This window comes from Microbacterium sp. NPDC055521 (assembly GCF_053619695.1).
The window spans coordinates 165,019-273,265 of the sequence record NZ_JBSHJX010000004.1 but is presented as its reverse complement, the minus strand read 5'-3'; the positions used below and the strand labels follow the sequence as shown (position 1 = coordinate 273,265).

Below are 108,247 nucleotides of genomic sequence, written 5' to 3'. Positions count from 1 at the left end.
AACCCCCACAAGGGTTGGACGAGGATAATTTGGCATTTGACAAGTGCACGCTGTTGAGTTCTCAAGGATCGGACGCACCCGCACACCCACCCCCACAGGGCGAGAAGCGCAGGGCAACTTCACAATCGTATCCATCCCGGCCCGACTGTCAAACCGACACGCCGAGAAGACCAGAACCAGATCCTCGCCCCGTTTCCGAGGCGACTTCTCCAGCCTAATCCATCCGGCGAGACTGTCAAATCGACAACCCCGACTGGGATGACCACACTCCCCGGGCCAAAGACCCGCACCACGAACCATGGTTCATCATGCTGGAGGTGGGTGGTTCACTACTTGGAGGGGAGCCAGGCCCTTCAGGCCTTCCGCTCAACCGCTTGGGGCGAACAAGTAATAAGTTACGCCGATCCCACGCATCCGGCAAATCACCACCCACCCCCGGGCGTGTCGCACCGGGCGCCGGCCGCTCTCCCCGGCGTCGCAGCGAGTGGCCGGCCTTGGCTCCGGAAGGGGAGACGCCCGACAGACAGGGTGGCGGGTCCGGTTGGATCAGGCAGCGGTCCCGCAGAAGCGCAGCGCGTTCCCGAACGGATCCGTGACCTCGATCGTCGGGCCGCCCGGAGCGTGCGATCGGTGAACGGTACGCCGACCGGGAAACGACAGAGCCCCCGCACCTCAGTGCGGGGGCTCTGTCACGATGTGGACCTAAGGGGATTCGAACCCCTGACCTCCTCGATGCGAACGAGGCGCGCTACCAACTGCGCCATAGGCCCGTGAACAGAGTTCAGGTTATCACGCGGTCAGCCGGCTGCTCGCCGCGCGAGCAGCTGACGCACATGCGCTTCGATCTCGGCATCATCGACGACGCCCATGCCCGCGTACGGCGATGCCTCCGCGGCGGCCGGCGCGATGGGCAGCGCGGTGGGCGCCGGCGGCGCGAGCTCTTCGGCGCGACGACGGAGCTCGGCACGCCGAGCCGCACGCTGACGCTCGGCCCTGGCGTCGATCTCCGCCTGTGCCGTCTGGGCCCGGGAGCCGGCGACGGTGACCATCTGCTGCGGCAGCGCGCGCGGCGTCCATACCGCCGGTCCCTGATCGTGCAGCGGAGGCGACACGCGTTCGGTGACCGGTGCGGCGGTGGGACGCTCCAGACGACGGGCACTCCGACCGGCGACCTGCGCCATGCGGACCAGCACCGCCGTCGCGAGCGCAGCGAGAACGACTCCCCCGGCGGCGAGCATCCACCCCCCGGTCGCGACGATCTGCCAGACGCCGCCGAAGAGCATGACCAGCGCGGAGACGAGGGATGCGGTCGCAGCGAGTCGCGTGCGGCGGCGCGCACGCGCCTGACGCACCACGGGATCGCGACGGGTGGCGGCGAGCTCTTCGCGAAGGCGCTCGAGCTCGGCGTTCTCCTTCTCGGCCTGCACGCGCTTAGCGAGTCGCTGCTGGGCGAGCGCGGTGCGCGCGGTCAGCTCGAGACGAACCTCGTCGGGGGTCTCGCTGGTCTCGGCGAGAACCCGCAGCGCCTGATTCAGCCGCACCGCGTTGCGCTCCGCCGCGTAGTACTGGTGTCGCCCGCGCCAGCTGGGCACGAAGTAGAGACCCCAGAGCAGCACGGCGACGAGGACGATCACGCCCCCGCTCAGCACCGGCCCATCCATGTTCACCACGGTAGCGCGCGGCCGAGCTCAGGCCCGCTCATTCCCGCGCGTGTGTCGCGCCCTTCAGCCCTGCAGTTCATCGTGCGGAGGCAGCGCCGCTCCGAAGGGCACTTCACCGTTCACCCAGCGGGACAGCACCCCGCGGGGCACCTCCTCCTGCGTGAGAGCGAACGCGTGGTGGTCGCGCCAATCCCCGTCGATGTGGATGTAGCGGCGCCGCATCCCCTCGTAGCGGAATCCGAGCTTCTGCACGATCCGCAGGCTGGCGCGGTTCTCGGGACGTATGCATATCTCGATCCGATGCAGACCGAGTTGGCCGAACGCCGCATCCGTCGCCATCGCGACCGCGGTCGGAGTGATGCCTCTCCCCGCGAACCGCTCGCTGACCCAGTACCCGATGGTGGCCGAGGCGAGCGAGCCGCGCGCGACGCCCCAGATGTTGAGCTGCCCGGCGACCTCGCCGTCGTACTCCATCACGAACGGGTACCCCGCGCCGTCGCGATGCTGCTGCAGCAGCCGGCGGATGGCCGCTCGCATGTCGAAGCCCGCACTGCCCCCCGGAATCGTCGCCTCCCAAGGCTGCAGCCAGGAGCGGTTCTCGAGCAGCTCGCGCTGCAGCACCCTCGCGTCGCGCGGCTTCACGAGTCGCAGGACCACGGGTCCGTAGCTCATCGCGGGCAGGATGTCGTTCGACATCGTCTCTCCCCCGGTCAGAGACCGGCCGCGAACCGCTTGAGCCACGGCCGCAGCTCTTCGCCGAGGTCGTCGCGGTCGGCGGCGAGCTGCACGATCGCCTTGATGTAGTCGGCCCGATCTCCCGTGTCGTAACGGCGTCCGCCGAAGACGACGCCGACCACGCCGGGGCCGTCGCGGTCGGCCGCGAGCTCCTGCAGCGCGTCGGTCAGCTGGATCTCACCGCCCTTGCCGGGCTCGGTGCGCTCGAGGATGTCGAAGATGGCGGCCGGCAGCACGTAGCGGCCGATCACCGCGAGCTTCGAGGGCGCATCCTCCGGTGCGGGCTTCTCGACCAGCCCGTGCACCTCGACCACGCCGTCGACATCAGTGGCCCGCGCATCAGCGGCGCCGTACAGATGGATCTGCGCAGGGTCGACCTCCATCAGCGCGATGACGGCGGCGCCGGTGCGCTCGTGCGTCGCGATCATCTCGGTCAGCAGCGGGTCGCGCTCATCGATCAGGTCGTCGCCGAGCAGCACGGCGAAAGCGCTGTCGCCGATGTGCGTGCGCGCCCGCAGCACGGCGTGCCCCAGCCCCTTCGGCTCACCCTGCCGCACGAAATGGATGTCTGCGAGATCACTGGACTTCATCACCCGCTCGAGGCGCCCGTGGTCGCCCTTCGCCTGCAGGCGCACCTCGAGCTCGGGCACCGAGTCGAAGTGATCAGAGATCGCGTTCTTGTTGCGACCGATGATGACGAGGATGTCGTGGATGCCGGCGGCGACCGCCTCTTCCACCACGTACTGGATGGCCGGCTTGTCGACGACCGGGAGCATCTCCTTCGGCATCGCCTTCGTCGCCGGGAGGAACCGCGTTCCCAGGCCCGCGGCGGGGATGACCGCCTTCATGGTGCTCATGCGGTTCAGCTTAGTCGCGGGGCCCCCTCCGCCGACCGGTGGGGTGCCTGAATCACCCCCGTATGATCGGGGGCATGCGGAGCGAAGCAGAACAGCAGAAGCGCGCGCTGCGCGCCGAACTGCGTGAACGTCGTCAGATCCTGTCCCAGGCGCAGCGCGACGAGGCAGCCGCCGGGCTCTCCGCGCAGCTCGACGCTCTTCTCGCCGCGCACGGAGCGAGATCGGTGTCGTGCTTCCTCTCCACCACGACCGAGCCGGGCACCAGACCCTTCGTGCGGGATGCCGTGCGCCGCGGCATCCGGGTGCTGCTTCCGATCAGCCGAGCCGACGGGCTGCTCGACTGGGCGGTCGCCGACGACTCCGAGACGGTCGGCGAGGGGCTGTTCGGGCTGCCCGAGCCGACCGGCGAGGTGCTCGGGCCGATCGCCGTCAACGACGTCGACCTGATGCTCATCCCCGCCGCCGCCGTCGACCGCGATGGCACGCGTCTCGGCTGGGGACGCGGGTACTTCGACAAGACCCTCGGTTCGATGGAGGGCCGCCCGCCCGTGTACGCGGTGATCTATGATTCCGAGGTACTCGATTCGCTGCCGCGCGAAGTGCACGACCAGCCGGTCGATGGCATCGTCACCCCGACGCAGACCATCACGCTGTCGCCCGCGCGGAACTGACAGGAGCATTCCATGCCCACCTACGCCTACGCGTGCACCGCGTGCGACCACCGCTTCGACGCCGTGCAGTCCTTCTCAGAGGAGTCCCTCACCCTCTGCCCGGAGTGCGGCGGGGCTCTGCGCAAGCAGTACGGGACGGTCGGAGTGACCTTCAACGGCTCGGGCTTCTATCGCACCGATTCTCGAGGAAGCGCTGGTGCCCCGGCCTCCGGTTCGGCATCATCGAAGACGGAATCCTCGACGAGCGCCGCCCCGGCGCCCGCGAAGGCCACGGCTTCGAAGTGAGGCCGAAGCGAACGAAGGGCACGTCCATGATCCAGGGATTCAAGGAATTCATCACCAAGGGCAATGTCATCGACCTCGCGGTCGCGGTCGTGATCGGCACGGCGTTCACCGCCATCGTGAGCGCTGTCGTGTCGAGCATCATCACCCCTCTCGTCGCACTGGTCTTCAAAGCCGATGAGGCCGGCAAGTTCGGATTCACGGTCGACAACATCTACGGCGATACGGTGACGTTCCCGATCGGCGAGCTGATCTCGGCCGTGATCAGCTTCTTCGCCGTGGCGCTCGTCGTGTACTTCGTGTTCGTCGTGCCGATGAACAAGTACAAGGAGCGCAAGGCCGCCAAGAACCCGGCCGTCGAAGAGGAGACCCTGCCCACCGAGCAGGAGCTGCTCATCGAGATCCGCGATCTCATGCGGCGCGACGCCGGCATCCGCTGATCACTGAACGCGAGAACGGCTCGTCCCTCCGGGGGCGGGCCGTTCTCGCGCGCCAGCCCCAACTCAGTAGTGCCCGGGGGCTCAGTAGCGCCCGGGGGCTCAGCAGGGCCCGGGGGCTCAGTAGTGCGGGGGCACCTCGCGCAGCATGCGCTCGTCGTTCGGTCCCCGATCCCCCGACGGCGGCACCGAGGGCTCATCCTTCGTGTGCGGGTCCGAGGTCGTGCCCTCGACGCGGGTCAGCTTCGCGCGACGCGATCCGGCGACGCGCACGATCCGCTGACGCTCGTCATCCATCGAGATCGAAGGGCTGGGTGTCGTTCTCGGCGCGCACCGCATCCTCGTCGATACCCAGCACGGTGGCGATGCGGCGGGCGACGGTGGCGGGATCGCTGTAGAGGTCGAACGCGTGCACGCGCACGTAGTGCCAGCCCAGCCGGCGCAGCACCTGCGGGCGCAGCCGCACACTCTCGCGCAGCGATTCCCCGCGCATCTCGGCATCGGACTCGATGACGACCGCGCGTCCGTCGTGCTGCGCGACCAGCGGCAGCAGTCCGCGGTAGTCGACGTCGACCGAGGCGCCGAGACGGCGCAGTTCGCGGGCCAGCGCCAGGGTCAGCGGGTCGGCCAGATCCTCGAGGCGCGCGTCGCGGCCGCGGGCCGCGAGCCCGCCGAGGATCGACATCAGGGTCGACGCGCCGTGCTCCAGTCGTCCTTCGTCGAAGGCCGACGGCCGGATGCACGACACGATGACCATCGAGCGGCGCGCCCGCGTCATCCCGACGGTGAGGAGTCGCTCGCCGTCCTGCTGGGAGAGGTCGCCGAAGTCGCTGAGCACGCGGCCGTGCTTGGTGAGTCCGAAGCCCAGCGAGAAGATCACGCGGTCACGGCTCTCCGCGACCGACTCCTCGAGCGTGAGCACGGCGAACGGCTCAGCCGTGTCGCGGCCGACGAAATCGGCCACGTCGGAGCGTCCGGAGAAGGCGGATGCCACGGCTGCCCGCACCCGTTCCGCGTGCCTGCGGCTCGCGGTGACGACCATGAGGGATTCGGTCGGGCGGTGAATGGCGTGCTCGACAGCGAGCGTCACGACGCGGGCGACCTCCGCATCCGGACTCTCGACCGCACCCGAATCGGGGTCGGGCGTGCCGACTCCCCCCTCGACGTAGTCGACGGTGAGGCTGCCGCGGCCGAGGTACGACCCCGCCCACGGCAGCGACACGATCTCGCCGCCGTAGAACGCGTCGTTGATGAGCTCGGCGAGGTCCTCGCCGCCGGCCCGGTAGCTGCGGGTCAGCGTCATGACCGGGAAGAGCTCGGCGAGGCGCTCGAAGACCGACACGTCGTCGAAGTCCACCTCCGGCTCCCACTCGACGTCGGGCACTGTGGCGACGAGGAACGGCGTGGGGCGCTGGGTGACCGGGTCGCCGAAGGCGACGATCTGGCGTGCACGGCGGATCGCCGGCGCTGTCTCGGCGAGGTTCACGGCCGCGGCATCCACCAGCAGCACGGCGTCGAAGTCGACCGACTCGGGGATCAGCGGCACCTCGTACGGCGACGCGATCCACACCGGTGCGAGCACGCGGGTGAGATCCGGTGCCGCCGAGACGATCTCGGCCGTCGTCGCCTCACCCGACTTGAGCGCCTGACGAAGATGCGCGGCCTGATCCGGCTCGTCGACGATCGCGATGCGCCACTGACTGGCCAGGTTCCAGGCCAGCAGCGGACCTGCCATCGCGGTGTGCGCCTCGTCGACGAGGCGGAAATCGCGCTCCAGACGATCGACCACCGCGGTGTTGGCGCCGAGCAGCGATCGGTCGTCCTGCAGGGCCCGCTCGAGCAGCGACTGCCACCAGGCGAACTCGAGCTCGGCGGAGACCCGCTCCTCGGGCACGTGCCGCACCGAGAGGTCGGAGAGCAGCGGGCGCAGACCGAGACCGGCGAGGGCATCGCGGATCTGCGTGCGCTCGACGAGATTGTCGAACACTGCCGACCTCGCGGCGAGGCCGGAGAGCGTGCGCACGAGACGCGCGACGGGCAGGGAGTTGAGCGGCTCGCGGCGCCCCAGCGCGCGATCCAGGTCGGCGAGTTCGGCCGACACCCGCTGCCACGCGACGTGCACGTCCGAGAGCCCGAGCGGCACCTGCGGCGCGACGCCCGCCTCGACGTAGCGCTGCCACTGCGTGCGCTGCTGCTGGATGCGCAGCAGCGCCTCGTGCATCTCCGAAACGTGCGCGCCGGGGCGGACGTACTCGCGAGCGAGCTTCTTGAGCCTGCGCCGGTTGGCCGAGGACATGCCCGGCGCGTCGCGGCGCGAGCCGTGCGCCTGGATCAGCTCGCCGAGCGGTCGTTCGAAGACCGTCGGGCTGAACCGGTCGAGCGAATCCCGGATGCCCTGCAGCAGCCGCACGTACTCGCCGAGCTCGTCGATCGTGCCGAACGGCCGCATGCTCGTCTGCGCGATCAGCTCGTATCCGCGCTCGAGAAGCGAGGGCACCGCGGATCCGTGCAGCCGTCCCGCCAGCTCGTGGGCATGCTGGGCGGCCTCAGCGCTGTCGAAGCTGACGCCGTACCAGGGCGAGTCGTCGGGTCCGAAGCGGAACTCACCCAGCTTGGCCGCACGTGTGAGCGCCTGCGCCGCGTCGCTGCGGTCTCCGGCGAGCTTCTCGAGCGTCGCCATCGACAGCCGCGCTCCGGTCGACGGCGGCACGGGGAGGGCGGCGAGTCGAGCGAGCTCTCTGGTCGCGTCGAGAACGGATGCCCCGGTGCGCCCCACCGGCTCGCCCAGCGCCCCGCGGTAGTCGCGGAGCACGGTGCGCAGACGCACCAGCGCCTCGTCGAGCTCGGCGGCCTTGGGCTGCGTTGCCTTCTCGCTGCGGGCGATCGCGGTGATGAGGTCGCGACGTGCGCGGTTGGGTGACACGGCCAGCGCGTCGAGACCGACGCCGGCGAGGCGATGACGCACGCCGTCGAGCGTCGACCTGCGGGCGGAGACGACCAGAACGCGCCGGCCGGAGCGCACGAACGCGCCCAGTGCGTTGATGACGGTCTGCGTGCCGCCGGTGCCCGGCAGTGTCGAGACGACCAGGGAGTGCCCGGCGGCGATGCGCGCGAGCACCTCCTCCTGCTCGGAGTCGGCGTCGAGCAGAAGGCTCTCCGAGGCGGGGGCTCGATCATCGGGCCCCGACGCGGCGGGCAGTTCGCGAGGAGCGGTGACCTGCTCGCGGTCACCGACGTGTCCGGCGAGCGCGTTGAGCACAGGGTGGTCGAGGTCGACCATGTCGCGCACCATGGCATCGGCGACATCGGCGAACGTCGACACGACCAGGCGCGGGTTCACGGCGAACGTGTCGATCGAGCGGGTCAGCGCCCGGAGCTGATCGATCACCGGCTGCGGTTTGAAGATGCCGCCGTCGTAGGCGAGGGAAGCCAGACCGGCCGGGTCGAGCTCGATCCCGAAGTGCTCGCGCGCGACGCGCACCAGCTCGGGGTTGACCTCGAAGCGGCCGTGCAGCTTCAGCTCGAAGTCGGCGTGATGACGCCGGATGGCCAGCGGACGCAGCAGCACGGGGGCGGCGAACTGCGCGCCGCCGATGCGCCACCGCGCGATGCCGACCGCGAGGCGCACGGCGTCGATGCCGCGCACCGTGCGCAACTCGGTGTTGCGCGCCGTGATGCGCTCGGCGGCCATCCGCGCGGTGCGCAGCCCCACCTCGTCACGGAAGAGGTTCGACAGCAGCGTGGAGCGTCCGGTGATGAACTGCGGCAGGCTGCCGGGATGTGCCCGGGAGATGTCGATGACGGATTCGGGTGCATCCACGAAGCTGATCAGCGGCGACGCTCCGCCCAGATCGGCCGCCTGTGCGCGCAGACTGGTGCGTCGTTCCTCGGCCGCGTGCGCGATGCCGACCCCGGTCGACGAGTCGCTGAGATCGCCGAGCGTCACCGCGACCGGCTGGGTCGCGCGCTCAGCATCCTTCGCCTCTCGTCGCCACACACGGCAAGCCTAGGCGCGACCGGCGCGACCGGCGGTATTCCCGGCCGTTTCGCGACGATTCCGCCTGTTCCCCGGTATCTCCCTGCACAGCCGGGCGGTTTATCCGGGTTGTCCACCGACACCGAGATCGCGAGGCCCCGCGGTGAGGAGGGAGAGCAGGATGGGGGCATGAGCTATCGCTACGACTTCGCACCCACGCCGTTCGGCGACGCCCTCGCGGTCTTCTCGGATGCCGGGATCGTCAGCTTCGACCTGTCGGAATCGGCGGATCCTCGGGTGCCGTGGCTTCTCGAGAGCGTCAGCCGACGCATCGGCGAGACGCCCGTGCCGGCACCCGGCATCGCCGATGAGCTCACGGCGGCGCTCGACGAGTACTTCGACGGCGGGCCCGTGCGATTCGACGAGCGCTTCGCCTTCGACTGGCGCCTGGTCGACGGATTCACCCGGTCGGCGCTGCACGCCGTGTGCGGCATCCCGTGGGGTCAGACCATGAGCTACGGGGAGGTCGCGGTAGTCGCCGGCAGCCCCGGCGCCGCCCGTGCCGTCGGCACGGCATGCCGGGTGACGCCGCTGTCCGTGATCGTTCCGGTGCACCGCGTGATCCGCTCCGACGGCACCCCCGGCCACTACGGAGCGCATCCCGAGCGCAAGCGATATCTGCTGGATCTCGAGCGCGACGCTTCTGCGACCGGGTCGTGAGCCACGCCGCGCTGGGGACGCGGCGGGAGGTGATCTCCCGCGGGAGATGCCGAACGAAGCGGAGCCCGGCGTGTAGGCCGCCGGGCTCCGCTCCCGCCGCGCTGGGGACGCAGCATTCGGGTATCTCTGGGGAGAGACCTAGTGATCCACCGCCTTCTCCGCGCCGAAGCCGGTCAGTGAGCGCACCTCCATCTCGGCGGCGAGAGCACGCGATTCGGCGGTCTTCGCCGTGATCGTGCCGATCCAGCCGAGCAGGAAGCCCAGCGGGATCGAGACGATGCCCGGATTGTTCAGCGGGAAGATGACGATGTCGATTCCAGGGATCATCGCCTTGTCGTTGCCCGAGAACACCGGCGAGATCACGATGAGACCGATGGCCGCGATCAGACCGCCGTACATGCTCCACACCGCGCCGCGGGTGTTGAAGCGCTTCCAGAACAGCGAGTAGAGGATGGTGGGCAGGTTCGCGGATGCGGCGATGGCGAACGCGAGCGCGACGAGGAAGGCGATGTTCTGCCCCTGGGCGCCGATGCCGCCGACGATCGCGAGCACTCCGATGACGATGACCGTGCGCCTGGCCACCTTGACCTCGCCGTTCGGGTCGGCCGTGCCCGAGCCGTCCTTGCCGCGCTTGATCACGTTCGAGTAGATGTCATGCGCGAACGATGCCGCTGCGGTGATCGTCAGGCCCGCGACGACCGCGAGGATGGTCGCGAATGCCACCGCCGAGATGAAGCCCATCAGCAGCGGGCCGCCCAGCGCCTGAGCGAGCAGGGGTGCCGCGGAGTTCACCCCGCCGGGCGCTGCTGCGATCCGCTCCGGTCCGACGAGCGCGCCGGCCCCGTAGCCGAGCACCAGCGTCAGCAGGTAGAACCCGCCGATCAGCCAGATCGCCCAGACCACCGATCGTCGCGCCTCCTTCGCCGTGGGCACGGTGTAGAAGCGCATCAGCACGTGCGGCAGACCGGCGGTGCCGAGAACCAGTGCCATGCCGAGTGAGAGGAAGTCGAGCGGATTCGCGCCGTACTGCAGACCGGGGCCGAGGATCTTCTCACCGTTGGGCGAATTGTCGACGGCGCTCTCGAGCAGCGTGTTCAGGCTGAAGCCATGCAGCGCGAGAACCCACAGCGTCATCGCGAGGGCACCGGCGATGAGCAGCACCGCCTTGACGATCTGCACCCACGTCGTGCCCTTCATGCCTCCGATCAGGACGTACACGATCATGAGCACGCCAACGATCGCGATCACGAGCGACTGGCCGAGCCTGTCGTCGATGCCGAGCAGCAGGGAGACCAGTCCGCCCGCACCCGACATCTGCGCGAGCAGATAGAAGAAGCAGACGGCGAGGGTCGTGAGAGCAGCCGCCATGCGCACGGGCCGCTGCTTGAGGCGGAACGAGAGCACGTCGGCCATCGTGAACTTCCCCGTGTTGCGCATCATCTCGGCGACGAGCAGAAGCGCGACGAGCCACGCCACGAGGAATCCGATCGAGTAGAGGAACCCGTCATACCCGTTCAGTGCGATGGCTCCGCAGATGCCGAGGAACGACGCGGCCGACAGATAGTCACCGGCGATGGCGAAGCCGTTCTGCGTGCCGCTGAACGATCGACCGGCTGCGTAGTAGTCGGCGGCGGTCTTGTTGTTGCGACTCGCGCGGATCACGATGAACAGGGTGACCGCGACGAATGCGCCGAAGATCGCGATGTTCAGCACCGGGTCGTTCTGGACCGCCTCGGCGGACAGGGGCGTCGTGGTCATGCCTTCGTCTCCGCCTTCTCGAGTTCTTCACGAATTCCGGTCGCGATCGGATCGAGGCGCCGATTGGCGAAGGACACATAGGCCATCGTGATGACGAAAGTGGTGACGAACTGGCCGAGCCCCAGGAGAAGGCCGACGGTGATGTCACCCCAGAGGCGCTGGCTCATGAAGTCCGTCGCGAATGCGGCCAGCACCACGTAAGCGAAATACCAGACGAGGAAGAACCCGGCCATCGGGAAGATGAACGAGCGCTGCAGACGCCGCAATCCCTGAAATCCGTCCGATTCCTCGACAGCGATGTAGTCGATTCCCGGGGATGAGTGGTGGGTCGTCGGATGAGTCCTGGGGCCTCCTTGCCACATGTCCGTTTTCCGCGTGAAGGAATTCACGCGGTGGTAGGGTCGACGCTACGAAACGGGCGGGCCCTGCCGTCACCCCCGAAAGTTGGTATCAGTGGAATCGGACACGCACCGGGCCGCCGCAGAGGATCCCGTGGCTGCCGGCGTGCGAGAACTCGCTCGCCGCACCCGCTTCCCGGTCGCGTTCGGCGGGCTCATCGAAGACGGCGTGGTGCGGGTCACCAGCATCGTCGGAAATCGCACACATAGCCTCGCCGGACTCACCGTGCGGCCGGAGCGCGGCCTCGGGGGCCGCGCCATGATCGAGCTGCGACCCCGGATGACGAGCAACTACCGCGCATCGCAGCAGATCACACACGACTACGACGTGTTCGTGCTGGGCGAGGGTCTGCGCACGCTGCTCGCGCTGCCGATCGTCGTCGACGGCCGACCTCGCGGTGTGCTCTACGCCGGAGCGTGGGAGGAGTCGCACGTCGGCGGCTTCACGACGGCACCGGCGATGAGCGTGGCGCAGAACGTCGCGAACGAACTGCGCATCCGAGACGAAGTGGCGCGGCGCATCTCGGCGCGGCATGACGCTGCGGTGCAGGGCTCGCACCTCGAAGACCTCCGCGAGAGCTTCGCCGAGCTGCGCAGCATCGCCGCGGCGGTGAGCGACGAGAGCATCCGAGAGCGCATCGCCGCCGTCGAACGACGCCTGGTGGGCGCGTCCGCGCCCGAGCCGTCCACGACGACGGCACCGCCCGCGACCGTGCGCCTCTCGCCCCGTGAGACGGACGTGCTCGCGTGCGCAGCGCTGGGTGAGACGAACGCGGAGATCGCCGCGGAACTGGGATTGCGCGAAGGCACCGTGAAGGCATATCTGAGCGCAGCCATGTCGAAACTCGACGCGTCGACGCGTCATGCAGCGGTCGCGCGGGCACGACGCGCGGGCGTTCTTCCCTGACACATGAAGACATTCCGCGCGGTGGGCTCGAAATAAGAATGCGCGCGCCGATTGTGCGAACCTCATGAATTCAAATAGCGTATTGTCATGGCTCGAAGAATTGTGCACCAGCTGGTCGACGATATCGATGGAACGCTTCTCGACGTCGGTGAAGGAGAGACCGTTCATTTTGCACTGAATGGTGTCGCCTATGAGATCGATCTGACGAATTCCCACGCGGAGGCGCTGCGGGACGCGCTCGCTCCGTACATCGAGGCGGGCCGGCGCGCAGCCGGGTCCACCGCGACCCGCTCCTCCTCGCCGCGCCGCCGTTCGGCAGCGGACTCGGACACCGGCGCGATCCGCGAGTGGGCGAAGAAGCAGGGCATGAAGGTCTCGGAGCGCGGGCGGATCGCCGCCGACGTGCTCGAGGCCTATCACGCAGCCCACTGAACCCGCGCAGACGACGCAGGGAGCCACCCTCCGGGCGGCTCCCTGCGTCGTCGTGCCCTCGACAGGATTCGAACCTGCGACCTGCCCTTTAGGAGAGGGCCGCTCTATCCGACTGAGCTACGAAGGCGCCAGACAAGTCTAGTCGTCGGCCTGCGCCTACGCCGCCAACGCCAGGTATCGCTCCCACACCGGATCCCCGCGTTCGGCGCCGCGCACGACCCACGTTCCGCCGTGCGGCGCACGCGGCGCCCTCTGCAGCTGCCAGCCCATCTCCTGCGGGGTGCGGTCGCTCTTGGCGTTGTTGCAGCGGAGGCAGCACGCGACGAGGTTTTCCCAGCTGTTCGCTCCCCCGCGTGATCGGGGCATGACGTGGTCGATCGTCGACGCGGTCCTCCCGCAGTATCCGCAGCGGTGCTCGTCCCGCCGCAGCACGCCTCGACGAGTGACCGGCTGCCGACGCGCGGCCGGAACGCGCACGTACCGGGTGAGCAGGATGACCACGGGGCGATCGAATCGCCGGCATCCGGCGATCACAGGATCGTCCTCGACGCGCTCGATCACACTGGCCTTGTCGTTCATCACGAGCACCATGGCTCTCTTGAACGAGACCACCGTCAGCGGTTCGTATCCGGCATTCAGGACCAGTGTGCGCATCGTCGTCATCCTCTCGATCCGCCGGGATGGCTTCCCGGCGCTCTCGACTCACCAGACGTCGGCGGATCAGGAGGAGACGCAGATACACGAAGAGGCGCTGTCTACAGACAGCGCCTCTCGCGCTCGGTCAGACCGAGATGGACCTGCGGGCGTTGCCGAAGAACCAGGCGACCGAGTGCATCCATGGTGCGGATGCCCGGTATCGAGCTCATCGGCTTCCTCCCGTCCGTTCGACGACGCGTTCAGGGTAACCCATCCGCGTGAACAGCGGATGCAGGGGATCTGAACGGCGTGCCGGTCAGCCGGCGTTGGCGCGCAGCCAGCCGATGGGTTCCACGAGCGATCCGTTGACCTGGACCTCGAAGTGCAGATGAGCGCCGTAGGAGCGGCCGGTGTTGCCCACCTTGCCGATGAACTGACCCGGCTCCACGGTCTGTCCGGCCTGAACGGCGCGGGTGCCGTTGATCATGTGGGCATAGAGGGTCGACACGCGCTTGCCGCCGACGACGGAGTCGATGACGACGGCGACCCCGTAGCCGAAGTGGCTCTCAGACGAGACACGCACCACACCGCCGGTCGCGGCGAAGATGGGGGTGCCGGCGGGCGCGACCATGTCAGCGCCGTTGTGGCTGGCACTCAGCGTGCGGCTGACGGAGTACGAGCCCTGCGGTAGCGGGTTGCGCACCGCGCCGGAGCCGGCCGAGATGAGCTGGAGGTCGGCATCGCTGATGCTGCCGCCGCGGGCGCCGGAGCTGGCGGCCACGCGGGCCGCTGCGGCTGCACGGGCCTTGGCTGCCTCTTCGGCCTTCTTCTTCTCGATCTCGTCGGGAGTCGTGGCCGAGTATGTGCCGCGCTCGAGAGGAGCGGTCGTGGCCTCGGATGCGACCACGAGGGACTGCGCATCGTCGAAGGCCATCTGCTGAAGCGTGGTGGCCGCGCTCGGGGTGGTCTTGGTGGATGCCAGAGCGGGAAGCGCGACACCGGAGACCAGGGCGCCCACGGCACCCAGGATGGCGACGGTGCGCATGGGCTTGACGCTCGAGCGAGCGCCGCGAGGTGCTCGCCGAAGTGAGGGCTTCGGGGTGCCCGCAGGCTCGGTCGGGACGATTTCTTCAGCCAAAAGGGATTCCTCCTGCGCCTCCGCGCTTCGGGTAGCGCAGGCTCGTCAGCAATGTCGTTTTATCGGGCACGTATGGCACACGGCACGTTGTGCGAACTCTTCGCGAAGACGACGAGCCAGGGAGGCGATCTTCGCGATTTCCGTCATCGGCGGGCTTCTTCTCCGACGACTTCACCGAGGTTACCGGAAGATAACGATTCTGTCACCCTGTGAGCCTGGCAATCCGCCTCACTCACCGCAGAACCCCGTCTGATCAGGCATTCTCTCCGACGAGGAAGATGTGCGAGGCCAGCTCGACCGGAAGCTCGAGGCCCGCGTCGCTGCCTTCCATCTGGATGAGCACGTACCCCTCGCTGTAGCGGTAATCGCCGCTCGCGCCGGGAACCACGCCCGCATCCCGCAGCTGCTCGAGCAGCTCAGGGCTGACCTGCGCCGGCTCGGCGAGACGGCGCACCGTGCCTGTGATGGGGCCGCCGGCGGCATCCAGTTTCTTCACGAGACCCACCACGCCGGATTCGAAAGCCGGTGTCTCGACGTCGCCGAGCTGGTCGAGTCCGGGGATGGGATTTCCGTACGGCGACTCGGTCGGGTGCCCGAGCAGCTCGACGAGACGACGCTCGACCTGCTCGCTCATGACGTGCTCCCAGCGGCAGGCCTCTTCGTGCACGTACGCCCAGTCGAGGCCGATCACGTCGGAGAGCAGGCGCTCGGCGAGACGATGCTTGCGCATCACGTGCACCGCCTTGCCGCGACCGGCGTCGGTGAGCTCGAGACGACGATCCTCGGACACGACGACGAGTCCGTCGCGCTCCATCCGACCCACGGTCTGCGACACTGTGGGGCCGGAGTGGCCCAGGCGCTCGGAGATCCGCGCACGAAGCGGCACGATGTTCTCCTCTTCGAGTTCGAGGATGGTGCGCAGGTACATCTCGGTCGTGTCGATCAGGTCGGTCATTCGTGGCCTCCGAAGTTCTTAGGCAAGCCTACCTTCCCGCTCGACGCGGGGACCGTCACAGGGCGCGGCCCCCGCAGTCCCCGCATCTACAATCGACCCATGTCGATCGAGATCCCCCGCGAACTCCTGCCCGCCGACGGACGCTTCGGCTGCGGCCCCTCGAAGGTCCGCACCGCTCAGGTGGACGCCCTCGCCGCCGCCGGAGTCAGCCTGCTCGGCACCTCGCACCGCCAGGCGCCGGTGAAGAACCTGGTCGGCAGCGTGCGCGAGCGACTCGCCGCGCTGTTCCGCGTGCCGGAGGGCTACGAGATCATCCTCGGCAACGGCGGGTCGACCGCGTTCTGGGATGCCGCCGCCTTCGGTCTCATCGAGCGGCGCAGCCAGAATCTCGTGTTCGGAGAGTTCGGCGGCAAGTTCGCCAAGGCGGCAGCGGCACCCTGGCTGGAGGCACCGGACGTGCGCACGGCCGACGCGGGGTCGCTCACTCTGCCCGAGGTCGTGGAGGGAGTCGACGTGTACGCCTGGCCGCACAATGAGACGTCGACGGGCGTCGCGGCTCCCGTGCAGCGAGTCGGCGCCGAAGGGGCGCTCACCGTCATCGACGCGACCAGCGCGGCCGGCGGCATCGACTTCGACGTCGCCCAGGCCGATGTCTACTACTTCGCCCCGCAGAAGAACCTCGGATCCGACGGCGGGCTGTGGTTCGCGGCGGTGTCGCCGGCCGCGATCGACCGGATCGAGCGCATCGCCGCGTCCGGACGGTACATCCCCGAATTCCTCAGCCTGAAGAACGCGGTCGACAACTCGCGGCTGAACCAGACGCTGAACACGCCGGCTCTCGCCACGCTGCACCTGCTCGACAGCCAGCTCGAGTGGATCCTCGCGGGCGGCGGGCTCACCTGGGCGGCAGCGCGCACTGCCGAGTCGTCCGGGCTTCTCTACGACTGGGCCGGCGCGTCGGACGTCGCCACCGCGTTCGTCAGCGATCCGGCCCACCGCTCGCCCGTCGTCGCCACGATCGACTTCGATGAGAGCGTCGATGCGGCTGCGGTCGCGAGGACACTGCGCGCGAACGGCATCGTCGACACGGAGCCGTATCGCAAGCTCGGCCGCAACCAGCTGCGCGTGGCGACGTTCGTGGCGATCGAACCCGATGACGTGCGCCAGCTGATCCGCTCGATCGAGCACGTGCTCGCGCACCAGGGCTGAGACGCACGGCGGCCTCGCCGTCGCCGCTCCGCCATCACGACGACGCCCCCTCGGATCCCAGCGGATCGGAGGGGGCGTCGGTGCTCGTCACGACGGGCGTCGGTCACTCGGACTCGTCGTGGTCCTCATCGTCGTCGTCGGAGTCGTCGTCGTCATCATCGTCGGGCTCGTGATCGTCGGGCTCGTCGTCGTCGGGCTCATCATCGGAATCGTCGAGCTCATCGATGTCGACGCCATCGACATCACCGGCGTGCAGACGAGGCGAGACGTCATCGTCGGAGTGATCGTCGTCCTCGTCGGAATCCGCGTCATCGGAGCCGTCGTCCTCATCCGCGTCCGCCGGGGCATCCGCGGCCTGCGCGGCGAGCTCGGCCTGATGTGCGCGGTACTCGGCGAGACGCTCCGTCCACGGCACCCAGTCGGGCGCGAGCAGCGCGCCGTCGCCGGGCATCAGCTCGACCTCGAGCACCGTCGGCTCGGAGCCGTCGACCTGAGCGACCGTGACCGTCCAGAACCACCCCGGGTATCCGCGGAGACGATTCTCGAAGCGCAGCGAGACCGCGCCGTCCTCCTCGACCGCATGCCCGGCTTCGGGCCCCACGGTCGTCGGAGCGGTGATCTCGTGCAGCGCGGCGAGCGCGAGATCACGTGTGGTCTCGGCGAGGCGATCAGGCGTCGAGGTCATCAGCGACCTTGCGAAGGACAGCGGCGACGGTGCGGCTCCTGGTCGCCGAGGGGTACCGGCCGCGGCGGAGGTCGCCGCCCATCTCGTCGAGCATCCGCACCAGATCCTCCACGATCACGGCCATGTCGTCGGCGGGCTTGCGCGCGGCCTTGGCCAGGCTGGGCGGGGCGTCGAGCACGCGTACCGACAGCGCCTGCGGGCCGCGGCGACCGTCTGCCAGGCCGAACTCGACGCGAGCGTTCTTCTTCACCGAGACGCCTGCAGGAAGGGCGGAGGCGTGCAGGAAGACGTCCTGGCCGTCATCGGATGCGATGAAGCCGAACCCCTTCTCTTCGTCGTAGAACCTGACCTTGCCGGTGGGCATGGGCGAACCTCACTGAAACACGGAACGGAGATGTCGCGCGGCGGCGCGACCCCTCCAGCCTACCCGCCCCCTCATGCCGCCAGGCGCTACGCTGAGGGCGATGAGCAAGCACGACGACACCAGCGCGCCGCAGACCGGGCGACTCGAACGATTCCTCGCTTTCACCGCGCTCGTCCTGGCCGCCGCGTCGGTCATCTGCTTCTTCTCGATCATCATCGGCACTGCCGTGGGGATGGATCAGTCGGCCTTCGCGCAGGGCGCCTGGCCCATCGTGGCCGGGCTCCCGCTGTTCGGCCTGCCGATCGCCTTCCTGATGATCATCACGCTGCTCGTGCTCAGCTGGGCTCGCAGGGGCCGCACAGACTCCGGATCCTGACCATGACCACACACGCCCGCCCGCTGGCTGACCAGCTCGCATCGGCGAGCGACGCTCAACTGGAACGGGTGCTGCGTGAGCGGGGCGTACGCCCCGACGTCGGCTGGACCGACTTCTTCGACGCCGCGGAGGCGCTTCTCGAGTCTGCGTCGATCGAGCGCGCCCTGGCGCGTCTGACACGCGCCGAGGCGCGCGCGCTGCGCGCAGCAGCGCCGGACGACCGCGTTCGACTCGACGACGCCGCGCTCGGACTTCTCGACGCCGACGGCCGGGTGCTGCCGCCGGTGCGAGCGCTCGTCGAGGAGCAGCCCGAGATCCCGGATGCCGCGGAGGCTCTCCCCGTGCCGGCATCCGACACAGACTCCGCCCAAGCGGCCGAACGCGCCTTCGCGACGATCGGCGGTCTGGCTGAGCTGTTGCTGGCCGCCCGCACGGCGCCGCTGGCGCTGGTGGCGACCGGGGCGCTGAGCGCGACCGAGAAGCGCCGGCTGCTCGATGACGGCGACCTCGACGAGCTGCGCGATCTCGCCGAGATGGCGGGCCTCGCACGACAGGTCGATCGCGAGCTGCGGCTCACCGCCGAAGCCGAGCGGTGGCTGAACGCCTCCTTCCCCGATCGCTGGGTGCACGTGGTCTCCCGGTTCACGGACTCGCTGCCGTCCGGCATCCGCACCGCGGCGGCGGCAGACTGGCCGCGGCTGCACCCCTGGGACCGGAACTGGCCCGCGCGAGCCGCGCGCCTGCGCAGCCTGGCCGGGCGGATCGGACTGCTGGCGGATGGATCCGACGGCACGTGGACGGTGCCGTCGTGGGGCGCGGCGCTCGGCGCCGACGCGTCGTTCGACAGCTCCGCCCTGCAATCGCTGCTGCCCACCGAGGTCGACCGCATCTTCCTGCAGAACGACCTCAGCGCCATCGCGCCCGGGCCGCTGCAGCCCGCGCTCGACAATCGTCTGCGCACCATGACCGAGCACGATCCTGCACAGGCCTCGTCGTACCGCTTCACCGCCGAGTCGGTGTCGCGCGCATTCGTCGAGGGTGACACCGCCGAGGGCATCCTGGCCTTCCTCCGGGAGATCTCGCTGACCGGTGTTCCGCAGCCGCTCGAGTACCTCGTCGGGCAGACGGCGGCGAGACACGGTCTTGTGCGGGTGCGTCCCGATGCCGACGGCGGCACCGTCGTGACGAGCGTCGACGCGCATCTGCTCGAGGCGATGGAGATCGACAGGAACCTGCGTCCTCTCGGACTGATCCGGGAGCACGACGGACTGGTCTCGCGGGTCGGCTCCGAGGCCGTGGCCTGGGCGCTGACGGATGCCCGCTACCCGGCCACCCTCGTCGACCGCGACGGTCGCAGCATCGCGGCGGGTCGCGTCCGGATCGCGGACGCGACCGCCCAGGACGACAGCGGATACGCCGCCCTGATCGCCCGGCTCCGCTCGCACCAGGGTCCGGATGCCGACGCCGCCTGGCTCGACCGCGAGCTCGAGGCCGCTGTGCGGGCGAAGGCCGTCGTGGTCGTCGAGGTCGCGATGCCGGACGGATCGCGACGCGAGCTCACGCTCGAGGCCTCGGGCCTCGGCGGCGGGCGCCTGCGCGGGCGGGATCGGGCTGCGGACGTCGAGCGCACTCTTCCGGTTCGCAGCATCGTGTCGGTGCGGACACCGTCGAGCTGACCTGTTCGCAGCATCGTGTCGGTGCGGACACCGTCGAGCTGACCGGTTCGCAGCATCGTGTCGGTGCGGACACCGTCGAGCTGACCGGTTCGCAGCATCGTGTCAGTGCGGACACCGTCGAGCTGACCGGGGTCAGACCCGCAGCGCGCGTGCCCGGTAGACTGGTCTGCTATGTCTGATGGCCCCCTGATCGTCCAGAGCGACCGCACCGTGCTGCTCGAGGTCGCGCATGCCGACGCCGAATCCGCCCGGCACGAGCTGGCGATCTTCGCCGAGCTGGAGCGCGCGCCCGAGCACATCCACACCTACCGCATCACGCGGCTGGGGCTGTGGAACGCCCGCGCTGCCGGGCACTCCGCCGACGACATGCTCGAGACGCTCGATCGCTGGTCGCGCTTCCCTGTACCGCCCTCGGTGACCGTCGACCTGCGGGAGACCGTCAACCGCTACGGTCGGCTCGTGATCGAACGGGACGACGAGGGTCTGCTGGTGCTGCGCTCCACCGATCCCGCCGTGCTCGCCCAGGTCGCGAACAACAAGCGCATTCAGCCGCTGCTCATCGGCCATCCCTCCCCCGACAGCTACGTCATCGACGCGTGGGCGCGCGGCCAGATCAAGCAGGAGCTGCTGAAGATCGGCTGGCCGGCGGAAGACCTCGCCGGTTACACCCCCGGAACCCCGCACGAGATCGACCTCGACGAGGACGGCTGGACCATGCGGCCGTACCAGCGCCAGGCGGTCGACGCCTTCGCGAAGGACGGCTCGGGCGTGGTCGTGCTGCCGTGCGGCGCGGGCAAGACGATCGTCGGCGCGGGCGCGATGGCCGCGACCCGAACGACGACCCTGATCCTGGTGACCAACACCGTCTCGGCACGGCAGTGGCGCGACGAGCTGCTCAGGCGCACCTCGCTCACCCCCGATGAGATCGGCGAGTACTCCGGCCAGGCCAAAGAGGTCAAGCCGGTCACGATCGCGACCTACCAGATCCTCACAGCGAAGCGGAAAGGTCAGTACGCGCATCTCTCGCTGCTCGACGAGATGGACTGGGGTCTGATCGTCTACGACGAGGTGCACCTGCTTCCGGCTCCCGTGTTCAAGCTGACCGCCGACCTGCAGGCGCGTCGCCGCATCGGACTCACCGCGACGCTCGTGCGCGAGGACGGCCGGGAGGGCGACGTGTTCAGCCTGATCGGGCCCAAGCGCTTCGACGCCCCGTGGAAGCAGATCGAGGCGCAGGGCTTCATCTCCCCTGCCGCCTGCTACGAGGTGCGCGTCGACCTGCCGCCGAGCGACCGGCTCGAGTACGCCGCCGCGACCGATGACGAGCGCTACCGTCTGGCCGCATCCGCCCCGGCGAAGATCACCGCGGTGCGCGAGCTGATCGCGAAGCACCCCGGCGAGCGCATCCTGGTCATCGGGCAGTACCTCGATCAGCTCGAGAGCCTCTCGCAGGCGCTGAACGCCCCGCAGATCACGGGGGCGACTCCGGTCGACGAGCGCGAACAGCTGTACCGGCAGTTCCGCGAGGGCGAGATCTCCCTGCTCGTGGTGTCGAAGGTGGCGAACTTCTCGATCGACCTGCCCGAGGCGTCGGTCGCCATCCAGGTGTCGGGCTCGTTCGGGTCGCGCCAGGAGGAGGCGCAGCGTCTGGGCCGGCTGCTGCGGCCCAAGCAGTCGAACCACACCGCGAGCTTCTACACGCTCATCGCCCGGGACACGATCGACCAGGACTACGCGCAGAACCGTCAGCGCTTCCTCGCCGAGCAGGGGTACAGCTACACGATCATGGATGCCGTGGACCTGGCCGCCTGAGCGCGGAACCCGACGTCAGCCGGGCTCGTCCCCGGGCCTCACGCCGCAGCGCCAGCATGGGGCGGCGAGATCGTCGAGCAGCGCACCGCACTCGGGGCACACCTGCGAGAGCCAGCAGGCGCTGTCGCCGTGCTGTTCCCCGTCGCTGTCGACCATGCGACCGAGGTTACCCCGCCCTGTCGGAATCTCTCCCACGGGCGAACCAGTCGAGGCAGAGCCCGGCGACGGCATCCGGCGCGTCGTCGACGACGAAGTGGGCTGCCCCGTCGACGAAGGCGAGGTCGAAGCGGTCGGCGTACCCATCCTGTCCGCGGCAGATGCGGCGCACCGTCTGCTCGGCGAACGGACCGTCCTCACGGCCGAACACCGCGAGCGTCGGCGGGCGCAGCCGCTGCCTCTTGTAATACCCGCTCGCGAGGCGCATCACCTCGGGGATGATCATGCCGCGGTAGAGCGCACGCACCGCGGCGTCGAATCCGGGGCGTGCCTGCACGCGCAGATACCCGTCGACGACGTCGTCGGTCATCGGCTTCGCCGCGTAGTCGGGCCCGAACAGCCACGCGAGCGACCGTCCCGCCCGGTGCGTCAGCAGCGGGGGCATGTGCTCGAAGGCGGGGAGGAGCTTCGGGCTGAAGGTCATGAACCCCGGTGGCACCGCGAACTGCACGGCGGTGCGCACCCGCTCGGGGTGAGCGTAGGTGAGCTGACCGGCGACGACGGCACCGAGGTCATGGCTCACGACGTGTGCGCTCTCGACGCCGAGGGCGTCGAGCATCGCGATGAGGTCGGCGCGCATCGAGGTGCGACGGATCGCGGGGTCGTCCGTCTCTGTCCAGCCGGAGCCGCGCAGATCGGGGCAGATCACGCGGTAGCCGTGAGCGGCGAGATGCGGCGCGACGCGCCGCCACTCCCACCAGTGCTGCGGAAATCCGTGCAGCATCAGCACGGGTTCTCCGTCGCCGATGACGGCGACGTGGCTGCGCAGCCCGGGGGTCTCGACGATGAGGTGCTCGAAGCCCGCCGCCGGCGGGAGCGGCGGAGGCCAGTCACGGTCGAGCGCAGTCTTCGACGAAGATGCCTCCATGGTGAACCTCCCAGTCGCTCCAGCGGGTCATCATCGGCCCTGCGGCCAGGTTACTACGTTCATAGTAGTTTGTCACTATGGAAGTAGTAGCGAATAGGCTCGACGTGTGAGCAGCACCCGACGACGCGCGCAGGACGCGGCGGTCGATCTCATCGGCGCCGAGGGCATCCGCGCGCTCACACATGGCAGGGTCGACGCTGCGGCGTCACTTCCCGCCGGCTCCACATCGAACCACTTCCGCACGCGGGCGGCTCTCATCGCCGGCGTGATCGAGGGGATGGCTGCCGCTGAGCGGGAGGATGCCGGGGCCACGGCGATCCGCTCCCGCGACGACCTCGTGGGCGCCCTCAGCCGGATGGTCGAGGCGCAGTCGGGGCCCCTCGCCGGTCGCACCCGGGCGCGATACGCCCTGTTCCTCGAGGCGGATGCCGACGCTGCGCAGCCGCTGCGAGAGCAGCGGCTGGGCATGGAGGCGTGGATCCACGGCATCCTGCTCGAACTCGGCAGCCCCCGGGCTGCCGCTCGCGCGCCGTTCCTGATGGCGGCGTGTGAGGGGTTGCTCCTGCACCGGATCACCGTCGACCCCGACGCTCCGATCGCCGAGGTCGTCGCCGTCGCGGTGGACGCGGCCCTGGCATCCTGACCCGCGCGCCGAACCCAATCAGCCACCGCAGGGCCGCAGTCACCATAATGGGGTCATGACTGATGCGCGAATCCTGGTCGTCGACGACGAGCCGAACATCCGCGACCTGCTCTCCCGGGGTCTCAGCTTCGCCGGGTTCACGGTGCGGACCGTGGCGAACGGAGCGGCCACCATCTCGGCCGTCCTCGAGGAGGAGCCCGACCTCATCATCCTCGACGTGATGCTCCCCGACATGAACGGGTTCAGCGTGACCAAGCGCCTGCGCGGCGCGGGCTTCACCGCCCCCATCCTCTTCCTCACGGCCAAGGACGACACACAGGACAAGATCGAGGGTCTGAACTCGGGTGGCGACGACTACGTCACCAAGCCGTTCGCGCTGGACGAGATCGTCGCTCGCGCCCAGGCGATCCTGCGCCGCACGATGCAGACCGATGAGGAGTCGCTGATCCGCGCCGGCGAGCTGTCGATGGACCAGGACACCCACGACGTCTTCGTCGGCAAGGTGCCGATCGAGCTCAGCCCCACCGAGTTCAAGCTGCTGAAGTACCTCATGCTCAACCCGAACCGGGTGCTGTCGAAGGCGCAGATCCTCGACCACGTGTGGGAGTACGACTTCAACGGCGACGCGGGCATCGTCGAGAGCTACATCTCGTATCTGCGTCGCAAGATCGACCCGCACACCGAGGAGTCGGTGATCCAGACCAAGCGCGGCTTCGGCTACATGCTCAAGGTCGGCAAGTCCGCGTAGCGGACCCCGAGCCGAGGCGGTCATGGCAGGCGAGCCCGACTCCGTCACCCTGTGGTGGCGGCGCATCAGCCTGCGCGCCAAGGTCACCGGCGTCACCGTCGCCGTGCTCGCCCTCGGCTTGATGATCGCCGGCATCGGCACGGTGCCGATCCTGCGCGGGGCGATGATCAACAACATCGACGCGCAGCTGCCGGCCCTCGCCACCACCGGTCAGGCCGAGCGCTTCTTCGACGTGTCGGCGGACGGCGGCCGGCTCGTCTTCGAGCCGGCCGAGATCGCACCGCGTCCGACCGAGTTCATGGTCGCGTTCTACACGGCGAGCGGCGAGTTCGTCGCAGAGGCGGGCGGTCAGGCATCCGGTTCCCGCCCCGAGTTCCCCGCCGCGTTCACGCTGCAGGACGCCGTCAGTCAGGGCGATCAGGTGATCACCCTGAACGGCGACGAGGGTGAGACGTACAGCGCCGTCGCCTCGGCGCAGTCGGCGCAGGATCCCCAGGGTCTCACCTACGTGCAGATCGTCGCGCTGCCGCTCGACGAGGCCGACCGCATCGTGGCCACCTACGTCGCCGTGTACACCACGGTGGCCCTGGTCACCATCCTGCTGGCCGCGCTGCTCACCCGCGGACTCGTGACCCTGACCTTCCGCCGGCTCGGGCAGGTCGAGTCGACGGCCATGTCGATCGCGGCCGGGGACTTCAGCCAGCGACTCACCGACCTCGAGCCGACCACCGAGGTCGGCCGGCTCAACTCGGCCATCAACACCATGCTGGATCGCGTCGACCGCTCGCTCGCGCAGCGCGACCGCACCGTGCAGAACATGCGACGGTTCATCGGCGACGCGAGCCACGAGCTGCGCACTCCGCTGGTGAGCGTGCGCGGCTACGCCGAGCTGTACCGGATGGGTGCGATCACCGGCGAGGAGGACACCGCGCGCGCGATGGAGCGCATCGAGAAGGAGGCGATCCGCATGGGAGTGCTCGTCGAGGACCTGCTCGCGCTCGCCCGCCTCGATGAGGAGCGGTCGCGCGAGCTGCAGATCGAGCCGCTCGACCTGCGCCCGATCGCGCGGGATGCGGCGCTCGATCTGCGGGTCGCGGCTCCCGGACGCACGATCACCGTCGTCGACACCACGGCAGACGAGCACGAGCCGCCCCGGCTGCATGGGAAGACGGCGAGCGGCGAGCCGATCCCCGAGCAGCCGCGCTCGGCGACGACCCGTCCGGCGAATCCGCTGGCCCGCCTGCGTCGACGGCCCCGGCCGGCCACGCCTGTGCCCGCCATCGACTTCACCGAGGCGACGGATGCCCCGGTGCGCACGCCCCCGATCGTCCTCGGAGAGGACAACAAGGTGCGCCAGGTGATCACGAACCTGCTCGGCAACGCGCGCCGGTTCTCACCGGGCGACAGTCCGATCGAGCTCGTCGTGGGAGCGGATCGCCGGCGAGGCGTGGGCACGATCTCGATCGTCGACCACGGCGAGGGTATCCCCCCGCAGATCCGCGAGCAGATCTTCGAGCGCTTCTGGCGCGCCGACACCTCGCGGGCGAGGGAGACGGGCGGCTCGGGCCTCGGGCTCGCGATCGTCGCATCGATCGTCGAGTCGCTGCACGGCGCCGTCTCGGTCGAGGCGACGCCGGGTGGTGGTGCGACGTTCATCGTCGCCCTGCCGCTGGCGCCGGCGCAGTCCACTCCCGCACATCTGCTGGAGGAGACGCAGCCGATCGAGCGACTGGACCGCTGAGCGTCGACCGACTCTGCACATTCCAGGCGCCGGGCGGGCTCTGCACGGATCGCGGGAATCGGCGTCGTCCGCTGCTGCGGCGACACCTAGCCTCGAAAGCCCATCGAGAGGAGACCCCATGTCCGTCTTCACCGTCGACACCGACGCCGTCCAGGCAGCCAACGGCGCCGCCTACGCCACCATGGAGCGGCTGCAGAGCGAGTCGGCCGCGCTGATGGCGCAGCTGACCCAGCTGCAGTCGTCCTGGACCGGTGCCGCGGCCGCCGCGTTCCAGCAGTGCAGCGAGCAGTGGCGCGGAGCGCAGATGCACGTCGAGCAGGTGCTGGGATCGATCAGCAGCGCGCTCGGTTCGGCCGCGGCGCAGTACGCGGATGCCGATCAGTACTCCGCGAGCCTGTTCCGCTGATGACGCGCAGAACGCCCCCTGCCGTGAGGCAGGGGGCGTTCGATGCAGTGCTTCAGATCCTCGGGATCAGAAGTCCATGCCGCCGGACGGGTCGGCCGGCATGGCCGAAGCCTTCTCCGGCTTGTCGGCGACGACGACCTCGGTGGTCAGGAACAGACCGGCGATCGACGCGGCGTTCTGCAGCGCCGAGCGGGTGACCTTGGCCGGGTCGATGATGCCCTGTGCGAACATGTCGCCGTACTCGCCCGTGGCCGCGTTCAGACCGTGGCCGGCGGGAAGCTCGGCCACCTTGTGCGAGACGACGCCGGGCTCGAGGCCCGCGTTGATCGCGATCTGCTTCAGCGGAGCACCGGTTGCGACGCGGACGATGTTCGCGCCGGTGGCCTCGTCGCCCTCGAGCTCGAGGGTGTCGAGCACCTTGGCCGACTGCAGCAGCGCGACGCCGCCACCGGCGACGATGCCCTCTTCGACGGCTGCCTTCGCGTTGCGGACGGCGTCTTCGATGCGGTGCTTGCGCTCCTTGAGCTCGACCTCGGTCGCGGCACCGGCCTTGATGACGGCCACGCCGCCGGCCAGCTTCGCGAGGCGCTCCTGCAGCTTCTCACGGTCGTAGTCGCTGTCGGTGTTCTCGATCTCGCGACGGATCTGCGTGACGCGACCCTCGATGGCGGACTGCTCGCCCGCACCCTCGACGATCGTGGTCTCGTCCTTGGTGACGATGACCTTGCGTGCACGGCCGAGCAGGTCGAGGGTGGTGTTCTCGAGCTTGAGGCCGACCTCTTCGGTGATGACCTGGCCACCGGTCAGGATCGCGATGTCCTGCAGCTGGGCCTTGCGACGGTCACCGAAGCCGGGAGCCTTGACGGCGACCGACTTGAAGATGCCGCGGATCTTGTTGAGCACCAGGGTCGCGAGAGCCTCGCCCTCGACGTCCTCGGCGATGATGACGAGCTCCTTGCCGTCCTGGATCACCTTGTCGACGACCGGCAGCAGGTCCTTGATGTTGCCGATCTTCTGGTTGGCGATGAGGATGTACGCGTCCTCGAAGACCGCCTCCTGGCGCTCCGGGTCCGTGACGAAGTAGGGGTTCAGGTAGCCCTTGTCGAAGCGCATGCCCTCGGTGAGCTCGAGCTCGGTGCCGAAGGTCTGCGACTCCTCGACCGTGACGACGCCTTCCTTGCCGACCTTGTCGATGGCCTCGGCGATGAGCTCGCCGATGGCGGGGTCAGCGGCCGAGATCGACGCGGTGGCGGCGATCTGCTCCTTGGACTCGATCTCCTTGGCGCTGTTCAGCAGGTCCTCGGTGATGGCCGCGACGGCCTTCTCGATGCCGCGCTTGAGCGAGATGGGGTCGGCGCCGGCTGCGACGTTGCGCAGGCCTTCGCGGACCAGTGCCTGAGCGAGGACGGTCGCGGTGGTGGTTCCGTCACCGGCGACGTCGTCGGTCTTCTTGGCGACCTCCTTGACGAGCTCCGCACCGATCTTCTCGTACGGGTCGTCGAGCTCGATCTCCTTGGCGATCGACACACCGTCGTTCGTGATCGTGGGGGCGCCCCACTTCTTCTCGAGCACGACGTTGCGACCGCGCGGGCCGAGGGTCACCTTGACGGCGTCGGCCAGGGTGTTCAGGCCGCGCTCGAGGCCACGACGGGCCTCCTCATCGAAAGCGATGATCTTTGCCATGAGTCTTTCGTCCCTCCCGGACGTAGGCGATGGGGTATTAGCACTCCAAGTGCACGAGTGCTAACAACAGTCTGGCACTCGACCCATGGGAGTGCAAGCCGCGACCGAAAGGGCGGGCCCGTCGTCAGGGCGCCGGGGCCTCGGTGGCGGGCGCCGAAGGGGTCGCCTTGTCGACACCGATCACGACCGTCAGCTGCGGCCTGTCGGAGTCGTTCATCGCAGCGTAGAAATCGCTCTGCTTGACCTCGACACCGCCGAGCACCTCTGCGAGCCCGAGTGCTGCGCCCTCGTCGGCGTCCTCGACGTAGAAGACCGTCGTCTTCGAGAACTCCTGCGATGCCCCGTCGCTGCCGAACACGTCGTCGGTCGACCATCCCTCTGCGAGCAGCTTCTCCCGCACCTCCGCGACGCGCCCCTTCTGGGACGTCGCGTTCAGGATCAGCACGCGGTACGAGGTGTCGACCTGAGCGACGACGCCGGGCTGCGTCGGCACCGGGGCCGGCGACTCGCCGCCGAACAGCGAGATGCGATCCATCATCACCAGCGACACGAAGATGCCGCACACGATGAGTACGAGGGCGACGGCCGCCGACCACAGCAGCACGACGAGACCGTTCATGCCCGGCTGCTCGGCGCGGTGCGCGCCCACGCGCCCGGTGGCGCGCGGAACGTCGTCGAATCGATCACGGGAGAGGTTCTGCACCCCTCGATGCTAGCGGGCGACCGCCGTGAGTCCGCACGGAGCGGCGACCGGCCCGGATGCACCCTCGAGGGCGTCGTCAGCCGACGAAACCGCGCATGCGTGCGGTGCGCTGCACCGCCCTGCGGTCGCGCAGACGGCGCAGTCGCCGCACGAGCAGCGGGTCGAAATCGAGGGCCGCTTCGGTCTCGATCAGCCGGCCGAGCAGCTGGTAGTAGCGGGCCGGGCTCATACCGAGCTGTGCCCGGATGGTCTCCTCCTTCACGCCGCCATGACGCGGCCAGGCCGCCTCCAGCGTCAAGATCGCGCGATCACGATCGGAGAGTTCACCGAGCATGTGCTCAGGCTACGCGGGATCCGTTCCGATCCCGGCGCGCCACTCCCACCAGCGTCCGAGCGGGTCGGCATCCGCCACCACGCGCCCGTCGAGCGCGACAGCGAAGCCGCGGAAGGCGGCCGGATCCACCGCGGGACGCCAGGCGTCGTGCAGCGCGGGCGAGTCGATCGTGATCCAGTGCCCGTCGAGCGCGCGGATGCGGCCGATGAGCTCGGCTCGCTTCGGTCGGGGCAGGTAGACGAGCATTCCCGGTGTGGTGACGACCAGTGTGGCCTCCGCCGGGGCTGCCGCGGCCATCGTCTCCAGCTGCTCGATCGCATCGCCCGCTCGCAGCAGCGGCGGGTCGGCCGCGACGACGTGCATCGCCGCGGCGATGCGCTCGCTCCGCTCATGCTCGCCCGGCCAGATGAGCGACTCGAGCCAGGCGCGGTCGGCCGGGGTGCGCACGTCGATCGGGTCGAGGTCGATCCCCGCCCGCCAGATCACCTCGGGCACGCGCAGCTCGGGCAGCTCCCCCGAGACGGTGCTGCGCAACAGCACCGAAGACGGCCCGCCGGGCGGGTCGAGCCGGCGCCGCGGGATGCCGTCGGCACCGTCGATGCGGAACGAGAACCGGTCGGGGTACAGACACAGACCCGCGGCGGCACCGAGCTCGAGCAGCGCGATCGGCCCCTCGACCAGGCTGAGCGCGGGCAGCAGAGCGGCCAGCCGCAGCGGCTCGTTGATCTGCACCCCGCGACGCGCGCACTGCGCGACCAGTTCGCCGGCGTGCGCAAGCACGAACTCCCGCCATGGCCGGTATCCGCCCACCGGTGCTCCGAGCAGGCGTGACGCGGCGAACACCAGCGGGGGCTGCCGCTGCTGCGGCGTCAGCTGCTCGAGCACGGCCTGCACGTCGGCATCCGCAGCGACCCCCGTCGCCCACTCGACGTACACCGCGCTGCGTCCGGGCGCCTCCTCGTGGGCGAAGCGGTCGTAGCGCTCGGCAACAGCATCCGTCATGCCGCCATTGTCCCAGCGGCGGGCGCAAGGCGCCGCAGGACGTCCTTCTCCGACCGGCCCGCACGGGTCGCGGAAGCGAGAGAGCCACCTGACCGGCCCGCACGGGTCGCGGAAGCGAGAGAATAGACCCATGGGTTACAGCGTGAACAAGACGGATGCCGAGTGGCGCGCCGAGCTCGGCGACGACCAGTACGCGGTGCTGCGCACCGCAGCGACGGAGCGCCCGTGGACGGGCGAGCTGCTCGATGAGGAGCGCGCCGGACTCTACACCTGCGGCGCGTGCGGCGCGGAGCTCTTCCGCAGCGGCACCAAGTTCGATTCGGGATGCGGCTGGCCGAGCTTCTACGAATCGGTGCGTCCCGAGGCCGTGGAGCTCATCGAGGACACCACGCTCGGCATGGTGCGCACCGAGGTGCGCTGCGCCGGGTGCGGATCGCACCTCGGGCACGTCTTCCCCGACGGCTTCGGCACTCCCACCGGCGATCGCTACTGCATGAACTCGGTGGCACTGTCGTTCACTCCCGACCCGTCGTGAGTGCGCTCGACGCCGTCCGGCGCCGCGCATCCTGGTCGCGTGTGACCGACGACGCTCCGACCCGCGAGCAGCTGCTGCCGCTGATCGAAGCGGCCGGGCGCGTCGCCGATCACTCGTCGCTGCGACCGTGGCGCCTGATCGAGCTGCGCGGCGATGACCGTCTGACGCTGGGAACGGCGCTGGCCGACGCGGACGGGGACGACAAGCCCTCGACCAAGCCGATGCGCGCGCCGCTGCTGCTCGCCATCGTCGCCTCGTACCGCGAGAGCGACAAGGTGCCGCGGTGGGAGCAGGAGGCGGTCGCCTCCGGCGTCGCCCACACGCTCAGCCTTCTGCTGGATGAAGCGGGCTGGGGCGTCATCTGGCGCACCGGCGGCCTCACCCGTTCGAAGGCCGTCGCCGAGGCGCACGGTCTGACGCAGAACGAGGAGCTGCTCGGCTGGCTGTACGTCGGCGGCAAGCCCGAGGGCAAAGACGCCGGCCGTCGCAAGCCGGTGGATGCCGACGCGCTGCTCACTGCGCTGCCCTCCGGAGAGGCGCCCGAGGAGCCGCGTCAGAACGACATGGCGTCGAAGGACAAGACGTCGAAGAAGAAGGCAGCGAAGAAAGCCAAGAAGAAAGCCAAGAAGAAAGCGAAGCACGAGGAGCCCTGAGTCAGCGACGGCGCGGCAGAGCGACGACCACGGATGCAGCGGCGACGATGAGCATCGCGGCAAGCTGCCATGGTGCGGGGCCTCGGCCGACCGGCCAGACGACGTCGATCACCACCGACGTCACCAGCTGCCCGAGCACGCTGCCGAGGCCGAGCAGCAGGACGCCGGTGTGGGGCACCAGCCAGGCTCCGAGCAGGATGTACGCGAAACCGAGCAGGCCGCCCAGATACAGCCAGGGCTCGGCGGGGAGCGCGCCGGGCATCCCGACGGTCGAGACGCGGACCGCTGCTGCCGCGAGCAGAACGACGGTGCCGGCGATGAAGCTCACCAGCGTGGCCGTCAGCGGCGACGCGACCCGGCGCGCGAGGCGGCCGTTCGCCGCCGCCTGCCAGGCGATGCCCGCACCGGCCGCGAACGGCAGCAGCAGCAGCCACAGCGGCGCGGTCGCGAGCATGTCGCCGGCCAGCGAGATGCCGACGGCGGCGAGCGCGAGCGCCCCGCCGATCACCCGTCCCGGGGTGACGGCGACGACTCCCGACGGACCGACGCCGATGCGGTCCAGCAGCAGGCCGTGCAGCGTCTGGCCCGCGACCACGCCGACGGTGAACAGCGACACTCCGAGCACGCCGGCGACGAGCCCCTGCGTGGTGACCGTGAGAGCGCCGCAGGTGCCGCCGAGAAGCATCCAGAAAGGGATGCTGCGCGACCGGAGGCCGGTAAGCAGCCGCCCCATGCCGGCGCGGCCGGACGGCAGCGCGAGCATCACCGCGATGAGGACGACGAGCCCGACGGAGAACGAGATGAGGCCGGCGACGATGCCGTCGTCGATCCGGATCCCGAGGACGCCGTTGATCCGGGCCTGGATGGCCGTCATCGCCCCGATCGCGACAGCACCGCCCAACGCGATCCATGCGGGCATCGGGCGAGGGGGCGTCACTCGCCCCAGGCTACCCGGAGCGGACTCCGCTCGCCGTTCGCGACAGCCCCTTCACCATGTCCGTGCCCGCCGTTACCCTGACGGCATGTGCGCGAGCTACGGACTGGATCCCCGTTTCACCGATGCCGAGCTGCTGGCCGAGGCCGACGACGCCGTGCTCGACGGACTGCGCTCATGGGCCGAGCACAACGCAGGCGAGACCCTGCGTCCGACCGGGAAGAACCTGCGCAACCTGAATCCCCTGGTGACGGCGAACGACGGCGCCGCCGCCCTCGAGCCCGCCTGGTGGGGATTCCTCGTCGACGGGCAGCCGGCGAAGTTCCCCTCGATCAACACGCGGTCCGAGCGCTTGCAGGACCGCCCGGGCGCTCTGCGCAGCCGCGGCCTGGTGCCGGCCACGGGCTGGTTCGAGATGCAGAAGCCTGATCGGATCTGGCACGAATTCGGTCTCGGCCGAGGGGTGCTGTTCGGCATGGCCGCGGTCACGCAGCGCGGCCGCACGCCCGACGGCGAGTGGATCACCTGCTACTCGATCGTGATGCGTCCCGCTCCCCCGCACCTGGCGGACATCCACGACCGGATGCCCGTGCTGATCCCCGCCGCGTTCGCGGACGACTGGCTGCACGGCGATCCCACCCGCGACCTCATCGACGAGGCTCTGCTCGCCGCCGCCGGCCTGGACGAGCGGGTCGCCGCCGCGCCACGCGACGACGACAAGGGCGCCCAGACCCTCTTCTGACGCGAACGAGGCACGCGCCCCTCGCGGGTGCACGTGCCTCGTCAGTGGAGCCGACTACGGGACTCGAACCCGTAACCCCCGTATTACAAGTACGGTGCGCTACCAATTGCGCCAAGTCGGCGGACCGTCATCCAGCATAGCGACGGCGGGCGGGTCAGCCGCGCCGTTCAGCCGGTTCAGGAGGCGGGCGTCGTTGGCGTGGGCGTCGCGGTCGGCTTCGTCGAGCCGAAGTACTCGTCGCTCGCGACGGTCAGCACGAACTGGGAGAACTCCGCAGGGTCGTTCAGGGCGCCGACGTACGACTTGCCGCCGACGAGGATCAGCGCCTCGTTGTTCAGCTTCAGATCCTCGGTGCCGGGCAGCGGACCCTCGAGTGCGCGATCGGTCGCGGCCTTCGCCCACGACACGAAGTCCTGCTTCTCGATGCACGAGCGCACCTTCTTGGCATCCGACACGCCGACAGCGACCGCGAGGTCAGCCAGGTCGGCATCGCTGCGGCCGTCGCTGTCAGGTTCGGGCTGTCCGGCGAGCAGCTCGTGGTTGTAGTCGTAGAAGCGGTCCGGCGCGTAGGTGGCGACACAGGCGGCGGCACCGGCGGCGCGCAGCGAGTACTTCGTGCCGTTGGAGCTGGCGGTGAGCAATGCGACCGGGTGGTAGGTCACGGTGACGGCCCCCTCCGTGATCCAGCCCGCGAGCTGACGCGCGTTGGCGCGCTCGAACTCGGCGGCTCCCGCCGAGAGATAGTCGACGTAGATGTGGATCTCGGTGGGCTTCGCGCCCGCCGAGGCCGACGGGTCGGGTTCCGGCGTCGCGCTCTCCCCCGTCTCCGAGGCGCCCTCCGACGGAGTCTGGCTGACCACTGCCCCGGACGGGTCCGCCGAGACCTCGGTCACGGTGACTCCGTCGCCCGACATCCCGCTCGGGCTGAGCTGCGGCTTCGAGATCGACGAGCTGACGGCGTAGGCCACGGCGGCGCCGATGGAGCCGACGGCGAGGATCGCCACGAGACCGATGATGAGCCGTCGCATCAGTCGCGCTCGCGACTGCTGGGCGTGCACCAACTGAGCCTTCTCCCGCACGGCTTCGCGCGACGGGCGAGCAGCGGGCACGTTCGGCGTTTCGTCGCTCGACATCGTTCCTCTTGAAGATCGGGTGGGACGGGTGATCCCGCGGCCGCGGAGACTGCGGCGCCGGATTCGATGTTAACGAGGCAGCCTGAGAAATACCCAGACGCGCGCCGCCATGCCATACTGATCCCGACCCGATGGCGGGTCACGGCGGGCAGCGCCCGCCGCTTCCATCACGAAGGATCGTCCGGCACGTACCTGCCGGTGAAGGAGAAACCATGGCCACCGTTACGTTCGACGACGCCACCCGCCTGTACCCCGGCGGCACGCGCCCGGCTGTCGACAAGCTGAACATCGAGATCGCCGATGGCGAGTTCCTCGTTCTCGTCGGCCCGTCCGGCTGCGGGAAGTCCACCTCGCTGCGCATGCTCGCCGGCCTCGAAGAGGTCAACGGCGGTCGCATCCTCATCGGCGACCGCGACGTCACCGACGTTCCGCCGAAGGACCGCGACATCGCGATGGTCTTCCAGAACTACGCGCTGTACCCGCACATGACCGTCGCCGAGAACATGGGCTTCGCCCTGAAGATCGCCGGCATCGGCAAGGAGGAGCGCGCGAGCCGGGTGCTCGAGGCTGCCAAGCTGCTCGACCTCGAGGAGTACCTGAACCGCAAGCCGAAGGCCCTCTCAGGTGGCCAGCGTCAGCGTGTCGCCATGGGCCGCGCGATCGTGCGCCAGCCGCAGGTGTTCCTCATGGACGAGCCGCTGTCGAACCTCGACGCGAAGCTGCGCGTGCAGACCCGCACCCAGATCGCCTCGCTGCAGCGCCGGCTCGGCGTCACCACGGTCTACGTCACCCACGACCAGACCGAGGCCCTGACGATGGGCGACCGCATCGCGGTGCTCAAGGACGGCATCCTGCAGCAGGTCGGCACCCCGCGCGACCTGTACGAGAAGCCGAACAACGTGTTCGTGGCCGGCTTCATCGGCTCCCCCGCGATGAACCTGTTCTCGGCCGATCTCGCCGAGGGCGGCGTGCGCTTCGGCACCGAGGTCGTGCCGCTCGACCGCGACACCGTGGGCCGCACCACCGGCTCCCAGGTCACCGTGGGCGTGCGCCCCGAGGACATCACCGTCGGTCCCGCCGACGGCAAGGGCCTCTCGGTCGTCGTCGACCTCGTCGAGGAGCTCGGCGCTGACGGCTACCTCTACGGCCACACCGACATCAACGGCAAGCGCACCGACATCGTCGCGCGCGTCGACGGTCGCAACCACCCGAACGCCGGCGAGACGGTCACGCTGGCCGCCAACCCCGGTCACGTGCACGCCTTCGACATCGAGTCGGGCGAGCGCCTCAACGACAAGCCGGTCGTCTCGGCCTGACGAATCAGCACACGCGGCGCGGGCGGACCTCAGGGTCACCCGCGCCGCGGTGTTCTCGGAGGAATCATGCAGGAGTCGCTGCGCATCACCGCGAGCACCATCGATCCGGGGCTGCTGAGCCTGCCCTGGTCGACCCCGCTCGGGAAGTGGCCGTCGGAACGCATCGTGTCGCTGCCGAAGGGGCTCTCTCGCCACCTCGTGCGCTTCGCGGATCTGTCGGGGCGCGTGGTCGCGGTCAAGGAGACCACCGCCGAGATGGCGCAGCGCGAGTACGACATGCTCGGAAACCTCGGCCGCCTCGCCGTGCCTTGCGTCAGCCGGGTCGCGGTGATCGCCGGACGCACCGATGCCGACGGCAAGGCGCTGCCCGCAGCCCTCGTCACCTCGCATCTGCGCTTCTCGATGCCCTATCGCGCGCTGTTCACCCAGACGCTGCGCCCCGACACCGCGACGCGCCTGGTCGACGCCCTGGCCCTGCTGCTCGTGCGGCTGCACAACGTGGGGTTCTACTGGGGCGACGTGTCGCTGTCGAACACGCTGTTCCGTCGCGACGCGGGCGCCTTCGCCGCCTATCTGGTGGATGCCGAGACCGGCGAGCTGCATGAGGAGGGTCTGACCGACGGGCAGCGGGCGTACGACCTCGACCTCGCGCGCACGAACGTCGCCGGTGAGATCATGGACCTCGCCGCCGGGGGCCGGCTGGAGGGCGGCGTGGACGCGCTCGAGATCGCCGACGGCATCGTCTCGTCGTACCGCTCGCTGTGGGCGGCACTGACCGACGAGGAGTCGTTCTCGACGGGCGAGACGTGGCGCATCACCGAGCGGGTGGAGAAGCTCAACGCGCTCGGCTTCGACATCGACGAGATGTCGATGGAGACCACCGCCGACGGCACGACCGTGCGCATCCAGCCGAAGGTTGTCGACGCCGGCCACCACCAGCGGCGGCTGATCCGTCTCACCGGTCTCGACGTCGAGGAGAACCAGGCGCGTCGGCTGCTCAACGACCTCGACGAGTTCCGGGTGCGCTCCACCAAGGCGTGGGCCGAAGAGGAGATGTACGCGCACGAATGGCTGACACGTGTCTTCGAGCCGGTCGTGCGCGCCATCCCCTACGACCTGCGCGCCAAGCTCGAGCCCGCTGAGGTGTATCACCAGGTGCTCGAGCACCGCTGGTACCTGTCGCAGGCGCAGTCGCGGTCGGTGCCGCTCGCCGAGGTGCTCACGAGCTACATCAACGACGTGCTGCGGCACCGCCGCGACGAGGCGACCATCATGGGACCGCCCACCGAATCGCTGGGCGTTCCGGTCGCGACCGGTTCGGTCGAGGTGTCAGACGACACCGCCGCGATCGACTGGCGCGACCTCGTCTAGCGCTAGTAGCCGACCGCGAAGCGGTCGTTGCGATGCTTGGGCTGCTCGATCTCGTCGACGACGGCGATCGCGAAGTCCGCGCCCGAGATGGTGGAGTTCCCGTCGGCATCCCGAACCAGCACGTCGCCGCCGTCCCGGTAGCGGCCGGTGCGCTCGCCTTCTGCCCAGGGACCGAACACCTCGGCGGGATGGATGAAGAACCACTCCAGGTCATCGGTCTGCTGCAGCAGCTCGAGCGAGTCGATGCCCACCTGCGCCTCGTGCTTGTACTCCTCGGGGAAGCCCTGGTCGAACAGGCGCGGTCCGCCCGGGGCGACCAGGCTGCCGCCTGCTCCGCCGACGACGCCCAGGCGAGTCGGGGTGCCGGTGAGCCTCTCGACCAGGCCCCGCAGCGCCCCGATGACCTCGTTCTCCATATCGCCGCGCGGTGAGAGCGCCGAGACGACGGCGTCAGCACCGTCGAAGACATCCCCGAGGGCGTCGAGGTCGAGCACCGAGCCCTGCACGTACTGCGCGCCGTCGAGCGGGGCGTCCGGCGCCTGACGGGAGATCACCGTCACCTCGTGCCCTCGGCTCACCGCCTCGCGGGCGATGTGCGATCCGGCGTAGCCGGTTCCTCCGATGACGACGATGCGGGACATCCGTGTTCCTTCCGATGCTCGAACGGGTTCACCGAGTACAAGTCGCGCGGGTGCGCGTCCTATTCCGCGGCGGCTCGGACGGTCGACACCTGGTACAGCGCGACGGATGCCGCGATGCCGGCGTTCAGAGACTCGGTGGCGCCCGAGATCGGGATCGACACGATCTGGTCGCACGTCTCGGTGACCAGGCGCGAGAGCCCCTTGCCCTCGGAGCCGACGACGATCACCACAGGCCGATCGGCCAGCTCGAGTGCGGGAAGGGAGACATCTCCCCCGCCGTCGAGGCCGAGCACGAACACGCCCTGCTTCTTGAACTCCTTCAGCAGCGTGGTGAGGTTGGCGGCCAGGGCGACGGGCAGCCGAGCGGCCGCGCCGGCGCTGGTCTTCCACGCCGCGCTGTTCACGCTCGCCGAGCGGCGCTGCGGCAGGATGATCCCGTGGCCGCCGAAGGCGGCGGTCGAGCGGATGATCGCCCCGAGGTTGCGCGGATCGGTGATGCCGTCGAGGGCCACGAACAGTGGCGTCTCACCGCGATCGATGATCTGCTCGAGCAGATCCTGCGGGTGCGCGTACTCGTACGGCGGCACCTTCAGCGCGACGCCCTGGTGCACACCGTCGAATCCGGCCATGCGGTCGAGCTCCTGGCGGGTGACCTCGAGAACGGGGATCTCGCGGTGCCGTGCGATCGAGAGCATCTCCTTCACGCGGTCGTCCATCTCGACTCGCTGCGCGATGTAGAACGACGTCGCGGGGATCTTGGTGCGCAGCGCCTCGAGCACGGAGTTGCGGCCGGTGACCGTCTCGGTGTCGTCGGTTGCCTTGCTGCGCGCCTGCCGGTTCATGTCGCGCCCCTGCGGCTTCTGCCCCGCCTTGCCCTTGCCGCCGGCGGCGGCGAAGCGCTCCTGGGCTGCCTTGCGCTTGCCGGCGACGTGCCAGGCGCGATCCTCGGCCTTGGGTGTGGGGCCGCGACCCTCGAGCGACTTGCGGCCGAGACCGCCGGTGCCCTTCATGGCACCCTTCTTCTTGCTGTTGCCCGCTCCGGGGCGGCCAGGCTTAGCCATCGATACTCCAATGCGTTCCGTCCGGAGTGTCCTCCAGAGTGATTCCTGCCGCGGCGATCGCATCTCGGATGCGATCCGCCGCGGCCCAGTCCTTCTCGGCACGCGCCTGCGCGCGCTGGGTGATCATCGTCTGCACGAGCGCGTCGAGGGCGGATGCCTCGGCCCGGTCGGGCCTGTCGGCGCTCCACTCTCGCGCGAGCGGGTCGACGCCGAGGATGCCGGCCATCTCACGCACCTGCATCGCTGCGAGCCGTGCGTCGGCGCTGCGTCCGGCATCGAGCATGCTGTTGCCGGCCCGCACCGTCTCGTGCAGCACGGCGAGCGCCTGCGGCACGCCGAGGTCGTCGTCCATCGCGGCCGCGAATGCGACCGGCAGCAGTTCGGAGCTCGGCTCGCCGCCGTCTACGGTGCGCTCCGCCGACGGCGCGGAAGGGGCGGGGAGCCGCGCGGCGCGCTCGAGGAACGACCGGATGCGTCCGAGCGCGGCATCCGCCTCCTCGAACGACGACGGGGTCAGATCGAGGCTCGAGCGGTAGTGCGCTGCGGCGAGCGCGTAGCGCACGACCAGCGGCCGCTGGGCTGCGAGAACGTCGACTGCGAGGGTGAAGTTGCCCAGCGACTTCGACATCTTCTGACCGCCCACCATGACGAGTCCGTTGTGCAGCCAGTACCGCGCGAAGCCGTCGCCGGCGGCGGTCGACTGCGCGAGCTCGTTCTCGTGGTGCGGGAAGCGCAGGTCGAGGCCGCCGCCGTGGATGTCGAACTCGGCACCCAGGTAGCGCTTCGCCATCGCCGAGCACTCGATGTGCCAGCCGGGACGACCGCGGCCCCACGGCGAACCCCACACGGCATCCGGCTGCTCGTCGCTCTTCGCGCCCTTCCACAGTGCGAAGTCCTGCGGGCTCCGCTTGCCACGAGGGTCGGCGTCCGCCGCCGCCTCCATGGCGTCCACGGACTGATGCGTGAGCGAGCCGTACTCCGGCCAGGAGCGCACGTCGAAGTACACGTCGCCCGAGCCGTCGGCTGCGGCATATGCGTGGCCGCGCTCGATGAGGGTCGCGATCAGGTCTTGCATCTGCGGGACGAACCCGGTCGCCCGCGGCTCGTAGGTCGGTGCGAGGATGCCGACAGCCCTGTACGCCTGTGAGAACTCCTGCTCCATGCGGTACGCCAGCGCCCACCACGGCTCGGTCTCGGTCGCGTTGGCGAGCACCTTGTCGTCGATGTCGGTCACGTTGCGCACGAACGTCACCCGCTCGTAGCGGCGTGCGAGCCAGCGACGCAGCAGGTCGAAGCTCAGCGCCGCGCGCACGTGCCCGATATGCGGACCGGACTGCACGGTGGGTCCGCAGACGTACATCGTCACATTCGAGGGATCGAGCGGGGCGAAGTCGCGCAGCTGCTGCGCGCGAGTGTCGTACAGGCGGATCGTCACCGCACAAGACTACCGGGGCGGCGCGGCGCGCACCTGGGCGTGGGCTCCCCCGTCAGATGCGGTGGATGAGCGCGACCGCGGTCACCGCGATGCCCTCGCCGCGACCGATGAATCCGAGCCCGTCGGTCGTGGTCGCCGACACCGTGACCGCGGCGCCTCCCAGTGCGGCCGAGAGCACCTGCTCCGCTTCGCCGCGGCGGGCGCTGAACCGCGGCCTGTTGCCCTGGAACTGCACCGACACGTTGCCGATCGCAAAGCCCGCATCGGCCAGCATCGTCGCGGTCCGCGCAAGGAACACATCGGCATGCGCGCCCGCGTACTCGGGGTGGGCGGTGCCGAAGTGCTGCCCGATGTCGCCGAGCCCGGCCGCGCCCAGCAGGGCGTCGACCATGGCGTGTGCCACGGCATCCCCGTCGGAATGCCCCGACAGCGGCTGCTCACCCGGCCACTCCAGGCCGGCGAGCCACAGGTTCCCGTCGCCGCCGAAGGCGTGCACGTCCGTGCCGACACCGATGCGGGGCAGCGCGAGAGCGCCCGCACTCGCGGCGAGCAGCAGCCGTGCGCGCTCGAGATCGCCGGCAGTGGTGATCTTGAAGGCGCGCTCCGATCCGGGGATGCGACGCACGGCGCCCCCCGCCGCGGCGAACAGGGCGGCATCGTCGGTGTGGTCCTCACCGGCCGCCAGGGCCGTGGCATACGCGTCCTGCAGAAGTGCGCGGGGAAAACCCTGGGGCGTCTGCGCAGCGGCGAGAGCAGAGCGGTCGACGGGACCGGTGACCTCGTCACCGTCGACTCTCTTGAGCGTGTCGACGACGGCGAGCGCGGGGATCACGCCGGCCTCCGTCACCCCTGCCGCCACGGCGTCGAGCTGCGACGCCGGGGTGAGAGCGCGCGCCGCGTCGTGAACGAGCACGACGCACACCTCGTCGTGCAGGGCATCCAGCCCCGCGGCGACCGACGCCTGGCGGGTCGCCCCTCCGGTCACGACCGTCGTGAGGTGACGGCGTTCTCCGGCCGACGCGGCGATCTCGGCATCCACCTGCGTCTCCCACCCCGCGGGCGCCACCACGACGACCTGCATCGGGGCGGCGGCGAACACACGGTCCAGCGCGTGACGCAGCACGGTGCGGCCGTCGAGGTCGACGAGCGCTTTGGGCACTCCGGCACCGAGTCGCGTACCGGAGCCGGCGGCGACGACGATGATCGCTGTGGTGGGGGTGGGAAGCGCAGTCACCCTCTCACGCTATCGCGGCCCTGCGGCATGCGAAGAGGGCGGATGCCGCAGCATCCGCCCTCTTCGCAGTCAGTCGTCTGCGCGCTCGTCAGGAGGCGAGCACCTCGTCGAGCAGAGCGCCGGCCTTGTCCTCGTCGACCTTCTCGGCCAGAGCGAGCTCCGACACGAGGATCTGACGGGCCTTGGCGAGCATGCGCTTCTCACCCGCGGAGAGACCGCGATCCTGATCGCGGCGCCACAGGTCGCGCACGACCTCGCTCACCTTGATCACATCGCCGGAGGCGAGCTTCTCCAGGTTCGCCTTGTAGCGGCGCGACCAGTTGGTGGGCTCTTCCGTGAACGGGGCGCGCAGCACCTCGAAGACGTTCTCGAGACCCTCCTTGCCGATCACGTCGCGAACGCCGACCAGGTCGACATTCTCGGCAGGAACCTCGATGATGAGATCACCCTGCGTGACGTTGAGCTTCAGGTACTTCTTGGTCTCCCCCTTGATCACGCGGTCCTTGACCTCGATGATCGTCGCGGCTCCGTGGTGCGGATAGACGACGGTTTCGCCAACCTCAAAAAGCATAAAAACGTGTCCTTTCGGCAATCTCCAGGATACCACAGCCGTTATGCAGTAAGGTACGCGCCGACCTCCCCGCGAGCGCATCTGTCCTCGCCGCGCACGACAGACCCACTACACTGGTGCAGGACACCCGTCGCACCTCAGGAGGATCCGTGAACTCGCGCTCTGCTGCGTCCATCGCTCCGCGTCTCATCGCCGTCATCGCCCTGGGCTCGGCGCTCGCGCTCGGCACGACGGGATGCACCTTCATCACGCACCAGGCGACGACGAACCCCTACCCGGCATCCGATGGCGTTCCTTTCGACGAGACCGGCGGCGATGTCGTCGCGCGCAACGTCTTCGTGGTCACCACGGAAGACGGCGAAGTGGGCAACCTCGTCGGCGCGTTCATCAACGAGGGCTCGAAGAGCAGCACAGTCGACATCGACGTCGCGGGCGAGCAGCTGACGCTGCGTGTGCCCAGCGAGGATCGCGTCAGCCTCGGCGCCGACAAGATGCCGCTGCGCATCGAGAACCTCGGCGTCAAGCCCGGTGCGACCGTCGAGGTGCTCATCGTCTCCGGCGACGGGGAGGCGATTCCCGCGCAGGTGCCCGTGCTCGACGGCTCGCTCGACCAGTACGCCGACCTCGTTCCGTCGGCGAAGGCCACGGACAGCGCCTCCTGACTCCCGCGACGACAGCCGCGACAGCGAAGAGGCCGGTTCCCTGCGGAACCGGCCTCTTCTGCATCCCGCGATCGATCAGCCTTCGAAGCGGTAGCCGAGCCCACGCACGGTGACGAGCATGACCGGCTCGCTCGGGCTCTGCTCGATGCGCGACCGGATGCGCTTGATGTGCACGTCGAGGGTCTTCGTATCGCCGAAGTAGTCGCTGCCCCAGACGCGATCGATCAGCTGCCCGCGCGTGAGCACCCGTCCCGCGTTGCGCATGAGCACCTCGAGCAGCTCGAACTCCTTCAGCGGCATGTTGATCTCGGATCCGTCGACGGCGACCGTGTGCCGGTCGATGTCGAGCGTGACCCGGCCGCCCTCCAGCACGCGCTCGTCGAGCTCGGCGTCCGCCTGCACCGCACGACGCAGCACGGCGCGCATGCGCGCCAGCAGCTCGCGTGACGAGTACGGCTTCGTGATGTAGTCGTCTGCCCCGAGCTCCAGCCCCACGACGATGTCGACCTCGGAGTCCTTCGCGGTCAGCATGATGATCGGCACGCTCGAGGTCTGCCGCACCCGACGGCACACCTCGGTGCCGGCCATGCCGGGAAGCATGAGATCGAGCAGGATGATGTCGGCGCTGCGCTCGCGGAAGGCCGCCAGCGCCCCCGGTCCGTCTTCGCAGATCTCCACCTCGTAGCCCTCGCGCCGCAGCAGGTAGGCGAGGGGGTCGGCCAGATCGGGCTCATCCTCGACGAGCAGGATGCGGGTCATGCGAACTCTCCGTTCCGGGGGTCGCGCGTGCGGGCATCCCCGTCCACGCGCTTCTTCTTGGTCTTCCGCTTGGACTTCGTGTCGGCCATGCTGACTGGTGCGCTCGCGAGCGGCAGGCGCATCGTGAACGTCGAGCCCCGGCCGGGACGCGACCACACGCGCACCTCGCCACCGTGCCGCTGAGTCGCGTGCTTGACGATCGACAGTCCGAGCCCGGTGCCTCCGGTGCGACGCGAACGCGCCTCATCGGCGCGGTAGAAGCGCTCGAAGATGCGCTCGAGATCGGCATCCGGGATCCCGATGCCCTGATCCGTCACCGCGATCTCGACGACATCCCCGTCGACCTTCACGCCCACGCCCACGCGCGACCCGCGCGGCGAGTAGACGATCGCGTTGGCGATGAGGTTGCCGACCGCCTCGATCAGCACCTGCGCATCGCCGCGCACCCACGCCCCGCGCTCACCACCGCGGCTCAGCGCGACACCGGCGGAATCCGCCTGCACCGAATGCGCCTCGATCGACGCCGCCACGACCTCGTCGATCGCGACGGGCTCGACCTGCGACAGGCTCTCCGCCGCCTGCAGGCGCGACAGGCTCAGGATGCGACCGGTGAGCTGTCCGAGACGGGATGCCTCGGCCGAGATCCGTGCGGCGAAGATGCGCACCTGCTCGGCGTCGTCGGCGGCCGATTCGATCGCCTCGGCGAGCAGGCTGACCGATGCGACCGGCGTCTTCAGCTCGTGACTGGTGTTCGACACGAAATCGGTGCGCATCTGATCGAGGCGCTCGCGCTCGGTGACATCCCGGATGATCAGCAGCGTGAGCTGCGGACCGACCGAACTCGCCCGTGCCGAGACCAGGCGCGGATCCAGCGACGCACCGCCGGTGAATCGCATCGTCTCGGTCGCGTCGGCGCCGCTGTCGCGCACGCCGCGCACGAGCCGCCGCAGCTCGCCGTTCTCGAGTATCGATCCCTCGCGGATGCTGAAGCGCGCCGCGGCGTTCGACGTGGCGACCACGAGGCCGGAGGCGTCGAGCACGCAGGCGGCGTCATCCATGCCAGCCAGCACGTCTGAGATGCCTGCGGGCACCGCCGAGGAGGTCTCCTGCAGAGCGAGCGCGCGCATGCGATACGCCCAGCTCACCAGCAGCACGGCACCCGCTCCGATCAGCGCGCCGACGGCGAGGGAGAACAGCGCCAGCTGAGCGGAATCCATGCCTCCCAGAGTAGAGGTCGCCGCGTCGGTCACCGGACGTACACCGCGTGGTCATGCGGCGGGGAGACTAGTATTCACGTTCCCGGCACCGTTCGTTAACCTTCGACCCGGACAATCGTTCCGGCCGCGCGAGCGCGTGCCCCGGCATGCCGTGCCGAACCCCCGACGAAAGGTTGCGCCGACATGCGCGAAGTGTTCCACCAGTCCCTCGAGGAGCTGCAGTCGCAGCTCGCCGAGATCGCCGACCTGGTCACGGTCGCGATCCGGAAGGCCACCACCGCATTCGCCGAGAGCGACGTCGCCCTGGCCGAGGAGGTGATCGCCGACGACGCGAAGATCGATGAGCTGGCCGTCGCGCTCGACGAGCAGGCGATCGAGATCCTCGCACGCCAGCAGCCGGTCGCCCGCGATCTGCGCATCGTGATCACCGCGCTGCGAGTGAGCGCGTCGCTGGAGCGCATGGGCGACATGGCCGAGCACATCGCACAGCTCGCGCGCCTGCGCTTCCCCGAGCGCGCCGTTCCGAAGGGCCTGAAGGGCACCTTCCGCCGCATGGGAGAGCTCGACGTGCAGATCGCCGGCACCCTCGCCGACCTGCTGCGCACGCAGGACCTGCGCTTCGCAGACGAGATCCGCAATGCCGACGACGACGTCGACGAGCTGCACGCGAGCGTGTTCGAGAAGGTGCTCAGCGACAACTGGAAGGGTGAGGCGACCGCGACCGTCGACGCGACACTCGCCAGCCGCTACCACGAGCGCTTCGCCGACCACGCGGTCGCCGTCGCGAAGAAGGTCGTCTACCTCGCGACCGGCGACTGGGCCGTGCAGGAGGAGGACATCGCGCTGGCCGCCGAGGCGCAGGGCGCCCTCCCCACCGATCAGGGCACACCGGCCCCGGGAGCCTGAGCACCCGCGCAGGGATGCCGAGCCCCCCGGGTAATCGCCGAGACCCCTGGCTGCTGCCAGGGGTCTCGGCGTGAAGTGAGGTGCCGGCGGGCTTACTTCTTGCCCTGCGCGGCGACCGCTGCGGCGCCGGCGGCGGCGGCCTCGGGGTCGAGGTAGCGGCTCGGGCCGGTGGGCACATTGTTCTCGTCGAGCTCGTACACCAGCGGGATGCCCGTGGGGATGTTCAGCTCGGCGATGTCGTCGTCGCTGATGCCGTCGAGGTGCTTGACCAGGCCGCGCAGCGAGTTGCCGTGCGCGGTGACGAGAACAGTCTTGCCCGCGTCGAGGTCGGGGACGATCGCGTCGTTCCAGTACGGCAGCAGGCGGTCGATGACGAGCTTGAGCGACTCGGTACGCGGAACCTCGCCGTCGATGTCCGCGTAGCGCGCGTCGCCCACCTGGCTGAACTCGCTGTCGTCGGCCAGCACGGGCGGCGGCACGTCGAACGACCGGCGCCACAGCTGGAACTGCTCGGGCCCGAACTCCTCGAGCGTCTGAGCCTTGTCCTTGCCCTGCAGCGCACCGTAGTGGCGCTCGTTGAGACGCCACGACCGGGTCACCGGGATCCACAGGCGGTCGGCCGCGTCGAGCGCGATGTTCGCGGTCTGGATCGCACGGCTCAGCAGCGACGTGTGCAGCACGTCGGGCAGCAGGCCCGACTCGGCCAGCAGCTCGCCGCCGCGGCGTGCCTCATCCTTGCCCTGATCGGTCAGGCGGACATCCACCCATCCCGTGAAGAGGTTGAGCTGGTTCCATTCGCTCTGGCCGTGACGCAGAAGAATCAGAGTGCGGGTCATGGTGTCAGCCTATCTTTTCTGCTTGCGGGGGCGGGCTGCGTGACGTTCCCCTCGCTCGCAGAACGGGTGCCCCTCCCGCCTCGCGGGTCCCTCCCCGATGCTCGCTCCGGGAACATCACTCCGCCCTCGACTGCACGTGTGGAGTGCGAGCGACGTGGAAGTGGGTAGTGGAGGATAGGAGTATGAGCGCGCCTCTCGGGAACCCGACACGAGGGACGACGGGGACGAATCGGCTGCGGCGAAACGACCGGTGGATCGCCGCGTCGGAGGCGTTCCGGAAGGCATCCGACCCGCTCGTCATCGATCTCGGATACGGGGCCAGCGGAGTGACCGCGTTCGAGCTCGCGACCAGGCTGCTCCGGGTCAGGCCGGATGCCGTGGTCCTCGGCCTCGAGCTGGATCCGGAGCGCGTGGCGACTGCGCGCCGTCAGCTGGACGACGTGCGGGCCGCCCGCACGCCCTTCGCCGCCGACCTGCCCGTCTCGTTCGCGCGCGGCGGCTTCGAGGTGCCGGTGCCCGACGGTCGGCGTCCCGCCGTCATCAGGGCGATGAACGTTCTGCGCCAGTACGACGAGGCGGATGTCGCCGACGCGTGGCGGCGGGTCGCCGCCCGGCTCGCTCCGCACGGGATGCTCATCGAGGGCACCTGCGACGAGATCGGCCGCGTCGCGAGCTGGGTCGACGTGACGGGCGTCGGCGAGCCGGTGGCCTTGACGATCTCGCTGCGGCTGACCGGGCTCGAGCATCCCGGGATCGTCGCGGAGCGCCTGCCGAAGGCGCTCATCCATCGCAACGTGCCGGGCGAGCGGGTCCACGATCTGCTCGCCGCGGTCGATCGCGAGTGGGAGCGCGCGGCTGCGCTGTCGACCTTCGGTCCGGTGCAGCGGTGGCTCGCCGTGGTCTCGGCGCTCAGGGCACAGGGCGTCCCGATCCGGGGCGACCGCCGGCGCTGGCGACTGGGCGAGCTGACCGTGCCCTGGGCGAGCGTGGCTCCGGCGCCGTGAGCCTGCGCGACTCAGCGTGCGCGGCGAGGGTCCTCGCCGGCGGGCCGACGGGACAGCCGCGTGAGACGCGGCACGTCGGCAGTGGCGCCCGCGTCGGCGGGCACGATCACCTGCTGCGCGGCGGCGATCCGGGTCTCGTCCGTGCGCACGACCAGCTCACCCACCGGCGCCCGACGTGACAGCATCGCCAGGGCGATCAGGCCGTCCTCGTGGTGCATCGCGACGGACGTGATGTGGCCCACCTCAGCATCCCCCGCCAGCACGGCATCGCCCGGCGACGGCATCACGACATCGCTGCCGTCGAGCAGGAGCGCGGCCAGGCGGCGTGGCGGATGCCCCAGATTGTGCACCTTCGCGACCGTCTCCTGCCCGCGATAGCAGCCCTTGCTCAGGTGCACGGCGCTGCGGATCCAGTCGGCCTCGTGCGGGATGGTGCGGTCGTCGACCTCACGGGCCCAGCGCGGCCGCCAGGCCGCGATGCGCAGCGCCTCGGCGGCGAGCGCGCCGGCGAACGGTCCGGCGAGCGCGGCGGCGTCATCGACGACGGCGACGGTCCACGCGTAGTCCGCGGCGGGATGCACGGCCTCGGCGGCGTACTGGTGCCCGCCCGGCTGCACATGCGCCCACGGATCGCGCCAGATCAGGGGAACGCCGTTCGGAGCGGATGCCCTGATGCGCGCCTCGGCGGTGCCGCCGGCGAAGAACCCGACCAGCGCCGCGTCCGGGCGCAGCGTGACCGTGACCCGCGAGCGGAACACCATCCGCTGCAGCCAGGCGGCCAGCTTCGCGGCATCCGCCTCGTCGGCGATCAGCCAGACCGACGCGCCGTCCTCGAACACGCCCGCTGCGTGCTCGACCCGGCCCTGCGGGTCGAGCACGAGCAGCTCCGTGCTGTCGCCGGCGCGGAGCCCTGCCACCGCCTGCGAGGTGATCGAGTCGAGCCAGGTCAGCCGGTCGACGCCGGACACCTCGATGAGCTCGCGGTCAGTGAGTGGCGCGAGCGCCTCACCGGATGCCAGGCGGCGCTGCTCGACGAGCGGGTTGCCGAAGTGCGCGATCAGATCGCCCTCGCGCACCGCGCCGGCGATGCCGTCGAACGACGCCATGTCAGACCTTCCCCAGCCGGGCGGACGCGTGCGACTTCAGCTTCTCGCCGAGGGCGGTGATGTCCCACGCCCAGAGCAGATGACCGTCGACCAGCCCGTACATGCGGGTGGCCGCCGAATACGGCTTCGCTCCGGCCGGGCGCACCACGGCATCCGTCGCGATGTCGATGCGAGGACCGTCGATGCGGCCCAGGTACAGCTCGAGCGTCCCGTCGGAGTGCGTCACCGAGACCTCGAGCGGGAACCCGTCATCGGTGCGCAGCGCCTCGACGTCATCGACCGTCCGCGGCGTCGGCTCAGCAGTGGGCGGAAGCAGGGCAGGCCCCGGATCGGCATCGGTGCGCGGGCGAGCAAGGCGCCAGTAGCCGGTCTCGGCGAGCAGGGCGACGGGCTCGACGGTGCCGTCGGCACCGAGGAACGACGCGGTTGCGGCGTAGCTCAGGTACGGACCGCCGTCGTGGCTGAAGCTCACGCGGTGCGAGAACTCACCCTGGAAGCGCTGCTCGCCCGCGGTGTACTCGATCACGCCGGTGCCCTCCCAGACACCGAGCAGCCACGACAGCGGCGCCAGATCAGCGGGAAGGTCGGTCGGCAGCTCGATCACGACGACGTCGGATCAGCGCTGACCGCGGAACAGGTTGACGAGCACGACGCCGGAGACGAAGGCGATCGCGAGGCTCGCCAGCCCCAGCAGGCCGAGGTAGAAGAATTCGAGCGCGACGAGGTCCATGCCGACCACTCTACCCCTCCCCTCGGCGGGCTGATCGGACGCCGACGGCCGGGGCGGGCAGGGTCAGAGTGCGGAGGCGAGCGCAGCGATCCCGAACACTGCCGAGACCGCACCCATGATCATCAGGGCACCGACGACGCTTCCCGCCACCCGGACGATGAAGCCCTCGGCGCGACCGTAGGCGAGCTGCACGGCGAACGAGACCAGCACGATGCCTCCGAAGGCGATCAGCAGCCAGCCGACCCTGTCCTCCTCGGGAAGCATGAAGCCGAGAGCGACCGCGACCACGAGGGACACGATCCAGACCGCGACCATGCCGCGGAAGGCGCTGCGCGGGGCGAGGGCCGGTTCAGACATGGTGACATCGTAACGGCCTCGCCTGCGGGCATCCCGTGCTTCGGCATCCCGTCATGCGGGGAGCGCCCGCCACTAGCATTGACGCGTGGTCCTCGTGCTGGCACTCACCTCTGCTCCCGAAGGGGATCCGGCACTGCCCGCGCTCGAGCTGCTGCCGCACAGCATCCGGCGCCACCCTCTGGACACCGCCCGCCTTCTCGATCTGCCCGAGCGCGACGTCGTGATCCTCGACGCGCGCGGCGACCTCGTGGCGGCCAGGACCGCCTGCCGGCTGCTGCGCACCGCGGGAGCCGAAGCGCCGGTGCTGCTCGTGGTCACCGAGGGCGGTCTGAGCGCGATCGCGTCGGACTGGGGTTTCGACGACGTGATCCTGTGCACGGCCGGGCCCGCCGAGATCGACGCGAGGCTGCGGCTCGCGCTCGCGCGGGCGGATGCCGCAGCCCCCGCCCACGTTCAAGCCTCGGGCATCACGATCGACGAGCAGTCGTACTCCGCCAAGCTGCACGGGAAGCCGCTGGATCTGACGTACAAGGAGTTCCAGCTGCTGCATTTCCTGGCGACCCACCCGTCCCGCGTCTTCACGCGCGAGCAGCTGCTGAGCGACGTGTGGGGATACGACTACTTCGGCGGCACCCGCACCGTCGATGTGCACGTGCGGCGACTGCGCGCCAAGCTCGGCGACGCCGAGCAGGTCATCGGCACCGTGCGCAACGTCGGCTACCGGTTCAATCTGCACGACGAGCCCGCAACCGCAGCGAACTGAGTTCACTCATCCGTCGCCGGTGGATGCAAGGATGTACCCCATGATGGAACCCGCCCTTGTCGATGCCGGCCTCGGGGATGCCGAAGACGATGACTTCGATGCGCACGAGGCTCCGGACGCGGTGCTCCCCGATCACCGCTACCACGACCGCGAGCTGAGCTGGCTCGCCTTCAACCAGCGCGTGCTCGAGCTGGCCGAGGATCCGTCGCTGCCCGAGCTGGAGCGCGCGAACTTCCTCGCGATCTTCGCCAGCAACCTCGACGAGTTCTTCATGGTCAGAGTCGCCGGCCTCAAGCGCCGCATCCTCACCGGCCTCGCCGTGCCCACCAACGTCGGCCGTTCGCCGAGCGACGTGCTCGCCGACATCTCCCACGATGCGTACACGCTTCAGCTGCGCCATGCCGCCGCGTGGAACGACCTCGTGCGCCCGGCGCTCGCCGACGCCGGCATCGAGATCACCGAGTGGGACGACCTCACCGACGCCGAGCGCGGCGCGCTCGGCGAGTACTTCCAGGCACAGGTCTTCCCCGTGCTCATGCCTCTCGCCGTCGACCCCGCGCACCCGTTCCCGTACATCTCCGGTCTGTCGCTGAACCTCGCGATCCGCATCCGCAACGCACGCACCGGGCGGCAGGACTTCGCCCGGCTCAAGGTGCCCACCATGCTGCCGCGCTTCGTCGAGGTGCCCGGCACGAGCCCGATCACCCGGTTCATCCGGCTCGAAGAGCTCATCGCCAACCACCTCGGCGATCTCTTCCCCGGTATGGAGGTGCTCGACCACCACGCGTTCCGCCTCACCCGCAACGAGGACGTCGAGATCGAGGAGGACGAGAGCGAGAACCTCATCCAGGCGCTCGAGGCCGAGCTGCTGCGGCGCCGGTTCGGGCCCCCGATCCGTCTCGAGATCACCGACGACATGGACGAGGTGACTCTCGAGCTGCTGATCAGGGAACTCGACATCACCGATCAGGAGGTCTATCGGCTGCCCGGGCCGCTCGACCTTCGCGGGCTGTTCGATCTGGGCCGCCTCGACCGCCCGGATCTGCGCTATCCGCCGCACGTTCCCACCACGGCGGTGGCGTTCCAGCCGGGTGACAGCAACGAGCGCCCCGACATCTTCCGCGCGATCGGTAAGGCGGATGTGCTCGTGCACCACCCCTACGAGTCGTTCGCGACGAGCGTGCAGGCCTTCCTCGACCAGGCGGCCCGCGACCCGCACGTGCTCGCCATCAAGCAGACGCTGTACCGCACCTCCGGCGACAGCCCGATCGTGCAGGCGCTGATCGACGCGGCCGAGTCCGGCAAGCAGGTGCTCGCCCTGGTCGAGGTGAAGGCGCGCTTCGACGAGGCGAACAACATCGTCTGGGCGCGCAAGCTCGAGAAGGCCGGAGTGCACGTGGTGTACGGCCTCGTCGGGCTGAAGACGCACTGCAAGCTCGCGCTCGTCATCCGTCAGGAGGAGGGCGTGCTGCGCCACTACTCGCACATCGGCACGGGCAACTACAACCCGAAGACCAGCCGCGTCTATGAAGACTTCGGGCTGTTCACCGCCGACCCGCAGGTCGGCAAGGACCTCACCCGGCTGTTCAACGAGCTCAGCGGATACGCGATCGAGAAGAAGTTCAAGCGCCTGCTCGTCGCGCCCCGTCACCTGCGCAAAGGGCTGATGCGCCACATCGACGCGGAGCGTGCGAACGCCGAGGCGGGCAAGCCCGCCCGCATCCGCATCAAGGTCAACTCGATGGTCGATGAGGAGATCATCGACGGCCTGTACCGGGCCAGTATGGCCGGGGTGAAGGTGGATGTCTGGGTGCGCGGCATCTGCAGCCTGCGGGTGGACCTGCCGGGCGTGAGCGACAACATCACCGTCCGCAGCATCCTCGGCCGGTACCTGGAGCACTCCCGGCTGTTCATGTTCGACAACGACGGAGAACCGATCGTCTACATCGGCAGCGCCGACATGATGCACCGCAACCTCGACCGCCGCGTCGAGGCGCTGGTGCGCCTGCGCGAGCCCGCCCACCTGCAGGAGCTGCACGACCTGTTCGACCGGGCGATGGATCCGCAGACCAACTCCTGGCATCTGGGCGAGGGCGGTGAGTGGACCCGGGTCGCCGAGGTCGACGGACAGCCCCTGGTCGATCTGCAGGATCTGACGATGGCCAGGGTGCAGGGCCGCCGGCGACGCAGCAAGCGCTCGATCCGATGAGCGACTCGGCGGTCTACGCGGCGGGGGCGATCGTCTGGCGGATGGTCGACGACAAGCTGAAGGTGCTGCTGATCCATCGCACGAAGTACCGCGATGTGACGCTGCCGAAGGGCAAGGTCGACCCCGGCGAGATGCTCGCCGAGACCGCCGTGCGCGAGGTGCGCGAGGAGACCGGCATCCAGGTGTCGCTGGGCGTGCCGGTCGGCGTCAGCAAGTACTGGATGCGCCCGAAGCGGCAGAAGGTCGTGCACTACTGGGCGGCGGAGGCCACCGACGACGCCATCCGCGCATCGTCGTTCCTGCCGAACGGTGAGATCTCGGGCGTCGAATGGGTGAGTCTCAAGAAGGCGCGCAAGCACCTGAGCTACCCGGTGGATGTCGAGATCCTCGATAACTTCATCCGGCTCGTCGACGACGGTGTGCTGCGCACCTTTCCCATCATCGCCCTGCGGCATGCCAAGGCCGTATCGCGATCCGACTGGCACGAGGTGGATTCCGCTCGGCCCCTCACCGACAAGGGCCTGCGGCAGGCGAAGGCGATCATCGGGCCGCTGCGCGCGTTCGGCGTGCGGCGCATCGTCACCAGCGACGCGGTGCGGTGCACGCAGACGGTCGCTCCCCTGGAGCGCAAGCTGGGCCGGACAGCCAGGCAGACGCCGAAGCTCAGTCAGGATGCGTGGGACGCCGACACTGCAGACGTGCGCTCCGTGATCGGGCGACGGGTGCGCTCACGCAAGGCGACGGTGCTGTGCAGCCACGCGCCGGTGCTTCCGGGCATCCTGTCAGAACTCGCCCTCGCCACCGGGACCGTCCCCGGCTCCTACATCGACAGCGCCAGCGCCTTGAACCCCGCGGCCTTCTCGGTCGTGCACCTGTCTGCCACCAACCCCGGCTCGGGGATCATCTCGATCGAGACCCACGAGCCGAAGGTCTGATCCCGTGCACCGAGGGTGCGGTCCGACTGGCCCCTCCTCGTTCACCTTCCGTTCACCTCTCGGGGAGAGTCTCGTTAACCAGGGCTCCTACCGTCACTGTGTGCCCTGCACCGGGCCATACACATTCCCCGATCGAACGGATCCACAGTGAAGATCACCCGCATCGCTCGTCTCAGCGCCGTCGGCGCTGTCGCCGCCCTCGCACTCGCCGGCTGCGCCGCGAACGAAGCCCCCGCCGGCGACTCGGCCGCCGCCTCCGATCTCGAGGGCACGTTGAAGGCCACCGGCGCCTCGTCGCAGGGTTCGGCGCAGGAAGCCTGGGTCGCCGCCTTCCAGACCGCCAACAGCGGCGTCACCATCAACTACGAGCCCACCGGCTCGGGCACGGGACGCGAGAACTTCATCGCCGGCGCGAGCGACTTCATCGGCTCCGACCGCGCGTTCAAGCTCGACGAGTTCGGCGACGGGTTCAAGACCTGCTCGTCGGAGAACATCGTCGAGGTGCCGCTGTACATCTCGCCCGTCGCCGTCGCGTTCAACCTCGAGGGGGTCGACGAGCTCAACCTCGACGCCAAGACGATCGCCGGCATCTTCGCCGGCACGATCACCAACTGGAACGACGAGGCGATCGCGTCGCAGAACGCGGGCGTGGAGCTGCCGGATCTGGCGATCTCGCCCGTGCACCGCTCGGACGACTCGGGCACCACCGAGACCTTCACCGCCTACCTGAACGCGACCGCTCCCGACGTGTGGACCGATGAGGCCGACGGCGTGTGGCCGTTGCAGGGCGGCGAAGCCGCTCAGGGCACCTCGGGTGTCGTCCAGGCCATCAAGGCGGGCAACGGAGCCATCGGCTACGCCGACGCCTCGCAGACCAAGGAGCTCGGCCAGGTGAAGGTCGGCGTCGAGGGCGACTACGTCGCCTACTCGGCTGAGGCCGCCGCCGCGCTGGTCGAGGCATCGCCGCTCGAGGATGGTCGCGGAGACGCCGACCTCGTCTTCGACGTCGACCCGGCTGCGGCTCCGGCAGGCGCCTACCCGATCGCCCTGGTCAGCTATCTGATCGCGTGCGAGCAGTACGAGGACGAGAACACCGCCGCGCTCGTGAAGACGTACTTCGAGTACGTGGCTAGCGAGGACGGGCAGCAGGCCGCGGCCGACAACGCCGGCAGCGCGCCGATCTCCGACGGCCTGCGCGAGAAGGTCCTCGCCGCCATCGACACGATCAAGGTCGGCTGACCCATCGCCATCGGCTGATCCCGGTGCCCCCGCGTCCGATCCGGCGCGGGGGCACCGGAGGGTCGGCCCTCAGCTGAACTTCGACCCGAAACGGAGACCATGAGCACGACGACCAGGCAGGCCCCGCCTGCCCCGATCAGGGCCAAGCAGCGCCTCGGTGACCGAGTGTTCTCGGGCAGCGCCCTCGGCGCCGGGATCATCATCCTCGTCGTGCTCGCCGCGGTGGCCGCGTTCCTCATCATCCAGAGCCTGCCGGCGTTCGCGCCCGACACCAGTGGCAACCACATCCTCGAGGGTCGCTCGTTCTGGGAGTACGTCGGCCCGCTCGCCTTCGGCACGGTGTGGGCCTCGTTCCTCGCTCTGCTCATGGGGACGCCTATCGCGATCGGCATCGCCCTCTTCATCTCGCACTACGCGCCCCGCCGCCTCGCCGGCGTGCTCGGGTACGTCATCGACCTGCTCGCCGCCGTGCCCTCCGTCGTCTTCGGCCTGTGGGGCGGGCTGGTGCTCGCACCCCTGCTGCAGCCCGTGTACGCCTGGCTCAACGCCAGCGCCGGCTGGATCCCGATCTTCGGCGGCCAGGTCTCGTCGACGGGCAAGACGATCATGACCGCGGCGGTCGTGCTCGCCGTCATGGTCATCCCGATCATGACCGCCATCTGCCGCGAGATCTTCCTGCAGACTCCGAAGCTGCACGAGGAGGCGGCCCTCGCCCTCGGCGCCACGCGCTGGGAGATGGTGCGCATGGCCGTGCTGCCTTTCGCGCGCGGCGGCATGGTCTCCGCCATCATGCTCGCGCTGGGGCGTGCGCTCGGCGAGACGATGGCCGTGACCATGGTGCTCTCGCCCGCAGCGGTGTACAGCTTCCTCGTGCTCACCGCCACCAACCCGACGCCGATCCCCGCGAACATCGCACTCGCGTTCCCCGAGGCCCACGACACGGGTGTCAACACCCTCATCGCCACCGGCCTCGTGCTGTTCGTCGTGACCTTCGCGGTCAACGCGCTGGCCCGCTGGATCGTGGCCCGTCGCGCCGAGTTCTCCGGAGCGAACTGACATGACCACGTCTCTGGAGCGACCTGACATGACCACGCTCAGCACCGCACGAGCCTCCTCCTCGCTCACCGCCGGCCGGCTCGCCTCGTGGGCGCCGTGGGCTCTGCTCGGGGCATCCCTCGCCACCGCGTTCACGGTCTTCGCCCTCGGCGCCATCGGCGCCGACCCGGCGGACTTCAACATCGCCGGCGCCACCGTCGTCGGCGTGCTGATCTACATGGTCCTCATCACGGTCGTCTCGTCGATCGCCGAGAGCCGCCGCAAGGCCGTCGACCGGCTGATGACGGCGCTCGTCACCTCCGCGTTCGTCGTCGCGCTGCTGCCGCTGATCTCGCTGCTGTGGACGGTCGTCGCCAACGGCGTCAGCCGATTCGACGCCGAGTTCTTCAGCTATTCGATGCGCAACGTCGTCGGCGAGGGCGGCGGCATCGTGCACGCCATCTGGGGCACGGTGCTCGTCACCCTCACCGCCACGCTGATCGCCGTGCCGGTGGGCCTGATGACGTCGATCTATCTCGTCGAATACGGCCGGGGCCGCATCGCCAAGGGCATCACCTTCCTCGTCGACGTGATGACGGGCATCCCGTCGATCGTCGCCGGTCTGTTCATCTACTCTGTCTTCGCCCTGGTCGTGCGGCCGGGCATCTCGATGGGGCTGATGGGCGCGCTCGCCCTGGCGGTGCTGATGGTTCCGGTGGTGGTCCGCGGCAGCGAGGAGCTGCTGCGGATCGTGCCGAACGAGCTGCGGGAGGCGTCGTACGCGCTGGGCGTGCCCAAGTGGCTGACGATCCTGAAGATCGTGCTGCCCACCTCGATCGCGGGAATCACGACCTCGGTGATGCTCGCGATCTCCCGTGTCATCGGCGAGACCGCGCCGCTGCTGCTCACGGCGGGATTCACCGCCAGCCTCAACACGAACCTCGTGAGCGGTCAGATGATGACGCTGCCGGTCTTCGTCTACAACTCCTACATGAACCAGGGCACCGCGGCCGACGCGTCGGTCGCGCGCGCCTGGGCCGGTGCGCTCACCCTGATCCTCATCGTCATGCTGCTGAACCTGCTCGCGCGTCTGATCGCCAAGTGGTTCGCCCCGAAGACCGCCGGCCGCTGAGCCGCACCCGAACCTGAAGGAACCCGACATGTCCAAGAGCATCGAAGTCAACGACCTCAACGTCTACTACGGCGACTTCCTCGCCGTCGAGGGCGTCTCCCTCGAGATCCAGCCGCGCAGCGTGACCGCGTTCATCGGCCCGTCGGGCTGCGGCAAGTCCACGTTCCTGCGCACGCTGAACCGTATGCACGAGGTCATCCCCGGTGCCCGCGTCGAGGGCGAGGTGCTGCTCGACGGCAAGGACCTGTATGGCGCGGGCGTCGACCCGGTGCTCGTGCGCCGGCAGGTGGGCATGGTGTTCCAGCGTCCGAACCCGTTCCCGACGATGTCGATCAAGGAGAACGTGCTCGCCGGGGTGAAGCTGAACAACGGCAAGATGTCGAAGAGCGATCAGGATGACCTGGTCGAGGAGTCGCTGATGGGCGCGAACCTGTGGAACGAGGTCAAGGATCGCCTCGACAAGCCGGGCTCCGGGCTCTCTGGGGGGCAGCAGCAGCGTCTGTGCATCGCCCGCGCGATCGCCGTGTCGCCCGAGGTGCTGCTGATGGACGAGCCGTGCTCGGCCCTCGACCCCATCTCGACCTTCGCGATCGAGGAGCTCATCCAGGACCTGAAGAACGAGTACACGATCGTGATCGTGACCCACAACATGCAGCAGGCGAGCCGCGTGTCGGACAAGACGGCGTTCTTCAACATCGCGGGCACCGGCAAGCCCGGCAAGCTGATCGAGTTCGACGACACCGCCACGATCTTCACCACTCCGGCCGTGCAGGCCACCGAGGACTACGTGTCGGGCCGCTTCGGGTAGTCGCTGAGGCCTGGCTCGCCAGTCGGGCTCATCAGATCAGTCGCTCGCGAACCGGCGTGTCGCTCACAGACACGCCGGTTCGTACGCATCCGGTCTGGGATCTCCAACCGGCCCACCTCTCTCCACACCCCGCTTTCGGCTGCGTGTTGTCCACATCACCCGGCATTCGCACGACCGGGTCGCCGGCGCACCGGGCATGGTCGATGGATGCTTGCACGCATCGCACTCGGCACTCATGGTCCTGTGGCGCGCACCTCAGACCTCATGCTCCTCGGCGTGCGCGAGCGGGAGCTCACCCGCGCTGTCCGCGCGGGTGAGATCGTGCGGCTGCGACAGGGCGTCTATGCCCTGCCGCACGTGCCGAGTGCTTTTCGTCACGCCGTCGAGCACGGTGGCGTTCCCGCCTGCGCTGAAGCTGCGCGACTGCATGGGCTCTGGGTGCTGCAGGGGGCGGACGATCACGTGTGGATGGGTACGGCGGGAGGGCCGCACGGCGGGTGCACCGCCGAGGCACCGCCGGGAGAGCCTCCAGCATGTCGGGTGCACTGGGATGACGGTGCCGCCATCACAGGCGAGCTGCCACCGGTGCACAACGTGCTGCTGCAGCTGTCGCAGTGTGAGAGCGAGGAGACGTTCTTCGCCGCCTACGAATCAGCGCTCCGGCTCTCGAAGATCTCGCCGGCCGGCATCGCCTGGCTTTGGAGGCACATCGCCGTCTCGTCGCGATGGCTGCTGGACATCGCCCATTCGGATGCTGACAGCGGGCTCGAGTCGATCGTTCGACTGCGTCTGCACCGACTGGGCATCCGGGTGCGGACTCAGGTCAGCGTTCCCGGGGTCGGCGAAGTGGACATCGTCATCGGCGATCGACTGCTGATCGAATGCGACGGCCGTGAGAACCACGAACGCGAGACGCAACGGCACAAGGATCTGATCCGCGATGCCGCCGCCGCAGCGCGCGGCTACGAGACTCTGCGCTTCGATTACGCGTTGATCGTGCACGACTGGCCGCGCGTCGAAGCCGCCATCGTCGCGAAGCTCCGCGACGGCGCGCATCTGCGAGCGCTCAGGCCCGGCATCCCGGATCGGAAGCGCCGGACCGCCTGAACTCCAGGGGTGCGGACATCCGGGGAGTGCGGCCGCGGGCATCCCGGGCCTCGTGCTCTTGTCGGAAGTATCAGACCGTCCGGACCGCGGGCGGCGTGTCCGTGCCGCCGATGCCGCCGCGCGCACTAACGGACTGAGATCTCCGACGACGCGGTCAGCGCGCAGAGAGCAGGTAGGCGTTCAGCTCGGCGGTCAGGTCGGGGTCGGATGCCACGGTCGCGCCGTCGACGGCGGTGATCGGCGCGGCGAGACGGATGCTCGACACCAGCCAGGCCGCATCGGCCTTCGTCAGGCCGGAGACGGACAGGGTCTCGTAGCGGGTGCGGAATCCGCGGGACTCCAGGTACTCGAACACGCTGAGCTGCGTGGTTCCGTGCAGGATGCCCCCTGCCGGTGCCGGCGTGAGGAACTCGCCGCCCGCGCGGATGATCAGCGATGCGGTCGGCGCCTCGAGCACGTACCCGTCACGGGTGACGAAGATCGCGTCGTCGGCTCCGCGCCGCTTCGCTTCGCGCAGCGCAGCCATGTTCACCGCGTACGACAGTGTCTTCGCACCGAGCAGCAGCCAGGGCGCCCGTTCCCGCACGCCCAGGTCGTAACCCCGGTCGAGAGTGACGATCTTCACTCCGTGGCGTCGCACGGCGCTGAAGTCGGGGGCCGCCCCCACGGTCGCCCACGCGGTCGGGGCCGGCCCGTGCTCGACCCCGCGGCTGAGAATGAGCTTGACGACGGCTTCGCCCGCAGGCGCCTGCGCGGCGACGACCTCGACAGCCTGACGCCACTGGGCGAGGTTCGGCGCGGGGAGGTCGCAAAGGTGCGCGGAGTGCGCGAGTCGCTGCACGTGCGCCTCGACCTCGTTCGCGTGCCCGTCGACGACGCCGATCGACTCGAACACGCCGTCGCCGCGCTGCGTGCTGAGCTCGCCCACGCTGAGCGCGGGTGCGGCGACATCCATCGGCGTGAACGTGTCGCCGAAATTCGCGCGGTCGTCGTCGACATCGGCGGGGGCGATCATGAGAGCGAAGCGCGAGGACATGTGCACAGCCTAGGGCGACGGGAATGCCCGTGCCGCTGACGCGTTACACTTGATAGGCCGGGCCGCATAACCCCGGGCTCCAATATTTGCCGCTGCGAGCGGCCTTCCGCCGAGAGGCGTTCTTGCGGTCCGGCTTTTCTTCTGCCCTCCCGGCTTCGCGAGCACGTGCTCGCTCCGGTCGGCTCAGGTCAGCATGCCGCGCCGCCATGCGGCCGCAGCGGCGGTGAGATCCTCGGCATAGGTCATCAGCCGCAGCGCCCGGCGGGTGAGGTCGCTCGCCCGCTGCGGCTCGGTCGGCTCGTAGTCGTCTGCCGTGTGGGTCGCACCGGATGCCTGCACGCGGCAGTACGCGGCGGCGCGCTCGAGCGCCACCGCGAAGTCGCCCCGGAACACTCCCCGCAGGATCGCGTCGACCAGGTCGACCAGCTCGCTCGGATCGGCGGGAGCCGGTGCGCCGGCGATCGCCGCGTCGGCGGTGCGCAGTTCGACGCGTCCGCGCTCGTAGAGCAGCGCGGTCAGCGGCGCGTCGGAGCGGATCGCGATCTGCAGCAGGTACAGCCGCCACAGCGTGCCGGGCAGTGAGCCGGCGGGCGCGTGCGACCAGAGCTCTGCGATCTCGTCGATGCCGTTCTCGGCCGCGAACGCGAGGAGCCGCTCGGTGATCGCGCCCGACTCGTCGCTGCGCGCGCGCTCGAGCAGAGCAGATGCGGTGGCGTGGGCGACGCGCGACTGCTCGGCGGGGTCGGCCTCGCCGACGATGTTGTCGAAAGCCGCGGGCGGCCTGCGGACTGGGCGGTGGAACTGCTCGGGCATCCGTCAAGGGTACGCCCGGCCGGGCGGGTTCAGGCCGTCGGGATGACGATGATCGGGTCGGTCGTCGGCAATCCGGACGGCGAACCGCCGGCCTGCTCGATCGTCACCGCGATGACATCACCGGCGTGCATGGGCTGGTCGAGCAGCGCCGTCGCCGTGCCGTCGTCGGCGTCGAAGACGCCCGCGGCGATCGGCTCGTCGCCGCGGACGAACCACAGCTCGTAGCTCCTGCCGGCGCCGAGATCGTCGAGTCCGGATGCCACGAGCACGGCCTTGCCCACCTCGCCCGACCAGTGCGCGGTGGCCGTGGCGCCGGAGTCGAGCCGCACCTTCGCCTGCTCGGCATCCGGAGCGGAGCGGATCTCGTCGAGCGCGACCACGGATGCCGGTCGCTGCAGCTGCGAGACCACCGTCGTCGTCGCGATACCCGCGCCGACGATCAGCGCGAGCCCCGCGGCGAGCGCGAAGATCCGGCGCCGCCAGGGCACGGTGGCGGGAGCCGGCGCGCTGGTCGCCCGGGTTTCCGCGTCCGCACCGGCAGCAGCATCCGGAAGTGCCGGACCCGACCCTCCCTGTGGCAGTGTGGCGATCTGCTGCAGCAGCGCCGAGCGCAGCGCCGGCGGCGGCGCGACCGGAGTCAGTCCGTCGACGAGGATCGCCACGGTGTCGTGGTCATCGTCGGCGATGGCCTGCCACTCGGGATGCTCGGCAAGTGCCTCGGCGAACCGCCGCTCGTCGGCGTCCGGCAGGGCGCCGAGGGCGTGTGCGGCTGCAAGCTCCGCGAATTCCCGCTCGTTCATGCTGCTGACACCCCCATCTCTCCACGCAATCGCGTCAGTCCGTCCCGCATTCTCGTCTTGATCGTTCCCAGCGCCACTCCGGTCAGTGCCGCGATCTCGCTCTGGCTGTAGCCGCCGTAGTAGCTCAGGATGAGCGCTTCCTGCTGGGCCTCCGGCAAAGCCGCGAGAGCGGCGACCACGCGCTCGCCTTCCAGCTTCGATTCGACCGCCTCCTGCACCACGTCCCGTTCACCGCCGAGGTCGCGAACGCCGACGCGCATGTCGCGATCGGTGCTGGACTGCGACGAGCGCACCCGGTCGACGGCCCGGCGGTGCGCGATCGTGAAGATCCAGGAGCGTCCCTGACCTCTGTTCGGAGCGAACTTCGAAGCGGATTGCCAGATCTCGAGGAAGACCTCCTGCAGCACTTCCTCGCTCTGCGAGCGATTCACGACGACCTTGAGGATGAGCGCGAACACGCGCGACGAGAGCAGATCGTAGAGCTCGGCGAAGGCACGCTGATCGGCGTGCGCGACGCGGACGAGGAGGTCCGCGACGAGATCGCCGGACGATCCGTCCTCGCGCACCTCTACCCCGTCGATAACCATCTCGACAAGCATGCCTCATCCCTCCTCTCCGGAGTGAGCGCCACCCGCCATCCGTCACGGATTCTTCGGGTCGGGAAATCGATTCGGATTGATTCCCATCCGATCTCGGAGGGGTTCCGAACAACCGTCGACGCCGCGGGAGGTCCGCGGCACGGAACCCCGGAGGTTGAAATGCTCAGCACCAAGAAGAAGATCACCGCCGCTCTCTCGCTCGGTTTCGTCGGCGCCCTCGTCCTGTCGGGCTGCACGATGGGAGGCGGGTCGGACATGGAGTCGTCCGAGCCGAAGCCGGCCGAGACGTCCGAGATGTCCGATGCCCCTGAGACCATGGATCCGGCTGCGAACCTCGTCGGGCCGGGCTGTGAGGCCTACGCCGAGCAGGTGCCGGACGGAGCGGGCTCGGTCGAGGGCATGTCGCAGGACCCGGTCGCCACGGCCGCGTCGAACAACCCGCTGCTGACCACGCTCGTCTCGGCCGTCAGCGGCCAGCTGAACCCCGACGTGAACCTCGTCGACACGCTCAACGGCGACGAGTTCACCGTGTTCGCGCCGGTCGACGACGCGTTCGCCAAGATCGACCCGGCGACGATCGAGAGCCTGAAGACCGACTCCGCCACGCTGACGTCGATCCTGACCTACCACGTCGTGCCCGGCCAGATCGCGCCGGCCGACATCGAAGGCATGCACAAGACGGTGCAGGGCGCCGAGCTCGAGGTCACCGGCTCGGGCGACGACTGGATGGTGAACGACGCGAAGGTCATCTGCGGTGGCGTGCAGACCGCCAACGCCACCGTCTACCTGATCGACTCGGTCCTGATGCCGCCGGCCCAGTGACCCACAGGCACCGCGCAGGAGTGACGCGGTGAGATCAGCCCGGTGGGGATCCGCAGGCTGATCAGAGGCGCCCGTCGACGAGGAATCGACGGGCGCCTCTTCGCGCGCGCATGGTGCACTCCCCGTCGAGATGTCGGATGCCGTGGCTAGCGTCGTCTGCAACGAGAGGACGCTGCAATGACAGCCGAAATGGTGCCCCCGGGGAATTCCGACATCCCGACCCACCGGTTAAAAGCCGGTTGCTCTGCCTCTGAGCTACGGGGGCAGATGCCGCCCGAGAAACGGTGCGGCACCTGTCAGGAGTCTAAACCACTCACCGATTTCAACCGGAAGTCCGCCCGACCGGACGGACTCCAGGAGGTCTGCCGGGAGTGCAACCGGGCGTCATCCAGAAAGTACTACCGAGAGAATCGGGAACACCATATCCGCGTGATCCGACTGCGCTCTGATGCTCGTCGTCTCGCGTCTCAGGCGTTCGTCGCCGACTACCTTCGGGAGCATCCGTGCATCGACTGCGGCGTTGCTGATCTGCGCGTGCTCGATTTCGATCACCGACCTGATTCGGCCAAGCGGGACGGTGTGATGCAACTCGTGCGCAACGGTTTCAGCATCCCCACTATCGCCGCGGAGATCGCGAAGTGCGACGTGCGCTGTCGGAACTGTCACGCCATCGCCACATATGACCGGATGCCGCGCACGTGGCGAGGCGACGCGGTCAGGCGAGCGTGCGCACCTGACGAGCGAGCACCAGCTGAATGATCCACTCGACGACGAGCCAGACCCAGCCTGCGAGCCAGAGGAAGCCCGAGATCAGGGCGAGGATCATCGACACGTCCCCCGCCTGCACCGATCCGGTCAGACCGAGCACGACCGTCATCGCCGATTCGGCACGGCCGTCGTCGCCGCCGTCGATGAGGAAGAAGCCGACGCCGAGGATGCCGATCGAGGTGACCCACGCGGCGATGATCGCCCGCCACCCGCCGGCCGCCCTGCGCAGCACGCCGTTCCGGCGAAGCAGGCCGTTCGCCGCCACCACGATCTGCACGATGTAGCCGGGCAGCAGCATCCAGCTGCTCCAGATAGCCAGCACCAGCATCCACCCGGGGAAGACGAGTTTCGCCGCCAGCGCGAGAAGCGGGAAGAGGATGAGGGCGAGGCCGACGAGCACCGCGGCCGTCGCTGACACTCGCGCATTCATATGCAGATCATCGCATGCGCACACCGGCGGCGACCGGAAGCGGTGTGGGAGGATGCCATCGCGCTCTCCGTGCGTGGGACGCGCGCAGTGCACGACATCCGGGAGGACGCATGACCGCCATCGACGACGCCCTTGATCTGATCGACGGCTGGCCGGTCGACAACGCCGCGGCCGTGGTCGTCGGCGCCGACGGCTCCGTCCTCGCATCGCACGGCGAGCTCAATCGGGTCTACCGCCTGGCTTCCGTCACCAAACCCCTCACCGCCTACGCCGTGCTCATCGCCGTCGAGGAGGGCGTCTTCGACCTCGACGACCCGGCCGGCCCTCCCGGTTCCACCGTGCGGCACCTGCTCGCCCACACCTCCGGGCTCGACTTCTCGGAAGACAAGGTGCGCGCCGAGCCCGGCACCCGCCGGATCTACTCCAACCGCGGCTTCGACGTGCTCGCGCAGACGCTCGAGGAGCGCGCCGAGATCCCTTTCGCCACGTACATCGACGAGGCCGTGTTCGCGCCCCTCGGCATGGCGTCGACGAGGCTGATCGGATCGGCCGGTGCCGGGGCAGAGTCCACCGCCGGCGACCTCGCGCGCTTCGCCGCAGAGCTGCAGCGCCCCGCGCTGCTCGCGGCGCAGACCTTGGCGCTCGCGACGACCGTCGCGTTCCCCGGCCTCGACGGGGTGCTGCCCGGCTACGGCGTGCAGCGGCCGAACGACTGGGGGCTGGGTTTCGAGCTGCGCGACGGCAAGACGCCGCACTGGACGTCGACGGCCAACTCCCCCGCGACGTTCGGCCACTTCGGGCAGAGCGGCACGTTCCTCTGGGTCGATCCGCAGGCGCAGGCGGCCTGCGTCGCGCTCGCCGACCGGGACTTCGGCCCGTGGGCGGTGGAGGCGTGGCCGCCACTGTCGGATGCCGTGCTCGCCGCCCTCCGCGGTTGAGTCACTGTCACGGCGACGCGCTGCGGGCACGGTGTCGCCGGACGGCATCCCGGTTGGCGCAGCGCACCGAGCAGTACCGCTGCCGACCGTTGCGGGTGACGTCGACGACCACTCGTCGGCACGGGGATGCTGCGCAGCGACCGAGCCGGTGCATCCCGCGGCCGGCGAGATGCAGCGCTGTCCCAACGCTGATCACGGCCTCGAGCACGGCCGGGAGGCTCTGACCGGCGTCACGATAGTGCAGGTGCCATCCCTCCCCGTCGTGATCGGTCAGCTGCGGGAACGCCGCCGCGGCCGCCATCTGCGCGTTCAGGATCATCGCGCGATGCTCGTGTGTCTCGGCATCCACCACCTTCAACCACGCGTCGACGACCTCGCGCACGCGCGGGTGGTCGTCGGCCGTCTTCTCGAAAGCCATGGTCATGCCGAAGTCCCGGGTGCGCTGCTCGATGCCGGCGCGGTCGGCGGGCCAGTCGTCAGCGAGTGACGCAGCCAGCAGTACCGCGTACTCACCGTAAGGGTTGAGATGCATAACAGCATTACATCATTGTGGAGGCATGACCGCTTCCCGCACTCTTCCGCTCCCCACCCTCGCCGGCGTGCACGAGCACGGCTGGACCACAGAATCCGCGCATCCCACCTCGCAGGGCGAGGTGGTGTACGTACGCTGCGCCACCTGTGGCGCGCGGCGCGTCGACGTGCGCGGCGCGCCCGACCTGCCACCGAGCGCGCAGAGCCGTCCGGTCAGCGCGGCACGTCGATGACCCGCTGCACGCCCGTGCCGACGGCTGCCACCGCTCCGGCCGACAGCGCGGCGATCTCGGCCTGCAGACCCGGCACGGCCTCGGCCGGCCCCCACACCTCGAACTCCGCCGTGGCCGCGTACGTGGTCTCGCCGAGCACCGCCCCGCTGCGCGCCGTCCAGTCGCGCAGCAGGTTGTCGAAGCGCCCGGCATCCGCATGCGGAGCGGTCAGAACCACCTGATCCAGCACCCGCCGGTCGACCAGACTCGCCAGGTCGAGCGCCCCCGAGACCGCGGACGAGTACGCGCGCACGAGCCCGCCGGCGCCCAGCTTGATGCCGCCGAAGTAGCGGGTCACCACGGCGACGACGTCGGTCAGCTCGCGGCGTCGCAAGACCTCGAGCATAGGGATGCCCGCCGTGCCCGACGGTTCGCCGTCATCCGACGACCGGGCGCGATCGCCGTGCAGACCGGTGACCTGCGCACTGCAGTTGTGCGCGGCATCCCAATATCGCTTCTTCACCCCGGCGATCACCTGATCGGCCGCGTCGGGCGTCTCCACCGGCGCGACGAGCGTCAGAAACCGCGACTTGCGGATCACCAGCTCGTGCTCGACGGGAGCGGCGATCGTCGCGGGCAGCGGACGCGACGGCACGGACATCCCTCCAGCGTAGGCACCCAACCGCGTATCACGCGTCACCGCACCTGACCATCCCCTGCCCGGAAGCGCCTCTGCGTCGCAGAATGGCGTCATCCATCCCCGATCGAAAGGACGCATCATGACGAGCATCTCGGACGCGAAGGTCGCCTTCCTCGCGACGAACGGCTTCGAAGACAGCGAGCTGACCGAGCCGTGGCGGGCGGTGACCGAGGCGGGCGCCGCCGCGACCATGGTGTCGCCCGAGTCCGGCGAGATCACGGGCAAGAACGGACACACCCAGACCGTGGACCTCGCCGCCTCATCAGCGTCAGCCGATGACTTCGACGCTCTGGTGCTGCCCGGCGGCGTCGTCAACTCCGACCACCTGCGCATGGACCGCGACTCCATCGATCTCGCCCGCGCATTCTTCGAGCAGCACAAGCCGGTCGGGGTGATCTGCCACGGCGCGTGGATCCTCATCGAGGCGGGCGTCGTCGACGGTCGCACCCTCACCAGCTACCCCAGCCTGACCACCGACCTGCGAAACGCGGGCGCGAACTGGGTCGACGAGGAGGTCGTCGTCGACGCCGGCCTGGTCTCCAGCCGCACACCCGATGACCTGCCTGCCTTCTGTGCGAAGGTGGTCGAGGAGATCGGCGAGGGCAAGCACCGCGAACAACACGCCTGATCGGCGGCTCTCACTTCAGTTGCGCTTCAGGATCCAGCCGACAGACTGTGAGCATGCGGATCCTGCTCGTCGACGACGAAGTGCGCCTCGCCGACGGCATCCGCCGCGGGCTCGAGGCCGAGGGGATGGTCGTCGACGTCGCACATCACGGCGTCGACGGCCTCGCCAAGGCGCGTGACGCCGACTACGACGCGATCGTGCTCGACGTCATGATGCCGGGCATGAGCGGCTACCGGCTGTGCCAGGCGCTGCGTGCCGAGGGCGATTGGACGCCCGTGCTCTTCCTCACCGCGAAGGACGGCGAGTGGGACGAGGTCGAGGGACTCGACACCGGCGGTGACGACTGGCTGACCAAGCCGTTCTCGTACCCGGTTCTCGTCGCTCGGCTTCGGGCCCTGGTGCGCCGCGGCGGCCGCGAGCGTCCGGCGGTGCTCGAGGCGGGCGACCTGCGACTCGACCCCGCCGCTCGGCGGGTCTTCCGCGGCGAGACCGAGGTGTCGCTCACGGCGCGGGAGCTCGCCGTGCTCGACTTCCTGGTGCGCCGCCGCGACGAGGTGGTCACCAAAGCCGAGATCATCGCGAACGTGTGGGGCGCCGACTTCGACGGCGATGCGAACATCGTCGAGGTCTACATCGGGCACCTGCGCGCGAAAGTCGACCGCCCTTTCGACCGGGCGAGCATCCAGACCGTCCGCGGTGCCGGCTATCGCCTGGCGGGGAGGGATGCCACGGCATGACCTCACCGCTGCGCTCCATCCGCTCCCGCCTCACCATCGGCGCGCTCCTGATCGTCGCCGTGGCCTTGATCGCCGGGTCGTTCGCCGCCGTTCAGGTGCTGCGCGTCACGCTGACCGACAGCGTCGCCGCGGCCGTGCAGCAGGACCTCGACACGATCTCCGGGCAGCTGGACCGCGGCCAGGGGCGGGTGGATGCCATCGACGACGATGTTCTCGTGCGACTGCAGGGTTCGGGCGATCATTACGGCGGCGAGCGCGACGACGACGACACCGCAGGCGTCGGTTCGGATGAGGCGAACGACGATGACGCGCGGACGCTTCCCGTCGTGCGGGAGGATCACACGCAGCGCATCGAGGTCGACGGCGATCCCTACCTCGCCGTGAGTGAGGAGACCGATCGCGGCACGCTCACCGTGGCCCGACCGCTGGCGGGCGTGGACGAGGCGGTGTCGGCGTCGGCCGTGCTGCTGGTCGTCGCCGTGCCGCTCGTGCTGGGCCTCGTGGGACTGGTCATGTGGGTGGTCGCGACCCGCGCCCTCGCTCCGGTCGAGCGGCTGCGCCGGCAGGTGGATGCCATCGACGCTGCCGGCCTCGACCGACGGGTGGATGCCGCGCGGGACGACGAGCTGGGCGCGCTCGCCCAGACGATGAACCGGATGCTGGACCGTCTGGAGCAGTCGCAGACCACGCAGCGCCGGTTCGTCAGCGACGCGTCGCACGAGCTGCGCTCGCCCCTGGCGACCATCCGGCAGCACGCCGAACTGGCGACAGCGCATCCCGAGGCGAGTTCGCTGGCCGCTCTGAGCCGCGTCGTGCTCGATGAGGGCGAGCGGATGCAGGAGCTCGTCGAGGGTCTGCTGCTGCTGGCCCGGCTCGACGAGGGCCGCGACGCGCCTGTGGCACCCATCGACATGGACGACATCGCCCTCGCCGAGGCGCACCGGCTGCGCGGCATGGGGGTGACCGTCGACACGAGCGGGATCGGCCCCGGCCGCGTCGTGGGCAATACCGCGCTGCTCGCGCGCGCGGTGCGCAACCTCGCCGACAACGCCGCTCGCCATGCTCGTGAGCGGGTGTCGCTTCGCGTCGTCGAGCGAGGTGACAGCGTGCTGCTGCAGGTCGAGGACGACGGCGCCGGCATCCCGGTCGACGAACGCGAGCACATCTTCGACCGCTTCGTGCGCCTCGACGAGGCGAGGGCGAGGGATGCCGGCGGCAGCGGTCTTGGACTGGCCATCGTGCGGGAGGTCGCTCTGGCGCACGGTGGAACGGTCACCGCATCCGACGGCGCCGGCGGAGGGGCGCTGATGACTCTCTCCCTCCCCCGCTCACCGGAATCCTGAACGTCGCTTCAGGTGATTTCAGGAGCGCTTCACCGCCTGCGGAGCACAGTGGAGACATGGACAACGACGAGAAGACCCCCGCCCCCTCGACCGCTCCCGCCGATTCCGGCGCCGATGCCGGCGCTGACGCGAAGAACCCCACTCGCGGACGGCGCCGCACCCGCACGATCCTGATCGGCGCCGGCGCCGCTGTCGCGCTGCTCGCCTTCGGCGGCGGCGCATATGCGATCGGCGCCGCGGTGGGCGACGATGACGACGACCGGCCCGGCATCCACGCGCCCGGCTCTCACGACGACGACGCGCGCGACGGCGGGCCCGCACAGGGCCGTGACGACGACCGCGACGACCGCGGCGGCGACGGCAGCGCGGCGTGGGCTCCCGCCGATGCCGCCGCGCTGCGCTCGGCCGCGGAGGCCACGATCGAGCATGCCTCGGCCGAGGGGATCACCTCGATCGAGGTCGAGCGCGGCGGGTACGACGTCGACGCCCGCCTGGCCGACGGCACCGAGGTCGACCTCTTCGTCACTCCCGAGGGCGTCGTGCGCGAGCGCGGGGACGACGATGCGGATGACGGCGACGGCGACGATCCGGTGATCGACCTGGCCCGGCTCGGCGACATCCTCACCGCCGCACAGTCGGCCGCCGACGACGCCGGAGCGGCAGAGGCGACGTTCCACGCGCTGTCGACGAGTGGCTCAGGCTCGGCCTACGAGGTCGAGCTGCGTGGCGAAGACCGCGTCGAGGTCGAGGTCGACCTAGACGCCGAGCTCGCAGTGGTCCGGGTCGACGTCGACAGCTGAGTAGACCAGCTCACAGAGCCGGGGCCGGTGCATCCGTCCCCGGCTCTGTCATGCGCGGGCGGTGGTCGCGGTCAGCTCCACCAGTGTGCGCAGGGTCTTGCGGTTGCGCGCGGTGCCCGCTGTGCCGAGTGCGCGATCGAGCACCGCTCGGGTGAGCTTGGTCGACGCGACGCCGCCCTGACCGTAGTCGATCCACAGTTCGCGTCCGACGAGCGCGATGCGCTCACCGGGCCGCACCTGCTCGGTGAGCTGATCGACCGCTCCGGCGGCGGCCTCGCCCTCGAGGAACATCACGTGCACCATCTTGTCGAGCCCCGCGTCCCCGAACGGATCAGCGCGCTCGACACGTGCGAGATCCGCGTGGGTCCGTGCGATCACCGGAGTGTCGACGCCGAACTCGTCGGCGACGAGTGCCCGCACGTCTGCGCATGCGCTCGCGAGATCGTGCGGTGCGTCGCAGATGATGTTGCCGCTGGCGATGTAGGTCGACACGTTCTGCAGGCCGCCTCGCTCCGACAGCAGCGACCTCAGCTCGGCCATCGGCACTCGGTTGGTCCCTGAAACGTTCACCGCCCGCAGCAGCAGAGCGCAGCGGCCGGTCATCGCCCGGCGCCGGAGAGTTCTGCTCCGGCGTGTGCGAGCTCGGCGAGCGCCGCCGCGCTGGACTCCTCGGCGACACCCGCGACGAGGTCTGTGAGCACGCGTATCCGGATGCCGTGTGCGATCGCGTCCAGCGCGGAAGCTCGCACGCAGTGGTCGGTGGCGATGCCGACCACGTCGGCATCGGTCACGCCGTGCGCGGCGAGGATCTCGGCCGTCCGCTCCCCGCCGTCGGTGACGCCCTCGAACATCGAATAGGCCGGGATGCCCTGCCCCTTGCGCACATGGTGCGTGATCGCCGTCGTGTCGAGCAGCGGGTCGTAGGCCGCGCCCTCCGTATCCGCGATGCAGTGCGCGGGCCGGGTGTCGACGTAGTCCGGCTGCCCCGAGATGTGGCCGCCGTTGTCGCTGTCGGGTTCGTGCCAGTCGCGCGACGCGATGATGACGCCGTAGTCGGCGGCGTGGCCTGCCAGCAGCGCCGACACTCCCGACGCCACGGCATCACCGCCGGCCACGGCGAGGGCGCCGTGCTCGGTGAAGTCGTTCTGCACGTCGACGATGAGAAGAGCCCTGGTCATGCACCGAGCGTACGCGTCGGAGGGGATCGACGGTGGCTCCGGCGCGACGCCGTCCGGCCCGCATTTGACTTGCCCCGCCCTGTTGCTACCGTGGAGAGGCGGGCCGGACATGCTCGCAGCGCTGCCGCCCGGTCACGAGCGTCCGCCCCGATGAGGACCAGAGGTCCGCCCCTGGGCGCGCCACGACGAACCGCCTGCGTCGTGAGCAGCGCCCGTTCTCTCCGGCTCGCGCGGAGGCTTCGGCCTTCCGCGCACGCACGCGTCGCTTCTCGGCGGAGGCGACATCCGCGCGCGTGCTCACCGTGAGAAGGAAGCGTATGCCGCCCAGAATCCGTTTCGCCCCCGAACCGTCCATCTGTCTGCTCACCGGCCCTCTCAAGGCCACACTCCCGTCCCGTTAGTGCTCTCTCGTCCCGCCCACCGGCAGCGCCGCCGGCCCTTCGACCAGAGAGAGAAACGTGGAAAACCTGCAAACACTCGCTGGACCCATCGTGGTCCTGCTCATGCTGCTGTTCTTCGGTGGCAGCCTGTACATGTCGCTGCGCATTCGCAAGCGCACCGAGAACGCCGACGGCTACATGACCGGCGGCGGCAAGATCGGGTTCGGCATCTCAGCCGCATCCATGACCGCCACCTGGATCTGGGCGTCGTCGATGTACGCCTCGGCCACATCCGGCTACACCTACGGCATCTCCGGCCCCATCCACTACGGACTGTGGGGCGCGTTGATGATCCTGCTCATCTACCCCTTCGGCAGGCGCATCCGCCAGGTGGCGCCCAAGGCGCACACGATCGCCGAGGTGATGTTCGCCCGGCACGGCCGCTCCAGCCAGCTGATGCTCGCCGGATCCAACGTCCTCGGCAGCATCATCAGCCTCACCTCGAACCTCATCGCCGGTGGCGCGCTGATCTCGATGCTCTCGCCGTTCAGCTTCAGCCAGGGCATCCTCGCCATCGGCGCGGGTGTGCTGCTCTACACGCTGTGGTCGGGGTTCCGCGCGTCGGTGCTCACCGACTTCGCGCAGGTGGTGGCCATGCTCGGCGCGGTGATCGTGATCATCCCGGTGATCTTCTTCGCCGCCGGCGGCCCGAGCCTGTTCGAGACGGGGGCGTCGAACCTCACCCCGCAGCAGGCGGACTTCTTCTCGTCCGACGCGTTCTTCAACCAGGGCGCCCCGTACATCGCCGCCGTGCTCGCCTACGCGATCGGAAACCAGACCATCGCGCAGCGCCTGTTCGCCGTGCGTGAAGACCTCATCAAGAAGACCTTCATCACCGCGACCTTCGGGTACGGCGCGACGATCATCGGCATCGGGATGCTGGGCGTGATCGCCCTGTACGCGGGCGTCACCCCTACGGGCGGCGACGTGAACAACCTGATCCCGCAGATGGCTGCGACCTACCTGTCGCCGCTGCTGCTGTGCGTGTTCTTCGTGATGATCATCGGCTCGCTGTCGTCGACGGCGGATGCCGACCTGACGGCCCTGTCATCGATCATCATGGCTGACGTCTACGGGCAGAACATCGCCGGCAAGAAGAACGCGAACCCACGCACGATGGTGCTCGTCGGCCGCATCACGATGGTCGTCGCGATGGTCGCCGGCCTGTACTTCGCCGGCAGCAGGTTGAACATCCTCGACCTGCTGGTGTTCGTCGGCGCGCTGTGGGGCGCTCTGGTGTTCCCCGTGATCGCGAGCTTCTACTGGAACCGCGTCACCAACCTCGCGTTCTCGGTGTCGGTGGTCGTCGCACTGGCCGCGTTCCTGCCGGTGCGCTTCGAGTGGGTCGACCTGAACGGTCCGATCGGCGTCGTCTCAGACGTCATCTCGACGATCGGCATCGGCGTCGTGCTGGGGCTGATGGCGTTCGGCTTCTTCGGAAAGCGCGTGGCGCTCATCATCGGAGCGGTCGCGACCCTGGCATCCGCGCCCTTCGCGATCGGATTCCTGCACACCTACCCGGTGCTGTCGGGCTCCCTCGTCGCGTACGCGGTGTCGACGATCGTCTGCGTCGCCCTCACTCTGCCCAGCAAGAAGGAGGACTTCGACTTCGAGCTGATCAAGCACCGCACCGGCGACTTCGACTCGGTCGACACCGGCGAGCTCAACGCCGAACTGATGCGGTTGACCGATACCGAGTCGCTGTCCGCTGAGAACGAGAGGAACTGACATGGAACTGTCCACCATCGCTCTGACCGGCTACGTGCTGATGTGGCCCGTGGTCGTGGCCGGAGTGCTCACCGTCATCGTCCGTGCGTTCGCCAAGGAGGCGAAGAAGGCCAAGGCCGAGGGCCGCTCGATCATCTGATCGGAGCGCCGCCGAGACGATCGAAGGCCCGGGATGCTGTGCGTCCCGGGCCTTTCTCGAGCCACCTGTCAGGATCGAACTGACGGCCTTCCCATTACGAGTGGGATGCTCTACCACTGAGCTAAGGTGGCGTGCGCAGCGGACTGCGGCACAAGCAAAGATCCTACTACGACGATCCGGTGCGCGCGAAACCGAGCAGGCCCCGTTCGCGCGTCACTCGCAGCGCAGCCCGTCGTCGGGAATCGTCCCGTCGATGAGGAAGGCCTCGACCGCATCATCGACGCAGCTGCTGCCCTTGTTGTAGCCCGTGTGACCCTCGCCCACCCGGGTGACGAGCACTCCATTCTCGAGCTGCTGCGCGAGCGACTGCGACCACTCGTAGGGGGTCGCGGGGTCGTTCGTGGTGCCGACCACGACGATCGGGCCGGAGCCGGACGCGGCGATCGGCTCGCGCACGCCGACCGGTGGGTACGGCCACACCTCGCACGGGTCGGGGCCCTGCCAGTACGGGGCGAACGTCGGGGCGAGCTTCTCGATCTTCGCGATCGCCGCGGCTTCCGCTGTGGGGTCGTCCTCGACGGGGTAGTCCATGCAGTTGTACGCCCGGAACGCCTCGGCGGAGTTGTCGGCGTAGGTGCCGTCGGGTTCACGGCCGTTGTAGCTGTCGGCCAGCGCGAACAGCACCGACGGATCGCCCTGCAGCACGGCGGTGAACCCCTGGGTGAGGTACGGCCAGCTCTGCTCGCTGTACATCGCGGTGATGATGCCGGTGATCATCGTGTCGACGGTCAGCATCCGCCCGTCGCCGTTCTCGATCGGCGTGCGGGCGACCGTGGCGAGCAGCGCCTGGACGTCGGCGATAGCCTCGTCCACCGAGCCGTTGAACGGGCAGTCCGCGCCGGAGAGGCATCCGGAGAGGTACGCGCGCAGCGCTGATTCGAAGCCGACCGCCTGCGTGGTGCCGACGTCCAGCCCGGGGACGGCCGGGTCAATCGCCCCGTCGAGCACCAGCCGCTGGGCCCGCTCGGGGAACAGCTTCGCGTAGGTCGCGCCGAGGAACGTGCCGTACGAGTAGCCGAGGTAGTTCAAGGTCTTGTCGCCCAGCACCCCGCGGATCAGATCCATGTCACGGGCCGAGTTGATCGTCGTGATGTGCGGCAGCAGCCCGTCGCTGTTCGCCTCGCAGGCATCGGCGTACTGCTGGTTGCGCACCGTGATCTCCGCCTCCCACTCCGCAGTGTCGCGAGGGGCGTCGAGCACGCCGTAGTTGTACTCGTCCATCTGCTCGGCGTCGAGGCACGAGACCGCGCTCGAACGGCCGACGCCGCGCGGGTCGAATCCGATCACGTCGAAGCGCTCGATGAGGTCGGCCCCGACCGCGTACTCGAGACTCTGGGCGACGAAGTCGTATGCGCTCGAGCCGGGCCCGCCGGGGTTGATCAGCAGCGAGCCCTGGAACTCCCCGGTCGCCTGGTGGCGGATGACCGACAGGGTCAGGTCGCCCGCCGACGGGTCGTCCCAGTCGCGCGGGGCGGTGACCTCGGTGCAGTCGAACCGGGCTCCGCACCCCTCCCACTCGAGCTTCTGCGAGTAGTACGACTGCAGCTGTTCGGGGACGCCAGACAGGTCGGGGTCACGGGAGATCGAGCTGGGAGTCTCCGGGATCTGCGCGTACAGGCAACCGGAGAGCACGAGTGACGCCGCAGCGAGGCCGGCGAGCACGGCGGCCACCCGGCGCAGCGGGCGGGACCTGGAGGTTCGGAGGTTCACGGGGTCCTTCCGCTGGAGACGGTCACGAGAAGACTCTCGACGGCGAGGAGCGGCGCGACGTTGCGCTCCAGGGATTCGCGGGTGGCGGCGACGGCATCGAGCACGAGAATGGTGCGCTCGACCGGCCACGCGCCGGCGATGCGCTCGAGCTCGTCGCGCAGCTCGCGGTTGATCAGCTGGTCGCCGCGCTCGAACTGCAGCATGACGACGTCCCGGTACAGGGACTGCAGGTCGGTGAGCACCCGGTCGATCCCGTCGCGCAGGCTGCGCGTGGCGCGCTTGCGCTGATCATCCTCGAGGGCACTGATCTGCGCCCGCAGCGCGGGCGGCACGGCCTGCCCCTCGGCGATACCGACGGTGCGAAGCAGAGTGGCTCGCTCGGCGGCATCGCGCTCGGCGGTGAGCGACTTCGCGTCGTCGGTCGCGGCCTGGATGATCGTCCCGGCGACCTCGACGGCCGTGCTGACCCCCCGCACGCCGAGCACGGCGCGCAGCGTCTCGTCGCGCCGGCGCCGCGCGGCGTCGTCGGTCGCCAGCCGCTGTGCCATGCCGATGTGCCGCTGCGCATGCCGGGCGGCCTGCTCGGCGACGGCGGCGTCGACGCCGGTGCGGGCAGCGATGAGTCGCGCCACGTCGTCGACGTCGGGTTCGCGCAGGCGCAGCGGGCGCACCCGCGAGCGGATGGTGGGAAGCAGGTCGGCCTCGCTGGGGGCGCACAGCACCCACACCGTCTTCTCCGGCGGTTCTTCGAGAGCCTTCAGCAGCACATTCGAGGTGCGCTCGACCATGCGATCGGCGTCTTCGACGACGATCACCCGGTAGCGTCCGGCGGACGGGGCGAAGTATGACCGCTCGACCAGGGCGCGCGCCTCGGCGATGGTGATGATCACCTTGTCGGTGCGCAGCGCCGTGACATCCGGATGCGTACGCGCGAGCACCTGACGCATGGTGGCCTCGTCGCCCGGCTCGTCCGCGATGAGCGCGGCCGCGAACGCGTAGGCCAGAGTGGATCGTCCCGACCCCGGCGGGCCGGTGATCAGCCAGGCGTGCGACAGGGATGCCGGGTCGGCTGCGGCCTGACGGAGGGTCTGCACCGCGGCATCCTGCCCCCACACGTCCGTCCACGGGAACGGCGCAGTGGCGAGGGCTGTCATGCTCTCCAGCCTATCCGCGGGGCCGACATCGCCTGATGCTCCGCCCGCTCAGACGAGGATCGACATGCGCGCCCGGATCAGCACGGCGATGTCATCGGGGTCGAGCGAGGCGTCGACGACGAGGAATCGCTGCGGCTCGGCGGCGGCGAGCGCGAGATACGCCGCTCGCACGCGGGCGTGGAAGTCCTCTTTCTCGGCCTCGAGACGATCGAACGGCTTGTCGTCCGCGTCGAGCCGGCGACGGGCCGTCGACGGGTCGAGGTCGAGCAGCACGGTCAGATCAGGCAGCGCGCCCTCGGTCGCCCACAGCGAGAGGTCGCGCACCTCGGCGGCGTCGAGCACGCGCCCGGCACCCTGATACGCGACGGACGAGTCGAGGTAGCGGTCCTGGATGACGACGTCGCCGCGGTCCAGCGCCGGTCGGACGACCGTCGCGACATGGTGGGCGCGGTCGGCTGCGTACAGCAGAGCTTCGGCACGGGGTGCGATGTCGCCTCGGTGGTGAAGCACGATGTCGCGGATGAGGGTGCCGACCTCGGAGCCGCCGGGCTCGCGGGTGTGCAGCACGGTGCGACCGCGCTGCTGCATCCACTGCGCGAGCAGCCCGGCCTGGGTGGTCTTGCCCGAGCCGTCACCGCCTTCGAACGTTATCCACAGCCCCGGCTGTTCCCGGGTCACGCGTCTGCCTTGGCCGCCGCGCGTGCCGCGTCGGCCTTCGCGATCGCGTTCGCCTTGCGCGTGGCGGCGGCCTTCTTCGCCGCTGCAGAGCGCGCCGCCGCCTTGTCGGCGTCCGAGGCCGGCTTCGTCGTGGTCTTCTTGGCGGCCGGCTTCCTGGCTGCGCTCTTCTTGGCTGCCGGCTTCTCGGCCGGGGCCTTCTTCACGGTCGACTTCTTCGCACCGCGTTTGGGCGCGGGGCCCTTGGCCCGCTTGTCGGCGAGCATCTGGACGGCGATCTCGAACGTGACGTCGTCGGGGGTCTGCCCGCGCGGGATGGTCACGTTGGTCTCGCCATCGGTGACATAGGCGCCGAAGCGGCCGTCGCGGATGCGGATCGGCTTGCCGCTGACGGGATCGGCCTCGAATTCCTTCAGCGCGCTGGACGCCTTGCGCCCGCCGTACTTCGGCTGGGCGTACAGCTCGAGTGCCTTCTCGAGTGTGACGTCGAAGATCTGCGACTCGCTCTCCAGCGAGCGCGAGTCGGTGCCCTTCTTCAGGTAGGGCCCGAAGCGTCCGTTCTGCGCGGTGATCTCCTCACCCGTGGCGGGATCGGCTCCGACCACGCGCGGCAGGCTGAGCAGCTGCAGCGCGGTGTCGAGGTCGATCGTGTCGACCGACATCGAGCGGAACAGCGACGCGGTGCGGGGCTTGGGCGCCGCACCCTTCTTCGTCTTCTTCTTGCCCTTCGAACCGGCTTCCTGAGCCTGTGGCAGGACCTCGCCGGTCGACTCATCGACGGCGTCGTCTTCGGAGACCGGGTCGTTCTCCTGCACGTACGGGCCGAAGCGGCCGTCCTTGACGACGATGATCTTGCCGTTCTCGGGGTTCTCGCCGAGCACACGATCGCCGGCGACGGGCGCGTCGATCAGCTCGCGCGCCTTGTCGGCGGTGAGCTCATCCGGCGCGAGGTCCTCGGGCACGTTGACGATGCGCGGCTTGGCCTCGGGGTCCGCCGGATCGGCGACCTCGAGGTACGGGCCGTACTTGCCGAAGCGGAGCGTGGCATCGTCGGTGATGCGCGTCGAGTTCAGCGCCCGCGCGTCGATCTCGCCGAGGTTGTCGACGACCTGTCGCAGGCCCACCTGATTCTCGGAGCCGTAGTAGAACGACTTCAGCCACTCGACGCGGTTCTGCTCGCCGCGGGCGATCGCGTCGAGGTCGTCTTCGAGGGCTGCGGTGAAGTCGTAGTCGATCAGGTCGGCGAAGTGCTGCTCGAGCAGCCGCACGACGCTGAACGCCAGCCACGTGGGCACCAGCGCCTGTCCGCGCTTGGTCGCGTAGCCGCGATCGATGACGGTGCCGATGATGCTCGCGAAGGTCGACGGGCGGCCGATGCCGTGCTCTTCGAGGGCCTTCACCAGCGAGGCCTCGGTGTAGCGCGGTTTCGGCGTGGTGCGGTGCCCCTTCGCCACGGATTCGCCGATGGCGAGCTCGTCACCGACGGTCACGGCGGGCAGCGACTGGTCGGCCGAGGAGTCCTGCGCGTTGCGCTTCTCGTCGCGACCCTCCTCGTATGCCTCGAGGAAGCCCTTGAACGTGTAGACGGTTCCGGATGCCGTGAACTCGACCCGCTTGCCGGCAGCCTGGGTCTCGAGGGTGACCGTGGTGGTCTCGTACTTGGCATCCGACATCTGGCTGGCGACGGTGCGCTTCCAGATCAGGTCGTACAGGCGCTGCTCTTCGCGGTCGAGGCCGGAGGCGACCGACGCGGGTGTGCGGAAGGTCTCGCCCGACGGACGGATCGCCTCGTGCGCCTCCTGCGCGTTCTTGCTCTTCGACTTGTAGACGCGCGGCTTCAACGGCACGGCCGAGTCGCCGTACAGGGCCACCGCCTGGTTTCGCGCAGCCTGGATCGCTTGCGTGCTCAGCGCGACCGAGTCGGTGCGCATATAGGTGATGTACCCCTTCTCGTAGAGCCGCTGGGCGACGCTCATCGCCTGCTTGGCGCTCATCGAGAGCTTGCGTCCGGCCTCCTGCTGCAGCGTGGAAGTGGTGAAGGGCGCGTAGGGGCTGCGGGTGCCGGGCTTCGCCTCGACCTTGGAGACGGTCGCCGTTCCTGTGGCGTCCACGGCTACGGCCAGCGCTTCGGCGTCGGCCTCGGAGAGCACGACGACGGCCTTCTTGAGCTTTCCGGTGTCGTCGAAGTCGGTTCCGCGGGCGAGCTGACCACCGTCGACGCGCACGAGACGCACACCGAACGCGGATCCCTGGGCCGAGCCCGCCGACGCGGACGCCTGCGACTCGACATCCCAGTACTCCGCCGAGACGAACGCCATCCGCTCGCGCTCGCGCTCGACCACCATGCGGGTGGCGGCCGACTGCACGCGGCCGGCGGACAGCCCCGACTTGACCTTGTACCAGAGCACCGGAGAGACATCCCAGCCGTACAGCCGGTCGAGGATGCGGCGGGTCTCCTGCGCGTCGACGAGGGCGAGGTCGAGCTCTCGCGTGTTGCCCACGGCGGCCTGGATGGCGTCTTCGGTGATCTCGTGGAAGACCATGCGCTTGACGGGCACCTTGGGCTTGAGCGTCTCGAGCAGGTGCCAGGCGATGGCCTCGCCTTCGCGGTCCTCATCTGTGGCGAGCAGGACCTCGTCGGCGCTCTTCAGCGCACGGCGCAGCTCGGCGACCGTCTTGGTCTTGCGATCGGACACCACGTAGTAAGGGTCGAAGTCGTTCTCGACGTCGATGGAGTACTTGCCGTACGCCTTCTTGTCGTCGGCCGGGATGTCCTTCTTGTCTGCGAGGTCGCGGATGTGACCGACCGAGCTGAGCACCTGGTACCCGTCGCCGAGGTATCCCTGGATCGACCTCATCTTCGTCGGGGACTCGACGATGACGAGCTTCTTGCCTTCTGCCAAGGGGGCGTCCTTTCTTCGAAGCACACCATACACACCGCGATCCCGGCATGGGCCGAGAGCTCGTCCGGCGAATCGGCTGACGCGCGGGCGGTGCGAGGGGGCGTCGCACGTTCAGCTTCTCGGGGGTCCCGCCCGGGCACGGGCGACGGCGACCAGTCCAGAGTACGCGGATCTGACCTCGACCGTCGCCGTGAGCGCGTCGACGGTGCACGAGACGAGCTCCGATCCGGATGCCAGGGCCACGCGCGCGGCGAGAGAGCAGGCATCCTCGCCGGTGGTGACGGCGCCCGACGCTGCGTCGGCTGCGGCGAGGGCGGCCGCATCGGCCGCGCCTGCGGCGCGCTGCGCCGTGACGGCTGCGCCGCCGACGGCGGCGAGCCCGAGCGAGAGGGTCGCCGCGACCGTGACCAGGCCGGCGGCGAGCGCTGTTCCGCTCATCGGGCTCTCCTGTCCGGGCAGCCGCCGGCCGCCCACGCGGGGCGCGTCACAGTCCACCCGCCAGCGCACAGCTCGACGCGCTCAGCGGCATCGAGATCAGGCGTCCGATGCGCAGGTCGAGCGACGCCGTCACGCACACCAGGTCGCCGGCGGATCGGGATGCCGACGACGCGCCGTCGACGGCATCCCGCACCACCGCCGCCGCCCGAGCGGTGCTCTCGCCCCGCCCCAGCAGGCGGGCAGCGTCCGCCGCCGCATCCTGCAGCGAGACCTGCGTCGCGGCGGCGCCGAGCGCGCCGACGCCGAACGCGACGGCGATCAGCGCCGCCGGGAGGGCGACCGCGAGCCCGGCGGCGACCGACCCGCGGTCGCCGCCGAGCAGGCGAGACGAACGTGGCATCAGGCGACCGTGAGTGCCCGCCGGACGAGATCCGTGAGGATGCCCCTCACCTCGTCGGAGCGCATGATCACGACGAGCAGGCCGGCGAACGCCACCGCCACCATTGTCGCATGCTTAGGGCAGACTTGACAGCATGACGCCGAAGACCCTCGCCCCGATCCGCGCCGCAATCTACGCGCGACAGTCCGTCGCCGCCGACGAGCTCATCGCGGATCAGATCGCACGGTGCGAAAGTCTCGCCGCGGCGAAAGGCTTCGAGGTGGTCGACGTCTATCGCGACAACAACGTGAGCGGATACAAGGCGCGCGACGAGGGCACGGCGTTCTCTCGCATGCTGAACGATGCCCGGGCCGGCCGCTTCGACGTGGTTGTCGTTCGCAAGCTCGACCGCCTCGGGCGTTCACTCGCCGCGCTTGAGTCGTTCGCCGCCGCGCGGGTGGCTGTCGTCACTATCGACGAGAACATCGACCTCACCACGGTCAACGGGCGACTCATGGCGAACCTGCTGACATCGGTGGCGCGAGCCGAAGTCGAGATCAAAGCCGAGCGTCGCGTGAATGCGAACAACGCCCGACGACAGCGCGAAGCCGGCGCGGTGCCGACATCGGGTCGCGTCCCGTACGGCTATCGGTGGGTGCCGACAGCCGATCGCGGCGAAAAGGGCACCGCGTATGTGCTGGACGGGGAGAAGGGCGCCCCTGGCACGGCAGCGGAACGCGACGACAACCGAGCCGCGGACGTGCGCGAGATCTTCGACGCGTTCCTCGCAGGCGTCCCGCTCGGGTCGATCGCTCGTGACCTGAACGCCCGAGGGCGACGCACGATCCCGACGAAGCGGCATCCCGAAGGTGTCCCCTTCTCCCCGACGACGGTGCGACGCATGCTCATGTCGCCCTACTACTGTGCCCGGATGCCCGCCGAAGCCGCCGAGAAGTACGATCAGCGCGCCCTCACGCGAAAGACGACGACGCCGGGCGCGTGGCCCGCGATCGTCAGCGTCGAAGAATGGGAAGAGGCGAAGAAGCGGCTCGAGCATCCCGAGCGCAAGACGTCACCCGGCCCGGCGCGACGCTGGCTTCTCTCCGGTATCGCCGTCTGCGGTGTCGATGGATGCGGTCTGCCCATCCGCGCGGGCGGCGGCGAGAAGGGCGTCCAGTCGTACCGCTGCGCGTCGATGAAACACTTCATGCGACGAGGCGCCCCGCTCGATGAGTTCGTCGAGCGGGTCATCATCGCGCGGCTGTCGCGGCCGGATGCCGTCAACCTGCTCGACGAGCGCGAACGCCACGACGTCAGCGCGCTCAGGGACGAGCGGCGACGCCTCGAGGCATCCATCCGTCAGTACGGCGACGACGAGCAGGACGGCCTCATCGACCGCGCCGAACGGGTACGGCTCACCCGACGAGCGAACGCGCGTATCGCCGAGGTCGACGAGAAGCTTCGCTCAGGCGTCGACACGAGCGCGCTCGGCGAGATCGTCGGGAGTGAAGACGTTGCGGCGACGTGGCATGCGCTCACCCTCGGTCGCCGTCGCGCGATCGTCGAAGCGCTCGTCACGCCCGTCGTCTACTCGGTCGGGCAAGGGAACCGGCGACGGATGAGCGACGAGGCTATGTCGAAGACCGTGCGCTTCGACTGGCACTAGCGCGCGTTGGGGTCGGCCTCGCGACGACGAAGCTCGATCGCGTTATTCTCGAGCGCAGCCTTGAGCTCGGCGACCTCTGCCCGCAACTTACTCATGTCATCGGTTCCACCGTGCATCGCGAGCGTTGCCGACCTGATCGTCATCGATGCCGCTCCGAGACGCGCCTCGGCGTGGCCCAGGAGTGTCTTAAGTCGACGGCGGTCGACTTTCAGCCGCTCGATCTCGAACTCTTCCCCCTTCTTGAGTGCGCTGTTCTGTTTCAGCTGACCAGGGATCGCAAAGAAGACGAGGCCGAGGCCGATGATCGCGACAGCGAAGCCAATCACGACCACGACATCGCCGACCGTCCGATTCTCGATGAGGGCAGGGATGCCGGCGAGTGCGGCGACAGCAAGGCCGAGGCCGAGCACCGAGAAAGCAACGGTCATGCGGGTAGTCATGCGGTGAGCCTAGCGATTCTCACTCAGCCGCCGCGGATGCTCGGGCCGTCGAAGTCGGGCGGGATGACCACGGCGTCGAGCTCTGCCGAGTGATCCTCGAGGCGGCCGCACGACGGACAGCGGAACCCTCGCGGATCGTCGCGCATCACCACGCCACACGCCGGGCACCGCGGCTGCGCCACGTCGTCGAGCAGGTCGTCGCCGGTCATGGGATGAGGATGAGGCTGGCGACGGCGGTGAGCGCCACGCCGAGCCCGACCGCCGCGAACTCGGCGACAGCCCACCACGCATCGCGGCGAGCAGCAGGGACGGCGACATCGGGGTCGACGAGCGCCTTGACCGCTGTGTGCGTGAGCGTCGTCTTCGTCGCCGCGCTGTACTTGACGGCAGTACGGATAACGGCGACGGCGGGGCCGGCGAGCGCGAACAGCGCGCCGACGATGAACAGCACGCGGGCGGTGTCCTCGATCATGCGACGAGCCTAGCGCCGGGCCGGATAACTCGACCGGGTACGCCCTATTAGCGACAGCGGGCGCCGTTGCTTATCCGGCGTACCCGGGACGGATAACAGGTGCGCGCGCGGCGGCGTGCTTATCCTGCTCGCGACAGATGGATAAGGGCGACGGCACGCTCGAGAAAACCGCTCGCGTTCAGCCTCGGTGCTCACTATCCGCAACGAGCGCGAGACATAGGCGCGTTGGGTGCGAAGTTACTCCGGATTTGCGATCCGGAGTAAACGGCGTCACTCCGGATACTCCGCGTGACGCGCTGCGCGCCCGGACTAAATATATCCGCGTGATTACGGGGTTTTTGGCGACTCACTCCGGATACTCCGAATGCTCCGTTTACTCCGTCCGGATGATCCCCCCCTATAAGGGGGATCCGGCCCGGACTGAACAGCGGACGGTCAACGGTCGAGAAGAGATAACAAGCAACCTCGAGAAGAGATAGCGCTAGGCGAGCCCTGAAAGTGTCGTGCTGGCAGGCCGAACTATTCGGCTAGTAGTTGGCTAACAGCTAATCACAAACGCATAACGGTACGCAGAATGCACTACCCATGGCTTTACATCGGTCAATGCGGGACATAAGTTAAAGATCGTCAGCACACCCCTTGCCCCGTAACGCGAGACGAAGAGCACTACGGGAAAGGCTGACAATGAACGACCACGAGATCCGCGGGATCGTCACGACACGACGTGATGACGTCGTGGCCGACATCGCCCGCCAGGCGCCGCCGATGAGCGAGTCCGTCCGCGGTCGCGTCGCTCAGCTTCTCGCTGCACCGAAGCCGGTCGCATCATGACCGGCACGCCCGAACAGGGTCGCCGCGACGCCGAGAAGCGGTGGGCGAAGTACCGCGCCGACCGCATCGCTCGAGGATTGCCGCCGACCGTGCGAGAAGAGCGCGGACGCAAGCCCGACCGCTTCACTGATCCCGACGAGCGCGCACACTGGGAAGCTCGCGCCGATGAGGCCGGCCTGTTCGGGGAGAAGGCGACGGCGACGCAGCGCCACCTGATCGCATACCGCTTCGCTCAGGCATCCGCCGCCGAGCTCGCGCAGCAGATCGCGGCACGCGGCGCGGATGCCACCCTCTCGAGCGTCGACGAGCGCATCGCCTACTACGAGGCCGAGCTTCGTCGCCTCGACGCCGCGGATGCAGCAGACGCCATGCGCGCGAAGGATCGCGCTGACTACCGCGCCGAGATCGAGAACGCCCTCGCCGACATTCACTTCCTCGAGGGGCGCGTCTCGTGAACATCACCGCCCATCCGATCTCGCGCGCCGACGCCGAGAGTGACCTCGCGAAGATCCTCGCCGGCATCACGTCCGTCGACCCGTTGCAGGTCGAGGCGGCAGGGAACGCGATCGCGCGGCGCGTGCCGGCCGAATACGTCGATGCGCGTACCGCGTGGAAGCGCACGCGCGACGCGGCGCCAGTCGCGCAGCCCGACGAGGTGCGGGACATGAAGAAGGCCTTCAAGCGCGGCTACCGGAAGGGCGCCTATCAGCGTCAGACCGCGCCGCTCACGCCCGTCAGCAAGCTCGCCGACGCAGCGGACTACGAAGAGCGGAAGAACCGCAAGCGCGAAGACCGGCAGATGGTGCGCGAGCTCGTCGACGAAGAGAACGACCGTCCGCCGATCTCCGAGGGGATGCTCGATTTCGCCGGGCTAGTGGATGGGCCGCCGCTTCGTCCACTCGTCGCCGGCGTGCTGGACCTGGACACAGTCGCACTGTTGTACGCGCCGCCGGCCACGTTCAAGACGTTCCTCGCGCTGTGGATCGCCGCGTGCGTCGCCCTCGGCAAGCCGTGGGCCGGTCGCTCGGTCGAGCAGGGGTCGGTGCTGTACGTACTCACCGAAGGTGTCGCCGGTGCTCGTAAGCGAGCCGCGGCCCTCGCGTGGTTGCTCAACAAGGGGCGACCGATCCCTGACTTCTTCGTCTACCCGGCGCCGGTCAACCTCATGAGCGACGCCGACGTCGCCGAGCTCGCAGCGTTTGTGCGCGATCGCGGCATCCGGCTCGTCGTGCTCGACACGCTCGTCAAGGTGGCCGGGGGCGCGGAAGAGAACAACAACACCGAGATGACTCGCGTCACCAGCGCCGCCGAGCAGATCAAGCGTGCCGGCGACGGTGAGACGACGGTCATGCTCGTGCATCACGCCGGAAAGAATGGCGATTTGCGGGGCGCGAGCGCGCTCCTCGGCAACTTCGACACAGTGCTCAGGCTGGACGGCGACGCGGGCATGCTCACCCTCTCGGCGGACAAGCAGAAGGACGCTGCACCCGGCGAGATCCTTCGCCTTCGTGCTCGCCCGGTCGCCGAGTTCGACACTCTCGTGCTCGAGGCGCTGGCACCCGGTCAGGGGCAGCCGTCCGGGGCTCAGGCCGCGCGCGTCGAGGAATCGCTCGCGCACTTCGTCCGCGCATTCAGTGAGACGGGCTCGACAGTCACGCAGTTCGTCGACTTGCTCGTCGAAGCGGGCACCGCGAAGAAGACGGCGGCGCACGAGTACGTCAATGAGCTCGTCAAGACGGGTCGCCTCAAGAAGATCACCGCGGGTCGAGGCTCGCGCCTCGAGCTCGCGCCCGAGCGCGCGACATTCGCACTCCCGAACGACACCGACAAGAAGCACGACACGAAGGAGAAATGACCATGGCCGGTTACCACGCAGCAGGGCGACGCATCGACCTCGGCGCACCTGAGGGCATCGCCGACGCGGCTACCCGCGAGACGTACATTCGCCTCGGCGAGATCACGACGAAGCGACAGGGCTTCGAGCGCGACGACATGATGCTCGACGAGCAGCTTCGCGACGCACTCAACGCACAGCCCGCCGGCGTCGCCGATGCCCTGTGGGCGGGCGAGTCTGTCGACGAAGGGCTCGCCGACGATACGGCCGGCATCGACGCACTTCGAGCCGAGAAGGCGCGCGTCGCGAAGCTGCTCGGCGCGGCGCGCGAAGCCGAGCGGCTCGGCGTCGTCAAGCTGAACGCAGCACTCGACGAGGCCGCGCCCGAGATCGCGAAGGCGAGTCTTCGCAAGCTCGCCACCCTGCCCGCGAAGCTTGCCATGGTCGAGCGCGTGCTCGCCGAGGTGATGGACGTGCACGACGGCACGGCCGGCCTGATCCACCTTCTCGAGGAACGCACCACTCAGGGCGGCGCGCTCACCGTTCGGCACATCATGCAGACCCCGCGGGTCGAGCTCGGGCTCGCTCAGGAGCATGTGCGCCAGGCTGTCGCCAAGCTCGCGAACGAGATCGAGGCGGCGAAGGCGACGCTCAAGCCGCTCAAGACTGCGAAGCGGGACAGGAAGACCGCGGTCGCGCCCGAGGTCGTCAGCGAGGCGCACAGCCCCGCGCAGACGGCACCCGAGCCCGTCGCCGCCCCTGCACTCGGCGACCTGATGATCGGCGCCGACGATGACGACTGAGCGCACGCCGTTCACGCCGCTCGCGCCGGTCGCGATCGACGGCGACGTCGATGACGACTTCGGGCCCGTCGACCTGGACACCGCGATCCTCGGCTACCTGATCCGCGGCGAGCGTCGTGACCGCATCGCCGAGCACCTGCACATCACGCGCGCCGAGGTCGATAAGCGCATCGCCGACAACGCCGAGATCAGCGAGGCCGAATCGCTCGTCGAACAGGAATGGGTCGTGCGTGAGAAGATCCGCGACCTGACGCGACAGGCGTCCGCGCCGGGAACGTACTCGGACGACGTGGCGCGGCTGACGGTGTTGCTCAAGCTCGCCGAGCTCGAGGTCACGCTGATCGGCTGGTCGCGTCAGTCGAGGGGGTGGACACCATGAGCGTCAAGCGACCCCGCCGACACCGCTACGACAGCGAACCCGCCTACCTGCTCGCGTGCCTTCGCTACCTGGACGCCAAGTATCCGGGGCGCGAGGGGCAGCGCCAGCGGGTCGCCGCGTGGCAGCGGTGGCACGACGAGCCCGACCTCGACGCTCTGCGCGAGCGGATCGTCGCCCTGATCGACAACGACAACCCGACGCCGGCCGACGACGCGGAATTCGACCGTCTCGTCGCCGCATGGAAGGCACGGCGCCGGATGATACACCCCACCCCCGACACGACCGAGAGGAACAACTCATGAGCACGGCATCCGAACAGGCAGGGGCATACCTCGCCGGTAACACCCGCCGCACCGAGCGCACCGCGAAAGTGCACGGCGAGACGGGCGACTACAAGCGTCTGCGCGAACTCATCGGCAAAGACGACCTCACGGCTGACGAGAACGCCGAGTTCACCGCGCTCGCCGAGAAGCGCCGCGCCGGCACGCTCGAGGGCTCGCCTCGTCGCCAGGTGTACGAACGCCAGAGCGTCGGGGGCGAGCGAGACGGCGACGGCATCGGACGCGCCGAGCGCGGGCCGACAGCGAGCGAACAGGCCGCGCGGATGCTGCAAGGGCGTGGATGATGCGTCGTAGCTCACGGCAAGGCGCGATCCCCAGCGAGCTCGGCGACCTCATCGACGAGCTTGACGACGTGCAGCGTCGTCTACGCATCCTCGAGGCGCCCTCGGGCGAGGCCCTCGGGAACACGGTCGCGAAGCTCGCCGCGCTCGTCGCCGACATTCAAGCGCAGCTTGACGCATGGGCCGCGGGGCGGCGCACCGACGCACAGACTGACGCGATCATCGACCAGAAGGTCGCCGCCTACGTCGCTGCCGTTCTCGCGGGGAACGTCGCAATCGGCGGCGAGCTTCGCGTCGAAGGCGCCGTCGTGCTCCCCACTGTCCGAAGCACCGACCTCTCGTCGGCGCCCAACCGCGTGACCGTGTGGCAGGCCGGCCCCGGCGACGCGCGACTTGGCCACACATGATTGCGCACGCGTGCCGGACGGACTACAGCCGCGAGACGGGAACGCTCGTGGTGTGCACGTGCGGTTTCGTCGTCGGCCCGTTCACCGAGCGCGACAGGGCGCACGAGGTCGCACGAGAACACCGGCGCGCGCACGAGCCGCAACGGCGCCGATAGACAAAGAAGCCCCGCCGAGGATCACGCTCGGCGGGGCTTCTTCGTGCTCGGTCAGCGTTCCTCGTGGCGGATCGTGACCCGTTCTTCCGCGGGGATGCGAGCGAGCATCGCCTCGAGCTCGGCGTCGACCTGCTCGCGAGTGGACAGGGGCGCGACGATGATCGTCTCGGCGGCGTCCAAGCCGAGCAGCTTCGCCTCTCGCGTGTGGATGTCGAGCAGTAGCTTCGCCGCGTCCTTATCGAGCACGCCGTCGCCCGCCGCCTTCGCGAGCGCCGCCTGTGCCAGGCGCGACAGTTGGTCGAGCTCGGCGATCTGCCGCTCGCGCGCGGTGATCGCGTTCGCCTCGAGAAGCGGCTTCATCCGGTCGCGGTAGCCGTCGAGGCGCTGCTTCACGACGTACTCACTCAGCGCGTAACCGAGCCCGCCCTCACTCTCGGGCAGGGCCGAGCGCCGCGCCATGTCGACGTACGTGAGCCGCTGTCGCCAGCCGTCATACGCCCATTCCTGTTCGCGCAGTACGCGCACCGCGATCAACTCGCTCCGTCGCCCCATCGCCGGACCTCCATATCCGCTAATTTGTCTCTACAGTGGCCATCGTCGTGATCGCGTATTCGGCTGTGGCTGCTCCCGTCTCGTCGGTGAACAGTTCGGCTGCGCGGCTTCGGGTGAGCGGGGGCAGCGGGTCGATGCAGGGTGCGGTCATGGTGTTCCTTCTCTCTCGTGCGGGGCGGCTCTCGCCCTCGACGTCTCAGATGGGCAGGGGTGTCGAGGCGAGCACGCTGAGCATGAGCGGTGCGACCCCGAGCAGGAGGAATGCGGGCAGCGTGCAGGCGCCCAGCGGCAGCAGCAGCTTCGACGAGAGCCGCGCGGCGCGGACTCGCCCTCGCACGCGCGACTCGTGGCGCTGCTGTGCCGCCGTCGCGCGCAGCAGCTCACCGGCCGGCACACCGGCCGAGCGCGACAGCTCCAGGACCGCGTCCGTGCTGCTGCGATCGTCCGACAGGGTGGCAGGGCTGTGCTCGACGAGCCGCAGCGCGCGCGGGATGCCGACGCCGCCGGCGAGCGCGACCGCGACCAGTTCGGCGTGCATGCCGGGTGTGCCCGCCGTCGGCTGCGCGGCCCGCACCATGCGTGCCGTCCACCAGCGCGCCACGAGGACCAGGGCGAGGCCGAGCACGACGCAGGCGACGCCGAACGGGTTGCTCACCAGCACGCCGATCGTGTCGAAACCCAGCGCGAATCCCAGGAGCAGTCCGGCGAACGGCAGCCAGAGCAGCAGTCGCGCAGTGCCGGTGGGCTCGGCCAGCGCGACCCGCACGTCGTCCGTCGCGGACGCGGCATCCTGCAGCGATTCCGACAGCGCCCGCAGCACGTCGGCCAGCGGTGCACCGACGGTCGTCGCGATCTCCCAGGCGGCTGCGACATCCGACCATGCGCCGCCTTCCGCGTCGATCGCCCCCACGAGCTCGGCCCCGGCATCGACGCGCGCGACGACGCGCGCCGCGACGGCGTCGCCGGTGTCGGCGAGGTGCCGCCACGCCGTGTGCGGCCGGGCTCCCGCCTGCAGCAGCACGGCGAGGGTGCGCACCGCGGCCGCCGCACGCGGGGCATCGTCCGGGTCCGGATGCCGGCGCCGCCACCTCACCACGGCTGCACCTCCTCCATGGCCAGCCGATCGCCGCGCATCACGAACCGGCCGGCGTGCGCGATGCGCCGGCGCCCGTCGGTGCTGCGCTCCAGATGCAGCACGATCGTGAAGGCGCTGACCACCTGTCGCGCCAGGGCCGTGGCATCCATTCCGGCGAGTGCCCCGAGTGCCTCCATGCGTGCCGGCACATCGGCCAGCCCCGAGGCGTGCAGCGTTCCCGCGCCCCCGTCGTGCCCGGTGTTCAAGGCGGTCAGCAGCTCACGCACCTCCTCGCCACGGCACTCGCCGACGACGAGCCGATCGGGGCGCATCCGCAGCGACTCCCGCACGAGCATCGCGAGGGTGATACGGCCGGCGCCCTCGAGATTCGCCTGGCGTGCTTCGAGCGAGATGTGATGAGGATGCCGGGGGCGCAGCTCGGCGACGTCCTCGATGGTGACGATCCGCTCCCCCGCACCCACGTGCGACAGCAAGGCCGCGAGCAGCGTCGTCTTGCCCGTGCCGGTTCCGCCGGTGATCAGCACGTTCGCACGATCGCGCACCAGCTTCGCCAGCCAGGCCCGCTGCGCCCCGGTGAACGTGCCCGTCGCGGCGAGCGCGTCGAGGTCGGCGCCGAGCACGCGGGGAATGCGCACCGACAGGGCGGTGCCGTTCACCGAGACCGGCGCGAGTACGGCATGCACGCGGATGGCCGAGGCGAGCCGCACGTCGACGCAGGGCGACTGGTCATCGAGGTGGCGTCCGCCTGCGGCGACGAGGGCGACCGCGAGGTCGCGCACCTCGCGCTCCGACGCGCGCCACGCCGGCACCCGCTCGGCGCCGCGACCGCGATCGACGTAGAGGCCGTCCGCACCGTTGACGAAGATATCCGTCACCGCAGGGTCGCGCACGTGCTCGGCGAGGGCGCCGAGGGCAGGGTCCACGTCGACCTCGGCGCCCTGATGAGCGCCGATGCGGGCGTCGGACTGCCGCGGTCGGAGGACGAACGGTTCGGGCATGCGACGACGTTAGGCGCGTCTTCCCGCGCGGCGAATCCCGATTGCCAGGCGATGTGCACAACTGCCCCGACCGCGGCACTGTGCAGACAGATCCCGGCGGCACTCCGCAGACGGACAGGCGGCACCTCACGGGGGGAATGAGGTGCCGCCTCGCGCCGCCCGGTACGAGGGGGCATCCGGGCGCGCTGAAGCCGTAAACGAATTCGGCTGAGGTCAGTGTATGCACGCGCCCCGCGCCACGGCAAACCATTTTCACTACCGACTTTCGACAGTAGGCGGCACCCTCCTTCGGGACTAGATTCGCCGTGTCACGGTCGTGTCCCTGCACGATCACCCGACCGCGCAAAGGAGCGAGTGCATGAGCAGCCAGATCGACCACCTCCTCGACGAGGCCCGTAGATTCCCGCCGTCAGAGGAGTTCGTCGCCCAGTCGATCGACGACCCGGCGCTCTACGAGCGGGCTGCGGCCGACCGTGAGTCGTTCTGGGGCGAGCAGGCCCGGGAGAGCGTGCACTGGCACACGCCGTTCACGCAGGTGCTCGACTGGTCGAACCCGCCGTTCGCGAAGTGGTTCGACGACGGTGAGCTCAACGTCGCCTACAACTGCCTCGACCGCCACGTCGAAGCCGGCAACGGCGACCGCGTGGCCATCCTCTGGGAGGGCGAACCGGGCGACGAGCGTCGCATCACGTACGCCGAGCTCACCGACGAGGTCAAGCGCACCGCCAATGTGCTGCAGAACCTCGGCATCGGTCACGGCGACCGCGTCGCCATCTACCTGCCGATGATCCCCGAGGCCGTCATCTCCATGCTCGCCGTGGCGCGCCTCGGCGCCGTCCACTCCGTCGTCTTCGGCGGGTTCAGCGCCGACAGCCTGCGCTCCCGGATCGACGACGCCGGAGCCAAGCTCGTGATCACCGCCGACGGCGGCTACCGCAAGGGCAAGGTGTCGGCGCTCAAGCCCGCCGTCGACCTGGCGCTCAGCGACCGCAACGGCGAAGGCGAGCAGCAGACCGTCGAGCACGTGCTCGTCGTCAAGCGCGGCGAGAACCAGGTCGATTGGAACGACGAGCGCGACATCTGGTGGCACGACGTGGTGCCGCAGGCATCCGGCGATCACGAGGCGCAGTCCTTCCCCGCCGAGAACCCGCTGTTCATCCTGTACACCTCGGGCACGACCGGAAAACCGAAGGGCATCCTGCACACCTCGGGCGGCTACCTGGTGCAGGCCGCGTACACGCACAAGTACGTCTTCGACCTGCATCCCGAGTCCGACGTGTTCTGGTGCACCGCCGACATCGGCTGGGTCACCGGGCACAGCTACGTCACCTACGGTCCGCTGGCCAACGGCGCGACCCAGGTGCTCTTCGAGGGCACGCCCGACTCGCCGCACCCCGGACGCTGGTGGGAGCTCATCGAGAAGTACGGCGTGACGATCTTCTACACCGCGCCGACGGCGATCCGCTCGTTCATGAAGCTCGGTCGTCAGATCCCGCAGAAGTTCGACCTGTCGAGCCTGCGCCTGCTCGGCTCGGTGGGCGAGCCCATCAACCCCGAGGCGTGGATGTGGTACCGCGAGGTGATCGGCGCGGGCGCGACTCCGATCGTCGACACGTGGTGGCAGACCGAGACCGGGGCGATCATGGTCTCCCCCCTCCCCGGCATCACCGCCACCAAGCCCGGTTCAGCGCAGGTGCCCATCCCGGGCGTCTCGATCGATGTCGTCGATGACGACGGCAACGAGGTCGGCAACGGCAATGGCGGGCTGCTGGTGATCACCGAGCCGTGGCCGAGCATGCTGCGCGGCATCTGGGGCGATCCGGAGCGGTTCAAGGAGACCTACTGGGAGAAGTTCCAGGACAAGGGGTACTACTTCGCCGGTGACGGCGCGCGTCTCGACGAGGACGGCGATCTGTGGCTGCTCGGCCGCGTCGACGACGTGATGAATGTGTCTGGCCACCGCCTGTCGACGACCGAGATCGAGTCGTCGATCGTCGCGCACGAGGCCACCGCCGAGGCGGCCGTGGTCGGCGCGTCGGATGAGACCACCGGGCAGGCCGTGGTCGCGTTCGTGATCATCAAGCAGAGCTACCTCGAGGTGCATTCGCCCGAGGGCCTGGCGACGCTGCTGCGCGGCTGGGTCGGCGAGCAGATCGGCCCGATCGCCCGTCCGCGCGATGTCTACATCGTGAACGAGCTGCCGAAGACCCGCTCCGGCAAGATCATGCGTCGTCTGCTGCGGGATGTCGCCGAGGGCCGCGAGGTCGGCGACACGACGACGCTGGCCGACACCATGGTGATGAGCACCATCACCAGTCAGGTCAAGTAGTTCCTGAGGATCGCCGAGGCGCCATCACCGTCGAAGCGAGCACTGAGCGTGCTCAGCCGTCGGGCAGGCTGATCCTGGCCATCCGCTCGCGCACGGTCCGGAAGTGGGCGACATCGAACGGCAACTCACCGCCCTCATCGCCCACGAGGCGCATAACCTCGTCGCCGAGCGCGATCGAGAAGCCCACTGTCATCCTGGCTTCGGTCTCGGGATCCGCGTCAGCGAGTCGAGCCGACTCGGGGTGCTCACGAAGCCAGTCGGCGATGACGTTCTCGAGGCCCTGCCTGCTCTCGTGACTGGTCCAGGACACGGCGTTCGTGGTTCCCGGTTCCCGTATGAACAGCGCGAAGCGCTTCCGCGTCAGCTCGTCGTCGACCTGGCCACGCACCGACTCCATCACGATGAGGCAGGCTGCGACGACCAGGTCTCGGGAATGCTGAGCCAGCACGCGCGCGGTGAGATCAGGGTCGTATGACAGCGGCGCCCCGAAGATCGCCTGGTCGAGAGACGGGAAGTAGTTGAAGAACGTGCTGCGCGACATCATCGCCGTGGCGCACACGCGGTCGACGGTGACAGCACCGATCCCCTCCTCGTAGGCGAGATCGACGGCGGCCTGCTCCATCAACCGTCTGGCGGCATGCATTTTGGCCTCACGAAGTCGGCTCATCCCCATCCTCCCGGAAGACACAAGTGTAACCGCAAATTTTGGCTTGTATCTATCTTTGGACTCAGTCCATACTGGTGCGATGCATCCTCTCCGCACTGCGCAGCGCAGCGCCTCCTCCCCCTTCGGGCGGACGTCGGGCGCCGTCGCCATTGCCGCCGGCATGATCATCGCGGCCCTGCCGCCCGTGGCGTATGCGTCCGCCGTGTCGACTCCCATCACCATCGAGGCGACCATCAGCGACGGCACCGACACTGCGGCGCTCGCGGGCGTCGCTGTCACTGTGCGCGGGCCCTCCGTCGACGGAGCGGTGCTCGCATCCGGCACCACGAGAGCCGATGGCACCGTCTCCCTCGACATCGAGGCGAGCCCCACCGTCGACGGCGATCAGCGCTCCTTCGTGGCGGATGCCGTGTGGCCGGGTGCACAGGGAGAACTCGAGCGCACCGAGGCTCAGACGGAATTCACCCTCGATAGCGACTCCGTCTCGGTCACGTTCTGGGGCAGTTTCGCCACCATCACCGGAACGGTCTCCGCGACGGCGGATGGTGCACCAGTCGCCGACCTGCAGGGATCGACGCTCGCGATCCTCAGCGGAGACGTCGAGGTGCAGCGTGTGCCTCTCGCCGCTGACGGCAGGTTCACGAGCGGAGCGGTCCCGGCCACCGCCGACGACGATTACAGGCTGGCGCTGACCCCGCCGCCCGGGCTCGTGCTGGCGGCAGAGCAACCCGCCAACCCGCCCTTTCGCGTCGCCGCAGCGCAGCCGGGAATCGACGTCGATCGAGAGTTCGCACTGGTGTCCGACAGCGTCGCTCCCACACCCACGCCGGCTCCGACACCCACACCTACTCCGACACCGACTCCGACTCCGACTCCGACCCCGACCCCGACCCCCACTCCGACTCCTTCCCCTGCACCCACCCCCGCACCGACGGTTCCCGTTCCCGCTCCGACGCACGCGGCCGCCTACGTATACCCCGGCATCCCCCTGTTCTCCCGACCCGTCTCGAGCGCGCTGGGCACCTCCCCCGACACCGTGCTGGACTCCGTCATCGACGCAGCTCAGCGCGCGAACGGCGACCCCGTCGCACTCATGAGCGACGCCGGCCAGGTTCTGGGCTTCGCGCAGGACACTGACCGAGCGGACGGGATCCCGCCCGTGAACAGCCTGCTTGACCGGATGACAGGCCTGCGGCAGACCGGATCCGTGATCGCCACCGCAGACCTGGAGAACGTCATGCTGATGCTGCAGGACACCCGGGCGTCGTTGCAGGAGCAGCAGCTGGGCTCACAGCTCTCCGAGGTGCATGAACGCAATCGAGCCATCGCCGCATCTGTCGATGCGGTCGCGGCTCTCGAAGCGTATGGACGCGCACCCTCCCGTGCCGGGTTCGACGCTGCTGCCGCTGCCCTGCGTGGCGCGTCGATGACACACCCCTTCCAGGATCTCTACAGGGACGGCGAGCCCGACCCCACGGCCGGACGGGTTCAGGCAGCTGCGGCCGCGGCCGCACTGCGCGCCCAGCTGGACGTCGCACGCAACTCCCAGCAGATGGACATGCTGCGGCTGCAGCCGCTGATGACCAGGCAGGCAGAGGGCGTGGATCTGATGACGTCGTTCGTCGAGAAGGTCCGAAGCACCCGCTCGAGCGTGATCGGGACGATGCGGTCCGCTCCTATCGCACTCGGATCAGTGCAATGGCGGGAGGGCGACGCAGCCGACGCCTTCGATCTGAGCGCCGTACCCGACGGCGACCACCACCTGATCCTGCACTTCGCCGAGACCGGATTCAGCGCCATCACCCCCGTCCACGTCGATCGCGCGGCCCTGGCGGCGACCGGCGCAGACTCCCCCACCACCGCGGCGTGGGTGGGGGCGGGGCTGATCTTGGCGGGGATTCTGATCTTCGCCAGCCCCTCGCTGAGGCGAGCAGCGGCGGCAAGGGGGCAGCTCAGGCGAGGATGAAGGTGACCTCGACCTCGACGGGGGTGTCGAGCGGCAGGCTCGCCACCCCGACGGCCGCGCGGGCGTGCTGCCCTGCGTCGCCGAAGATCTCGCCGAGCACGTTGCTGGCGCCGTTGACGACGGCCGGCTGACCGGTGAAGGTGGGGTCGGATGCCACGAAGCCGCCCACGCGCAGCACACCGGCGAGCCGGTCGACACCTCCGGCCGCCTGCGCGGCGGCGGCCAGCGCGTTCAGCGCGCACGTGCGGGCGTAGCCCTGGGCATCCGCCGCCTCGATCTCGGCGCCGACCTTCCCGGTCGCCGGCAGGGCCCCGTCGACGAACGGCAGCTGCCCGGAGGTGTAGACGAGACCGCCGTGGACGACGGCCGGGACGTATGCGGCGACGGGAGCGGCCACGGCGGGCAGCTCGAGGCCGAGCTCAGCGAGGCGGGCGGAGACGCTCATCGGCTCTCCCCCTCGAACTGGCGGGATGCCTCGGCCGCGGCGGCGAGGCCCGCGTTGGTGGTCGAATCCTGCGTGACGGGACGCTTCAGGTAGGCGACGAGACCCCCCTCCGGGCCCGGCACGACCTGCACGAGCTCCCACCCCTGCTTGCCCCAGTTGTTGAGGATCGCCGCCGTGTTGTGGATCAGCAGCGGCGTGGTCAGATACTCCCACGTGATCATGGCACTCCTGTGCGTCGGCGACGAACGGCACGGGATGCCGAAGCGTCGAGGCTCTTATTCAGGGAATTCCCTTAACATCAGCGTATGCCTCAAACGAAACGCACGCTGTCTGGTGTGCTCGGCGGTCTGCTCGGCCTGGTGGGTCTGAGCGCGGTCGCCGGGGTCCTGGTCACCGCAGCCGTCACCCCCGCCATCGCCGTCGCAGGAGTGACGGGTTCGCAGGCGCTGACGATCTTCGACAACCTGCCGAACAGCCTGACCCCCGGCGCGCCGATGGAGCCGACCGAGTTCTACGCGACCGGCGCCGACGGGCAGCCGTTCCAGATGGCGAAGTTCTTCGACCAGAACCGCGTGCCGGTGACGTTCGAGCAGGTGTCGCCGCTGCTGTACGACGCGATCCTCTCGAGCGAGGACAAGAACTTCTACGAGCACGGCGGCGTGAACCTCCTGCAGACCATGAAGGCCGCGGTCGAGAACTTCACCGGCTCGTCGTCTCGAGGCGCGTCCACGATCACGCAGCAGTATGTCAAGAATGCGTTGATCCAGCAGTGTGAGCAGGGCGTCACTCCCAACGATGAGGAGTACGACGCCAAGATCCAGCAGTGCTTCGAGGGCGCCGCGCAGTCGAAGGGCGCGGAGGGCATCGAGCGCAAACTGCAGGAGATGCGTTACGCGGTGCAGATCGAGAAGGACTACTCGAAGAACGAGATCCTGCTCGGATACCTGAACGTGTCGAACTTCGGCGGCACCACCTACGGCATCGAGGCCGCGGCCAACCGCTACTTCGGCACCACCGCGGCGAACGTGACCCTCGTGCAGGCGGCAACGCTGGCGGGCATGGTGCAGGAGCCCAATCTGCTGCGCATCGATCGACCGGAGGAGGGCACCTGGACCGACAAGGACGGCGTCGCGCACAACACCGCGGCCGACGGCTATGCCACCACGAAGGACCGCCGCGACTACGTTCTCGATCAGATGCTGAAGAACGGACAGATCACCAAGGAGCAGCACGCGGCCGCAGTGGAGGCGCCGATCGAGCCGAATCTCACGCAGACCACGCAGGGCTGTGCAGCGGCAGGCGCCAACGCGTACTTCTGTCAGTATGTGAAGTCGGTCGTCGAGAAGGACGAGGCATTCGGCGCCACGCCGGAAAAGCGCCTGGAGAACATGCGCCGCGGCGGCATGCAGATCTACACCTCGCTCGACATGCGGGTGCAGGGTCCTGCGGTGGAGGCAGTGCGCAACCGGGTGCCGGCCGCGATGCCCGGGATTCTCGTCGGCGGCGCCGGAGTCTCGATCGAAGCGTCCACCGGCCGCATCCTCGCAATCGCGCAGAACACGGACTTCAGCGAGTCGTCGAACGCGAGCCTCGCCAATGGGCAGTCATCTCAGGTGTTCGCCGCTGACAAGAAGCACAACGGCTCCACGAACGGCTTCGAGACCGGGTCGACATGGAAGCTGTTCACGCTGCTGGAATGGCTGGAGCGTGGGCATTCGGTCAACGAGGTGCTCGACGGACGCTATCCGGTCGTCGGCAAGTTCGCTCAGTGCGGCGGCACCTACACCCTCAACAAAGACAATTCATCAAAGAACTTCGGAGGAGGGCGGGGCTCCGTCAGCAGCGTGCGGAGCTTCACCGCGGCCTCACTGAACACCGGGTTCCTCGCGATGGCGAAGCAGCTCGACCTGTGCGACATCAACAAGATGGCCAAGCGTCTTGGCGTCCATTACGGCAACATGGGCGATGTCACGACGGATGGTGAGGCCCCCAACGATCCGTTCGGCACGGTGCTCGGTTCGAAGTCGGTCGCCCCGATTCAGATGGCCGGTGCATACGCCACGGTCGCCAACAAGGGGATCTTCTGCGAGCCTCGCGTCATCGACAAGATCGTCGCCCAGGACGGTGAAGAGATCCCGCTCCCGAAGACGAGCTGCACGCAGGTGATCTCGCCAGAGGTGGCGGCGACCGCCGCATACGCGCTGCGGGGCGTGATGGAGGGTGGAACCGGCTCGGGCGCGAACCCCAACGACGGCGTCCCGGTCATCGGCAAGACCGGTACTGCAGAGATCTCGCACACCATGCTTGTCGAATCGAGCACCAAGGTCACGACGGCGGTTTGGGTCGGAAACGTCAACGGCCGCGAAGATCTGAGAAACTTCCGTGCTCACGGGACGCGTCTCAACGACATCCGCTACCCCCTCGCGAGAGACATCCAGCGGGCCGCGAACGCCGTGTACGGCGGCGACCGGTTCCCCGAGCCCGATCGAAGCCTCACGCGCACCGTCCCCAAGGACCTGCCCAGCGTGGTCGGGAAGTCGGTCGAGGAGGCCACGCAGATCCTCGACGCGGCCGGCTTCAGCGTGCAGGTCGGCGACCCGATCGACAGCGAGATCGGCGCGGGTCTGGTCGCAGAGCAGACCCCCGGCGCCGGTCGAGCGGCCAGCGGCACGACCGTCACCCTGCGCCCGAGCACGGGCAACAAGCCCGCCGCGCAGGCGACCGTGCCGAACGTCACGGGCGCGAAGTTCAATCAGGCCAAACCCGCCCTGGAAGGCGCCGGATTCGGCGTATCTGCCGAGGGATGCAAGAACGGGGCGACCGTGAACGGACAGAACCCCCCTGCCGGCACTCCCGCCCCCGCCGGCACCGTGGTGACGCTCACCTGCGCGGGTGACGGTTGAGCCGTCTGGCGCCCGCGCACCCGGCCCTCGTCGCGCTCGGCGCGATGGGGGCCGTCGGCGTCGGTGCGGCGGTCTGGGGAATCGGCATCGAGCGCTACCTGTTCACGGTGCGAGAGGTCAGCGCCGCGGCGCTCGCGCCGGGCAGCGCGCCGGTGCGCGTGCTGCACGTCTCCGACGCGCACATGGCACCGTGGCAGCGGCGCAAGCAGCGGTGGCTCGCATCGCTCGCTGCACTCGAGCCCGATCTGATCGTGAACACGGGCGACAATCTCGGGCATCCGGAGGGTCTCGCCGGCATCCGGCGCGCGTTCGCCCCGTTCCAGGGCGTGCCCGGTGTCTTCGTGCACGGCTCGAACGACGTGGTGGCGCCCACCCCGCGCAATCCGCTGAAGTACTTCCGCGGTCCATCCGGCAAGCACCCCGCACCTGAGCTGCTCGACACGGCCGCGATGGACGCGTTCTTCACCGACGAGCTCGGGTGGGCCGACCTGAACAACGCCGCGGTGCGGATGAACGTCGCCGGCAACAGCATCGACTTCGCCGGGGTCGACGACCCGCACCGCGAGTGGGACGACTTCGGCGCCCTCACCTCAGCGATCTCATCGCTGGGCGACGCTCCCTCAGGCACGTCGCGCATCGCCGTGGCGCACGCGCCGTACCGACGGGTGCTCGACTCGTTCATCGGTCTCGGCGCGGACGCCATCTTCGCCGGTCACACCCACGGCGGGCAGGTGTGCATCCCGGGCTTCGGTGCGCTGGTGGCGAACTGCGACATCCCGCTCGAGCAGGCGAAGGGCCTGAGCCGCTGGTCGCACGGTGGCCGCACGGTGCCGCTGAACGTCTCGGCCGGCTGCGGTCATTCGATCTACGCACCGGTCCGATTCGCATGCCGCCCCGAGGCGACCCTGCTGACATTGACCGCACGGCGCTGACGCGCCCGGATGCACTGCGTGATTCGTGGTTGCACCGCGAGCCATGTAGACTTGAACGGTTGCAATCACGGGGTGTGGCGCAGCTTGGTAGCGCGCTTCGTTCGGGACGAAGAGGCCGCAGGTTCAAATCCTGTCACCCCGACAGCATCCAGAAAGGGACCCGCCAGAGGCGGGTCCCTTTCTGCATGCTCGAGAATGTCAGCGGGCCAGGGCGCAGGAGCTCCGCGCGCCGCCTGCCACAGCCTCACAGGGAACCTCAATAAGCTGGAGCATCATGAGCCACCCCCGCCTGGTCGCCTTCGACCTCGATGACACGCTCGCCCCGTCGAAGGGCGAGATCGACGATCGGATCGCCGCGCTGCTTCGCGACCTGCTGCGGCGCGTGGATGTCGCGATCATCTCGGGCGGCAACGAACAGCAGTTCCGCACGCAGGTCATCGCCCGTCTCGACGATCTGGGGATCGACGAGAGCTCGCGCCTGCATCTGCTGCCCACGTGCGGCACGCGCTACCTGCGCCACGACGGCGCAGGGTTCACCCCGGTGTACGCGCACGACCTGACCGATGACGAGAAGACGGCAGCCCTCACCGCCCTGCAGGAGGAGGCCGAGCGGCTGGGCCTGTGGGAGCCGGAGCCGTGGGGTGACATCCTCGAGGACCGGGGATCGCAGATCACCTTCTCCGCGCTCGGACAGCGCGCTCCGCGAGACGCCAAGCACGCCTGGGATCCCACCGGCGAGCGGCGTGCGGCGCTGCGCGACGCGGTGGCGCCACGGCTGCCGGGGCTGGAGGTGCGATCGGGTGGTTCCACGTCGATCGACATCACTCGCGCCGGCATCGACAAGGCTTACGGCATGCAGAAGCTCGCCGAGCACACCGGCATCCGTCTCGACGAGATGCTCTTCTACGGCGACCGGCTCGACGAGGGCGGCAACGACTACCCGGTGCTGGCCATCGGAGTGCCGTCGATCGCCGTCGACGGCTGGCAGGACACGGCCGACAAGCTGGATGCCCTGATCGCGACCCTTCCCGCCCCCGTCGCGCGCTGAGGCCGGGCGCTCGGCGCGAGCGCCTCTTCCCGCGTCTCGTCAGCGCAGGATCGGCACCAGGCGCGCCAGCTGGGTGACGTGCGCGGGCTCGAGGTCGGTCAGTGCCGAGACGCCGAGCAGCCGCATGATGCGCTCGATCTCGATGCGCAGGATCTCGATCGCGCGGTCGACGGCGGGTGACCAACGGCGGCTGTCCTTTCGGGAGCGTGTCAGTATGAGCCGGGCGTGAGCCCTGCGGCGGCGGAGTAGCCGGTGATGTGCGCGTGCATGAGAGAGCGCGCGCGATCGTCTCCGCGCTCGACGGCGTTCGATGATGGCGTGATGCTCGGCCCGCAGGCGGGCAGCCATGGCATCCCAGTCGTCGATCCGCTCCGCCCCGGCCAGGATGTACGACTCGATGGCGGTGCGCAGCCCGGCCATCATGGCGGCGATCACGGTGTTGCCGGACGCTTCCGCGAGCGCATAGTGCAGTTCGGCGTCCAGCGCGAGGAACTCGGCCGGGGTCAGCTCGGCGGCATCCATCTTCCGCAGGATCCCGCGGACCGACGACAGATCGCGCTCGGGATCGGTGCGCAGCCGCGCGAGGACGGCGTCCTCGAGCACTCCTCGAGTGTCGACGACGTCGTCGAGAAGAATCCGCGGGCGTGGTCAGACCACACAACTCGGTCAGGCGAGGACGCCGCCGGACTCGTCGAGGTAGCATCTGCCGCACAGCGACTGGTAGGTCACCTCGGCACCGTCGATCGCGACCTGATCGCCGGCGAACACGAACCGGCCGTCGACCATGCGGCCGTTGAATACCGCTTTGCGCCCGCACCGGCAGATGGTCTTGAGCTCTTCCAGCGAATGGGCGATCGCGAGCAGGCGCGCCGACCCGGGGAACGCGTGGGTGCGGAAGTCGTTGCGGATGCCGTAAGCCATCACCGGGATGCCATCGAGCACCGCGATGCGGAACAGGTCGTCGATCTGCTCCGTCGTCAGGAACTGCGCCTCATCGACCAGCAGGCACGCGACGTCGCTCGGCTCCGCGGGCTGCAGAGGGTCGGCGAGCACCCGCCGGCGCTCACCGGCGAACAGCGCTCGGGCCTCGTCGCGCGGCCCGATGAGGAAGTCCACCTGGCGTGTCATGCCGAGTCGGCTCTCGATCTGCGACGCACCCTTGGTGTCGATCTCGGGCTTGGCCAGCAGCACCCGCTGACCGCGCTCCTCGTAGTTGTAGGCGGCTTGCAGCAGGGCGGTCGACTTGCCCGAGTTCATCGCGCCGTAGCGGAAGTACAGCTTCGCCACGGTCGTGCGGTCAGGCCGTGAGCGACAGGACGGATGCGGTCGTGCCCATCGACTTCTCGGCGGCGCCCGCGTCGTCGTTGAGCCGGTTGCCCATCGTCGGGATGAGCTCCTTCAGCTTCGGCTCCCAGCCGGCGTACTGCTCGGGGAAGCAGCGCTTGAGCAGCCCGAGCATGATCGGCACGGCAGTCGACGCGCCGGGCGATGCGCCGAGCAGACCCGCGATCGTGCCGTCCTCGGCCGCGACGACCTCGGTTCCGAACTGCAGGATGCCGCCCTTCTGCGGGTCCTTCTTCATCACCTGGGCGCGCTGACCAGCCTGGATCAGCTCCCAGTCGTCATCGCGCGCCGTCGGCACGAAGGTGCGCAGGTTGTCGACCTTCTTGCGGTGGCCCTTGACCAGCTCGCTGATCAGGTAGGTGATGAGATCGGGATTCGCGAAGGCTACGCGCAGCATCGGCCACAGGTTGTGCGGGCGCACCTGTGTGACGATGTCGAGCATCGAGCCGTGCTTGAGGAATTTGGGGCTGAAGGTGGCGAACGGCCCGAACATCAGCGACTTCTCGCCGTCGACGACGCGGGTGTCGAGGTGCGGCACGGACATCGGCGGCGCGCCGATCGCCGCCTGCGAGTACACCTTGGCCTGGTGCTGCGAGACGAGCTTCGGGTCGGTCGTCTTCAGCCACTGACCGCCGATCGGGAAGACGCCGTACCCCTTGACCTCGGGGATGCCGCTGTTCTGCAGCAGCTTGAGCGCCCAGCCACCGGCGCCGACGAAGACGAAGCGCGCCTTCACCTGGCCCGGGGTGCGGCCGATGACGTGACGGTACTTGACGAGCCAGCTGCCGTCGCTCTGACGCTTGAGGCTGCGCACCTCATGATCGGTGCGCACCTCGACGCCTGATGTGGCGAGGTGGTCGAAGAGCTGGTGGGTCAGCGCGCCGAAGTCGACGTCGGTGCCGGACGGCACCCGGGTCGCGGCGAACGGCTCGCCCTTGCGCCGCTTCTGCATGAGCAGCGGAGCCCACTTGTTGATGACGCGGGAATCCTCGCTGTACTCGATGCCGGCGAACAGCGGCTGGTTCTTGAGCACCTCGTACCGGGCCTTGAGGAACGCGACGTCCTTCTCTCCCCGCACGAAGGTCATGTGCGGCACCGAGTTGATGAACGTCGACGGACCGTCGAGGATGCCGCGCTCGACGAGCGTCGACCAGAACTCACGGCTCTGCTGGAACTGCTCGTTGATCGAGATCGCCTTGGCCGGGTCGAGAGACCCGTCCTTGCCCTGCGGCATGTAGTTCAGCTCGCACAGGGCGGCGTGACCGGTGCCCGCGTTGTTCCACGGGTTCGAGCTCTCCTGTGCGACGCCACCGAGTCGCTCGTAGGCGACGATCTTCCAGTCCGGCTGCAGCTCGTGCAGCAGGGTACCCAGCGTGGCGGACATGATGCCCCCACCGATCAGAACGACATCGACGGTTTCGGTCACCAGAACAGTCTAGTCGTCCACAACAGTGCGGATTTCCGGCTGGGCGGGGCGCCCTGCGCCCCGCCCATGAGTTCAGACGGCGGCCGGTGCGAGGCGTTTGGCGAGCTCCTCAGCGATCTGCACGGCGTTGAGCGCCGCGCCTTTGCGCAGGTTGTCGTTGCTGATGAAGAGCACCAGGCCCTTGCCCTCCGGGGCCGACTGGTCGGCGCGGATGCGCCCGACGAAGCTCGGGTCCTTGCCGGCCGCGTGCAGCGGGGTGGGAACCTCGTCGAGCACCACGCCGGGGGCGGATGCCAGCACCTCGCGCGCACGCTCGGGCGTGATGTCGTTCGCGAACTCCGCGTGGATCGACAGCGAGTGGCCGGTGAAGACGGGCACCCGCACGCACGTGCCGGCCACGCGCAGGTCGGGAAGACCGAGGATCTTGCGGCTCTCGTTGCGGAGCTTCTTCTCCTCATCCGTCTCGTTCTCGCCGTCGTCGACCACGGCGCCGGCGAGCGGGATGACGTCGAAGGCGATGGGGGCGACGTACTTCTCCGGCGTGGGGAACTCGACGGCCGAACCGTCGTGCACGAGGCGCAGGGTGTCGCCCTGCTCGAGAACGTTCTCGACCTGACCGAGCAGCTCCTCCGCCCCGGCGATGCCAGAGCCGGAGACCGCCTGGTAGGTGCTGACGATCAGACGCTCGAGTCCCGCCTCGGCGTGCAGCGCCTTCAGCACGGGCATGGCGGCCATGGTGGTGCAGTTCGGGTTGGCGATGATGCCCTTGGGTCGCTCGTCCATGGCATCCGGATTCACTTCGCTCACCACGAGCGGAACCTCGGGATCCATCCGCCAGGCGCTGGAGTTGTCGACGACGACCGCTCCGGCCGCGGCGAACGTCTCCGCGTACGCGCGGCTGGCGGTGGCGCCGGCGGAGAACAGCGCGATGTCGATGCCCGAGGCATCCGCGGTCTCGATGTCTTCGACGGTCACCTCGACGCCGGCGAAGTCGATGACGGTGCCGGCGGAGCGCGCGGAGGCGAACAGGCGCAGCTCACGCACCGGGAACGAGCGCTCCACGAGAATGTCGCGCATCACGGTGCCGACCTGGCCGGTCGCGCCGATGATGGCGATCGAGAATCCGGAATCGGAGATACGGGTCATGGGGAATCCTTGGCGAGCGGGCGATGCGCCAGGCTCAGCCCCGTGGTGCGGACGCTGTGCCTGGCACCGATGTCAGGGTTGCGGTGAGTCTATCCGGTTGCCGCTGAGTGCGGGTCCGGCACTTCAGACGTCGGGTCAGCGGCCCGTGCCGGCGTGCACGACGGCCTCGATCTCGCTGTCGAGGCCGTAGGCGCTGTGCACCGCGCGCGCGGCCTCGGCGAGGTCGTCGCCGCGGAGCACGACCGAGATGCGGATCTCGGAGGTCGAGATCATCTCGATGTTGATGCCGCCGGCGCTGAGCGCCTCGAAGAGAATCTCCGACACGCCGGAATGCGTGCGCATCCCCGCGCCCACGACCGACAGCTTGCCGATCTGGTCGTCGTGCAGCAGGTTCTCGAAGCCGACCTCGCTCTGCTCGGCGGCGAGCGCCTTGAGAGTCGTCGGGGCATCGGCCTTGGGAAGGGTGAATGAGATGTCGGTGCGGCCGGTGGATGCCGCAGAGACGTTCTGCACGATCATGTCGACGTTCGCGCCGGACTTCGAGACGATCTTGAAGATCTCGGCGGCCTTGCCCGGCACATCGGGCACGCCGGCGACGGTGATCTTGGCCTGGCTCAGGTCGGTGGCGACTCCGGCGACGATCGGTTCTTCCATGACTTCTCCCTCGGTGGCGCGCGGGTTCTTCATGCCCTCGCCCAGAACGTACGTGCCCTCGGACGACGAGAAGGTCGAGCGGGCATGGATGAGCACACCGTGACGGCGGGCATACTCGACGGCGCGGATGTAGAGCACCTTCGCGCCGTTGGCGGCGAGCTCGAGCATCTCCTCGCTGGAGACGTGCTCGAGCTTGCGGGCACGCGGGATGACGCGCGGGTCTGCGGTGTAGATGCCGTCGACGTCGCTGTAGATCTCGCAGACGTCGGCGTTCAGGGCTGCGGCGAGGGCGACGGCGGTGGTGTCGGAACCGCCGCGCCCGAGCGTGGTGATGTCGCGGGTGTCGCGGTTGAAGCCCTGGAAGCCGGCGACGATGACGATCGCGCCCTCATCGAGCGCGTCGCGCAGGCGCACCGGGGTGACATCGACGATGCGGGCCTTGCCGTGATGCGAGTCGGTGATCATGCCGGCCTGGCTGCCGGTGAACGATCGCGCCTCGAAGCCCATGGAGTGGATGGCCATGGCGAGCAGCGCCATCGAGATGCGCTCACCGCTCGACAGCAGCATGTCGAGCTCGCGGGGTGCGGGGATCGGCGCGACCTCGTGCGCGAGGTCGAGCATCTCGTCGGTCGTGTCACCCATTGCGCTGACGGCGACGACGACGTCGTGACCGGCCCGACGGGTGTCGACGATGCGCTTGGCGACGCGCTTGATGCTCTCCGCGTCGGCGACGGACGAACCGCCGTACTTCTGCACGATCAGGGCCACGATCACTCCCGGGGACGAAGGGCGGATCCGCCCAGCCTCATTCTACAAATCACTCTCATACCGCCCCGCGCATGTGACGTGTGACGACCGCGGGTGGTGCGGTCAGCCGCGGTCTCCGGAGCCGGGCCGGGCACCCGAATCCGGCCGGTCGTCGACGGCTGCCGGGATGTCCGGCACGATCACCTCCGCCGTCTCGGCTGTGGTGATGGGTCCCGTGGTGAGATCCGCAGCGTCGCCCCGCGGCTTCAGCCGCCCACCGGTCGCGGCGAACCAGCATCCGATCAGCACGATCGGGAAGCCGATCAGCAGGCCGGGGGTGAGCGGCTCGGCGAGCACGATGGCGCCGAGCACGACGGCGACGATCGGATTGACGTAGGTGAACAGCGGGGCCCGCACCGGGCCCACTTCGCGGATCAGCGCGAAGAAGGCGACGAACGCGAGCGCCGTGCAGACGATGCCGAGCAGCAGCAGCGACACCGTGGCGCGGACGGTGGGCACCTCGTGCTGGGTGAGCAGAGCCGCCGGCAGGTAGCCCATTCCGATGGCGAACAGTGCGAGGGTGATCGTGCCGAGCGAGGGCACATCCTTCAGCTTGAGGGCGATGATGAACGGCGCGATCGCGTACAGCACCGCGGTCAAGAGGATCTCGGCGATCGCGAACGCGCTGCTCGGGCCGTGCGGGAACAGGCCGGGGCCGGCCACGACCACGGCGACGCCGGCGAAGCCGAGCAGCAGTCCGCCGAGCCGGATGGGCGACAGTGCGGTTCGATCGCCACGCAGCAGCGCGATGATCACGGCGAAGAGCGGAACCGTCGACACGAGCAGCCCGGTGAGACCGGACGGCAGCTGCGTCTCGGCGTGGCTGAGCAGCAGGAAGGGCCCCGCCATCTCGACGAGACCGAAGGCGAGAACCCAGGGCCAGTGCTTCCATGCCGCCGCGAGTGCGCCGGCGCGCAGCGCGAACGGCAGCAGGATCAGTCCACCGAGCAGGGTGCGCCCGGCGACCACCGCGGGCGGCGAGTACGACTGCACGGCCTCTTTGATGAAGAGGTAGGTGATGCCCCACACGAACGCCATGATCGCGAACAGCACCCAGCCTCGGCGGGTGAATCCCGCCTGGTGCGCGCTCATAGCCGGCGACGGCCCTCGAAGGCCCGCCCCAGCGTCACCTCGTCCGCGTATTCGAGGTCTCCCCCGACGGGCAGTCCCGATGCCAGCCGCGACACGGTGATCGACATGCTGGTCAGCAGACGACTGAGATAGCTGGCGGTCGCCTCGCCCTCGAGGTTGGGGTTCGTGGCGAGGATCACCTCCTGCACGGTGCCGTCGGCGAGCCGGGTCATCAGCTGCGCGATCCGCAGGTCGTCGGGGCCGACGCCTGCGATCGGGCTGATCGCTCCGCCGAGCACGTGGTACAGACCCCGGAACTCCCGGGTGCGCTCGATGGCCGACACGTCCTTGGCATCTTCCACGACGCAGATGAGCTCGGGATCGCGCCGGGGGTCGCGGCAGATGGTGCAGCGATCCTGCTCGGACACGTTGCCGCACACCTCGCAGAAGCGCACCCGCGCGCGCACCTCGGTGAGCAGCTCGGACAGACGCGCGACGTCGAACGACGGCGTCTGCAGGATGTGAAATGCGATGCGCTGCGCGGATTTCGGACCGATGCCGGGCAGGCGACCGAATTCGTCGATCAGCTCTTGGACGATTCCGTCGTACATCAGGCGAACCTCGAGGGGGGCTGGTAGGGCTCTTCACGCAGGAACTTCGCACCGAGCACCTGCCGGATCACGGCCTCACCACGACGCTCGACGCCGTCGGAGGCCTGTGGGCGGTTCGCGGGCGGCGGCACCGCGCGGAGTGACGGGCGCGCGGGCGCCGGCGGCGGTGCCGGCGCGGAGACCGGTGCCGGGGCGGACGCCCCGGAGCCGGTGGCCGGGCGA

Annotated in this window: 116 protein-coding genes, 6 tRNA genes and 4 pseudogenes (1 of these 126 cut by a window edge); 55 read left to right on the top strand and 71 right to left on the bottom strand. The window is 69.2% G+C overall.

Features of this window, described 5'->3' with window-relative positions; translation table 11 throughout:
* Positions 1-697 precede the first annotated feature (697 nt).
* From ACWGSM_RS06665 to galU, 4 genes are all read right to left on the bottom strand, one after another.
* Positions 698-770: transfer RNA gene (locus ACWGSM_RS06665), tRNA-Ala, on the bottom strand.
* Positions 771-797: 27 nt separating this feature from the next.
* Complete coding sequence (locus ACWGSM_RS06660) at positions 798-1,661, bottom strand: hypothetical protein (RefSeq protein WP_452322135.1); 864 nt, start codon at positions 1,659-1,661, stop codon at positions 798-800.
* Between the two features lie 63 nt (positions 1,662-1,724).
* The gene (locus ACWGSM_RS06655; protein ID WP_452322145.1) at positions 1,725-2,333 is read right to left on the bottom strand and encodes a GNAT family N-acetyltransferase; all 609 of its coding nucleotides are present in this window, start codon (positions 2,331-2,333) and stop codon (positions 1,725-1,727) included.
* A gap of 38 nt (positions 2,334-2,371) precedes the next feature.
* The gene (galU, locus tag ACWGSM_RS06650; protein WP_452322144.1) at positions 2,372-3,244 is read right to left on the bottom strand and encodes a UTP--glucose-1-phosphate uridylyltransferase GalU; all 873 of its coding nucleotides are present in this window, start codon (positions 3,242-3,244) and stop codon (positions 2,372-2,374) included.
* Between the two features lie 83 nt (positions 3,245-3,327).
* Between galU and ACWGSM_RS06645 the strand changes: the two genes are divergently transcribed.
* The 3 genes from ACWGSM_RS06645 to mscL are packed head-to-tail and all read left to right on the top strand — an operon-like array spanning position 3,328 to position 4,646.
* Entirely contained in the window at positions 3,328-3,924 is a 597-nt protein-coding gene (locus ACWGSM_RS06645) for a 5-formyltetrahydrofolate cyclo-ligase (protein WP_452322134.1), read from the top strand.
* A gap of 12 nt (positions 3,925-3,936) precedes the next feature.
* Positions 3,937-4,209, top strand: coding sequence for an FmdB family zinc ribbon protein (locus ACWGSM_RS06640; RefSeq protein WP_452322133.1), 273 nt, complete (start codon positions 3,937-3,939; stop codon positions 4,207-4,209).
* A gap of 26 nt (positions 4,210-4,235) precedes the next feature.
* Complete coding sequence (mscL, locus tag ACWGSM_RS06635; RefSeq protein WP_452322132.1) at positions 4,236-4,646, top strand: large conductance mechanosensitive channel protein MscL; 411 nt, start codon at positions 4,236-4,238, stop codon at positions 4,644-4,646.
* A gap of 117 nt (positions 4,647-4,763) precedes the next feature.
* Here the strand turns inward: mscL and ACWGSM_RS06630 are convergent, their stop codons facing one another.
* Together ACWGSM_RS06630 and ACWGSM_RS06625 are read right to left on the bottom strand one after the other, a co-directional pair.
* Positions 4,764-4,940 (bottom strand): hypothetical protein, encoded by a 177-nt coding sequence (locus ACWGSM_RS06630; RefSeq protein ID WP_452322131.1) that lies wholly within the window; start codon positions 4,938-4,940, stop codon positions 4,764-4,766.
* Entirely contained in the window at positions 4,933-8,640 is a 3,708-nt protein-coding gene (locus tag ACWGSM_RS06625) for an AAA family ATPase (RefSeq protein ID WP_452322130.1), read from the bottom strand. Before ACWGSM_RS06625 ends, ACWGSM_RS06630 begins: the two co-directional genes overlap by 8 nt.
* Positions 8,641-8,808: 168 nt before the next feature.
* On the opposite strand from ACWGSM_RS06625, the gene ACWGSM_RS06620 reads away from it, so the two are divergent.
* Entirely contained in the window at positions 8,809-9,339 is a 531-nt protein-coding gene (locus tag ACWGSM_RS06620) for a methylated-DNA--[protein]-cysteine S-methyltransferase (protein ID WP_452322129.1), read from the top strand.
* Positions 9,340-9,477: 138 nt separating this feature from the next.
* Here ACWGSM_RS06620 and ACWGSM_RS06615 read toward each other — a convergent pair whose 3' ends face one another.
* Positions 9,478-11,097, bottom strand: coding sequence for a solute symporter family protein (locus ACWGSM_RS06615; RefSeq protein WP_452322128.1), 1,620 nt, complete (start codon positions 11,095-11,097; stop codon positions 9,478-9,480).
* A complete protein-coding gene (locus ACWGSM_RS06610; RefSeq protein ID WP_452322143.1) occupies positions 11,094-11,459 on the bottom strand; it encodes a DUF485 domain-containing protein in 366 nt (121 codons plus the stop codon). The genes ACWGSM_RS06615 and ACWGSM_RS06610 overlap by 4 nt, the downstream gene beginning before the upstream one ends.
* A 91-nt stretch (positions 11,460-11,550) precedes the next feature.
* Between ACWGSM_RS06610 and ACWGSM_RS06605 the strand changes: the two genes are divergently transcribed.
* Together ACWGSM_RS06605 and ACWGSM_RS06600 are read left to right on the top strand one after the other, a co-directional pair.
* Positions 11,551-12,402, top strand: coding sequence for a LuxR C-terminal-related transcriptional regulator (locus ACWGSM_RS06605; RefSeq protein ID WP_452322127.1), 852 nt, complete (start codon positions 11,551-11,553; stop codon positions 12,400-12,402).
* Between the two features lie 87 nt (positions 12,403-12,489).
* Entirely contained in the window at positions 12,490-12,834 is a 345-nt protein-coding gene (locus tag ACWGSM_RS06600) for a histone-like nucleoid-structuring protein Lsr2 (protein WP_452322126.1), read from the top strand.
* Between the two features lie 53 nt (positions 12,835-12,887).
* Here the strand turns inward: ACWGSM_RS06600 and ACWGSM_RS06595 are convergent.
* The 4 genes from ACWGSM_RS06595 to ACWGSM_RS06580 all read right to left on the bottom strand — a co-directional run bounded on the left by ACWGSM_RS06595 (position 12,888) and on the right by ACWGSM_RS06580 (position 15,563).
* Positions 12,888-12,961 (bottom strand) — tRNA-Arg (locus ACWGSM_RS06595).
* Positions 12,962-12,990: 29 nt separating this feature from the next.
* The gene (locus tag ACWGSM_RS06590; RefSeq protein WP_452322125.1) at positions 12,991-13,488 is read right to left on the bottom strand and encodes an HNH endonuclease; all 498 of its coding nucleotides are present in this window, start codon (positions 13,486-13,488) and stop codon (positions 12,991-12,993) included.
* A 298-nt stretch (positions 13,489-13,786) separates the two neighbouring features.
* Positions 13,787-14,515: a M23 family metallopeptidase gene (locus tag ACWGSM_RS06585; protein WP_452322124.1), complete on the bottom strand. Its 729-nt coding sequence runs from the start codon at positions 14,513-14,515 to the stop codon at positions 13,787-13,789.
* A gap of 346 nt (positions 14,516-14,861) precedes the next feature.
* Positions 14,862-15,563 carry a metal-dependent transcriptional regulator gene (locus ACWGSM_RS06580; RefSeq protein WP_452322123.1) on the bottom strand — a complete coding sequence of 234 codons (702 nt, stop codon included), beginning with the start codon at positions 15,561-15,563 and terminating at the stop codon, positions 14,862-14,864.
* A gap of 99 nt (positions 15,564-15,662) precedes the next feature.
* On the opposite strand from ACWGSM_RS06580, the gene serC reads away from it, so the two are divergent.
* A complete protein-coding gene (gene serC, locus ACWGSM_RS06575; RefSeq protein WP_452322122.1) occupies positions 15,663-16,772 on the top strand; it encodes a phosphoserine transaminase in 1,110 nt (369 codons plus the stop codon).
* 103 nt (positions 16,773-16,875) lie between these two features.
* On the opposite strand, the gene ACWGSM_RS06570 is transcribed toward serC, so the two are convergent.
* Complete coding sequence (locus tag ACWGSM_RS06570; protein WP_452322121.1) at positions 16,876-17,457, bottom strand: DUF3027 domain-containing protein; 582 nt, start codon at positions 17,455-17,457, stop codon at positions 16,876-16,878.
* On the bottom strand, positions 17,441-17,821 hold the full coding sequence (locus ACWGSM_RS06565) for a cold-shock protein (protein ID WP_313356291.1): 381 nt from the start codon (positions 17,819-17,821) through the stop codon (positions 17,441-17,443). Before ACWGSM_RS06565 ends, ACWGSM_RS06570 begins: the two co-directional genes overlap by 17 nt.
* A 100-nt stretch (positions 17,822-17,921) precedes the next feature.
* Between ACWGSM_RS06565 and ACWGSM_RS06560 the strand changes: the two genes are divergently transcribed.
* The 3 genes from ACWGSM_RS06560 (at position 17,922) to ACWGSM_RS06550 (ending at position 21,685) form a co-directional block, all read left to right on the top strand.
* Positions 17,922-18,197 carry a multidrug ABC transporter ATPase gene (locus ACWGSM_RS06560; protein WP_452322120.1) on the top strand — a complete coding sequence of 92 codons (276 nt, stop codon included), beginning with the start codon at positions 17,922-17,924 and terminating at the stop codon, positions 18,195-18,197.
* A gap of 2 nt (positions 18,198-18,199) precedes the next feature.
* Positions 18,200-19,873 (top strand): helicase-associated domain-containing protein, encoded by a 1,674-nt coding sequence (locus tag ACWGSM_RS06555; RefSeq protein ID WP_452322119.1) that lies wholly within the window; start codon positions 18,200-18,202, stop codon positions 19,871-19,873.
* Between the two features lie 171 nt (positions 19,874-20,044).
* The gene (locus ACWGSM_RS06550; protein WP_452322118.1) at positions 20,045-21,685 is read left to right on the top strand and encodes a DNA repair helicase XPB; all 1,641 of its coding nucleotides are present in this window, start codon (positions 20,045-20,047) and stop codon (positions 21,683-21,685) included.
* Positions 21,686-21,851: 166 nt separating this feature from the next.
* Here the strand turns inward: ACWGSM_RS06550 and ACWGSM_RS06545 are convergent, their stop codons facing one another.
* Positions 21,852-22,769: an alpha/beta fold hydrolase gene (locus ACWGSM_RS06545; protein ID WP_452322117.1), complete on the bottom strand. Its 918-nt coding sequence runs from the start codon at positions 22,767-22,769 to the stop codon at positions 21,852-21,854.
* A gap of 106 nt (positions 22,770-22,875) precedes the next feature.
* On the opposite strand from ACWGSM_RS06545, the gene ACWGSM_RS06540 reads away from it, so the two are divergent.
* The 4 genes from ACWGSM_RS06540 to ACWGSM_RS06525 all read left to right on the top strand — a co-directional run bounded on the left by ACWGSM_RS06540 (position 22,876) and on the right by ACWGSM_RS06525 (position 26,307).
* Positions 22,876-23,412: a TetR/AcrR family transcriptional regulator gene (locus ACWGSM_RS06540; RefSeq protein WP_452322116.1), complete on the top strand. Its 537-nt coding sequence runs from the start codon at positions 22,876-22,878 to the stop codon at positions 23,410-23,412.
* A 55-nt stretch (positions 23,413-23,467) separates the two neighbouring features.
* Entirely contained in the window at positions 23,468-24,160 is a 693-nt protein-coding gene (locus tag ACWGSM_RS06535) for a response regulator transcription factor (RefSeq protein ID WP_071640566.1), read from the top strand.
* Between the two features lie 22 nt (positions 24,161-24,182).
* Complete coding sequence (locus tag ACWGSM_RS06530) at positions 24,183-25,901, top strand: sensor histidine kinase (RefSeq protein ID WP_452322115.1); 1,719 nt, start codon at positions 24,183-24,185, stop codon at positions 25,899-25,901.
* 118 nt (positions 25,902-26,019) lie between these two features.
* Positions 26,020-26,307 (top strand): WXG100 family type VII secretion target, encoded by a 288-nt coding sequence (locus tag ACWGSM_RS06525; RefSeq protein WP_313357569.1) that lies wholly within the window; start codon positions 26,020-26,022, stop codon positions 26,305-26,307.
* Positions 26,308-26,373: 66 nt separating this feature from the next.
* Here ACWGSM_RS06525 and groL read toward each other — a convergent pair whose 3' ends face one another.
* From groL to ACWGSM_RS06505, 4 genes are all read right to left on the bottom strand, one after another.
* Positions 26,374-27,990 (bottom strand): chaperonin GroEL, encoded by a 1,617-nt coding sequence (gene groL / locus ACWGSM_RS06520; RefSeq protein WP_452322114.1) that lies wholly within the window; start codon positions 27,988-27,990, stop codon positions 26,374-26,376.
* A gap of 124 nt (positions 27,991-28,114) precedes the next feature.
* Positions 28,115-28,693, bottom strand: a complete 579-nt coding sequence (locus tag ACWGSM_RS06515) for a LytR C-terminal domain-containing protein (protein ID WP_452322113.1) — start codon at positions 28,691-28,693, stop codon at positions 28,115-28,117.
* 76 nt (positions 28,694-28,769) lie between these two features.
* Positions 28,770-29,027 carry a DUF3263 domain-containing protein gene (locus ACWGSM_RS06510; RefSeq protein ID WP_452322112.1) on the bottom strand — a complete coding sequence of 86 codons (258 nt, stop codon included), beginning with the start codon at positions 29,025-29,027 and terminating at the stop codon, positions 28,770-28,772.
* 9 nt (positions 29,028-29,036) lie between these two features.
* Entirely contained in the window at positions 29,037-30,029 is a 993-nt protein-coding gene (locus tag ACWGSM_RS06505) for a DUF2332 family protein (protein ID WP_452322111.1), read from the bottom strand.
* 130 nt (positions 30,030-30,159) lie between these two features.
* Here ACWGSM_RS06505 and msrB point away from each other — a divergent pair, with 130 nt between their 5' ends.
* Complete coding sequence (msrB, locus tag ACWGSM_RS06500; RefSeq protein WP_452322110.1) at positions 30,160-30,564, top strand: peptide-methionine (R)-S-oxide reductase MsrB; 405 nt, start codon at positions 30,160-30,162, stop codon at positions 30,562-30,564.
* Positions 30,561-31,217 (top strand): nitroreductase family protein, encoded by a 657-nt coding sequence (locus ACWGSM_RS06495; RefSeq protein WP_452322109.1) that lies wholly within the window; start codon positions 30,561-30,563, stop codon positions 31,215-31,217. The genes msrB and ACWGSM_RS06495 overlap by 4 nt, the downstream gene beginning before the upstream one ends.
* Before the next feature lies 1 nt (position 31,218).
* Here ACWGSM_RS06495 and ACWGSM_RS06490 read toward each other — a convergent pair whose 3' ends face one another.
* Complete coding sequence (locus ACWGSM_RS06490) at positions 31,219-32,124, bottom strand: DMT family transporter (protein WP_452322142.1); 906 nt, start codon at positions 32,122-32,124, stop codon at positions 31,219-31,221.
* A gap of 115 nt (positions 32,125-32,239) precedes the next feature.
* Here ACWGSM_RS06490 and ACWGSM_RS06485 point away from each other — a divergent pair, with 115 nt between their 5' ends.
* On the top strand, positions 32,240-32,893 hold the full coding sequence (locus ACWGSM_RS06485) for an SOS response-associated peptidase family protein (protein ID WP_452322108.1): 654 nt from the start codon (positions 32,240-32,242) through the stop codon (positions 32,891-32,893).
* A gap of 45 nt (positions 32,894-32,938) precedes the next feature.
* Here the strand turns inward: ACWGSM_RS06485 and ACWGSM_RS06480 are convergent.
* Together ACWGSM_RS06480 and ACWGSM_RS06475 are read right to left on the bottom strand one after the other, a co-directional pair.
* Positions 32,939-33,014, bottom strand: a tRNA-Thr gene (locus tag ACWGSM_RS06480).
* 55 nt (positions 33,015-33,069) lie between these two features.
* Positions 33,070-34,026, bottom strand: a complete 957-nt coding sequence (locus ACWGSM_RS06475) for a thioredoxin domain-containing protein (RefSeq protein WP_452322107.1) — start codon at positions 34,024-34,026, stop codon at positions 33,070-33,072.
* Positions 34,027-34,238: 212 nt separating this feature from the next.
* Between ACWGSM_RS06475 and ACWGSM_RS06470 the strand changes: the two genes are divergently transcribed.
* Positions 34,239-35,342: an ABC transporter ATP-binding protein gene (locus ACWGSM_RS06470; protein WP_452322106.1), complete on the top strand. Its 1,104-nt coding sequence runs from the start codon at positions 34,239-34,241 to the stop codon at positions 35,340-35,342.
* Positions 35,343-35,408: 66 nt separating this feature from the next.
* A complete protein-coding gene (locus tag ACWGSM_RS06465; RefSeq protein ID WP_452322105.1) occupies positions 35,409-36,713 on the top strand; it encodes a DUF4032 domain-containing protein in 1,305 nt (434 codons plus the stop codon).
* A gap of 2 nt (positions 36,714-36,715) precedes the next feature.
* Here ACWGSM_RS06465 and ACWGSM_RS06460 read toward each other — a convergent pair whose 3' ends face one another.
* From ACWGSM_RS06460 to ACWGSM_RS06440, 5 genes are all read right to left on the bottom strand, one after another.
* Complete coding sequence (locus tag ACWGSM_RS06460; RefSeq protein WP_452322104.1) at positions 36,716-37,354, bottom strand: NAD(P)-dependent oxidoreductase; 639 nt, start codon at positions 37,352-37,354, stop codon at positions 36,716-36,718.
* A gap of 59 nt (positions 37,355-37,413) precedes the next feature.
* Positions 37,414-38,415, bottom strand: a complete 1,002-nt coding sequence (gene rlmB / locus ACWGSM_RS06455; protein ID WP_452322103.1) for a 23S rRNA (guanosine(2251)-2'-O)-methyltransferase RlmB — start codon at positions 38,413-38,415, stop codon at positions 37,414-37,416.
* The gene (gene cysS, locus ACWGSM_RS06450) at positions 38,408-39,850 is read right to left on the bottom strand and encodes a cysteine--tRNA ligase (RefSeq protein WP_452322102.1); all 1,443 of its coding nucleotides are present in this window, start codon (positions 39,848-39,850) and stop codon (positions 38,408-38,410) included. The genes rlmB and cysS overlap by 8 nt, the downstream gene beginning before the upstream one ends.
* Before the next feature lie 52 nt (positions 39,851-39,902).
* Complete coding sequence (ispD, locus tag ACWGSM_RS06445; protein ID WP_452322101.1) at positions 39,903-41,084, bottom strand: 2-C-methyl-D-erythritol 4-phosphate cytidylyltransferase; 1,182 nt, start codon at positions 41,082-41,084, stop codon at positions 39,903-39,905.
* 88 nt (positions 41,085-41,172) lie between these two features.
* Complete coding sequence (locus ACWGSM_RS06440; protein WP_313355911.1) at positions 41,173-41,655, bottom strand: CarD family transcriptional regulator; 483 nt, start codon at positions 41,653-41,655, stop codon at positions 41,173-41,175.
* A 149-nt stretch (positions 41,656-41,804) separates the two neighbouring features.
* Here ACWGSM_RS06440 and ACWGSM_RS06435 point away from each other — a divergent pair, with 149 nt between their 5' ends.
* Positions 41,805-42,317, top strand: coding sequence for a DNA modification methylase (locus tag ACWGSM_RS06435; RefSeq protein ID WP_452322100.1), 513 nt, complete (start codon positions 41,805-41,807; stop codon positions 42,315-42,317).
* Positions 42,318-42,392: 75 nt separating this feature from the next.
* Here ACWGSM_RS06435 and ACWGSM_RS06430 read toward each other — a convergent pair whose 3' ends face one another.
* Together ACWGSM_RS06430 and ACWGSM_RS06425 are read right to left on the bottom strand one after the other, a co-directional pair.
* On the bottom strand, positions 42,393-43,076 hold the full coding sequence (locus ACWGSM_RS06430) for a response regulator (protein ID WP_452322099.1): 684 nt from the start codon (positions 43,074-43,076) through the stop codon (positions 42,393-42,395).
* Positions 43,073-44,293, bottom strand: coding sequence for a sensor histidine kinase (locus ACWGSM_RS06425; RefSeq protein ID WP_452322098.1), 1,221 nt, complete (start codon positions 44,291-44,293; stop codon positions 43,073-43,075). Before ACWGSM_RS06425 ends, ACWGSM_RS06430 begins: the two co-directional genes overlap by 4 nt.
* Before the next feature lie 183 nt (positions 44,294-44,476).
* On the opposite strand from ACWGSM_RS06425, the gene phoU reads away from it, so the two are divergent.
* The gene (gene phoU, locus ACWGSM_RS06420) at positions 44,477-45,199 is read left to right on the top strand and encodes a phosphate signaling complex protein PhoU (RefSeq protein WP_452322097.1); all 723 of its coding nucleotides are present in this window, start codon (positions 44,477-44,479) and stop codon (positions 45,197-45,199) included.
* Between the two features lie 92 nt (positions 45,200-45,291).
* On the opposite strand, the gene ACWGSM_RS06415 is transcribed toward phoU, so the two are convergent.
* Positions 45,292-46,035 (bottom strand): phosphoglyceromutase, encoded by a 744-nt coding sequence (locus ACWGSM_RS06415; protein ID WP_313355906.1) that lies wholly within the window; start codon positions 46,033-46,035, stop codon positions 45,292-45,294.
* Positions 46,036-46,217: 182 nt separating this feature from the next.
* On the opposite strand from ACWGSM_RS06415, the gene ACWGSM_RS06410 reads away from it, so the two are divergent.
* The gene (locus tag ACWGSM_RS06410; protein ID WP_452322096.1) at positions 46,218-47,039 is read left to right on the top strand and encodes a class I SAM-dependent methyltransferase; all 822 of its coding nucleotides are present in this window, start codon (positions 46,218-46,220) and stop codon (positions 47,037-47,039) included.
* Between the two features lie 11 nt (positions 47,040-47,050).
* Here ACWGSM_RS06410 and ygfZ read toward each other — a convergent pair whose 3' ends face one another.
* The 3 genes from ygfZ to ACWGSM_RS06395 all read right to left on the bottom strand — a co-directional run bounded on the left by ygfZ (position 47,051) and on the right by ACWGSM_RS06395 (position 49,232).
* Positions 47,051-48,145 carry a CAF17-like 4Fe-4S cluster assembly/insertion protein YgfZ gene (gene ygfZ / locus ACWGSM_RS06405; RefSeq protein ID WP_452322095.1) on the bottom strand — a complete coding sequence of 365 codons (1,095 nt, stop codon included), beginning with the start codon at positions 48,143-48,145 and terminating at the stop codon, positions 47,051-47,053.
* Between the two features lies 1 nt (position 48,146).
* Positions 48,147-48,749 carry an FABP family protein gene (locus tag ACWGSM_RS06400; RefSeq protein WP_452322094.1) on the bottom strand — a complete coding sequence of 201 codons (603 nt, stop codon included), beginning with the start codon at positions 48,747-48,749 and terminating at the stop codon, positions 48,147-48,149.
* A gap of 189 nt (positions 48,750-48,938) precedes the next feature.
* Positions 48,939-49,232: a hypothetical protein gene (locus ACWGSM_RS06395; RefSeq protein WP_452322093.1), complete on the bottom strand. Its 294-nt coding sequence runs from the start codon at positions 49,230-49,232 to the stop codon at positions 48,939-48,941.
* A gap of 85 nt (positions 49,233-49,317) precedes the next feature.
* Between ACWGSM_RS06395 and ACWGSM_RS06390 the strand changes: the two genes are divergently transcribed.
* From ACWGSM_RS06390 to ACWGSM_RS06355, 8 genes and pseudogenes are all read left to right on the top strand, one after another.
* Positions 49,318-49,995 (top strand): winged helix-turn-helix transcriptional regulator, encoded by a 678-nt coding sequence (locus tag ACWGSM_RS06390; protein WP_452322092.1) that lies wholly within the window; start codon positions 49,318-49,320, stop codon positions 49,993-49,995.
* A 40-nt stretch (positions 49,996-50,035) separates the two neighbouring features.
* Complete coding sequence (locus tag ACWGSM_RS06385) at positions 50,036-52,204, top strand: RNA degradosome polyphosphate kinase (RefSeq protein WP_452322091.1); 2,169 nt, start codon at positions 50,036-50,038, stop codon at positions 52,202-52,204.
* On the top strand, positions 52,201-53,139 hold the full coding sequence (locus ACWGSM_RS06380) for an NUDIX hydrolase (RefSeq protein WP_452322090.1): 939 nt from the start codon (positions 52,201-52,203) through the stop codon (positions 53,137-53,139). Before ACWGSM_RS06385 ends, ACWGSM_RS06380 begins: the two co-directional genes overlap by 4 nt.
* 147 nt (positions 53,140-53,286) lie before the next feature.
* Positions 53,287-54,378, top strand: coding sequence for a phosphate ABC transporter substrate-binding protein PstS (pstS, locus tag ACWGSM_RS06375; RefSeq protein ID WP_452322089.1), 1,092 nt, complete (start codon positions 53,287-53,289; stop codon positions 54,376-54,378).
* 99 nt (positions 54,379-54,477) lie between these two features.
* Entirely contained in the window at positions 54,478-55,434 is a 957-nt protein-coding gene (pstC, locus tag ACWGSM_RS06370; RefSeq protein WP_452322088.1) for a phosphate ABC transporter permease subunit PstC, read from the top strand.
* A gap of 28 nt (positions 55,435-55,462) precedes the next feature.
* Positions 55,463-56,545, top strand: a complete 1,083-nt coding sequence (gene pstA / locus ACWGSM_RS06365) for a phosphate ABC transporter permease PstA (protein ID WP_452322087.1) — start codon at positions 55,463-55,465, stop codon at positions 56,543-56,545.
* 28 nt (positions 56,546-56,573) lie between these two features.
* Positions 56,574-57,353: a phosphate ABC transporter ATP-binding protein PstB gene (gene pstB / locus ACWGSM_RS06360; protein WP_313355896.1), complete on the top strand. Its 780-nt coding sequence runs from the start codon at positions 56,574-56,576 to the stop codon at positions 57,351-57,353.
* Positions 57,354-57,560: 207 nt separating this feature from the next.
* A pseudogene (locus tag ACWGSM_RS06355) lies at positions 57,561-57,650 on the top strand (hypothetical protein); the annotation flags it as partial.
* Here ACWGSM_RS06355 and ACWGSM_RS06350 read toward each other — a convergent pair.
* Positions 57,609-57,815: a hypothetical protein gene (locus ACWGSM_RS06350; protein ID WP_452322146.1), complete on the bottom strand. Its 207-nt coding sequence runs from the start codon at positions 57,813-57,815 to the stop codon at positions 57,609-57,611. The pseudogene ACWGSM_RS06355 and the gene ACWGSM_RS06350 sit on opposite strands and share 42 nt — an antisense overlap.
* A gap of 78 nt (positions 57,816-57,893) precedes the next feature.
* Here ACWGSM_RS06350 and ACWGSM_RS06345 point away from each other — a divergent pair, with 78 nt between their 5' ends.
* The gene (locus tag ACWGSM_RS06345; RefSeq protein ID WP_452322141.1) at positions 57,894-58,460 is read left to right on the top strand and encodes an endonuclease domain-containing protein; all 567 of its coding nucleotides are present in this window, start codon (positions 57,894-57,896) and stop codon (positions 58,458-58,460) included.
* Positions 58,461-58,614: 154 nt separating this feature from the next.
* On the opposite strand, the gene ACWGSM_RS06340 is transcribed toward ACWGSM_RS06345, so the two are convergent.
* The 4 genes from ACWGSM_RS06340 to sigK form a co-directional block, all read right to left on the bottom strand.
* Positions 58,615-59,496: an aminodeoxychorismate lyase gene (locus ACWGSM_RS06340; RefSeq protein ID WP_452322086.1), complete on the bottom strand. Its 882-nt coding sequence runs from the start codon at positions 59,494-59,496 to the stop codon at positions 58,615-58,617.
* Positions 59,497-59,679: 183 nt separating this feature from the next.
* Positions 59,680-60,309: a DNA-directed RNA polymerase subunit beta gene (locus tag ACWGSM_RS06335; protein ID WP_452322085.1), complete on the bottom strand. Its 630-nt coding sequence runs from the start codon at positions 60,307-60,309 to the stop codon at positions 59,680-59,682.
* Positions 60,310-60,338: 29 nt separating this feature from the next.
* Positions 60,339-61,109: an anti-sigma factor gene (locus ACWGSM_RS06330; protein WP_452322084.1), complete on the bottom strand. Its 771-nt coding sequence runs from the start codon at positions 61,107-61,109 to the stop codon at positions 60,339-60,341.
* The gene (sigK, locus tag ACWGSM_RS06325) at positions 61,106-61,708 is read right to left on the bottom strand and encodes an ECF RNA polymerase sigma factor SigK (RefSeq protein WP_452322083.1); all 603 of its coding nucleotides are present in this window, start codon (positions 61,706-61,708) and stop codon (positions 61,106-61,108) included. The genes ACWGSM_RS06330 and sigK overlap by 4 nt, the downstream gene beginning before the upstream one ends.
* Positions 61,709-61,867: 159 nt before the next feature.
* Between sigK and ACWGSM_RS06320 the strand changes: the two genes are divergently transcribed.
* Complete coding sequence (locus tag ACWGSM_RS06320; protein ID WP_452322082.1) at positions 61,868-62,530, top strand: fasciclin domain-containing protein; 663 nt, start codon at positions 61,868-61,870, stop codon at positions 62,528-62,530.
* Between the two features lie 190 nt (positions 62,531-62,720).
* Here ACWGSM_RS06320 and ACWGSM_RS06315 read toward each other — a convergent pair.
* Positions 62,721-62,795 (bottom strand) — tRNA-Lys (locus tag ACWGSM_RS06315).
* A gap of 450 nt (positions 62,796-63,245) precedes the next feature.
* On the bottom strand, positions 63,246-63,728 hold the full coding sequence (locus ACWGSM_RS06310; protein WP_452322081.1) for a hypothetical protein: 483 nt from the start codon (positions 63,726-63,728) through the stop codon (positions 63,246-63,248).
* Between the two features lie 110 nt (positions 63,729-63,838).
* On the opposite strand from ACWGSM_RS06310, the gene ACWGSM_RS06305 reads away from it, so the two are divergent.
* Entirely contained in the window at positions 63,839-64,666 is an 828-nt protein-coding gene (locus tag ACWGSM_RS06305) for a serine hydrolase domain-containing protein (RefSeq protein WP_452322080.1), read from the top strand.
* A 7-nt stretch (positions 64,667-64,673) separates the two neighbouring features.
* Here ACWGSM_RS06305 and ACWGSM_RS06300 read toward each other — a convergent pair whose 3' ends face one another.
* Complete coding sequence (locus tag ACWGSM_RS06300; protein WP_452322079.1) at positions 64,674-65,198, bottom strand: CGNR zinc finger domain-containing protein; 525 nt, start codon at positions 65,196-65,198, stop codon at positions 64,674-64,676.
* Between the two features lie 25 nt (positions 65,199-65,223).
* Between ACWGSM_RS06300 and ACWGSM_RS06295 the strand changes: the two genes are divergently transcribed.
* On the top strand, positions 65,224-65,430 hold the full coding sequence (locus tag ACWGSM_RS06295) for a hypothetical protein (RefSeq protein ID WP_452322078.1): 207 nt from the start codon (positions 65,224-65,226) through the stop codon (positions 65,428-65,430).
* On the opposite strand, the gene ACWGSM_RS06290 is transcribed toward ACWGSM_RS06295, so the two are convergent.
* Entirely contained in the window at positions 65,411-66,070 is a 660-nt protein-coding gene (locus tag ACWGSM_RS06290) for an IMPACT family protein (protein WP_452322077.1), read from the bottom strand. The genes ACWGSM_RS06295 and ACWGSM_RS06290 overlap by 20 nt on opposite strands.
* 118 nt (positions 66,071-66,188) lie before the next feature.
* Between ACWGSM_RS06290 and ACWGSM_RS06285 the strand changes: the two genes are divergently transcribed.
* Genes ACWGSM_RS06285 through ACWGSM_RS06270 form a run of 4 tightly spaced genes read left to right on the top strand, consistent with a single transcriptional unit; the run spans position 66,189 to position 69,617 of the window.
* Positions 66,189-66,737, top strand: coding sequence for a type 1 glutamine amidotransferase domain-containing protein (locus tag ACWGSM_RS06285; RefSeq protein ID WP_452322076.1), 549 nt, complete (start codon positions 66,189-66,191; stop codon positions 66,735-66,737).
* 53 nt (positions 66,738-66,790) lie between these two features.
* Positions 66,791-67,474 (top strand): response regulator transcription factor, encoded by a 684-nt coding sequence (locus tag ACWGSM_RS06280; RefSeq protein WP_452322075.1) that lies wholly within the window; start codon positions 66,791-66,793, stop codon positions 67,472-67,474.
* Positions 67,471-68,817 (top strand): sensor histidine kinase, encoded by a 1,347-nt coding sequence (locus tag ACWGSM_RS06275; RefSeq protein ID WP_452322074.1) that lies wholly within the window; start codon positions 67,471-67,473, stop codon positions 68,815-68,817. Before ACWGSM_RS06280 ends, ACWGSM_RS06275 begins: the two co-directional genes overlap by 4 nt.
* 56 nt (positions 68,818-68,873) lie before the next feature.
* The gene (locus tag ACWGSM_RS06270) at positions 68,874-69,617 is read left to right on the top strand and encodes a hypothetical protein (protein WP_452322073.1); all 744 of its coding nucleotides are present in this window, start codon (positions 68,874-68,876) and stop codon (positions 69,615-69,617) included.
* A gap of 48 nt (positions 69,618-69,665) precedes the next feature.
* Here ACWGSM_RS06270 and ACWGSM_RS06265 read toward each other — a convergent pair whose 3' ends face one another.
* Together ACWGSM_RS06265 and ACWGSM_RS06260 are read right to left on the bottom strand one after the other, a co-directional pair.
* Positions 69,666-70,220 (bottom strand): DUF1697 domain-containing protein, encoded by a 555-nt coding sequence (locus ACWGSM_RS06265; RefSeq protein ID WP_452322072.1) that lies wholly within the window; start codon positions 70,218-70,220, stop codon positions 69,666-69,668.
* Positions 70,217-70,795 carry an isochorismatase family protein gene (locus ACWGSM_RS06260; RefSeq protein WP_452322071.1) on the bottom strand — a complete coding sequence of 193 codons (579 nt, stop codon included), beginning with the start codon at positions 70,793-70,795 and terminating at the stop codon, positions 70,217-70,219. Before ACWGSM_RS06260 ends, ACWGSM_RS06265 begins: the two co-directional genes overlap by 4 nt.
* 503 nt (positions 70,796-71,298) lie before the next feature.
* Here ACWGSM_RS06260 and ACWGSM_RS06255 point away from each other — a divergent pair.
* Positions 71,299-72,963: a sodium:solute symporter family protein gene (locus ACWGSM_RS06255; protein WP_452322140.1), complete on the top strand. Its 1,665-nt coding sequence runs from the start codon at positions 71,299-71,301 to the stop codon at positions 72,961-72,963.
* 1 nt (position 72,964) lies between these two features.
* Entirely contained in the window at positions 72,965-73,102 is a 138-nt protein-coding gene (locus tag ACWGSM_RS06250; RefSeq protein ID WP_452322070.1) for a putative transporter small subunit, read from the top strand.
* A 59-nt stretch (positions 73,103-73,161) separates the two neighbouring features.
* On the opposite strand, the gene ACWGSM_RS06245 is transcribed toward ACWGSM_RS06250, so the two are convergent.
* The 8 genes and pseudogenes from ACWGSM_RS06245 to ACWGSM_RS06210 all read right to left on the bottom strand — a co-directional run.
* Positions 73,162-73,233: transfer RNA gene (locus ACWGSM_RS06245), tRNA-Thr, on the bottom strand.
* Positions 73,234-73,315: 82 nt separating this feature from the next.
* Positions 73,316-74,872: an alpha/beta hydrolase gene (locus ACWGSM_RS06240; protein ID WP_452322069.1), complete on the bottom strand. Its 1,557-nt coding sequence runs from the start codon at positions 74,870-74,872 to the stop codon at positions 73,316-73,318.
* Positions 74,869-76,026, bottom strand: a complete 1,158-nt coding sequence (locus ACWGSM_RS06235) for a DNA polymerase III subunit delta' (protein ID WP_452322068.1) — start codon at positions 76,024-76,026, stop codon at positions 74,869-74,871. The genes ACWGSM_RS06240 and ACWGSM_RS06235 overlap by 4 nt, the downstream gene beginning before the upstream one ends.
* Before the next feature lie 48 nt (positions 76,027-76,074).
* Positions 76,075-76,704: a dTMP kinase gene (gene tmk / locus ACWGSM_RS06230; protein ID WP_452322067.1), complete on the bottom strand. Its 630-nt coding sequence runs from the start codon at positions 76,702-76,704 to the stop codon at positions 76,075-76,077.
* Positions 76,701-79,604, bottom strand: coding sequence for a type I DNA topoisomerase (topA, locus tag ACWGSM_RS06225; RefSeq protein ID WP_452322066.1), 2,904 nt, complete (start codon positions 79,602-79,604; stop codon positions 76,701-76,703). The genes tmk and topA overlap by 4 nt, the downstream gene beginning before the upstream one ends.
* A 111-nt stretch (positions 79,605-79,715) precedes the next feature.
* Positions 79,716-80,042 carry an Rv3654c family TadE-like protein gene (locus ACWGSM_RS06220; protein ID WP_452322065.1) on the bottom strand — a complete coding sequence of 109 codons (327 nt, stop codon included), beginning with the start codon at positions 80,040-80,042 and terminating at the stop codon, positions 79,716-79,718.
* Positions 80,043-80,088: 46 nt separating this feature from the next.
* Positions 80,089-80,442, bottom strand: coding sequence for a TadE family type IV pilus minor pilin (locus tag ACWGSM_RS06215; RefSeq protein WP_452322064.1), 354 nt, complete (start codon positions 80,440-80,442; stop codon positions 80,089-80,091).
* A pseudogene (locus ACWGSM_RS06210) lies at positions 80,442-80,552 on the bottom strand (DUF4244 domain-containing protein); the annotation flags it as partial. The gene ACWGSM_RS06215 and the pseudogene ACWGSM_RS06210, both read right to left, overlap by 1 nt.
* Before the next feature lie 23 nt (positions 80,553-80,575).
* Between ACWGSM_RS06210 and ACWGSM_RS06205 the strand changes: the two are divergent.
* Positions 80,576-82,087: a recombinase family protein gene (locus ACWGSM_RS06205; RefSeq protein ID WP_452322063.1), complete on the top strand. Its 1,512-nt coding sequence runs from the start codon at positions 80,576-80,578 to the stop codon at positions 82,085-82,087.
* On the opposite strand, the gene ACWGSM_RS06200 is transcribed toward ACWGSM_RS06205, so the two are convergent.
* The 3 genes from ACWGSM_RS06200 to ACWGSM_RS06190 are packed head-to-tail and all read right to left on the bottom strand — an operon-like array spanning position 82,084 to position 82,999.
* Positions 82,084-82,527, bottom strand: coding sequence for a hypothetical protein (locus ACWGSM_RS06200; RefSeq protein ID WP_452322062.1), 444 nt, complete (start codon positions 82,525-82,527; stop codon positions 82,084-82,086). The two genes, ACWGSM_RS06205 and ACWGSM_RS06200, sit on opposite strands and share 4 nt — an antisense overlap.
* A gap of 23 nt (positions 82,528-82,550) precedes the next feature.
* Positions 82,551-82,736, bottom strand: coding sequence for a hypothetical protein (locus ACWGSM_RS06195; protein ID WP_452322061.1), 186 nt, complete (start codon positions 82,734-82,736; stop codon positions 82,551-82,553).
* Entirely contained in the window at positions 82,733-82,999 is a 267-nt protein-coding gene (locus ACWGSM_RS06190; RefSeq protein ID WP_452322060.1) for a hypothetical protein, read from the bottom strand. The genes ACWGSM_RS06195 and ACWGSM_RS06190 overlap by 4 nt, the downstream gene beginning before the upstream one ends.
* 684 nt (positions 83,000-83,683) lie before the next feature.
* Between ACWGSM_RS06190 and ACWGSM_RS06185 the strand changes: the two genes are divergently transcribed.
* Genes ACWGSM_RS06185 through ACWGSM_RS06150 form a run of 8 tightly spaced genes read left to right on the top strand, consistent with a single transcriptional unit; the run spans position 83,684 to position 87,875 of the window.
* The gene (locus tag ACWGSM_RS06185) at positions 83,684-83,830 is read left to right on the top strand and encodes a hypothetical protein (RefSeq protein ID WP_452322059.1); all 147 of its coding nucleotides are present in this window, start codon (positions 83,684-83,686) and stop codon (positions 83,828-83,830) included.
* Complete coding sequence (locus ACWGSM_RS06180) at positions 83,827-84,285, top strand: hypothetical protein (RefSeq protein WP_452322058.1); 459 nt, start codon at positions 83,827-83,829, stop codon at positions 84,283-84,285. The genes ACWGSM_RS06185 and ACWGSM_RS06180 overlap by 4 nt, the downstream gene beginning before the upstream one ends.
* On the top strand, positions 84,282-85,685 hold the full coding sequence (locus tag ACWGSM_RS06175) for an AAA family ATPase (RefSeq protein ID WP_452322057.1): 1,404 nt from the start codon (positions 84,282-84,284) through the stop codon (positions 85,683-85,685). Before ACWGSM_RS06180 ends, ACWGSM_RS06175 begins: the two co-directional genes overlap by 4 nt.
* 2 nt (positions 85,686-85,687) lie before the next feature.
* Complete coding sequence (locus tag ACWGSM_RS06170) at positions 85,688-86,467, top strand: hypothetical protein (RefSeq protein ID WP_452322056.1); 780 nt, start codon at positions 85,688-85,690, stop codon at positions 86,465-86,467.
* Positions 86,457-86,846 (top strand): hypothetical protein, encoded by a 390-nt coding sequence (locus ACWGSM_RS06165; RefSeq protein ID WP_452322055.1) that lies wholly within the window; start codon positions 86,457-86,459, stop codon positions 86,844-86,846. Before ACWGSM_RS06170 ends, ACWGSM_RS06165 begins: the two co-directional genes overlap by 11 nt.
* Positions 86,843-87,148, top strand: a complete 306-nt coding sequence (locus ACWGSM_RS06160) for a hypothetical protein (protein ID WP_452322054.1) — start codon at positions 86,843-86,845, stop codon at positions 87,146-87,148. The genes ACWGSM_RS06165 and ACWGSM_RS06160 overlap by 4 nt, the downstream gene beginning before the upstream one ends.
* Positions 87,145-87,471 (top strand): hypothetical protein, encoded by a 327-nt coding sequence (locus ACWGSM_RS06155; RefSeq protein ID WP_452322053.1) that lies wholly within the window; start codon positions 87,145-87,147, stop codon positions 87,469-87,471. Before ACWGSM_RS06160 ends, ACWGSM_RS06155 begins: the two co-directional genes overlap by 4 nt.
* Entirely contained in the window at positions 87,468-87,875 is a 408-nt protein-coding gene (locus tag ACWGSM_RS06150) for a hypothetical protein (RefSeq protein ID WP_452322052.1), read from the top strand. The genes ACWGSM_RS06155 and ACWGSM_RS06150 overlap by 4 nt, the downstream gene beginning before the upstream one ends.
* A gap of 206 nt (positions 87,876-88,081) precedes the next feature.
* Here ACWGSM_RS06150 and ACWGSM_RS06145 read toward each other — a convergent pair whose 3' ends face one another.
* From ACWGSM_RS06145 to ACWGSM_RS06130, 4 genes are read right to left on the bottom strand one after another with little or no spacing between them, the layout of a single operon-like run.
* Entirely contained in the window at positions 88,082-88,582 is a 501-nt protein-coding gene (locus ACWGSM_RS06145; RefSeq protein WP_452322051.1) for a hypothetical protein, read from the bottom strand.
* 19 nt (positions 88,583-88,601) lie between these two features.
* A complete protein-coding gene (locus ACWGSM_RS06140) occupies positions 88,602-88,733 on the bottom strand; it encodes a hypothetical protein (RefSeq protein WP_452322050.1) in 132 nt (43 codons plus the stop codon).
* Positions 88,734-88,778: 45 nt separating this feature from the next.
* Positions 88,779-89,678: a type II secretion system F family protein gene (locus ACWGSM_RS06135; RefSeq protein ID WP_452322049.1), complete on the bottom strand. Its 900-nt coding sequence runs from the start codon at positions 89,676-89,678 to the stop codon at positions 88,779-88,781.
* A complete protein-coding gene (locus ACWGSM_RS06130) occupies positions 89,672-90,676 on the bottom strand; it encodes a TadA family conjugal transfer-associated ATPase (RefSeq protein ID WP_452322048.1) in 1,005 nt (334 codons plus the stop codon). The genes ACWGSM_RS06135 and ACWGSM_RS06130 overlap by 7 nt, the downstream gene beginning before the upstream one ends.
* Before the next feature lie 358 nt (positions 90,677-91,034).
* Between ACWGSM_RS06130 and acs the strand changes: the two genes are divergently transcribed.
* Positions 91,035-93,005, top strand: a complete 1,971-nt coding sequence (gene acs, locus ACWGSM_RS06125) for an acetate--CoA ligase (RefSeq protein ID WP_452322047.1) — start codon at positions 91,035-91,037, stop codon at positions 93,003-93,005.
* A gap of 52 nt (positions 93,006-93,057) precedes the next feature.
* On the opposite strand, the gene ACWGSM_RS06120 is transcribed toward acs, so the two are convergent.
* Positions 93,058-93,672: a TetR/AcrR family transcriptional regulator gene (locus ACWGSM_RS06120; protein WP_191712823.1), complete on the bottom strand. Its 615-nt coding sequence runs from the start codon at positions 93,670-93,672 to the stop codon at positions 93,058-93,060.
* A gap of 79 nt (positions 93,673-93,751) precedes the next feature.
* Between ACWGSM_RS06120 and ACWGSM_RS06115 the strand changes: the two genes are divergently transcribed.
* Positions 93,752-95,638, top strand: coding sequence for a hypothetical protein (locus tag ACWGSM_RS06115; protein WP_452322046.1), 1,887 nt, complete (start codon positions 93,752-93,754; stop codon positions 95,636-95,638).
* Here the strand turns inward: ACWGSM_RS06115 and ACWGSM_RS06110 are convergent.
* Together ACWGSM_RS06110 and ACWGSM_RS06105 are read right to left on the bottom strand one after the other, a co-directional pair.
* Positions 95,625-96,083 (bottom strand): RidA family protein, encoded by a 459-nt coding sequence (locus ACWGSM_RS06110; protein WP_452322045.1) that lies wholly within the window; start codon positions 96,081-96,083, stop codon positions 95,625-95,627. The genes ACWGSM_RS06115 and ACWGSM_RS06110 overlap by 14 nt on opposite strands.
* The gene (locus tag ACWGSM_RS06105; protein ID WP_452322044.1) at positions 96,080-96,304 is read right to left on the bottom strand and encodes a hypothetical protein; all 225 of its coding nucleotides are present in this window, start codon (positions 96,302-96,304) and stop codon (positions 96,080-96,082) included. The genes ACWGSM_RS06110 and ACWGSM_RS06105 overlap by 4 nt, the downstream gene beginning before the upstream one ends.
* Positions 96,305-96,388: 84 nt before the next feature.
* Between ACWGSM_RS06105 and ACWGSM_RS06100 the strand changes: the two genes are divergently transcribed.
* From ACWGSM_RS06100 to ACWGSM_RS06085, 4 genes are all read left to right on the top strand, one after another.
* Complete coding sequence (locus ACWGSM_RS06100) at positions 96,389-98,986, top strand: transglycosylase domain-containing protein (RefSeq protein ID WP_452322043.1); 2,598 nt, start codon at positions 96,389-96,391, stop codon at positions 98,984-98,986.
* 44 nt (positions 98,987-99,030) lie between these two features.
* Positions 99,031-99,918, top strand: a complete 888-nt coding sequence (locus ACWGSM_RS06095; protein WP_452322139.1) for a metallophosphoesterase — start codon at positions 99,031-99,033, stop codon at positions 99,916-99,918.
* A gap of 68 nt (positions 99,919-99,986) precedes the next feature.
* Positions 99,987-100,060, top strand: a tRNA-Pro gene (locus tag ACWGSM_RS06090).
* 132 nt (positions 100,061-100,192) lie between these two features.
* Positions 100,193-100,966: an HAD hydrolase family protein gene (locus tag ACWGSM_RS06085; protein WP_452322042.1), complete on the top strand. Its 774-nt coding sequence runs from the start codon at positions 100,193-100,195 to the stop codon at positions 100,964-100,966.
* Positions 100,967-101,005: 39 nt separating this feature from the next.
* On the opposite strand, the pseudogene ACWGSM_RS06080 reads toward ACWGSM_RS06085, so the two are convergent.
* From ACWGSM_RS06080 to ACWGSM_RS06040, 9 genes and pseudogenes are all read right to left on the bottom strand, one after another.
* A pseudogene (locus tag ACWGSM_RS06080) lies at positions 101,006-101,137 on the bottom strand (alpha-hydroxy-acid oxidizing enzyme); the annotation flags it as partial.
* A gap of 144 nt (positions 101,138-101,281) precedes the next feature.
* Positions 101,282-101,569 (bottom strand): annotated as a pseudogene (locus tag ACWGSM_RS06075) (FCD domain-containing protein); the annotation flags it as partial.
* A gap of 63 nt (positions 101,570-101,632) precedes the next feature.
* The gene (locus ACWGSM_RS06070; protein ID WP_452322041.1) at positions 101,633-102,253 is read right to left on the bottom strand and encodes a thymidine kinase; all 621 of its coding nucleotides are present in this window, start codon (positions 102,251-102,253) and stop codon (positions 101,633-101,635) included.
* Positions 102,254-102,263: 10 nt separating this feature from the next.
* Complete coding sequence (locus tag ACWGSM_RS06065) at positions 102,264-103,736, bottom strand: malate:quinone oxidoreductase (protein WP_452322040.1); 1,473 nt, start codon at positions 103,734-103,736, stop codon at positions 102,264-102,266.
* A 72-nt stretch (positions 103,737-103,808) separates the two neighbouring features.
* Complete coding sequence (locus ACWGSM_RS06060; RefSeq protein ID WP_452322039.1) at positions 103,809-104,882, bottom strand: aspartate-semialdehyde dehydrogenase; 1,074 nt, start codon at positions 104,880-104,882, stop codon at positions 103,809-103,811.
* Between the two features lie 135 nt (positions 104,883-105,017).
* Complete coding sequence (locus ACWGSM_RS06055) at positions 105,018-106,304, bottom strand: aspartate kinase (RefSeq protein WP_452322038.1); 1,287 nt, start codon at positions 106,302-106,304, stop codon at positions 105,018-105,020.
* A gap of 102 nt (positions 106,305-106,406) precedes the next feature.
* Entirely contained in the window at positions 106,407-107,435 is a 1,029-nt protein-coding gene (locus ACWGSM_RS06050; RefSeq protein WP_452322037.1) for a DMT family transporter, read from the bottom strand.
* Positions 107,432-108,025 (bottom strand): recombination mediator RecR, encoded by a 594-nt coding sequence (gene recR / locus ACWGSM_RS06045; RefSeq protein WP_452322036.1) that lies wholly within the window; start codon positions 108,023-108,025, stop codon positions 107,432-107,434. The genes ACWGSM_RS06050 and recR overlap by 4 nt, the downstream gene beginning before the upstream one ends.
* On the bottom strand, positions 108,025-108,247 hold the final stretch of the coding sequence (locus ACWGSM_RS06040; protein ID WP_452322035.1) for a DNA polymerase III subunit gamma and tau. Its footprint extends 2,273 nt past the window's final position; the window shows 223 of its 2,496 coding nt (coding positions 2,274-2,496); the start codon falls outside the window, past its right edge; its stop codon occupies positions 108,025-108,027. Before ACWGSM_RS06040 ends, recR begins: the two co-directional genes overlap by 1 nt.

Bases quoted from the DNA above. Each gene is read 5' to 3' on its own strand.
- ACWGSM_RS06555 (WP_452322119.1), top strand. From the start codon at position 18,200: ATGACCACACACGCCCGCCCGCTGGCTGACCAGCTCGCATCGGCGAGC.
- ACWGSM_RS06050 (WP_452322037.1), bottom strand. From the start codon at position 107,435: ATGAGCGCGCACCAGGCGGGATTCACCCGCCGAGGCTGGGTGCTGTTC.
- ACWGSM_RS06165 (WP_452322055.1), top strand. From the start codon at position 86,457: ATGACGACTGAGCGCACGCCGTTCACGCCGCTCGCGCCGGTCGCGATC.
- ACWGSM_RS06395 (WP_452322093.1), bottom strand. From the start codon at position 49,232: ATGTCTGAACCGGCCCTCGCCCCGCGCAGCGCCTTCCGCGGCATGGTC.
- ACWGSM_RS06145 (WP_452322051.1), bottom strand. From the start codon at position 88,582: ATGGGGCGACGGAGCGAGTTGATCGCGGTGCGCGTACTGCGCGAACAG.
- ACWGSM_RS06105 (WP_452322044.1), bottom strand. From the start codon at position 96,304: ATGATCACGTGGGAGTATCTGACCACGCCGCTGCTGATCCACAACACG.
- ACWGSM_RS06415 (WP_313355906.1), bottom strand. From the start codon at position 46,035: ATGACCCGCACTCTGATTCTTCTGCGTCACGGCCAGAGCGAATGGAAC.
- ACWGSM_RS06140 (WP_452322050.1), bottom strand. From the start codon at position 88,733: ATGACCGCACCCTGCATCGACCCGCTGCCCCCGCTCACCCGAAGCCGC.
- ACWGSM_RS06440 (WP_313355911.1), bottom strand. From the start codon at position 41,655: ATGCTTTTTGAGGTTGGCGAAACCGTCGTCTATCCGCACCACGGAGCC.
- ACWGSM_RS06250 (WP_452322070.1), top strand. From the start codon at position 72,965: ATGGAACTGTCCACCATCGCTCTGACCGGCTACGTGCTGATGTGGCCC.
- mscL (WP_452322132.1), top strand. From the start codon at position 4,236: ATGATCCAGGGATTCAAGGAATTCATCACCAAGGGCAATGTCATCGAC.
- ACWGSM_RS06645 (WP_452322134.1), top strand. From the start codon at position 3,328: ATGCGGAGCGAAGCAGAACAGCAGAAGCGCGCGCTGCGCGCCGAACTG.
- ACWGSM_RS06095 (WP_452322139.1), top strand. From the start codon at position 99,031: ATGGGGGCCGTCGGCGTCGGTGCGGCGGTCTGGGGAATCGGCATCGAG.
- ACWGSM_RS06190 (WP_452322060.1), bottom strand. From the start codon at position 82,999: ATGATCGAGGACACCGCCCGCGTGCTGTTCATCGTCGGCGCGCTGTTC.
- ACWGSM_RS06130 (WP_452322048.1), bottom strand. From the start codon at position 90,676: ATGCCCGAACCGTTCGTCCTCCGACCGCGGCAGTCCGACGCCCGCATC.
- ACWGSM_RS06460 (WP_452322104.1), bottom strand. From the start codon at position 37,354: ATGTCCCGCATCGTCGTCATCGGAGGAACCGGCTACGCCGGATCGCAC.
- ACWGSM_RS06100 (WP_452322043.1), top strand. From the start codon at position 96,389: ATGCCTCAAACGAAACGCACGCTGTCTGGTGTGCTCGGCGGTCTGCTC.
- ACWGSM_RS06265 (WP_452322072.1), bottom strand. From the start codon at position 70,220: ATGACCGGCCGCTGCGCTCTGCTGCTGCGGGCGGTGAACGTTTCAGGG.
- ACWGSM_RS06150 (WP_452322052.1), top strand. From the start codon at position 87,468: ATGATGCGTCGTAGCTCACGGCAAGGCGCGATCCCCAGCGAGCTCGGC.
- ACWGSM_RS06305 (WP_452322080.1), top strand. From the start codon at position 63,839: ATGACCGCCATCGACGACGCCCTTGATCTGATCGACGGCTGGCCGGTC.
- ACWGSM_RS06160 (WP_452322054.1), top strand. From the start codon at position 86,843: ATGAGCGTCAAGCGACCCCGCCGACACCGCTACGACAGCGAACCCGCC.
- ACWGSM_RS06195 (WP_452322061.1), bottom strand. From the start codon at position 82,736: ATGACCGGCGACGACCTGCTCGACGACGTGGCGCAGCCGCGGTGCCCG.
- ACWGSM_RS06470 (WP_452322106.1), top strand. From the start codon at position 34,239: ATGGCCACCGTTACGTTCGACGACGCCACCCGCCTGTACCCCGGCGGC.
- ACWGSM_RS06330 (WP_452322084.1), bottom strand. From the start codon at position 61,109: ATGAACGAGCGGGAATTCGCGGAGCTTGCAGCCGCACACGCCCTCGGC.
- serC (WP_452322122.1), top strand. From the start codon at position 15,663: ATGTCGATCGAGATCCCCCGCGAACTCCTGCCCGCCGACGGACGCTTC.
- ACWGSM_RS06475 (WP_452322107.1), bottom strand. From the start codon at position 34,026: ATGTCGAGCGACGAAACGCCGAACGTGCCCGCTGCTCGCCCGTCGCGC.
- ACWGSM_RS06630 (WP_452322131.1), bottom strand. From the start codon at position 4,940: ATGGATGACGAGCGTCAGCGGATCGTGCGCGTCGCCGGATCGCGTCGC.
- recR (WP_452322036.1), bottom strand. From the start codon at position 108,025: ATGTACGACGGAATCGTCCAAGAGCTGATCGACGAATTCGGTCGCCTG.
- msrB (WP_452322110.1), top strand. From the start codon at position 30,160: ATGGGTTACAGCGTGAACAAGACGGATGCCGAGTGGCGCGCCGAGCTC.
- ACWGSM_RS06200 (WP_452322062.1), bottom strand. From the start codon at position 82,527: ATGACTACCCGCATGACCGTTGCTTTCTCGGTGCTCGGCCTCGGCCTT.
- ACWGSM_RS06610 (WP_452322143.1), bottom strand. From the start codon at position 11,459: ATGTGGCAAGGAGGCCCCAGGACTCATCCGACGACCCACCACTCATCC.
- pstA (WP_452322087.1), top strand. From the start codon at position 55,463: ATGACCACGCTCAGCACCGCACGAGCCTCCTCCTCGCTCACCGCCGGC.
- ACWGSM_RS06560 (WP_452322120.1), top strand. From the start codon at position 17,922: ATGAGCAAGCACGACGACACCAGCGCGCCGCAGACCGGGCGACTCGAA.
- ACWGSM_RS06505 (WP_452322111.1), bottom strand. From the start codon at position 30,029: ATGACGGATGCTGTTGCCGAGCGCTACGACCGCTTCGCCCACGAGGAG.
- ACWGSM_RS06640 (WP_452322133.1), top strand. From the start codon at position 3,937: ATGCCCACCTACGCCTACGCGTGCACCGCGTGCGACCACCGCTTCGAC.
- groL (WP_452322114.1), bottom strand. From the start codon at position 27,990: ATGGCAAAGATCATCGCTTTCGATGAGGAGGCCCGTCGTGGCCTCGAG.
- ACWGSM_RS06565 (WP_313356291.1), bottom strand. From the start codon at position 17,821: ATGCCCACCGGCAAGGTCAGGTTCTACGACGAAGAGAAGGGGTTCGGC.
- ACWGSM_RS06255 (WP_452322140.1), top strand. From the start codon at position 71,299: ATGCTGCTGTTCTTCGGTGGCAGCCTGTACATGTCGCTGCGCATTCGC.
- ACWGSM_RS06215 (WP_452322064.1), bottom strand. From the start codon at position 80,442: ATGCCACGTTCGTCTCGCCTGCTCGGCGGCGACCGCGGGTCGGTCGCC.
- ygfZ (WP_452322095.1), bottom strand. From the start codon at position 48,145: ATGGCGTCGTTCGACGGCATCGCCGGCGCGGTGCGCGAGGGCGATCTG.
- ACWGSM_RS06085 (WP_452322042.1), top strand. From the start codon at position 100,193: ATGAGCCACCCCCGCCTGGTCGCCTTCGACCTCGATGACACGCTCGCC.
- ACWGSM_RS06580 (WP_452322123.1), bottom strand. From the start codon at position 15,563: ATGACCGACCTGATCGACACGACCGAGATGTACCTGCGCACCATCCTC.
- ACWGSM_RS06430 (WP_452322099.1), bottom strand. From the start codon at position 43,076: ATGACCCGCATCCTGCTCGTCGAGGATGAGCCCGATCTGGCCGACCCC.
- pstC (WP_452322088.1), top strand. From the start codon at position 54,478: ATGAGCACGACGACCAGGCAGGCCCCGCCTGCCCCGATCAGGGCCAAG.
- ACWGSM_RS06410 (WP_452322096.1), top strand. From the start codon at position 46,218: ATGAGCGCGCCTCTCGGGAACCCGACACGAGGGACGACGGGGACGAAT.
- ACWGSM_RS06570 (WP_452322121.1), bottom strand. From the start codon at position 17,457: ATGACCTCGACGCCTGATCGCCTCGCCGAGACCACACGTGATCTCGCG.
- ACWGSM_RS06340 (WP_452322086.1), bottom strand. From the start codon at position 59,496: ATGTCCTCGCGCTTCGCTCTCATGATCGCCCCCGCCGATGTCGACGAC.
- ACWGSM_RS06465 (WP_452322105.1), top strand. From the start codon at position 35,409: ATGCAGGAGTCGCTGCGCATCACCGCGAGCACCATCGATCCGGGGCTG.
- ACWGSM_RS06205 (WP_452322063.1), top strand. From the start codon at position 80,576: ATGACGCCGAAGACCCTCGCCCCGATCCGCGCCGCAATCTACGCGCGA.
- ACWGSM_RS06280 (WP_452322075.1), top strand. From the start codon at position 66,791: ATGCGGATCCTGCTCGTCGACGACGAAGTGCGCCTCGCCGACGGCATC.
- ACWGSM_RS06320 (WP_452322082.1), top strand. From the start codon at position 61,868: ATGCTCAGCACCAAGAAGAAGATCACCGCCGCTCTCTCGCTCGGTTTC.
- ACWGSM_RS06185 (WP_452322059.1), top strand. From the start codon at position 83,684: ATGAACGACCACGAGATCCGCGGGATCGTCACGACACGACGTGATGAC.
- ACWGSM_RS06110 (WP_452322045.1), bottom strand. From the start codon at position 96,083: ATGAGCGTCTCCGCCCGCCTCGCTGAGCTCGGCCTCGAGCTGCCCGCC.
- ACWGSM_RS06270 (WP_452322073.1), top strand. From the start codon at position 68,874: ATGGACAACGACGAGAAGACCCCCGCCCCCTCGACCGCTCCCGCCGAT.
- ACWGSM_RS06485 (WP_452322108.1), top strand. From the start codon at position 32,240: ATGTGCGCGAGCTACGGACTGGATCCCCGTTTCACCGATGCCGAGCTG.
- ACWGSM_RS06155 (WP_452322053.1), top strand. From the start codon at position 87,145: ATGAGCACGGCATCCGAACAGGCAGGGGCATACCTCGCCGGTAACACC.
- ACWGSM_RS06615 (WP_452322128.1), bottom strand. From the start codon at position 11,097: ATGACCACGACGCCCCTGTCCGCCGAGGCGGTCCAGAACGACCCGGTG.
- ACWGSM_RS06275 (WP_452322074.1), top strand. From the start codon at position 67,471: ATGACCTCACCGCTGCGCTCCATCCGCTCCCGCCTCACCATCGGCGCG.
- ACWGSM_RS06545 (WP_452322117.1), bottom strand. From the start codon at position 22,769: ATGGAGGCATCTTCGTCGAAGACTGCGCTCGACCGTGACTGGCCTCCG.
- ACWGSM_RS06260 (WP_452322071.1), bottom strand. From the start codon at position 70,795: ATGACCAGGGCTCTTCTCATCGTCGACGTGCAGAACGACTTCACCGAG.
- ACWGSM_RS06295 (WP_452322078.1), top strand. From the start codon at position 65,224: ATGACCGCTTCCCGCACTCTTCCGCTCCCCACCCTCGCCGGCGTGCAC.
- ACWGSM_RS06655 (WP_452322145.1), bottom strand. From the start codon at position 2,333: ATGAGCTACGGACCCGTGGTCCTGCGACTCGTGAAGCCGCGCGACGCG.
- ACWGSM_RS06585 (WP_452322124.1), bottom strand. From the start codon at position 14,515: ATGCGCACCGTCGCCATCCTGGGTGCCGTGGGCGCCCTGGTCTCCGGT.
- ACWGSM_RS06115 (WP_452322046.1), top strand. From the start codon at position 93,752: ATGCATCCTCTCCGCACTGCGCAGCGCAGCGCCTCCTCCCCCTTCGGG.
- ACWGSM_RS06335 (WP_452322085.1), bottom strand. From the start codon at position 60,309: ATGCCCGAGCAGTTCCACCGCCCAGTCCGCAGGCCGCCCGCGGCTTTC.
- ACWGSM_RS06285 (WP_452322076.1), top strand. From the start codon at position 66,189: ATGACGAGCATCTCGGACGCGAAGGTCGCCTTCCTCGCGACGAACGGC.
- ACWGSM_RS06385 (WP_452322091.1), top strand. From the start codon at position 50,036: ATGATGGAACCCGCCCTTGTCGATGCCGGCCTCGGGGATGCCGAAGAC.
- ACWGSM_RS06530 (WP_452322115.1), top strand. From the start codon at position 24,183: ATGGCAGGCGAGCCCGACTCCGTCACCCTGTGGTGGCGGCGCATCAGC.
- ACWGSM_RS06170 (WP_452322056.1), top strand. From the start codon at position 85,688: ATGGCCGGTTACCACGCAGCAGGGCGACGCATCGACCTCGGCGCACCT.
- ACWGSM_RS06310 (WP_452322081.1), bottom strand. From the start codon at position 63,728: ATGAATGCGCGAGTGTCAGCGACGGCCGCGGTGCTCGTCGGCCTCGCC.
- ACWGSM_RS06235 (WP_452322068.1), bottom strand. From the start codon at position 76,026: ATGACAGCCCTCGCCACTGCGCCGTTCCCGTGGACGGACGTGTGGGGG.
- phoU (WP_452322097.1), top strand. From the start codon at position 44,477: ATGCGCGAAGTGTTCCACCAGTCCCTCGAGGAGCTGCAGTCGCAGCTC.
- pstB (WP_313355896.1), top strand. From the start codon at position 56,574: ATGTCCAAGAGCATCGAAGTCAACGACCTCAACGTCTACTACGGCGAC.
- sigK (WP_452322083.1), bottom strand. From the start codon at position 61,708: ATGCTTGTCGAGATGGTTATCGACGGGGTAGAGGTGCGCGAGGACGGA.
- ACWGSM_RS06120 (WP_191712823.1), bottom strand. From the start codon at position 93,672: ATGAGCCGACTTCGTGAGGCCAAAATGCATGCCGCCAGACGGTTGATG.
- ACWGSM_RS06600 (WP_452322126.1), top strand. From the start codon at position 12,490: ATGGCTCGAAGAATTGTGCACCAGCTGGTCGACGATATCGATGGAACG.
- ACWGSM_RS06220 (WP_452322065.1), bottom strand. From the start codon at position 80,042: ATGAGCGGAACAGCGCTCGCCGCCGGCCTGGTCACGGTCGCGGCGACC.
- ACWGSM_RS06535 (WP_071640566.1), top strand. From the start codon at position 23,468: ATGACTGATGCGCGAATCCTGGTCGTCGACGACGAGCCGAACATCCGC.
- ACWGSM_RS06290 (WP_452322077.1), bottom strand. From the start codon at position 66,070: ATGTCCGTGCCGTCGCGTCCGCTGCCCGCGACGATCGCCGCTCCCGTC.
- acs (WP_452322047.1), top strand. From the start codon at position 91,035: ATGAGCAGCCAGATCGACCACCTCCTCGACGAGGCCCGTAGATTCCCG.
- ACWGSM_RS06425 (WP_452322098.1), bottom strand. From the start codon at position 44,293: ATGGATTCCGCTCAGCTGGCGCTGTTCTCCCTCGCCGTCGGCGCGCTG.
- ACWGSM_RS06620 (WP_452322129.1), top strand. From the start codon at position 8,809: ATGAGCTATCGCTACGACTTCGCACCCACGCCGTTCGGCGACGCCCTC.
- ACWGSM_RS06300 (WP_452322079.1), bottom strand. From the start codon at position 65,198: ATGCATCTCAACCCTTACGGTGAGTACGCGGTACTGCTGGCTGCGTCA.
- ACWGSM_RS06510 (WP_452322112.1), bottom strand. From the start codon at position 29,027: ATGCTCGGTGAACTCTCCGATCGTGATCGCGCGATCTTGACGCTGGAG.
- ACWGSM_RS06660 (WP_452322135.1), bottom strand. From the start codon at position 1,661: ATGGATGGGCCGGTGCTGAGCGGGGGCGTGATCGTCCTCGTCGCCGTG.
- rlmB (WP_452322103.1), bottom strand. From the start codon at position 38,415: ATGGCTAAGCCTGGCCGCCCCGGAGCGGGCAACAGCAAGAAGAAGGGT.
- ACWGSM_RS06180 (WP_452322058.1), top strand. From the start codon at position 83,827: ATGACCGGCACGCCCGAACAGGGTCGCCGCGACGCCGAGAAGCGGTGG.
- ACWGSM_RS06380 (WP_452322090.1), top strand. From the start codon at position 52,201: ATGAGCGACTCGGCGGTCTACGCGGCGGGGGCGATCGTCTGGCGGATG.
- ACWGSM_RS06550 (WP_452322118.1), top strand. From the start codon at position 20,045: ATGTCTGATGGCCCCCTGATCGTCCAGAGCGACCGCACCGTGCTGCTC.
- ACWGSM_RS06590 (WP_452322125.1), bottom strand. From the start codon at position 13,488: ATGCGCACACTGGTCCTGAATGCCGGATACGAACCGCTGACGGTGGTC.
- ACWGSM_RS06525 (WP_313357569.1), top strand. From the start codon at position 26,020: ATGTCCGTCTTCACCGTCGACACCGACGCCGTCCAGGCAGCCAACGGC.
- galU (WP_452322144.1), bottom strand. From the start codon at position 3,244: ATGAAGGCGGTCATCCCCGCCGCGGGCCTGGGAACGCGGTTCCTCCCG.
- ACWGSM_RS06060 (WP_452322039.1), bottom strand. From the start codon at position 104,882: ATGACCCGTATCTCCGATTCCGGATTCTCGATCGCCATCATCGGCGCG.